The organism is Pantoea sp. E956-1, assembly GCF_982223955.1.
Window position 1 is genome coordinate 56,296 of record NZ_CEUYZP010000012.1, and the last position, 86,278, is coordinate 142,573.

Here is an 86,278-nt window from a genome sequence, read left to right on the forward strand (position 1 = left end):
CAGCATGACTTTCCGCACGCTACAGGTGAACTGACAGCGCTGATTTCCGCTATTAAGCTGGGTGCCAAAATCATCCACCGCGATATCAACAAAGCCGGTTTAGTGGATATTCTGGGTGCCAGCGGCGTCGAGAATATTCAGGGTGAGCAGCAGATGAAGCTTGATCTGTTTGCTAACGAGAAACTGAAGGCAGCACTGAAAGCACGTGGCATCGTCGCCGGTATCGCTTCTGAGGAAGAAGACGAGTTTGTGATCTTTGAAGGCGAAGAAAACGGTAAGTACGTGGTGTTAATGGATCCACTGGATGGTTCTTCTAACATCGACGTTAACGTTTCCGTCGGCACCATTTTCTCTATCTACCGCCGCGTCAGCGAACCGGGCACACCGGTTGTTGAAGCGGACTTCATGCAGCCAGGCAACAAGCAGGTCGCTGCCGGTTACGTGGTTTACGGCTCCTCCACCATGATGGTTTATACCACCGGTGCAGGCGTGCATGCGTTTACTTACGATCCGTCTCTGGGTGTATTCTGCCTCAGCCACGAACGTATGACCTATCCACCAACGGGTTACACCTACTCCATTAACGAAGGTAACTACATTCGTTTCCCGCAGGGTGTGAAGAAATATCTGAAGTTCTGTCAGGAAGAGGATCTGCCAACGCACCGTCCTTATACCTCACGTTACATCGGATCGCTGGTCGCGGATTTCCATCGTAACCTGCTGAAAGGCGGCATCTACCTCTACCCAAGCACCGCCAGCCATCCTCAGGGTAAGCTGCGTCTGCTGTATGAGTGCAATCCGATGGCGTTCCTGGCAGAGCAGGCGGGCGGTAAAGCCAGCGACGGTCAGAAGCGTATTCTGGATATCCCACCGGTCACGCTGCATCAGCGCTGCCCGTTCTACTGCGGTAACGAGGCGATGGTGAACGACGTTGAGCGTTTCCTGGCCGAGTTCCCGGATTGCCGTCAGGGTTAATCCGACAGTGATATAAGTAGTGATAGTAAAAAGCCAGGGCGCGTATATCGCGCCCTGGCTGTTTTTACGCCGTCTGCAACCTGAACTGCGCCATGGTTGCCTGAAGCTGATCGGACTGCGCTTCCAGCGACTGAGTCGCGGCGGTGGCCTGCTCCACCAGTGCCGCGTTCTGCTGCGCTGCCGCATCCATCTGCGTGACCGCCAGATTGACCTGCTCAATGCCACGGCTCTGTTCGTCGGAGGCCATCGAGATCTCTTTCATCAGCGCCGTTACGCGCATGACCTCACCAGAAATCTCATCCATGGTTTCCCCGGCCCGCGTCGCCATCTCGCTGCCCTCTTTGACCCGCGATTGTGAATCACTAATCAGCGTACGGATCTCTTTGGCCGCGTTAGCGCTGCGCTGCGCCAGCGTGCGCACTTCATTTGCCACTACCGCAAAGCCACGGCCCTGTTCGCCTGCGCGCGCCGCTTCAACGGCGGCGTTGAGCGCCAGGATATTGGTCTGGAAGGCGATACCATCAATCACGCCAAGAATATCGCCGATACGATTGGCACTGTCGGTAATTTCATGCATTTTTTCCATCACGTAGCAGACCACCTCCGCGCCGCGATCGGCCGTATCAGAGACCGCGTTAGCCAGCTGGTGTGCCTGCTGGGCGTTGCTGGCGTTAAGCCGCACGGTTGCCGTGAGCTGCTCCATGCTGGCCGCAGTCTGTTCCAGCGAGGCGGCGGACTCTTCGGTACGCTGCGACAGATTGACGTTACCCGCGGCCAGTTCACGGCTGCCGATGTCGATTTGCATACTCGCTTCGCGCACCTGACTCACCGAGGTACGCAACGATTGCTGCATCCCGGCGAGCGCATGATTAAGCCGCCCCAGCTCATTGTTGCCCGACGGCGGCAGCGCCTGCGAGAGGTCGCCCGCCGCAACCTGCTCAAGATGGAGAATGGCCAGATTCAGCGGCTGCAGCAGCATCCGACGCAGCAGTTGCCAGGCGAGCACCAGCAGCAGCAGTGTTAATACCACCGCCACGGCGATCAGGATTTTCATTTTGGTTTCGTTGTAGGCCGCCTGCGCCAGCTGGGCCTGGGTGATCTGATCGGCCAGCTGGCTGAAGTCCGTGACGGCCTTGTTGTAGCTGGCCGCCAGCGTCGCAAGGTTGCCTTCCAGCAGCTGGTAATACTCGTCGGTATATTGCTTATCCAGGGCGTTCATCATCGGTTTGATGCCCTGGTCGAGATAGGCTTTGTAACTGGCCGAAACCGCATCGGCCAGCTTTTTGCCGTGCGCCGTCACCGTTCCGGCGTCCACAAAGCGCTTCAGGCTTTGCTGTGATGAGACCACATCCGCCTGCGACAGCTTTGTTACTGCCGCCCCCTCTTCCAGCAAACCAATTTCAATTTTACGCACTGCCAGCGCTGCGTTAGAGCGGGCTCGCATCAGATCGGCATTGCTCTGGTAAAGACTGTTCAGCTCGATCCCCTGAATGCGGTTGATCACATCCAGCGAGCGATTCCCTTTGTTAATTGCCACGATACCCATAAAACTCACCGCCAACAGCAGCAGTGTCATAAATGCCAGCAAGGCCAGCAACCCCGTGCGAAGTGATAACTGTTTCATCCAGATAGTTTCCGTGTATGTGAAAAGGCAAATTTTCCAGCGGCCCTAAAACGGATGAAGTATCGGCAGTAACGGCGCGAAACTTTAACCCTGATTAGTGTTAACAACTTGATCATCACGGAAACATCCATCAAGCTAATCGCCGCTTATCCGTTATCCGGAGAAAAGAATGAAACCAGGATTATTTCTGATGCTGCTATGCCTCAGTACGGCGGCGCTGGCAGAGGATATGCCCCCGGACGCCTCGCCCGATCGCTGCCTCAATGACGCCTCTACGACCCTTGCCATGAACCAGTGCTATGCTGCGGCTAATCGGGCCTGGGGACCTGGAGATGAATAAGCAGTACAACAAACTGATGAAAACCCTCTCCGGCGAACCTGAAAACAAACTGCGAGCCGCACAGCGCGCCTGGCTGAGCTACCGCGACAGCTGGCTTGAGGCAAGCCGCAGCCAGCTCAGTACAGAAGGCACGCTGGGCAGCGTGGCGCTGAGCGCTCAGAGCCTGAGTCTGGTGCGCAATCAGGCACTGATGTTGCAGTCACTCGGTAAAGGCAGCTGTGCTAACCCCAATGACTGCTGATCGATAACCGGTTTTTGCGCTGACTGAAGTCAGCGCGCTCATTAACCTTCAGGGAGAAACCATGGCTGCTTACGCCTCGACCATCATTCTGATTTGCCTCGCCGTACTGAGTTATTTCGTTCACAACAACGCGGTCACGATTTCAATTCTGGTGCTGCTGGCGATTAAAATTACCCCGCTGGCTCAGTTCTTCCCCTACGTAGAAAAACAGGGCATTACCTTAGGCATCATTATTCTTACGGTGGCGGTGATGGCCCCGCTGGCAAGCGGCTCACTGCCCGCCTCCGCGCTGATCAAGTCGTTTGCTAACTGGAAGTCGATTGTTGCGATTCTGGTGGGCATTGTTGTCGCCTGGCTGGGCGGGCGTGGCGTGAATTTTATGAGCGTCCAGCCTTCGGTGATTGGTGGTCTGCTGATTGGTACAGTGATTGGCGTGGCGTTCTTCCGTGGGGTGCCGGTAGGACCACTGATTGCCGCAGGCATTGTTTCGCTGTTTGTGGCGGCTAAGTAGCGTTTGGGCGCATTCCGAAACGCCAAAAAGGGGGCATACTTTCAGAGTCAGTTGGCTATAATAGCCGATACTCAACATACGACTACTGAAGGAATGCCAGATGAGTTTGAACCAGGTGCCAGCAGGTAAAGACCTGCCAGAAGATATCTACGTTGTCATTGAGATCCCAGCAAATGCTGATCCGATCAAATATGAAGTTGATAAAGAGTCTGGTGCCCTGTTTGTAGACCGTTTCATGTCTACCGCCATGTTCTATCCGTGCAACTACGGCTACATCAACCATACCCTTTCTCTGGATGGTGATCCGGTTGACGTACTGGTTCCGACCCCGTATCCACTGGTTCCAGGCTCAGTGATCCGCTGCCGTCCGGTTGGCGTGCTGAAAATGACCGACGAGTCTGGCGAAGATGCCAAGCTGGTTGCCGTTCCGCACACCAAACTCTCTAAAGAGTACGATCACATCAAAGATGTGAACGACCTGCCAGAACTGCTGCGTGCACAGATCACCCACTTCTTTGAGCACTACAAAGATCTGGAAAAAGGCAAATGGGTGAAAGTGGATGGCTGGGATAATGCCGAAGCCGCTAAAGCTGAAATCATCTCCTCTTACGAGCGCGCACAGAAGAAGTAATTCTGCTGCCGGTTTGTGAGTCGAAAAAAAAACACCGTCCGGATGGACGGTGTTTTTGTTCAGGCCTCTGGCTCCTCATCGCGCTTCAGCCAGTCACCACTCATGATGCGCTGGCGTCCTGCCACTGAGCGTTGATAGACATAAAGCCATGCACTGCCAAACGGCGTCTGAGTCAGATAACGTTTGTACTCTCCCCCTTTGGTGCGAAGCGCATCCAGCTCCGCAAGGGTTGAGGCATCAATGCGGTACACCTCACAATGTACCGCTCCATTGCCCTCAATCACGCCGGGATAATGGCCCAGACTGTAAAGCTCAAAGCCTTCAATCTGGTGATCACCCAGCCACTGCGCATTCGTCATCCAGTGACTGTTTCCCTGTTTGCGCCGTAAACTGCCGTAGACAATTATTCGCATTGCTAAAACTCAAACTGATAGAGCAAATCGAGAGCCTGATCCACACCGGACACGGCTTCCAGATAGAGTTTAGGCATCAGGCGGTAACGCAAGGTTAACGTCGCCAGTGAATCAAATATGCCAACACCGTATTTTACCTGCAGACCCGGTAGCACATAGCCGCTGACCTGCACCTGCTGGCTGTCGCCAACACCGGCAGTATCAACAGCGAGATTGCTGACACCGAATGTCTCCCCGATTTTACCCACAACCTGCCCACTTTGTGCAACCCCTAAGCCAACAAGTGCTGAAGTGAGGGCGTTACTGTCGCCGTCGCTGCCCAATCCCTGACCACGCAGCAGATAGGAAAGCGCTTCCTGTTGCGACATCGCCGGATCGGAGAAGACTTCCGCTTTTGGCTCATCCGCCAGGCCGGTGACGCGCAGGCCCGCGGTGACGCCATCTTCGGTGGCATCCGGGTTACGGATGGCTTCCAGGTTGACGTAAGGCTGATCCGGCGGACCGGCAAACTGCAGCTCGCCTTTACGCACAATCAGATCCTGACCATAAGCGTGGAAGCGACCGGACGGAATGTTGATCTGACCGTTCAGGCCGAGTCCTGACTTATCCTGCACCATTTTCAGATCGCCATTCAGCTTCGCTTTCAGGCCAAACGCAGAGAGCCGCACATCGTTGCCAACGTGGATCACCAGATTGCTGTTAATGGGAATCGCGGCGGTTTGCGGTGCAATCGGCTTCAGCTGTTTATCCAGCATCACCTCATCCGACGAGACGCCGGTGGCGCTTTCCGGTACTTCCTGCACCGTGATGCGCGCCCATGGAATATCGACCCGGCCATCAAGGTTAAAGGCCGCTGGCGTCGCTTCAAACACCAGATCCGGCGAGACATCCATGCGCACCATCGGCGGCACGGTCACGCGAACCCGGCTACCCTGCGCCGCAATGCGGGCGCGCCAGTTGTCGAGCTGACTCCAGTCTGCGTTACCGCTGAGGTTGATGTTGCCCTGCCCGGTCTGCACCAGCCCGTTCAGGGTGGAGCTCATGCCGTTAAACACCAGATTCAGGTTGGCACTGGTCAGATCAACCGGCATAAAGTTGCCATCCACATCCACACCCGTCAGGCCAAGCTGACCAAATACCTGCGGCTGCTGCACGCTGCCGCCCAGGCGCAGGCTGCTGTTCAGGCTGCCTTTGATCTTCTCGCCCTGCATCAGCGCCGGATTGAGCATCGCCAGCGAGACATTGCGAATGTTGACGTTACCGCCCAGCGTGCGGCGGTTTTGCGGATCGTCGATCTGCACGTTGCCATCCAGCTGACCGTTATTGGCGATGCGGATCAGCCAGTCGAGTTGCGCCCGCCCGTTTCGCAGCGCGGCATTGAGGTTCAGCGTGTCAAAGGCGATCGGCAGATCGTTGCCCTGCACATCCTGCACCACTTTCACACCGTTGCCCTTCAGTGCCACGGTACCGGTCGGCAGGCTGCCATCGGCCGTCCAGTTGACGCGCACGTCACCGCTGAACAGGCCGCTAAGCTGAGTCGCCTCCGGCATAAACGGCTTCACCATCGCCAGATCAAAGCGATTCAGCACCACATGCGCCTTGCCTGCCGGGCCCGCTTCAACCGGCTCCGGCACACAAATTTGCGCATTGGGGTTCTGCCAGCAGTGCGGCCCGATGGTTGCCGTCTGGCGGCTGTTCAGATAGTCGATGGCCATGGCGCGGGTCAGACGCCACTCACCGACTGGCGTATCAAAGTGCGTGTCGTTCAGCGACCCTTTCCAGCGCCCGGTCTGACGATCAAAGCTGCCGTTCAGCGCCAGCTGGCCAGAGACCGGTTTGCCCTGCACATTGAGCTTCAGCTGATGCTGATGCTCATTGCCGTCCGCATTCAGCGTCAGCAGGCTGATGTCCAGCGCATCCTGCTTCAGCTGCTCGACGCGCAGTTGCAGTTTACCCGCCACCTGATCGCCGGAACGGACGTCGCCATTCAGGGTGACGCGATTGATCTGCATCTGCTGCCAGCGCAGACCACGGGCATTGAGATCGGCCAGCAGCTGCGGTGCCTTCAGGGTGCCACGCGCTTTTATTGTGCCGTTGATGACGCCGCCCAGACCCGGCAGCGCATTGTCGAGCTGGGGCGCATCGATGCTGGCGTCGAGATCCAGACTGTCGCCCAGCGCGCCTTTAACATCCAGATGGTTGCGTCCCAGCGCCAGCTTGATGCCCGGCACCGTCCACTGGTTGTAGCTGTTACCGGTCAGGGAGCCATCAGCGGTCACGGCGTTCTGTTTCACATTGCCTTTAAGCTGTAGCTGCGGCACGCTCAGTTGCCAGCTGCCGCCATACAGACTGCCGCGGGTGGTGATTTTGCCATCCAGCCGTGCTGGCCAGTCGGGATACTGTTTAGCGGTATTAATCCCCGCCAGCGTCAGTTCACTGCGCCAGCTTATCGCCTTGCTCCAGTCCACCAGTGCGGTGAGATCGATGTTGCCCTGCAGCGCAGCCACGCGCAGGCGGTCGAGGCTGAACTGCTCAACGTTGCCTTTACCCGTCAGCGAGATCGTCGCCGGTGGTACAGATTCACCCTTCACGGCGGTCTGCAGCGACATCACATAGTCGGTGGCTTTGCCTTTGAACTGATAGTCCAGGTTATCCGCCTGATACGCTACCGGACCGGTCAGCGGCCAGCGTAACTGCGGACTGGTCAGCTTCAGTGACAGCGGCAATCCCGCCACCGCCAGCTGGGTCGTAGCGTCCAGCTGCGCATTCACCGGACCGGAGAGGTTCAGCCCCAGCTTCAGCTCGTCGCGCATCGCGCCATTAAGTTTCAGCGCGAGCTTTTCGCCTTTAATCGGATCGGTATTCACTGTGCCGTTAAGGGAGAAATCGACTGGCCAGTTATCCGCCAGCGTCGCCTGACCGCTACCCTTCAGGTTGCCGAGGTTCGAGTCCACCTCCAGCGTGCTGAGCTGCATCTGGCGGTCAGCGGTTCTGGCTTTCAGCAGCAACCGGCTCACAGAAATATCGGTGTCGCCGGTAATGCGCAGCTGTTCACCCAGAATCTGCTGCACCTCAATATCCAGCGGCAGACGGAAATCAGGCATCGCAGGCAGCAGCGGTTGCGCAAACATCGCCTGCAGCGTTTCACCCAGCGGTTTTTCAGCAGGATGTGGCTGCTGGACTTTCGGCTCCACCACCTCGTCATTGACCACTTTTGCCGCTTTCGGCAGCGCAATCAGCAGGCTTTGAATATGGGTCGGGTTCAGCGTCAGCGCACGATCCTGCCACTGCAGGCCGGTAGTGAAGTCGAGCAGCGATATTGCGGTGTCATCAACTTTGACATTGATATTGTGCAGCCCAAAGTGACGTAGCGTGATGGGGTATGGTGTGCTGAGGTTAGTGTTACCACTCTCCTCTTCCGGCGCTGGTGCGGCTGGCGTCATTTTCTTGCTGTCGACCACCACGCTGATATCGCGCAGGGAGACATCGTTAACGCACACGGAGGAGTGCAGCAGGCAGTTGAGATCCACTGCCAGATGAATTTGCCCGGCATCGACGCTGACGCCAGGCATTTCGTAACGCAGACCGTTAAGGGTCAGGTTACGCCAGCCCCCATCGACCTGTTTGATTGAGAGGCCCGGCACCCAGCGCGAGGCACCTTTCAGCACTAAATGCAGCCCAGGCGTGGTACCGATTAAAAATGCCACCCCACCCAACAGCACGACCAGAAAGATCAGAATGCCGATCAGGACCTTTTTCCACAGCTTCATAGTTCTGGCCCCAGCCCTACGTAAAATTGTAATCCATGCTCTTCGTCATCCCCGATGGGTCTGGCGATATCAAATTTGATTGGGCCAACCGGTGAAGACCAGCGTACGCCGACGCCCGCACCGGTTTTGACGTTACTTTGCTTGATGTCGTTAACCGCTTCGCCCGAGTCGACAAACACCGCGCCCCACCATTTCCCGGTGACGTTGTACTGATACTCCAGCGATCCGGTGGCGAGTTTTGATGCACCGGTGAGTTTGCCGTCATCATCGCGCGGTGAAATATTTTTGTATTTGTAGCCACGAATACTGCGGTCACCCCCGGCAAAGAAGCGCAGATCCGGCGGCACTTTGTCGAAGTCGTTGGTTTCGATCCAGCCCAGATTGCCGCGCGCCACAAAGCGATGACTGTCGCCAAGGGTACGGATCCAGACGTTTTGCGCCTGCAGGATCAGGAAGTCGACGTCTGAACCCCAGGTGGTATCAGAGACATCTGCCGAATAGCGTTGTGAATCGCCCCAGGTCGGCATCAGGCCGCCACGGGAACGGGTGCGGTTTACGCTGACGCCAGGATAGAGCAGCATCGTGGTGTTGGTCACGCTGCCCTGCGTAAAGTGGTCCAGGCTCCAGCGCAGGTTGACCGCCTTCTGCCAGCCGCTGCTGCTGTCCCAGTTGCGCGACATCGCAAGCGTCGTGGTATCCGCTTTGGTGTCGTTGAGGTCGGTGCGCTTCAGGCCGCCGGAGAAGGTGTAGTACTGCTCAAGCGGGCTTTTCAGCAGCGGCACCTTATAGCTGAGATCGACCTGCTGTTCCGGCGCGGAAACGTAGGCGCTGGCCGCCAGGCTGTGACCGCTGTCGTTGATCCACGGTTTTTTCCAGGTCCCTTTCAGGCGCGGACCGACGTCTGTGGAATAGCCGACGCCGGTTTCAATGGTGTTTTCGGTGCGGGGTGACATGACTGCGCTCAGCGGCAGCACTTTGGTCTGTCGTCCCTTGCTGAATTCCGGCGCGACCACCACCGAATTAAACCAGCCGGTGGCGGAGAGGCGGCGATTCAGCTCGGCTAAATCGCGGGAGCTGTAGTAGTCCCCCTCTTTAAACGGCACCAGGTTTTGCAGGTACTCTTCGCGAATTTGCGATCCCTGGAAAGTGACGTCGCCGAAGCGATAGCGTTCGCCACTGTCGTAGTCGATATCCCAGAACGCTTCACGCCGCTCCACCGAGACACCAAGCTGGCTTTTTTTAAACGTGCCGTCGAAATAGCCGTTACGCAGTGCGAGATTAGCGAAGCCGCTTTTGAATTTGTCATATTGCCCGTGGTTAAGCTGGCTACCCACTTCAGGGCGCCCCTGCTTTACCCAGGCTTTGTAATCCGCGTCATTGCGCGCTTCGCCTTCGACCACAATCGTGCTGCCGCCGATTTTTACCGGTTCACCAGGCGTTACGTGTGCCACTAATACCGGTCGTCCACCCTGCGCAGGCGCGGGGCGGGATTCGAAATCGATGGTGGGCTCGTAATAACCGAGCGCGCGCAGCCCCTCTTTTATCGCAACTGAAACGCGCGCGCGAAAGCGGCCATCATTAGAGACCTCATCGCTGCCGATGGTGGACAGACGCGCTCTGACATTCTTTTGCAGATCCCCGGATAAGCCGTCTACCTGTAATCGCACTGTCGCCGCCTCAAGGGCGGGCGCGGCAAGCAGCAGGCCAGCCATGCAATAAACATAAAATCGTGGCACCTGTACTCCTGTTAATCATGCCGGCCCCTTTTCCGCGGGGCGCTTATTAATCTTCTTTGCCCGCACTACCGCAACGGCAACATCCTCATCATAGCCGCACTTTATGGCAAACGGCGGAGCAACACTGACATCTAAGTCAAATAACGGGGCTATTGTCGGTAAATGGGGTGAGCGATACAACTCCTGCGGGTCGGAATGATCAGTCCGATATGACTCACTCAGATAAATCCGAGTCTGTAACCGGCCGCTCTGGCTGCTAATGCGCCCTTAAGCAGCGGTTTGCCCTCTGGCGGCGCGATGAGCGCTCCTGCTATAATCGGCCACCACAGGCATGCCGCCTGTTTTCATTTCTGCCCCGACATGTCGTTTGTTGTCGAACTGGCGCAGACATTTTTGGCACGGATAGCTTTGTTTCACGGATAAACCAACTCTGTTTGCGCTTACCCACGCTGCCCAGGCCAAAAATGACAAGTGGATAACCCTTTGGATCTCATATGTTAGATAGCTTACTTGTCATTCTGTTACTGATCGTAATCAGTGCCTTTTTCTCCCTGTCGGAGATCTCGCTGGCGGCCGCCCGTAAGATCAAACTGAAACTGCTGGCCGATGAAGGTAACGTAAATGCGCAGCGCGTGCTGAAAATGCAGGAAACGCCGGGCATGTTCTTCACCGTGGTGCAGATTGGCCTCAACGCCGTCGCCATCCTCGGGGGTATTGTCGGCGATGCAGCGTTTTCACCGGTTTTCAGCGGCCTGTTTAACCGGTTTGTCTCGCCGGAACTGGCGGAGCAGCTCAGCTTTATCTGCTCCTTCACCATCGTCACCAGCCTGTTTATCCTGTTTGCTGACTTAACCCCAAAGCGGGTCGGCATGGTCGCACCGGAAACCATCGCGCTGCGCATCATCAACCCGATGCGTTTCTGCCTGCTGATAATGCGTCCATTGGTGTTTCTGTTTAATGGCCTGGCTAACGTCTTCTTCCGTATTTTCAAGCTGCCGATGGTGCGTAAAGATGACATCACCTCCGACGACATCTACGCGGTGGTGGAAGCCGGTGCGCTGGCTGGCGTGCTGCGTAAGCAGGAGCATGAGCTGATTGAAAACGTGTTTGAGCTGGAGTCACGTACCGTTCCCTCCTCAATGACCTCACGTGAGAATATTGTCTGGTTTGATCTGCACGAAGATGAGACCAGCCTCAAAACCAAAATCGCCCAGCATCCTCACTCGAAGTTTCTGGTCTGCAGCGGCGATATCGACCATATCGTTGGTTATGTCGACTCCAAAGAGCTGCTGCTGCGCGTACTGGGCAATCAGAGCATGGCGCTGAACAGCGGCCTGCAGATTCGCTCGGCGCTGATCGTGCCGGACACGCTGACCCTCTCTGAAGCGCTGGAAAGTTTTAAAACCGCCGGAGAAGATTTCGCGGTGATCATGAACGAATATGCGCTGGTTGTCGGCATTATTACCCTGAATGATGTGATGACCACCCTGATGGGCGATCTGGTGGGTCAGGGCATGGAAGAGCAGATTGTGGCGCGCGATGAGAATTCATGGCTGGTTGAAGGCGGTACGCCGATTGATGACGTGATGCGCGTGCTGGACATTGATGATTTCCCGCAGTCAGGTAACTACGAAACCATCGGCGGCTTTATGATGTATATGTTGCGTAAGATTCCGAAGCGTACCGATTTTGTGAAGTTTGCTGGCTACAAGTTCGAGGTAGTGGATATTGATAGCTATCGCATCGATCAGCTGCTGGTCACCCGCATCGATGAACGACCGCCGGTACTGAGCATGACGAAAAGCGAAGAAGAGTAGAATGGCTAAGAGCCAGGCCCGGCAGGCGTAATTGCGGCAGGCAGTCTGGACATGGACAGCGCGGAACAACCGGAACGTACGCGTAATCTTTGAGGATTGTGAGCACTGCTCAGGTTCAGAGTAACAAATAGAATGGCCTGACTGGCCAGACACTAAGGGCGCCGATGGCGCCCTTATGATTAGTTGAACTCAAGTTTGAGACGAACGACCTGGCGGTTAATTTCTGACATCACGCTCAGGTGCTGTTTGTCTTTGACGCGCGGGATTAATACTTTCCCTTTGTCGAACTCGAACGCGCCGACGTCCTTGATATACAACCTTCCTTTGAACAGCGTTTTTACATATTTCGCTATTTGTAGCGGATTATAGCGCTGGAAGATCTTCATACTGACTAACTCCTGTACATTTTTAAGCACGCTTCGCCGTTTCCAAATTTGGTTCCAGCCCATGAAGCGCGAATTCGCGATAACTATAGAACACTCAAACCGACTAATGTTCCGAAAAGTGATTTTTTTTACTGAATTGACACATCATTACAGAACACTCTGTTATCAGGCTCACACAACACAGTATAAACCTTCGTTGGTTAAGGAATTGTGGCGGCCATAACAAACCTGACACCTTTCCAGGACAGGCGCATCATCCCTGCTTACTATTGCAGTAAAATGACTAACTGGTCTGATCACTTAAGGAAATAGCAATGCGAATAACTCTGACAGCTGTAGCGTTGTCTTTACTGATACCGGCAAGCGTGATGGCTCATGACCTCAGACAGGATATGCGGGTACCGGCCATTGGCGTGAACGACAAAGGCGAGCTGTTATTGCAGCAGGATAAGTTTAGCTACAAAAACTGGAATAGCGCGCAGCTCAGCGGAAAAGTTCGCGTGGTTCAGCACATCGCGGGTCGCTCATCCGCTAAAGAGATGAATGCCGCATTGATCGAGGCGATTAAGGCCGCGAAGTTGCCGCATGATCGCTATCAGACCACCACCATCGTGAATACAGATGATGCCATTCCCGGTACGGGCATGTTTGTGCGCAGCAGCGTCGAGACCAACAAGCAGCAATATCCGTGGTCGCAGTTTGTCGTCGACAGCAAGGGCAATGTGCAGCATGCCTGGCAGTTACAGCCGGGCGGTTCCGCCATTGTGGTGCTGGATAAGCAGGGTAAGGTGAAGTTTGTGAAGGATGGATCGCTGACGCAGGATGAAGTGACGAAAGTGATTACGCTGGTCACATCCCTGCTGAAGGATTAATCGCTGAAGCCCCGGTGGGAAGAGAATCGCCCGCCGGGGTTTCAGCCTTCAGCAGGCTGAGCGCTCAGACAGCGTTAAAACAGTGAAACGCGGAAGCCAGGATTAAGGAAGGATTCGCGCGGCGCGTAGTCCAGAGTTTTACCCTGCCAGTCGTGCACATGCGCGCCCGCCGCCATCGCCACGGCATGGCCCGCGCCCGTATCCCAGATGTTGGTGGGTCCGAAACGGGGATAGAGCTGGGCTTTTCCTTCTGCCACCAGGCAGAACTTCAGTGAGGATCCGGTCGCGACGGTCTGATGTTCACCTAACTGCTTCAGGTACTCTTTCATCTCGTCGTCGTCGCCATGTGAACGACTCACCACCACCAGCGGAGGTCGCGCATCACGGACATGAATCTGTTCACGCTGACCGCCCTCCTCTTTCCACGCTTTGCCGTCTGCAGCGGAGTACATCACGCCCAGCACCGGCGCATAGACCACGCCCATTACCGGCTTGCCCGCTTCGATCAGCGCAATGTTAACGGTAAATTCGCCGTTACGTTTGATGAACTCTTTGGTGCCATCCAGCGGATCGACCAGCCAGTAGCGCTGCCAGTGCTGACGCACCTCCCAGGCTGGCGGATCTTCTTCTGAGAGCACCGGCACATCAGGCGTTAACTGTGTCAGGCCAGAGAGAATCACTTCGTGCGCAGCGATATCCGCGGCGGTCACTGGCGAGTCATCCGATTTGTGAGAAACGTCAAGCGGCGCGGCACCGTTATAGACCTGCATGATCGCGTCGCCTGCTTCGCGTGCCAGTTGGCAGATTTGCTCTAACATTTTTCACCTCATTGTGTCTGTCTGCTGCAGGATCAGCTCACCATCAGATAGTGATATTTTAGCAGTTCCGCCTGAAGTGCCCATCTACAGGCACTCCGGCGATTCAATTTATAGATATATCAATATCATAGTTATTCTTTTATCGCCACGTCTGCACCGCTATGCCTCCGTCGTTTAAGAATTCGCCGCTGACCGATGCACCAAAACGTTATACCCATCACGATTTAAAATGACTATCTGTCATGCTTTTACATTATTTTGAGATCCTTATTTATTTTGCAGCAGGAGCAAGCATGTTTAAGCCCGGAATGATGTTACTGGCCCTGAGCGTTTCCATCGCCACCCAAGCGGCGACGGTGGATTTGCGGATACTGGAAACCACCGATCTGCACAGCAATATGATGGATTTCGACTATTACAAAGACACGCCAACCGAGAAGTTTGGTCTGGTGCGAACTGCCACGCTGATCCACGCCGCACGCCAGGAGGTGAAAAACAGCCTGCTGGTTGATAACGGCGACATCATTCAGGGCAGCCCGCTGGGTGACTACATGGCGGCCAAAGGATTACGTGAGGGCGAGATCCATCCGGTCTACAAGGCGCTAAACACGCTGGATTACAGCGTCGGTAACCTCGGTAATCATGAATTCAATTATGGCCTGCCCTACCTGAAAAAAGCGCTGGCAGGCGCGCGTTTTCCCTATGTGAACGCTAACGTGATTGATGTGAAGAGCGGCAAACCGCTGTTTACCCCATACCTCATCAAATCCACTACGGTGGTTGATCGCGAAGGCAAGACGCAGACCCTGAAGATAGGTTATATCGGCTTTGTGCCGCCGCAGATCATGGTGTGGGATAAAGCCAACCTGCAGGGCAAGGTACGCGTCGATGACATCACCGAAACAGCACGCCGCTACGTGCCTGAGATGCGCGCACAGGGCGCTGATGTGATTATTGCTATCCCCCACTCCGGCCTGAGCAGCGAGCCATATCACACGATGGCGGAGAACTCGGTTTACTATCTCAGCCAGGTGGAAGGCATCAACGCCATCCTGTTTGGTCATGCGCATGCGGTCTTCCCCGGCAAGGATTTCGCTGACATCAAGGGCGCAGATATCGCCAACGGCACCCTGAACGGCATTCCGGCGGTCATGCCGGGTATGTGGGGCGATCACCTTGGCGTGGTTGACCTGGTGCTGAACAATGAGGGCGGACGCTGGCAGGTGAGCAGCGGCAAAGCACAGGCGCGGCCAATCTATGACACCACAGCGAAGAAATCGCTGGTGGCAGAGGATCCGGCGCTGGTGAAAGTGCTGGCTGACGATCACCGCGCCACGCGGGAGTTTGTGGCGAAGCCCATCGGCAAGTCCGCCGATGTGATGTACAGCTATCTGTCGCTGGTACAGGACGATCCGACGGTACAGATCGTCAATAATGCCCAGCGCGCCTACGTGGAACATTTCATTCAGGGCGATCCGGATCTGGGCCGCCTGCCGGTGCTCTCTGCTGCTGCGCCGTTTAAAGCGGGCGGACGTAAAAACGATCCGGCCAGCTATGTCGAAGTGGAGAAAGGCGCGCTGACCTTCCGCAACGCGGCCGATCTCTATCTCTATCCCAATACCCTGGTGGTCATGAAAGTCACCGGTGCGCAGGTAAAAGAGTGGCTGGAGTGCTCAGCGGGCCAGTTTAATCAGATCGATCCCCACAGCACGAAAACGCAGTCGCTGATCAACTGGGATTTCCGCACCTATAACTTTGATGTGATTGACGGGGTTAATTACCAGATTGATGTGACCCAGCCCGCGCGCTACGACGCAGAGTGCCAGCTGATCCATCCTGAGGCCTCACGTATCCGTCAGCTTAGCTGGCAGGGTAAACCCGTCGATCCACAGGCAACCTTCCTGGTGGCGACCAATAACTATCGCGCTTACGGCGGCAAGTTTGCCGGCACCGGGGATAAATACATCGCCTTTGCTTCACCGGATGAGAACCGTTCCGTGGTTGCAGCCTATATCAGCGCGGAAACCAAAGCACACGGAGAAGTTCAGCCGAAGGCGGACAATAACTGGCGGCTGGCACCGATTACCTCATCCACCCCGCTCGACATTCAGTTTGAAACGGCACCGGGTGATAAAGCGACCGGATTTATTAAGCAGCATGCGCAATATCCGCTTCAGCCCAAAGGGACAGATGCGATCGGCTTTGCTCTGTGGCAGGTGAATTTACAGCAGAAATAAGGCGGGAGAAAACGCTGCAACCGGGGGGGTTGCAGCGTCCGGATATTACAGAATTTCCAGCAGTTCGACTTCGAAGATCAGGGTGCTGAATGGTGGGATAGAGGCACCCGCACCGCGCTCGCCATACGCGAGGTTCTGTGGGATCACCAGTTCCCATTTTGAGCCAACCGGCATCAGGGTCAGCGCTTCAATCCAGCCTGGAATTACGCCGCTTACCGGGAATTCCGCCGGTTCGCCACGGGCAACAGAGCTGTCGAATACGCTGCCGTCAATCAGTTTACCGGTGTAGTGAACGCGTACACGATCCTGACGTGATGGGATTGGACCCTCGCCCTGCGTAATCACGCTGAACTGCAGGCCTGATTCGGTGCTGCTCACGCCTTCACGCTGCGCATGTTCCTGCAGGAACGCCTGACCTTCTGCTGCCATGGCTTCGGTGCGCTCACGACGCACGCCTTCAGCGCGTTCATGCACTTCACGCAGTGCGCGATGAACCACATCAACCGGTACGGCCGGCGAGTTCCCTTCCAGCGCGTCGCGCAGACCCGCGAGCAGTGCTTCTGGTTGCAGACCCTGCAGACCAGATTCCAGCAACTGCTGGCCAACCTGTAAACCAATACCGTAACTTGCTTGTGCTTCGACGCTGTCGAAAGAAGGGGTAGTCATCTTCGTTCCTTTCACTCTCGGATAAATTCGAACCGGCAGCATAGCAGCGCAGGCCGCTGGCGTAAAATGCCCTGCATCGCAGATGACTTTTGCCGGGGAAAGAGAAACAATAGAGCCGTCAATTTTATCAATGCTGGCAGGCACTTCGCGCCGGTATTGCCCATACTATAACTATCGATGGGGATCACCCCCTCTGTAGCACACGAATAAGAGAGCAAACATGGGCCAGATTGCCCCACGACGCCGCAGGATGCGTGCAAAACATCTTGTATCCCGGCTGCAGACCTGGCTGGCCGCACGCAGGCTAAAGCAGCCTGCCGGAGAGGAGGAACCCCGAATGGCTTCAGACACGTCATCCCGCCTGCCGACATGGCTTCAGCGTATCTGGCATTTTACCGACCACATTCGCTGGATGGACCCGCTGCCTGCGCCGCACCGTCGTGGGATTGTGGCCGCACTGCTGGTGATGCTGGTGGCGTTTCTCTGGCCCGCCAGTACGCTGCGCTATCCGGTCGAGCAGCCAGTCGCACCTCAGACGGAAAAAGAGGTGCCGATGCAGGCGGATATTTATGAGAACAACAGTAGCCGCCAGCCTTCATCCTCGCCGTCTCAGCAGACGCCAAAAGCCGATTCTCAGGGCGAGTGGCGCAACCTGACCATCGCTTCCGGTCAGACGCTGGCGCAGCTGTTTCGTGATAACAGTCTGCCGGTCAATGATGTGTTTGCGATGGCGCGGGTGGAAGGCAGTGACCAGCCACTCAGCTCACTGAAAAGTGGTCAGCAGGTGAAAATCCGTCAGGATGCGCAGGGAGCGGTAACAGGGTTGACGGTCGATGGCGCAAACGGCCCGGTGCTGTTTACACGTCAGCCAGACGGCAGCTTTATTCGCGCGCAGTAACGCGAACAGCGGCGATTGAAAGGCACAAAAACAAAAACGCCGGCACAGGGCCGGCGTTTGTGTAGTGCTCAGTTAATAATTAACCAGCAACTACTTTCACGATCAGTTTCGCGAATACTTCGCTGTGAACCTGGAAGTCCACTTCATGCTCACCGGTAGTGCGCAGAACGCCGTTCGGCAGACGAACTTCGCTCTTAGCTACTTCAACGCCTGCTGCAGTGACTGCATCAGCGATGTCGCGGGTACCGATTGAACCGAACAGTTTACCTTCATCGCCCGCTTTAGACGTGATGGTTACAGTGCCCAGTGCATTGATTTTCTCAGCGCGTGCAGTGGCTGCAGACTGAACGTCAGCCAGTTTGGCTTCCAGTTCAGCACGGCGTGCTTCGAAGAACTCAACGTTTTTCTTGGTAGCAGGAACAGCTTTGCCCTGTGGTACCAGGAAGTTACGAGCGTAGCCCGCTTTAACGTTAACCTGATCACCCAGGCTGCCCAGGTTTGCTACTTTATCAAGCAGAATAACTTGCATTACCTTATCCTCTTAAAGTCGTTAATGGACAGTTGCCGATTACTGATGACGATCAGTGTACGGCAGCAGAGACAGGTAACGCGCACGCTTGATGCAGCGAGCCAACTGACGCTGGTATTTTGCACGAGTACCGGTGATACGGCTCGGGACAATTTTACCGCTTTCGGTAATGTAGTTTTTCAACGTTGCGATGTCTTTGTAATCGATCTCAACAACGCCTTCCGCGGTGAAACGGCAGAACTTGCGACGACGGAAATAACGTGCCATTAGGCTAGTCTCCAGAATCTATCAATTCAATCTGCTCGGCATGGAACACCACTTTGCTCTGGCCATTTCGTGCCTGATGGCAACTAATGAAACCGTCGAGTGTGAGTTGCGTGCCGACCGTTATATGTTGAGTAATCACCTGATGGGCGCTGCCGCTGATAATAACCGGCATACGACACCAGGCTTGCCGGTGAAACCCGGCCTCCTCTTGCACTGAGCGGTGCTCAAGCACAAACTGACAGTGAGGAATTCCTGACGGGCTAATTTTTCGAACCGGCGTCTTGCACACAGTGCCAGACAAGCGCAGTCGATTAACCGTCACGATGGATTACTCTTCAGAATCCCCAGCATCTGACTCATCAGCGGATTCGTTAGCAAAATCTTCGCGACGATCACGACGCTCATCTTTCGCTTTAACCATCGGTGATGCTTCAGTTACCGCGTTTTTAACGCGCATAACCATGCTACGGATAACGGCGTCGTTGAAGCGGAAGTTCGTTTCCAGCTCATCGATCGCTTCCTGCGGCGCTTCAACGTTCATCAGAACGTAATGCGCTTTGTGCAGTTTATTGATCGGGTAAGCCAGCTGACGGCGGCCCCAGTCTTCCAGACGGTGAATCGTGCCTTCTGCACCAGTGATAGCACCAGTGTAACGCTCGATCATGCCAGGAACCTGTTCGCTCTGGTCAGGATGAACCATAAATACGATTTCGTAATGACGCATCGAAATTGCTCCTTACGGATTATTCAGCCTCCTGTCGGGGTCAACCGCGGCCCATGGAAGCAAGGAACGTTATAGGCTGTGTCCCACAAAGGTTCGTTGTAACGAGCGTTTGTGGGACACAGCCTGAGAATGCGGCTGAAAAATTGACGCGTAATCATACTGGCGGCGACGGCTAAACTCAAGCGCACATTTCAACAAATGCCATCCGGCGTGCCATATACGGTAGCTTTTCGTGCTAATCATGTGAATACAGCGCGTTAAGCAGGAAAGGTTCAAAAAAGCTGATAAAGAGGTTCAGGCAGACGATCTGGCGATAATATGCGCAGTCGCTACACTTAATGCAGACGTTACGGTTTGGCTTATCGGCGTCTAACAGAGTGTGTTCCCTGAAGTGAGGAGTCGGGCATGAAAACGTTCGTCATCGCCACTTTACTGGGTCTCTTCCTGTCTCCACCCGCTCTTGCCAGCCATGCTGACTGTGCGCAGCAGATAAGAAGTCACAGCAGCGAAGCGGCATCGGGTTATATCTACGTTAATCGGCTGGATGCGCCACAAAAGAACCCGGTCAACGCGCCTGCCAGAGCAGCAGAAAAATCGTCTGCGCACTGGTAAGTGCCGGTAAGTTTACGGGCGGCAGATTCACTCTCCGCCCGTTCATTTTTATAGCTGCTGTTTAAAAAAGCTGACCAGCGCCGTCAATGCTGATGGCGTGATCTTATGTCCAATCTGTTTTTCAGATAGCGAAGTCAGATGCTGCGCCAGCCCGTTGTCACGCAGCGCCCTCTCCAGCCGGACGCTCTCCGCCCAGGGCACCACCTCATCCGCCTCACCATGCCACAACAGCAGCGGACGGTTTGCCAGTGCCTCCAGCCGGTTGCAGGGATCGTAGTCCGCCAGCGGTGCCATGCGGGCAGCAAACTGCGCTTTCTGCTCAGGTGTGTCGGCCACCAGCGGTGGAAACAGCGACTGACTGAGCTGCATAAAATACCCCGATCCCATCAGGCAGGCGACGCTCTGAATCTGCGGATAACGGGCCATCGCGCCCAGCGCCGTCATGCCGCCCATCGACGCGCCCGCCACCGCAAAACGCTCGCCGGCGATCAGATCGCCAGCGCGCAGCGCCGACTCCAGCTGCGGCAGCTCATCAATGTTCTGTTTCAGAATCTCCCAGAAGCGACCAAGGCGTGCATCGGCATCACCGTGATAGCGCGCGCCGTGCAGATCCGCATCCGGCATCACCGCCCGGAACCCCGCCTGAGCCAGCGCGACAGCGAAGTAGGCGTAGACCTCTTTTGAAGAGGTAAAGCCGTGATAAAACAGCACGGTGGGCAGTGGCTGATGCCGTTGTCCGGCAGGCGTGGCGTGCAGGCATTCGATACCGGCCAGCGTTTCTGTGGTGAGTTCAATCATGGTCTCTCCTGAGAAGGGGCAAGGCGTGCCGATTGAGTGTACGTCTGCGGGTTAATTTACGAAATCCCCTGCTGCGTTTAGTCGCCAGATTTCGGCCTAAACTTTTCCTGCGCTTTGCCGTTGATGTTGTGTCCCCCTAATTTGATCAAAGGTAATTTATGAAGCGTCTCTCTCTCAGCGGCCTGAGTCTTGGAGTTAAGCTGTCTGTACTGACGTCTTTCAGCGTAGCGCTATTGTTGCTGGTTCTGACGCTGACCCAGAGCCATACCGCCTCGCGGCAGCTGGAAAATCTCGCCATCGATGACATGCAAAACCAGGTGCAGGGCATCAGTGAAATGGCCAGCATGTTCAACGCCACCCTCACCGAAGAGGTGGCTCACTACACCAGTCTGTTTACCAGCTTCCTGCCTAAGCGTTATAGCCTGGATGAAGGCTCCCGGGTGCAGGTCGGTGCCTTTTCCACGCCGGTGCTGCGCGCCGGGTTAAAAACGCTGAACCTCGACCAGACCGCGGTAGACGATTTCACCGAACGCACCGCCGCTGTGGCGACCATTTTTGTACGCGACGGCGATGATTTTATCCGTATTTCCACCTCGCTAAAAAAGCAGGATGGCAGTCGCGCGATCGGTACGCAGCTTGACCGCAACGGCGCCGCCTGGAAAAGCGTCAGTCAGGGCGACGTCTATCAGGGGCTGGCGACGCTGTTCGGCCATCGCTACATCACACAATATCAGCCGGTAAAAGATGAGAGTGGCAAGGTTGTCGCCATCCTGTTTGTCGGCGTTGGCATTGATAAGCAGTATGCGCTGATGCGTGAAAAAATCCTGGCTCGCAAGCTGGGTGATAGTGGCCATTTCTTTGTGCTCAACGGCACGCCCGGCAAGACGCAGGGAGAGTATCTTTTCGATCAGCACAACGAAGGAAAACGACCCGCCTGGGATGACGCGACACTCCAGCCGCTGCTGACTCAGCCGCAGGGCATGCTGCAGGCAGAGATCAACGGCGAGCACCAGATTCTGGCCTGGCAGCAGCTGCCGGGCTGGAACTGGGTGATCGCCGGCGAAGTTAACCGTGAAAGCCTGCTCGCCCCGATTACGCATAGTCGTAACCTGTTCCTGATAACCGGACTGATTCTGGTGGTGGTTTTTGCGCTGGGGTTTGTCTGGTACAGCCGTCGGGCGATTACCCGTCCGTTGCAGCAGGTGATCCATCTGGCGGAGCAGTATGCCGCCGGGAATCTGCAGGTCCATATGGATACCCAGCGTCGCGATGAAGTGGGCCAGTTGATCGTTGCGATCAACGGCATTGGCGATGGTCTGGAGAAAATCGTCAGCCAGGTGCGCGGCGCCGCACAGGAGATCAGCGACGGTACGGACACCATCGCGGCCAGCAGTCATAACATCAGCGAGCAGATCGGGCGTCAGGCCAGCAGCGTGGAGCAGACCTCCGCCAGCATGGAGCAGTTTGGCGCGACGGTTGAACACACCGCAGACAGCCTGCGTCAGGCGATGTCACTGGTGGCCGAAGCCAGCGATATCGTCAGTCACGGCAGCCAGACGGTGGTGCGCTCGGTCAACACCATGTCGGCGATTAAGGTTTCATCACAAAGCATTGCGGATATCACCCACGTGATTGAGTCGATCGCCTTTCAGACCAATATCCTGGCGCTGAATGCCGCCGTTGAAGCGGCACGTGCCGGGGAACAGGGCCGTGGCTTTGCCGTGGTGGCCGCAGAAGTGCGTGCGCTGGCACAGCGTTCTGCGCAGGCCGCCAAAGAGATTGATGGACTGATTGCGACCTCCATCAGCAACGTGGCGGAAGGCCATCAGTTATCTGAGCAGACGCGCGATGCGATGAGCGACATTGTGACCCACATCGAGCAGGTGCAGGCGCTGATGGGCGAGATCAACGTGGCGGCGCAGCAGCAGGCGGCAGGCATCGGCCAGGTTAATCTGGCGATGAACCAGATTAGCCTGGCGACTCACCAGAACAGCGAACTGGTGACACAGGCGGAAAACAGCGCGCAGAACCTGAGTGATAAAGGGCATCACCTGACCCAGCTGGTCAGTGTATTTAGCCTTAAATCCTGACGCCATTCAGGGCGATGGCATACACTTAATGCTTCGTCCTGAAAGAGGGTTTTGCTATGCGTTTCGCTTATTTACTGATGATAAGCCTGCTGCTGGCAGGCTGTTCCGCGCTTGATACCACGCCAAAAGCACCACCCGCGCCGACGCAACAGGCGCAGGAGATTTCACGGGCGCAGAGTGGCGGTTTACCAAAGCTGGGCAATATTACCGTTAACGTGCGCGGCTCACCGGATGATGCCGGGCGGGCCGTGGCCGCCCGGGCTAACCAGGCCGGTGCGGCTTACTATCAGATCGTGGCGCTGAGTGAAACGGTGATGCCCGGTCTCTGGTACGCCAGCGCGATTCTTTATGGCGCATCACCTGCCACAGGCGCGGGCCAGTAAACGGTCTGTGATTGCTGCCTCAAGCGGGCGTGAGCCACGCCGATCGAGCCACTGCTGGCACCATGCATCCGCCAGCGGTGGTTCGCCATATTTCAGTAGCTGAGCGCCTGTCGCAAGCTGCAGCAGCGTGCGGGTCACCTCGCGCGCCTGCTCTTCGGGGACGTTGCTCATACGCAGCCGCAACTGACGCCAGCGTGCATCGAAATGACGATTACTCCCTTTCACCGCTTCAAATTCCTGACTCAGCATCTCCGAAACCTCTGCCTGACGGGTGAGCACGCGCAGTACGTCAAGACACATCACGTTGCCCGACCCTTCCCAGATGCTGTTGACCGGTATGTCACGATAGAGGCGCGGCAGCTCGCTCGCTTCGCAGTAGCCGATGCCCCCCAGCACTTCCATCGACTCCGCGACGAACGGGGCACCCGCTTTGCAGATCTGATATTTTGCAGCCGGAGTTAATAAGCGGGCAAACGTGACCTCATGCGGTTTTGCCGGTTGTGACCAGGCGCGCGCCAGCCGCATCAGCAGCGCGGTTTGCCCCTCCAGCTGCAGCGCCTGCTGTGCCAGAACCTGACGCATCAGCGGCTGATCCACCAGGTTTTTCCCCATCACCTGGCGCTGATGTGCATGCCAGAGTGCCACTGAGAATGCACGCCGCATCTGGCCATGACTGCCGAGTGCGCAGTCGAAGCGCGTCATACCGCCCATTTTAAGGATCAGCCGCACCCCTTCGCCCTCTTCTCCCAGCAGCCAGCCGGTCGCATCGCGAAACTCCACCTCACAACTGGCATTTGAGCGATTACCCAGCTTATCTTTAAGCTGCTCAAGCTGGATGGCGTTGCGTGACCCGTCAGGCAACAGGCGCGGCAGGAAGAAACAGCTTAATCCGGCCGGCGTCTGCGCCAGCACCAGATGCGCATCGCTCTGCGGCACCGAGAAGAACCATTTGTGGCCGGTCAGCCGGTAGGCTTCACCCGGGCCGCGCGCGCCCAGCGGCTCGGCCCGGGTGGTGCTGGTGAGCAGATCGCTGCCGCCCTGTTTTTCCGTCATGCCCATACCGATCAGCAGACCCCGCTTCTGGTCGCCGGGCTGCGCATGGGTGTCGTAACGATCGCTGAGCAGCGGATCGAGCCAGCCTTCGAACGCGGCGGGCAGATAAGTCTGCAGCAGTGGAATGGCCGCATGCGTCATGGTCACCGGGCAAAGCGTGCCCGCTTCAACCTGCGCGTGCAGAATAAAGCGCGCCGCCCGCGCCACGCTGGCCTGTTCACGTACTGTGGGTTGCCAGCTGAGATTGTGCAGGCGGCTGGCGCAGACGCCCTGCATCAGCAGGTGCCAGGCGGGGTGAAATCGGACTTCATCCATCCGTACGCCACGGGCGTCGTAGCGTAGCAGTTCAGGCGGCTCTGCATTGGCGAGCCGGCCCAGTTCCAGCGACTCGGCGCTCCCCAGTTGCCGACCTACCGAAGCCAGCCATTCCCGGTCCCATCCAGCGCCTTCGCGTGACAGTGCCTCGCCGAGCGGCGTATCAGACAGGAACAGGTTGCTGTTGCTCAGAGGATGGGGCTGATTAAAAACGGTGTGTGTTGTCCAGGTCATAACCACTCCTCGCGGATGTCACTCAGTCAGTATACCCGTCGTCTTTCAAGCTGCATTTTGTTGGCTGCGTTCACTCACCCGAATCACTTACTCATGTAAGCTCATCGGGATTCGTTCTCTTGCCGCCTCAATGCAACCCGAAATCCTTTGGGTATATACGAATAACGCGCAGTTATGCCTGGTACAGAAACTAATTTGTGGTGAGGATCACATCGGGGATCAGGCGTTGCGCTGACGCACCGCTTCAAACAGGCAGACACCGGTGGCAACCGAGACATTCAGCGAAGAGACGCTGCCCGCCATCGGAATGCTGATCAGCTCATCACAATGCTCACGGGTCAGACGACGCATGCCTTCCCCTTCCGCACCCATCACCAGCGCCATCGGGCCGGTCATTTTGCTCTGGAAGACGGTATGGTCAGCTTCACCTGCGGTACCGACAACCCAGATGTTGTACTCCTGCAGCAGACGCAGGGTACGTGCCAGGTTGGTGACGCGGATCAACGGCACATTTTCTGCCGCGCCGCTGGCCACTTTTTTGGCCGTTGCATTCAGGGGCGCAGAGCGATCTTTCGGCACGATAATCGCGTGAACACCGGCCGCATCGGCACTGCGCAGGCAGGCACCCAGATTGTGCGGATCGGTGACCCCGTCCAGCACCAGCAGGAAGGGTTTGTCCAGGCTCTGCAGCAGATCCGGCAGATCGCCTTCCTGATACTGACGACCCGGTTTTACCCGCGCCACAATACCCTGATGTACACCGCCTTCAACCTGGCTGTCGAGCCACTTACGCTCGGCCAGCTGAATCACGACCCCCTGAGCTTCCAGCGCGGCGACCACGGGTTGCAGGCGACGATCGTCGCGGCCTTTGAGGATAAAGACTTCCTGGAAACGTTGTGGATCACGTTCCAGCAGCGCCTGCACGGCATGGATACCAAAAATAATTTCGCTCATCGATCTGCTCAGTGTTTGGAAATGAATGAATGACCGCCCTTTCTCAGTGAGAAAGGGCGGGTGCGCGCATCAGTCAGGCTGCGCCTTTTTTCTGGCGCGCTTCGCCCGGGTGGCGGCGGCGATTTTACGGGTTTTTTCCGAGACGTTTTTACTTTTATTCTCGGTATTTGCAGCGGCGGGCTTGCCCTTGTCGCCCCGGAAAGCGGCGTCCGGCTCGAAGTTGGACTTCTTGCTCGCATCACGACGGCGTTTCGCTGGCGCTTTGTCGTCACGCTTCGCCCGGTCACGTGCGGTTTTGCCTTCACCACGTACCTGACGCTGGCTGGAGATCAGGGCAAAGTCGATTTTACGCTCATCCATATGGACGGCTTCAACACGCACTTCAACCGTGTCACCCAGACGATAGGTGCGACCGCCCGATTCACCGATCAGGCGCTGACCTACCGGGTCAAAACGGTAGTAATCGTTGTCGAGCGTCGAAACGTGGACCAGACCATCAATGAACAGATCGCTTAAGCGGACAAAGAAGCCAAATCCGGTCACGCTGGAGATGACGCCGTTGAAGACGTTGCCAACCTGATCCTGCATGAAGTCACACTTGAGCCAGTCCGCGACGTCGCGGGTCGCTTCATCGGCGCGGCGTTCGGTCAGGGAACAGTGCAGGCCCAGTTGCAGCATCTGCGGCATGTCGTAGTGATAGCCACCGGTTGCTGTCGTCATATCTTTGGCGACGCTGCGGTCTCTCGGCATCAGGTATTTAATGGCGCGTTGTACCAGGCCTTTACCTTCATCCTGCTCTTTTGCCAGCAGATATTTGATGGCGCGATGCAGCGTCAGATCCGGGTAACGACGGATTGGCGAGGTAAAGTGCGCATACGACGAGAGTGCCAGACCAAAGTGACCGCGGTTATCCGGATCATAAACGGCCTGCTTCATCGAACGCAGCAGCATGGTTTGCAGCATTTCCGCATCAGGACGATCGGCAACCTGCTTCAGCAGCGCTGCATAGTCGATTGGCTGCGGTTTGTTACCGCCAGGCAGACTCAGTCCCAGCTCGTTGAGCACGGTACGGAAGCTCTTGATGCTTTCGTCGGTCGGGCGATCGTGATCGCGGAACAGCGCCGGTTCCTGATTTTTCTCAACGAAGCGTGCCGAGGCGATGTTCGCCAGGATCATGCACTCTTCGATCAGTTTATGAGCGTCATTACGTGACACGCGTTCAACACGCTCAATACGGCGCTCGGCGTTGAAGATGAACTTCGCCTCTTCCGTTTCAAACGAAATACCGCCGCGCTCTTCACGAGCGGCTTCCAGCGCATGATAGAGGTTGTTCAGCTCTTCAAGGTCTTTCACCAGCGGCGCATACTGCTGACGCAGCTCTTTATCGCCCTGCAGGATGTTCCAGACTTTGTTGTAGGTCAGACGCGCATGGGAGTTCATCACCGCTTCGTAGTGTTTGAAGCCGGTCAGTTTACCTTTGGTCGAGATGGTCATCTCGCACACCATGCAGAGGCGATCGACCTGCGGGTTAAGCGAACATAAGCCATTCGACAGCACTTCCGGCAGCATCGGCACAACCTGCGACGGGAAGTAGACCGAGGTGCCGCGCTGATGCGCTTCGTCATCCAGTGGCGTGCCAGGACGGACATAATAGCTGACATCCGCAATAGCCACCCACAGACGCCATCCGCCACCGCGCTTCTTCTCACAGTAGACAGCATCATCAAAGTCACGGGCATCTTCACCATCAATGGTGACCAGCGGCAGTTTGCGCAGATCGACGCGGCCTTTTTTGGCCTCTTCCGGGACTTCTTCTTTCAGCTTGCTGACCTGAGCTTCCACTTCCGGCGGCCAGGTGTGCGGGATTTCATGCGTACGCAGCGCCATATCAACGGCCAGGCTGGTGCCCATATCATCACCCAGAATCTCGGCGATTTTACCGATCGCTTTGCTGCGACGGTTCGGACGCTGGACCAGCTCAACCACCACCACGGAACCCATGCGGGCATTCATCGTCTCTTCAGGCGGGATGAGGATGTCAAAACTCAGGCGACTGTCGTCCGGCACCACGAAGCCGGCACCGGCATCGGTAAAGTAACGGCCAACGATCTGATTGTTGCGGGGTTCCTGCACCCGGACCACGCGCGCTTCGCGGCGGCCTTTGCGATCGGCACCCAGCGGCTGCGCCAGGATCACGTCACCGTGCATACAGAATTTCATCTGTTCTGCGGAAAGGTAGAGGTCATCTTTCTGACCTTCTGCCCGCAGGAAGCCGTAGCCATCTCGGTGGCCAATGACTTTACCGCGCAGGAGATCAAGACGTTCTGGCAGGGCATAACACTGACGGCGGGTGAACACCAGCTGACCATCACGCTCCATGGCGCGAAGGCGGCGACGCAGCGCCTCAAGGTGTTCTTCTTCCTGCAGATTCATCTCTTCAGCCAGCTCTTCGCGGCTGGCCGGTTTTTCACGTTTTTCTAACAGAGCCAGAATAAATTCACGGCTCGGAATAGGGTTTTCGTATTTTTCAGCTTCTCTATCCTGAAAAGGATCTTTTGACATAGCGGTTCCTCCGATGTCATTTAATATTTATTTCCACCGGCGATCTGGACAAGATGATCTCATAAAGTGGTGTATTTCCTTCGACCAGATCTGCCAACGTATAGCTATCCAGTTCCTGCAAAAATCGCTGCACCGCATCATGTAACGCCTGCTTCAGACGACAGGCTGGCGAGATGGAACAGGACGCGCAATCCACTAATTGTAGTGGTTCCATCTTACGTACCACGTCGCCAATGACAATCTGACGCGCTGGCATACCCAGACGAATGCCCCCGTTTTTACCACGCGTTGCGGCGACATAGCCCGCCCGGCTCAGCTGATTGATGATTTTGACCATATGATTACGGGACAAACCATAAGTGTTCGTCACTTCCGTAATATTGGTCTGCTGACCTTCCGGCAACGATGCCAGATAAATCAGTGCCCGTAAGCCATAATCAGTAAAACTCGTGAGCTGCACAGTAACCTCAGTGAACCTTCAGACGCGGCGTGACCTTATCCGCCCTGTGATTGATGCCAGGATTAAATCGGATCGCCATTCGATTAGCTACGATGATAAACCAGAGTCTGTCTGGCCGTGCGCTTTTTTAAGCCAGCAGAAGGTTTGACAAGCGAAGGGAGGTTAAGTGGCATCAAAGAATGGAAAAACAAGGGCCGGACAACGTCCGGCCTGAATGATTACGCGTCGAACGGGTCGCGCAGAATCATTGTTTCACTGCGGTCAGGGCCGGTAGAGATGATATCAATCGGCACACCTGTTACCTCTTCCACACGCTTGATGTAGTCACGCGCGGCCTGAGGCAAACCTTCCAGCGTCTTGACGCCAAACGTTGTCTCGCTCCAGCCTGGCAGGGTTTCGTAGATCGGCTCAATGCCTTCCCAGTTCTCCGCCGCCAGTGGCGTAGTGGTCACTTCGCGGCCATCAGGCATGCGGTAAGCCACACAGATCTTCACCTCTTTCAGGCCATCCAGCACGTCCAGTTTGGTCATGCAGAAACCTGACAGGGAGTTGATCTGGACCGCGCGGCGAACGGCTACCGCATCCAGCCAGCCGGTACGACGACGACGACCAGTGGTCGCACCAAATTCATTACCCTGCGCACAGAGGAATTCGCCGGTTTCATCGAACAGCTCGGTCGGGAACGGGCCTGCGCCAACGCGGGTGGAGTAAGCTTTCACAATACCCAGTACGTAGTCGACATAACGCGGGCCAATACCTGAACCGGTCGCTACGCCACCTGCGGTGGTGTTGGATGAAGTCACGTACGGATAGGTTCCGTGATCGATATCCAGCAGCGTACCCTGTGCCCCTTCAAACATAATCAGATCGCCACGCTTACGCGCGACGTCCAGCAGTTCAGAGACGTCAACGACCATGCCAGTCAGGATGTCAGCGACTTCCATCACATCACTCAGCACTTTATCGAAGTCGACTGCCGGCTCTTTGTAGTACTCCACCAGCTGGAAGTTGTAGAAATCGACCACTTCTTTCAGCTTGGCAGCAAAGGTTTCTTTGTTGAACAGGTCGCTGACACGCAGTGCACGGCGAGCGACTTTATCTTCGTAAGCCGGTCCGATGCCACGACCAGTAGTACCAATCGCTTTGGCGCCACGAGCACGTTCACGCGCCATATCCATCGCAACATGATATTGCAGGATCAGCGGACAGGCTTCAGAAATCAGCAGACGTTCACGTACCGGAATCCCGCGCGCTTCCAGGCCTTTCATCTCTTTCATTAAGGCTTCAGGAGAGAGCACTACGCCGTTACCAATGATGCTGGTAACGTTATCGCGCAGAATGCCAGAAGGGATCAGGTGGAGGACGGTTTTTTCACCGTTGATGACAAGCGTGTGGCCCGCATTGTGGCCGCCTTGATAACGCACAACGTAATTCGCGCGCTCAGTCAGAAGGTCTACAATCTTACCTTTACCTTCGTCACCCCATTGGGTGCCCAGTACGACGACGTTCTTACCCATTTCTCAAAATCACCGATTGCTTAAAAAAGGATTCTACCATCTGATCCCGTGGTTTTCAGCACTTTTAGCATACGATTGCGCGCTTTTTTGCCTGAGTTTTGATCACTACAACATGTTGGGGATAATAGCGCTGAAAGGCACAATTTAGCCGGTCTGAACGTGAGCCTCAGAGGTTGCCGTGCAGGCTGAGCATGCAGTAAATCACCATGCCAGCAACGACCAGTCCGCCACCAAAGCGGTGCAGCAGACGATCGGGCAACCGCGTCATCGTCAGGATCATGCGTCGCCAGGCGCGCGGCATAAACATCGGTCCCAACCCTTCCAGCACTAACACCAGCGCCAGCGCCATCCAGATGCTTGTTTTCATTCTGATACCCAAAAAAAAGGGCCGACAACATTGTCGGCCCACAGGTTATATCAGTTCTTACCGTGTCGCGTTAGAGGGCGCCTTCATATATCGGAAGAAGTCGCTATCCGGGCTTAACACCATCACATCCTGATCGCTACTGAAGCTGTTTTCATAGGCACGCAGGCTGCGAATAAAGGCATAGAAGTCAGGATCTTTGCTGAACGAATCGGCAAACAACCGCGCCGTTTCCGCATCACCGTCACCGCGTGTAATCAGCGCTTCACGCTGGGCTTCAGCCAGAGTACGGGTAACCTGGTAATCGGCCTGGGCGCGCAGTTTTTCCGCCTCTTCCTGACCCTGTGAACGCTGGCTACGCGCGACCGCTTCACGCTCAGCACGCATACGGTTGAAGATCGCATCAGACACTTCGGTCGGCAGGTTGATCTGCTTGATGCGCACATCCACCACCTGAATACCTAACGCCGCCATACTGTTCGGGTTCGGTGCTGGCTCACTGCTGTTGGTTTCACGCTCGACACGGGCCGCTGCACTGGCAATCGCGTCATCAGCCGCAGGGGTTGCGATTTCATCATCGTTGCCTGCAGAGCCAGTATTCAGCGCGTCACGCACATCGGTGGTCAGACGACCACGGGAGTCCGTTACGATATCTTTCACATCCAGACGGCCCATTTCAGAACGCAAGCGGTCACTGAACTTACGTTTCAGCAGCACTTCTGCCTGAGAGACATCACCGCCACCGGTGGCCAGGTAGTAGCGACTGAAGTCGCTGATACGCCACTTGATGTAGGAATCCACGATCAGATCTTTCTTCTCTTTAGTGACGAAGCGATCGGCCTGGTTATCCATGGTCTGGATACGCGCATCCAGCGTTTTAACCGTTTCCAGGAATGGAATCTTGAAATGCAGACCCGGCTCAAATACCTGCGGTTTGTTTTCGCCGTCACGCAGGACTTTGCCGAAGCGCAACACAATGCCTCGCTGACCTTCCTGCACCACAAACAGGGACGCATAGAGCGCCACCAGCACGACAATGATTAAAAATACTATTGGCTTACGCATCAATTACTCTCTCCCTTCGCGCTGGCTGTCGCTGCGCTGAGCATTCGCCCGACGCTGATCCATGATGTTGTCCGGACTGTATGACGACGTGTCATTGCGGCTGGCACTGCTATCAGAGCGCGCAGGCTGCGAAGAACCATTCGCACCTTTCTGACCATTCTGGCCCGATGAAGTCTGACCACCACGCATCAGTTGATCCAGCGGCAACACCATCAGGTTATTACCCCGATCGTTAACCAGTACTTTACGGGTATGGCTCAGCACACGTTCCATGGTCTCGATATAGAGACGCTCTTTGGTGATTTCGGGCGCAGCTTTGTACTCAGGCAGAATCTTGGCGAAACGCGCCACCTCACCCTGCGCTTCCAGAACAGTACGCTCTTTGTAAGCACGCGCCTCCTCCAGAATACGTTGCGCCTGACCATTAGCACGAGGCTGAACTTCGTTGGCGTAAGCTTCAGCTTCGCGAACATACTGCTCGCGGTTTTCGCGTGCGGCAATCGCGTCATCAAACGCAGACTTCACCTCTTCCGGCGGACGTGCAGCCTGGAAGTTGACGTCCAGCACCGCGATCCCCATGTTATAAGGGCGAATCGTCTCGTCGATTTCACGCTGGGTATCGCTACGCACCACGGTACGACCTTCGGTCAGAATGCGGTCCATAGTAGAACGGCCAATCACGCCGCGCAGCGCGCTGTCGGTAGCCTGACGCAGGCTGTCGTCCGCGCTGGTCACAGCATAAAGATAACGTTCCGGATCGGTCACGCGGTACTGCACGTTCATTTCCACGCGCACCACGTTCTCATCCGAAGTCAGCATGACGCCAGAAGCAGCCAGTTCGCGAACCGATTCAACGTTAACCGCACGCACCTGGTCAACAAAGGTCGGCTTCCAGTTCAGACCAGGTTCGACCAGGTGACTGAACTTACCGAAGCGCGTCACCACGCCACGTTCCGCTTCTTTGATGGTGTAGAAACCGCTTGCAGCCCAGATGACTACAGCAGCGACAGCCACGATGCCAACAATTTTGCCACCGCTGCCGGAGCCGCGTTGACCGTTGTCGTTCTGTTTGCCACCGCCCAGTCCACCGAGCTTCTTGCTCAGCTTACGGAAGATATCATCCAGATCAGGAGGCCCGGATTCCCGTCCTCCCTTATTCCCCCCAGAGTTGCCGCCTTGATTATTGCTGCTTCCCCACGGGTCGCGGTCCTGTCCGTTATTTCCGGGCTGATTCCACGCCATGTCTCTACTCCATTTATTGTAATTACGGTTTTTACCCTTCAGCTTTCGGATTGCAGCGGTGTTGGCTGCCTTCGCTCACCCCGGCCACTTACCTGCGCAAGCTTCCGGGGATTCACTCAGTTGCCGCCTTGCTGAAATCCAAAATACTCGGGTAACTCCAGCGTATTCGGGTCTGCAAAGAAAGTGCGACAATCTTCAATTTTTAAGGTAAATGCGTTTGGGCAATATCAAACAATGTAACTGGTCAGCGACGGTTCCTGCTTACATAAACGCATCCACTCAATAATGGGCATACGTATCTGCAATCCTACACTGCCGTCTTCTTCATTCCACTCTTTCTCAATCGCCTGCAACTGATAGAAGCGGCTGCGAAGACGCCCCGCCTCCGGTGGCAGACGTAATGCGTGCTGGGCTATTTCACCCGCCAGACGCTCAGACAGCGCCTGCCATAGCAACGGAATACCTGCGCCTGTCTGGGCGGAAAGCCAGACGCGGATTGGCAGGTTCTCTTCGTTACGATCGATACGCGGTTCGAACCCGTCGAGCATATCGATTTTATTCATCACCAGTAATGTCGGGATTTCGTCCGCTTCAATCTCTTCCAGAACGGTATCGACGGCGGCGATATTTTCCGTGACGCGAAGGTCAGCCCCATCAATCACGTGCATTAACAGCGTCGCCTGACGGGTCTCCTGCAGCGTGGCTTTAAAAGCGGCAACCAGATCGTGAGGAAGATGGCGAATAAAGCCTACCGTGTCCGCCAGTACCACGTCCCCGACATCAGCAACATTCAGACGGCGCAGTGTGGGGTCGAGCGTCGCAAACAACTGGTCTGCGGCAAAGACGTTGGCGGAGGTCATGGCGTTAAAGAGGGTCGACTTGCCAGCGTTGGTATAACCCACCAGCGAAACCGTTGGCACATCCGCTTTGGCGCGTGACTGACGTCCCTGCTCACGCTGTTTTTCAACCCGCTCAAGACGGGACAAAATCTGGCTGATACGGCCGCGCAACAGTCGGCGGTCCGTTTCTAACTGCGTTTCACCCGGGCCACGCAAGCCAATCCCGCCTTTCTGGCGTTCAAGGTGGGTCCAGCCGCGCACCAGACGTGTCGCAAGATGGCGCAGTTGTGCCAGCTCAACCTGCAATTTACCTTCGTGGGTACGTGCGCGTTGGGCAAAGATATCCAGAATTAAACCGGTGCGATCAATGACCCGGCATTCGCACAGGCGCTCGAGGTTTCTTTCCTGAGCGGGCGTAAGGGCATGATCGAATAATACGACCGATGCTCCTGTTGTTTTTACCGCATCGGCAATTTCAACGGCCTTTCCTTCACCGACAAAATACTTGGGATGTGGCGCTTTGCGGCTGCCAGTAACCACTTGCAGCGCCTCAACGCCAGCAGAAGAGACCAGGGTTTCAAACTCCTGCAAATCTTCTACTTCTTTGTCTTGGGAGAACCAGATGTGTACCAGTACGGCCTGCTCACCGGCTTCATAACGGTCAAACAAGCTATAACCTCGCTAAATAAAAGACCAGGACGGAAAACTTTTGTTCTCCGTTCCTGGCTGTACAGTGACGCGTTATTCTGCGTTATCACCGTCTTGTTGTGGCTGTGGCTGCGCAGTTGTGTTGCTGCCGCCATGATGGTAATTGTTGCTGCCGCCACCGGTATTATTGCTATGGTGAGAAACCGGGCGTGAAGGAACAACGGTAGAAATGGCATGCTTATACACCATCTGACTCACCGTGTTTTTCAACAAAATGACGAACTGATCAAATGACTCAATCTGACCCTGCAACTTAATACCGTTAACCAGATAAATCGAAACCGGAACACGTTCACGACGCAGTGCGTTCAAAAACGGGTCTTGTAATGATTGCCCCTTAGCCATTCTATCTTTTCCTTATATGCTTGTTGTTTGTTGCAAGTAGAACCTATGGTTCTGAAAAAACTGCGTAAAAATTTGCGCACGATAACCCATCAATTGTACACAATCACCCATGCTTCGCACTAAGAACCTGTAACACTGTATCACGCGCCAGCCGGGGCTCGTCACTGTCAAGCCAGTGAACATTTTCCCAACCGCGTAACCAGGTCATCTGTCGCTTAGCAAGCTGCCGGGTTGCGCAAATTCCCCGATAAACCATCTCGCTGTAATCGATTTCGCCCGATAAATAAGACCACATCTGACGATAGCCAACACAACGAATGGAAGGCATGTCCGTATGCAAATCACCTCGTGCAAAAAGGGCCCGAGACTCCGCTTCAAATCCTGACGCCAACATCTGCTCAAAACGCAACGCGATGCGCTGGTGCAGCAATTCACGGCTCGCGGGGGCGATGGCGAACTGTTGCACGTCGTAGGGTAACGCTTCACCGGATGTTTTTGTCAGTTCCGTTAAAGTTTTACCCGAAATAAAAAAAACTTCCAGTGCTCGCGAAAGTCTCTGCGGATCATTCGGATGAATACGACTGCCGGCAACCGGGTCGATTTCACACAGCTGGCGGTGTAAAGCTTCCCAGCCTTTTTCACGCGCCGTTTGCTCTATCCGCTGACGAACGTCGGGATCGGCCGAGGGCAACGGCGACAATCCTTCAAGTAACGCCTTGAAGTAGAGCATGGTTCCACCAACAAGCAACGGTATTCGTCCGGCTTCAACGATCTCCGCCATTTCTGCTAAGGCATCCCGCCGGAACTCCGCTGCCGAATAGGCTTCTGCGGGATCGCGAATGTCGAGCAGACGATGGGGTGCCACTGCTAACTCCTCAGCCGACGGTTTCGCCGTACCAATATCCATCTGACGATAGATTAAGGCAGAGTCTACGCTGATTAGTTCCACTGGTAACCGCTTACGCAATTCAATTGCTAAAGCCGTTTTGCCAGAAGCCGTGGGTCCCATCAAAAAAATAGCCTTTGGCCGGCCAGCCTGGTTTAATTCACTCATGCTTCAACGCGTTAATCGCGCTCTCAATCTCTATGGGCTGTAATAAGCCTGAAGGCGGCGATTTCAGCAGCTGTGGGCAAAGCCGTTCAAGCTCTGCCAGCAGGTTGATCGCCTGTGAGTGATTCCAGTCGGAGGACTCTGTATCCTGACGTCGCGCCAGCCACTGGGCCAGTTGCGTCGCAGAGATCTCCTGCTGCCGGGCGAGATAGCCTAACAGCTCAGGAATCAAGATTTGTAAATTTTGTGTTCGTAACGGTAAAGGCACCGCGCGTAAGGTCACGTGGTCACCTTCGGGCTGAAGATCAATACCCATCTGATTGAGCAGGCTGCTCTTTTCTTTTGCGGCCTGCCGTTCATCCAGAGCGATTTTAAGCCGCACCGGAATCAGCAGGGGTTGCGGTTTAAGCCCCTCTTCACCCGGTTCAAGCTGCGCCTGTTTCAGCCAGCGCGCCGCGACCGGCAGCGCCATCAGCATTAACTTCTGATCCTGCTCCAGCAGCGCATAGTGGTTTTGCAACACAGTCAGTACCCGGCCAAAACTCTGGGCATGCGCGGCCAGCGGCGAGGGTTTTTCGGCCCGAGGCGGTGCCGGTTCCCGGATTTTTGGCGGCGGCGTGGCGCTGACAGGCGTTTTCAGCAACTGCTGGTAAACCGCGCCTTCACGCTGACGATACACGTTCTCTTTGTTTTGCCAGGCCGGCGCTGCTGCGGGCGGTGTTTGCCGCGCGGAGGCTGAAGATTGATTCTCGCTGGCGGGCGCTGCAGGCTGCGCAAAATGGTTACCCCCTGCCGCCTGACGGTTTTCAGGCTGCCAGCGCGGTGCGGCTTCTTCTGCCTGCAGCGCAGGCAAAACGGGTGACGCTATCGCCTGTAACGCGCTGACCACGCCCTGATAAATAAAATCATGCACCAGGCGTGACTGATGAAAGCGAACTTCATGCTTGGCCGGGTGAACGTTGACATCCACCTGATGCGGATCGATCTCCAGATAGAGCACGTAAGCGGGCTGCTGGTCATCCTGAAGCTGGGTCTGGAAAGCCTGGCGGATAGCGTGATTAATCAGCTTGTCGCGCATCATCCGGCCATTGACGTAGCAATATTGTAACTCGGTGACCTGGCGCGAACCGGCGGGATCGGCGACCCAGCCGCGCAGCGAGAGATCATCATGCTGCCAGTCAATTCGCAGCGCATGCTGAATAAACGTGGTGCCGCAGATAGCCGCCAGTCGCCGTTCGCGCTGGCTCTCCTCGCTGACGGCCCGATACTGACGCATCATTTTGCCGTTGTGGCTCAGTGAAAGCGCGACATCAAAACGCGCCAGTGCAATACGACGGATCACTTCGTCGATATGACCGAACTCGGTTTTCTCTGTACGCATAAATTTGCGGCGCGCCGGGGTATTATAAAACAGATCCAGTACTTCCAGCGTGGTCCCGCAGGGATGTGCAGCCGGTTTAACAGTTACCGTCATATCACGCCCTTCCGCATAGGCCTGCCAGGCTTCAGTTTGATCGGCGGTACGTGAGGTTAATGTCAGGCGGGAGACAGAACTGATACTGGCGAGCGCTTCACCGCGAAAACCCAGGCTCATGATCGCTTCCAGGTCATCCAGTGAGGCGATTTTACTGGTGGCGTGTCGGGCCAGCGCCATCGACAGCTCGCTTTTCACGATGCCGCAGCCGTTGTCACGAATGCGGATAAGCTTTGCGCCACCCTTTTCAATATCAACGTCAATGCGCGTTGCACCAGCATCCAGGCTGTTCTCTACCAGCTCTTTTACAACCGATGCAGGACGTTCAACCACTTCACCCGCCGCAATCTGGTTTGCCAGTTGGGGCGGTAAAATTTGTATCGGCATGGTTTTCCTTTTAGCTGGCCGCCCGGCGCAGCGGCCGGGCAAACAATCAGGATGCAGGGATTTTCAGGTTCTGCCCCAACATAACGTTGGTCGATTTCAGATTATTGGTCTGCATTATCGCTTTCGGGCTGACGCCATAATGTGCGGCAATGCCGGTCAGTGAATCACCCACGACCACTTTATGACGCACAACGCCGCGTGGCGTGGCGTGCGTGGTGCGGCTGGCGGCCGCACTGGCCGGCACTTTCAACCGCTGTCCGACCCATACCACATCCCGCTTCAGGGTGTTCATTTCACGCAGGGTCGCCATGCTGACGCCATACTTCGCGGCAATCCCGGAAAGTGTCTCACCGCGCGTTACCGTATGGCGCTGCGTCACGCCGGTATATTGCGTCACCCCGGTCGCCGGGTTGCTGGCGACGTTAACCGCTGGCGACGAGCCCAGCGGCCGGTTTTCCTCCTTTGGGATGGATTGCAGCGGGTGCGCCAGGAAATAAGTGCGCAGACCTTTATAGATCGACTGCGCAATCTTATCCTGGTGTGCGCTACTGCCAAGCAGTCGCTCCTCCGAGGAATTACTGATAAAGCCGGTTTCCACCAGCAAAGAAGGAATATCGGGTGAACGCAGCACGCCAAGACTGGCATGCTCAGGCAGACGTTTATGCAGCGACGTCACGCTGCGCATCTGCTGCAATACTTTCTGCGCGATGTCATATCCGACGCGCTGCGAGTGACCAAACTGCAGGTCAAGAACCGCCTGGCTGAGGTAGGGATCGGCCTGACTGTTGGCCAGCAGGTCGCCTGCGCCGCCCAGCAGCTCAGACTGTTTCTCTTTCTGCTCCAGCCAGTTAGCCATCTCGTTATTGGCCCGGCGGTTTGATAGTACCCAGACCGATGCACCGGTCGCCGCGTGGCTCGGCGCGGCGTCAGCATGAATTGACACCAGCACGTTGGCGTTGGCTTTACGCGCCACGTCGGAGCGACCCATAACCGAGATAAAATAGTCGCCATCACGCGTCAGGACGCCTTTGAACATCGGATCGTTATTCAGCAACACCCGCAGTTTACGTGCAATCGCGATCGTGACGTTCTTCTCTTTCAGTCCGCGCTGCCCGATAGCGCCGGGATCCTGACCGCCATGTCCGGCATCAATCGCCACAATCACGGTATCATTCTGGCTGACGGCACGACCAGGACGTACAGTGCTGGCTGTGCTGGTTACGGACGTCACCGGATTCGAATTAAAGGGGTTAGCCGCTGCGGCACTCTGGGTAGGCACACGCGTCGGGGCCGTTACCGGCGCAGGTACACTGCGCGTAACAGCAGGCGGCTTACCGGTAATGGTGAAGACCACGCTGTAGCTATTGCCATTGCGCTGAGTGACCGCACGGGTTTTACCCGCCTGCGTCAGTTCAAACACCAGCCGCACGCTCTGTTTATCTTTCGGGGTACTGGTACGAATTCGCTTTACGATGTTTTCGCCGCTGAAATTTAACGGCAGTCCCTGAACCACGCCGCTCTGGCGCACATCAAGTACCACACGGTCAGGATTGCGCAGCGGGAAGAAGCCATAGACAGGCTGTCCGGCAAAATTCAGGGTGATGGTTGCCTGGCTGTCGCCATTGGCGACTTTGATGTCTGACAGGGTGGCGGCAAACAGGGGTGTAGAGACCAGCAGCAGCAGTGTCACCAGCGCTATTTTCATCCGTGACATCATGCCTGATCCCTGCCCTGACTAAATTGTTCAAGCCATTGCTGGCCCGACGAGGATTGTGCCGTCAGTTCCGCTTCACGCGCCTCACCCACGTAACGCAGCGTTAGTGTGAGATCGGGCGGCGGCAGAAAACCGGTACCCTGCTGCGGCCATTCGACCAGACAGATAGCATCGCCGCTGAAATAGTCGCGGATGCCCATGAATTCAAGCTCTTCGGGATCGGCAAGTCGATAGAGGTCGAAGTGATAAAGTGTGCGGTTGTCCAGCGTATAAGGCTCAACCAGCGTGTAAGTGGGACTTTTGACGTTGCCCTGATGACCCAGCGCCTGTAGAAAGCCGCGGCTGAAGGTGGTTTTACCCGCCCCCAGATCGCCATAGAGATAAATCACTGCCGCGCTACCACAGGCGCGCGCCAGCTGAGCGCCCAAACTGAGCGTAGCCGCCTCATCGGGCAAAGAGATAACACAGGTCTTCATGCTTCTTTATTCATCTCAGGATTAACAAACTGCCACAGCAGATCCAGTAAATCAGTTGCCAGCATACCGCGTGTACCACGCTCTGCAGCGACCGCATCGGCCGCTGCACCATGAGCAACACAGCCGGCGCAGGCCGCATCAAACAGCGTCAGTTTCTGACCCGCCAGCGAGGCGATGATTCCACTCAGGAGATCGCCCATACCGCCGGAGGCCATTCCGGCATTGCCCACATCAGCAAAGGCCATTTCACCCTGCTCGCTGGCAATCAGCGTACCGGCACCTTTCAGTACCACTACACCCCCATAACGCTGCGCCAATGTCTGAGCTGCATGTAAGCGGTCACTCTCAATTTCACTGGTCTCGGTATTCAGCAAACGCGCCGCTTCGCCAGGATGCGGCGTAATAATGCGATTCTGACGTTTCTCAGCACTGATTGCCAGCAGGTTAAGTGCATCCGCGTCCCAAAGCATCGGCTTTTCACTGCCCGCTACCTGCTTCAGCGCCCGCTTTCCCCATTCGCGCTGACCCAGACCGGGCCCTATCGCAATGACATCGGCCCACTCCAGCGCCTCCGTCAGGCGCTCATCGGTCAGTTCATCGACCATAATTTCGGGCCGGGCGGTCAGGATTGGAATAATATTATCTTTGTGAGTAAGTACTCGCACTAACCCACTACCGCTGCGCAACGCCGCTTCTGCCGTCATCCGCACCGCGCCAGCAGTACCGGCATCGCCCCCCACTACCAGCAGCCGGCCGTGGCTGCCTTTGTGCGAGGTCGGTTTACGCGGCTTGAGCCAGCGGGTTAATGCGCTGGCATCATAACGCGCGATGGGAGCCACTTCGCCTGCCAGAAAAGCGGCCAGGCCGAGATCGGCATAGTAAAGCTCTCCAATGTAATCTCGCGCTTTGCCAGTGATCTGGCCCGGTTTAAGAGCAACCACACTCAGCGTATGGCTGGCATTAATTACTTCACCGGGCGCGGTGCCATTGCGGGCTGATAAGCCGGAAGGCATATCAATGGCAAGTTTCGGTGCCGCATGGGCGTTTGCCCGCTGGATCAATGTGGCATAGTGTTCCCCGGGCGCACGATTACTGCCGGTTCCCAGCAGGGCATCCACAATCACATCGATCTGCTCTGGCCAGGCCGCATCGGCCGCATGAATTTCACCGCCCGCATCCAGCCACGCGTCCCGTGCACGCTGCGCCTCTTCCGGCAACGCTTTTTCACTTTCGCACGCCAGCAGCGTAACGGTTTTGCCCGCCGCCTGTCCCAGTCGCGCCAGCACATAACCATCGCCACCGTTGTTGCCGTGACCACACAGAATCAGCCAGTGGCTGGCCTCTGACCAGTGCGCCGTCAGATGCTCGTAAGCGGCCTGTCCGGCACGCAGCATCAGCTCATACAGCGTAATGCCGAGCGCATCGGCCCCCTGTTGCTCAAGCTGCGCCACAGCCTGCGCAGGCCAGACAGAATATGGTAAACTGCGGCTGTTTTTCTTCGAATCCTGGTTACTCATGTCATACCCTCTCGATCTTCATCAATTCGCACAACAGATTAAACAGTGGGGATTGGATCTCGGCTTTCAGCAGGTCGGCATCACCGATACCGATCTCAGTGTGGAAGAGCCGCGCCTGCAGGCGTGGCTGGATAAGCAGTATCATGGCGAGATGGAGTGGATGGCGCGACACGGCATGATGCGGGCGCGTCCTCATGAACTGCTGCCCGGCACGCTGCGCGTTATCAGCGTTCGCATGAACTACCTTCCGGCCAAAGCCGCCTTTGCCAGCACATTGAAAAATCCCCAGTTGGGCTATGTCAGCCGTTATGCATTAGGTCGTGATTACCACAAAGTATTGCGCAATCGACTGAAAAAGCTCGGAGAAATGATCCAGCAGCATTGTGGCGAGCTTAATTTTCGTCCGTTTGTAGATTCGGCTCCGCTGCTTGAGCGGCCGCTGGCGGCCAAAGCGGGACTCGGCTGGACCGGCAAACATTCGCTGATACTGAATCGGGAAGCAGGCTCGTGGTTTTTCCTCGGCGAACTGCTGATCGATATTCCGCTGCCGGTAGACACACCGCAGCAGGAGCAGTGTGGCCGCTGTGTCGCCTGCATGACCATCTGCCCCACCAGCGCGATCGTTGAGCCCTACGTCGTGGATGCGAGGCGCTGTATTTCCTATCTCACCATTGAGCTGGAAGGCGCGATTCCGGAAGAATTTCGCCCGCTGATGGGCAACCGGATATATGGCTGTGATGACTGCCAGCTGATCTGTCCGTGGAATCGCTATGGACAACTCAGTGACGAAAGCGACTTTTCACCGCGAGCGGCGCTCCATGCCCCTGAGCTGATCGATCTGTTTCAATGGGATGAAGCGAAGTTTTTACGCATCACTGAAGGCTCAGCGATTCGCCGCATTGGTCATTTACGCTGGCTGCGTAATATTGCAGTGGCGCTGGGTAACGCGCCCTGGTCACCCGAAATCGTTAAGGTACTGGAACAACGACTCGGTGAAAGTGAACTACTGGATGAACATATTCTGTGGGCAATCACGCAGCAGCAGCAGAAACGCGAGCAACTCGTGGTTGAAGTGCAACCGGCCCAGCAGAAGCGCCTGGTTCGTGCAGTAGAGAAGGGTTTACCGCGTGATGCGTGATTGAACAGCCTGATCGCGAATTATCGTTTTCCACATGCTGTGAATAAAAATAAAAAGCTGTTGTCATTCAACTGCAACAACGCTGATTTTGCTGTTAAATAACAAATTGAAATATTTTCATAACGATAAATATCAACAACTTATATAAAAGTTGTGTTTATTTAATAATGAGGCTATCGCTTCGGTTAACCTGCAAGACTGTGGATAACTCTGTTCAAAAGCCATTTACAGATCGCCGTAACAGGCGCAGACGATGGGGTGCAGTGCTGTGGATAACCTTCATGAAACAATCAAAATCACGCGACGTAAAACAGCCGCATAACGGACTGAAATGAGGGTGATGTTAAATCTGGAGCGGGAAACGAGACTCGAACTCGCGACCCCGACCTTGGCAAGGTCGTGCTCTACCAACTGAGCTATTCCCGCATAGAAGGGCACTGCTAAACAAAACTGGAGCGGGAAACGAGACTCGAACTCGCGACCCCGACCTTGGCAAGGTCGTGCTCTACCAACTGAGCTATTCCCGCAAAGAGGGTACTGCTTACATTTTAAAACTGGAGCGGGAAACGAGACTCGAACTCGCGACCCCGACCTTGGCAAGGTCGTGCTCTACCAACTGAGCTATTCCCGCGCCGTGTACCGTTAATAAATTCTTCACCGGTACGGGGTGCGCATTATACGAGAAATCGTTGCTGCTGCAAGCGTCTGAAAGCAAAAATTTTCGCTTTCCGCGCGTTTGCTGATTAAATCAGCAACCTGGTGATTTCATGCGCACCCGTCGCCGGTTAAAGCTGCAAAAAGTGTTCGCGGTAGTACGCCAGCTCCGCCACGGACTCGCGGATATCATCCAGAGCCTGGTGCGTCCCCCCTTTTTTGAAGCCAGGAAGGATATCGGGTTTCCAGCGACGAGCCAGCTCTTTCAGGGTACTGACATCCAGATAACGATAATGGAAGTACGCTTCCAGCTCAGGCATGTACTTAAACAGGAAACGACGATCCTGCCCGATGCTGTTGCCGCAGATAGGCGAGGTGTTCGCCGGAACCCACTGCTTCAGGAACTCAATGGTCGCCAGCTCTGCTGCGCGATCGTCAATCTGACTCTCCTTCACCCGCGCAACCAGGCCGCTGTTGGTGTGGGTGCGGACATTCCACTCATCCATCAGCGCCAGCTGCGCATCTGACTGATGAACGGCCATGACCGGCCCTTCCGCCAGAATGTTCAGGTTGGCGTCAGTCACCAGGGTCGCAATTTCAATAATGCGATCATGCGTCGGATCAAGTCCGGTCATCTCAAGATCAATCCAGATCAGATTCTGTTCATTTCCAGTAGGCATGCTGTTTCCTGCGGTTGCTGTAGTCGTCATTTACGATGAATAAGGTGTATCATAGACGTTTTGCCCAGCCGGGCGAAATCTGGCTAACGCTGTGAGGGTGAGTGAGTAAAAATAAACTGTCGAAGGGCCAACAACGCCGCGTAAGCGCTAACCACGATCGCCGTCTCAACCAGCGCAAAGAGCGTCCGGAAGCGGATGACAACCTGTTTGGTGAAGCTGCAGATGGGGTCGTTGTTAGCCGTTTTGGCATGCACGCTGATGTTGAGGATAGCGCAGGCGTCGCCCACCGCTGCAATATCCGCCGAACCATTCGTTCGCTGGTCACCGGCGACCGGGTGCTGTGGCGTCCGGCAACCAGCGGCAACAAAGGTATCGTTGAAGCGGTGCATGAGCGCACCAGCGTATTAACCCGCCCCGATTTTTACGACGGCGTGAAGCCGATGGCGGCGAATATCGACCAGATCATCGTCGTCTCCGCGATCCTGCCTGAACTGTCGTTAAACATCATCGACCGCTATCTGGTTGCCAGCGAAACGCTGGACATTGAACCGTTGCTGGTACTGAACAAAACCGATCTGCTGGATGACAAGGCGCGTGCGTCTGTCGATAAGCAGATGGATATCTATCGCAATATTGGCTATCGCGTGGTGATGGTCTCCAGCCGGGCGAAAAACGGCCTGGACGACCTGAAAGCGGCGCTGACCGACCGCATCAGTATCTTTGCCGGTCAGTCTGGCGTCGGCAAATCGAGTCTGCTGAATGCCCTGCTCGGCTTCGACAAAGAAGAACAGGTCGCTATTCTGACTAACGAGGTTTCGGATGGCTCAGGCTTAGGCCAGCATACCACCACCGCATCGCGCCTTTATCACTTCCCGGACGGCGGCGATGTGATCGATTCACCCGGCGTGCGTGAGTTCGGTTTATGGCATCTTGAGCCGGAACAAATTACCCGCGGATTTGTCGAATTCCGCGCATTCCTTGGCGATTGCAAATTCCGCGATTGTAAACACGGCAGCGATCCCGGCTGTGCCATCCGCGAAGCGGTCGAACAGGGCAAAATCAACAGGTCCCGTTTTGATAACTACCACCGTATCCTGGAGAGCATGGCGCAGGTAAAAACGCGTAAAAATTTCCCTGATGGTGAAAGTTAATCGGTATAACCGCGTCTGAACGGATAAGCCGACGCATTTTGCGAGGTGCATTCCAGTCGCGCGTCCAGACCGTGCAGCGTGCCGGAAATCGGGTATAGTCGCCATCTGAACGGGGCGCTGCTACAATCCGCCCCCTTTTTTACAACGTCATAAAATAGCCAGGAGGCTAAGGTGTTTGATCGTTTAAAACTCGGCTTGAATCATATTCTCCCGAAGAAATGGCTGACTGAACTTGCCGGTTGGGGCGCCAGTCGCCGCGGTGGTTGGTTGACCAAACTGGTCATTGACATCTTTGTCTGGTTTTACAAAGTCGACATGGCAGAAGCGCGCAAGCCCGATACCGCCAGCTATCGTACCTTTAATGACTTTTTCGTGCGTCCGCTGAAAGACGATGCGCGTCCGGTGGATGCCGATGCCAATCTCATCGCCCTGCCCGCGGATGGCGCTATCAGCCAGCTCGGCCACATTGAAGGCGATCAGATTTTCCAGGCTAAAGGTCATCACTACACCATCGACGCCCTGCTGGCGGGTGATGAGCGGATGGCGGCCCAGTTTGTTAATGGCGAGTTCGTCACCACCTATCTGGCACCCCGTGATTATCACCGCGTCCATATGCCGTGCAACGGTATCCTGCGTGAGATGATTTATGTGCCTGGCGACCTCTACTCCGTTAACCCGCTGACCGCGCGTAATATTCCCAACCTGTTTGCCCGTAACGAGCGCGTCATCTGCTACTTCGAAACCGATATCGGGCCGATGGTGCAGATCCTGGTGGGTGCCACCATTGTCGGCAGCATCGAAACCGTCTGGGCTGGCACCATCACGCCACCGCGTGAAGGCGTGATCAAGCGCTGGCACTATCCGGCAGCGGATGATGAAGGCGCCGTGGTGCTGTTGAAAGGCCAGGAAATGGGCCGCTTTAAGCTTGGCTCTACCGTCATCAACCTGTTCGCACCTGGCCGCGTCAAACTGGCTGAAAGCCTGGAAGCCGAAAGTAAAACCCGTCTGGGTCAACCGCTGGCGATTGCGCTGCCGGTCGCGACAGACATGTCCGACGTCATCGTCGATTAAATTGAGTATCCTCTGTGCGTTTGATTCTCCTCCTGCTGCTGAGCCTGTGGCTCAGCAGCCCGGCCTTCGCGGCCAGCCTTCCTGACGCCAGCCAGCTCAAACAGCAGCTGGAAGAGATAAAAGCGGCAAAAAGCTCGCCATCTCAGACTGAACAGATCCAGACGATTGAAGCCGCCTTAAACTTCCTTTCAGAACGCGATGAATCGCTGGAGCGGGCGGCGCAATATCAGCAGGTTATTGACGACTTTCCGCGCCTGGCACGCGAACTGCGTCAGCAGATTGCCGCGCTGAGTGACAGCGGGAAAACCGTGCGCAATAACATGAGCAGCGCCGAGCTGGATCAGGAGATCCTGCAGGTCAGCAGCCAGTTGCTGGAAGAAGGTCGTCAGGCGCGGCAGGAGCAGGATCGGGCGCGGGAAATCAGTGATTCGCTGTCGCAGCTGCCGCAGCAACAGACAGAAGCGCGCCGGGCGATGACGGAGAGCGAACGCCGGCTGCAGGGCGTCAGCAGTAGTTCGCCACAGGGCCAGCTGCAACTGGCGGCTCGCCAGGCGGAAAGCGCGGCGAATAAAGCGCTGGTCGATGAACTTGAGCTGGCCCAGCTCTCTGCCAACAACCGTCAGGAACTGGCGCGGATGCGGGCTGAAGCCCACCAGCGTAAAGCGACTCAGCTCGATAATTACCTGCAGGCGCTGCGCAACCAGCTCAACGATCAGCGACAACGTGAAGCGGAAGTCGCACTGGCTCGCACCGAGCAGCTGGCGGAAAACAGTGGCGATCTGCCGCCAGAGATCAGCGATCAGTTTCGGGTTAACCGCGAACTCTCGGTTGCCCTGAATCAGCAGGCGCAGCGCATGGATCTGGTCGCGTCGCAGCAGCGGCTGGCCACCAACCAGATTATTCAGGTCCGTCAGGCGCTTTCTACCCTGCGTGAACAGTCGCAGTGGCTGGGTGCCTCTAATCTGCTGGGCGAAGCGCTACGGGCGCAGGTCGCGCGTCTGCCGGAGATGCCCAAGTCGCAGCAGATTGATAATGAGATGGCACAGCTTCGCGTGCAGCGGCTCAATTATGAAGATCTGCTGGAGCGCCAGGAGGCGCTGCGTAAGGGACGGCAGGCCGATGGTCAGCCCTTCACCGCAGACCAGAAGCGTATTCTTGATGCGCAGCTACGCACACAGCGGGAACTGCTCAATTCGCTGATCTCCGGCTGTGACACGCTGATTCTGGAGATCACCAAGCTCAAGGTTGGCAATACGCAGTTGCAGGATGCGCTGACGGAAGTCAAAGAGGCGACGCACCGCTATCTGTTCTGGACCGCCGACGTTAACCCGATTGGTTTGAGTTATCCGCTGGATCTGGCCAAAGATCTTTCCCGTCTGCTGTCGCTGGATACGCTGGGTCAGCTCGGCAAAGCGATGGCAATGATGTTTACCAGCCGCAACTCGGTGCTGCCGATTATTGGTGCGTTGCTGCTGGTCGGCTTCAGCATCAGTTCGCGCCGCCATTTCAATGCCTTCCTTGACCGTTCTGCCAGCAAAGTCGGCAAGGTCACTCAGGATCGTTTCCGCCTGACTATCCGTACCCTGTTCTGGTCTATCCTGGTGGCGCTGCCGCTGCCGGTATTATGGGGGGCGTTGGGTTATGGCCTGCAGAACGCCTGGCCCTACCCTATCGCCGTAGCGATTGGTGATGGCATTACCGCCACGCTGCCACTGCTGTGGGCGTTTATGATCAGCGCTGCCTTTGCCCGTCCTAACGGCCTGTTCATTGTGCATTTTCGCTGGCCGCAAAACCGGGTGGCGCGCGCCATGCGCTACTACTCGCTGAGCATCGGATTGATTGTGCCGCTGATTATGTTGCTGATCGCCTTTGGTAATCTGGAAGATCGGCAGTTCTCCTCGTCGCTGGGCCGTCTCTGTTTCATCCTGATCTGCGGGGCAATCAGCATTGTCACCGTGAGCCTGAAGCGTTCCGGGATTCCGCTCTATCTCGATAAAGAGGGAAATGGCGAGAACATGGTGAACCGGATGCTGTGGAACCTGATGATCGCCATGCCACTGATGGCGGCTCTCGCTTCCGCCGTGGGTTATCTGGCTACCGCGCAGGCGCTGCTGGCGCGACTGGAGACCTCTGTCGCCATCTGGTTCCTGCTGCTGGTTATCTATCACATTATCCGGCGCTGGATGCTGATTCAGCGTCGCCGGCTTGGCTTTGATCGCGCCCGTCAGCGCCGTGCCGATATGCTGGCTAACCGTGCGCGCAGTGAAGAAGAGAAGGAGCAAGGCTCTCTGAACACTGATGCGATTGAAATTGAAGAGCCGGTAATTGATCTGGATGCGATCAGTGCGCAGTCGCTGCGGCTGGTACGCTCTATCCTGATGCTTATCGCCCTGGTCTCCGTTATTGTGCTGTGGTCAGAAATCCATTCGGCTTTTGGCTTCCTGGAGAATATTCAGCTGTGGGACGTCAGCACTTCCGTGCAGGGCGTAGAGTCGATTCAGCCCATTACCCTGGGATCGGTGCTGATCGCTATCCTGGTATTTATCATCACCACCCAGCTGGTGCGCAATATGCCTGCGCTGCTTGAGCTGGCGCTGTTACAGCATCTTAATCTGACGCCAGGCACGGGTTACGCCATCACCACACTGACCAAATATCTGCTGCTGTTGATTGGCGGACTGATTGGTTTCTCAATGATTGGTATTGAGTGGTCGAAGCTGCAGTGGCTGGTTGCCGCGCTGGGTGTGGGACTGGGGTTTGGTTTGCAGGAGATTTTTGCCAACTTTATTTCAGGTCTGATTATCCTGTTCGAAAAGCCGATTCGTATTGGCGATACCGTGACGATTCGCGACCTGACCGGCAGTATCACGCGGATTAATACCCGCGCGACCACCATTACCGACTGGGACCGCAAAGAGATCATCGTGCCGAACAAAGCCTTTATCACCGAGCAGTTTATTAACTGGTCGCTGTCCGATTCCGTAACACGCGTGGTGCTCACCATTCCGGCTCCGGCGAAAGTCAGCAGTGAACAGGTGACCACCATTCTTATCCAGGCGGCTGAACGCTGCAGCTATGTCCTGGACACGCCGCAACCGGAAGCCTTCCTGGTCGATCTGCAACAAGGGATTCAGTTATTTGAACTTCGTGTCCATGCCGCTGAGATGGGACACCGTATGCCGCTGCGTCACGAACTGCATCAGTTGATTCTGAGCGGATTCGATCAGCACGGTATTGAGATGCCGTTCCCGCCGTTCCAGATGCGTATGGAAACCCTGGGCAAGAAACTGCCTGCCAGCAACGGCACACCCGCGGCCCGCGCCTATAAGTCCGGCGGACTGTAATGCAAAACGCCCGGCTAAGCCGGTGCTGGTCAGTTAAGCGACAGGTGATAACGCAGTCTGGTGCGTGCTGTTAAAAAGGGCACGAGAGTGGAGGCCTGAGCGCCTCTGCTGCTGCAAGGGCTATCCGCAGCGCGGAGGCGCGACGGTGGGCCAGGGAGGGCCGATCCCCGAACGGTTCGTCGGCACGACGTCAAAGCCGAAGGTACCGCGTGAGCGGCGCAAGGACGGCCCGGCAGCAGCAGAGCTGCGCTGGCCCGCACTGCAGCTCGCTCGCCCAGAAAAAAAGCTGCCACGTTTGACCGTGACAGCCTTTACCAATCTAATCTTTACTAATCAGCATTACGGCCAGGCCTGGTTTTTTCAGTCTGAGCCGTCAGTTACTGCTTAACGAACTCTTCGCCCTGGGCGATATCTTTCTTCAGCGTATCCAGCATGCCTGACAGCGCCTGCTGTTCGTAAGCGCTGAGGGTACCAATTGGCCTGCGTTCAGCAATACCGTTTTTACCCAGCAGCAGCGGTTGTGAGAAGAAGCGCGCATGTTCACCCTCGCCTTCTACGTAAGCACACTCCACCACATTAGCCTCACCATTAAGCGCGCGTACCAGTGACAAACCGAAACGTGCGGCTGCCTGGCCCATCGACAGCGTGGCCGATCCGCCACCCGCTTTGGCTTCCACCACTTCAGTGCCGGCATTCTGGATGCGTTTGGTCAGATCGGCCACTTCCTGATCGCTGAAACTGACGCCTTTGACCTGCGACAGCAACGGCAGAATGGTTACGCCGGAGTGGCCACCAATGACCGGGACTTCCACCTGGTCAGGCTGCTTGCCTTTCAATGCAGCCACAAAAGTATTGGCGCGAATGATATCCAGCGTGGTCACGCCGAACAGACGATTCTTGTCGTACACACCGTGCTTTTTCAGCACTTCTGCCGCAATGGCCACGGTGGTATTGACCGGATTGGTGATAACACCAATCAACGCTTTAGGTGCCGTAGTGGCAACCTGTTCGATCAGGTTACGAACGATGCCTGCGTTAACATTAAACAGGTCCGCGCGATCCATACCGGGCTTACGTGCGACACCAGCGGAAATCAGTACCACATCAGCACCCTGTAAGGCGGGTGTGGCGTCTTCTCCACTGAATCCCTGAATAGTCACTGCAGTAGGAATATGGCTGAGATCAACGGCAACACCGGGCGTAACCGGCGCGATGTCATAAAGTGAGAGTTCTGAACCTGCGGGAAGCTGGGTTTTGAGCAGAAGTGCGAGCGCCTGGCCTATGCCGCCAGCGGCACCGAGAACGGCAACTTTCATTCTTAACTCCTTATTAAGGTGGGGCAGAGATGGGCCGAAATTCTATCTGTGTCAGACCTTAATCAACTGCTCAGGCGAAGATAAATATCCGCTGTTAATTCTACGTGTTTTCACACTTAATCTCCGGATTCAAAAGTTACTTATCATTGCGCCTGAATGACCGACAACTATGCCGTCGTCAGACAGAGAACGGCTACGTGCGTTTTCTGTTACTACACCACCAATAATATAACAACTTTGCAACCTTCGCTTTCCGGAGCTGTGACGCGTGTTTTGGTCTGAGCGGATTTATTTGCTATTATCGCCGCCCGCTAGCCGCCCGAACGCTGCTCATCAATCGAACGATTGCATAAAAATGCATTTAAATGCATAATCACCACTCTGCCGCGGGCGGATGCGCGGTTATTCTCATTTTTTATTGGTAACCTATGCGAAACCCATCAAAACAAGACGATCTGGTTAAGGCTTTCAAAGCCTTATTAAAAGAAGAAAAATTCAGTTCCCAGGGCGAAATTGTTCAGGCGCTTCAGGATGAGGGCTTTGAAAATATCAATCAGTCCAAAGTCTCGCGGATGCTGACCAAATTTGGCGCAGTGCGCACCCGGAATGCCAGGATGGAGATGGTCTATTGCCTGCCCGCTGAACTGGGTGTGCCGACCACTACCAGTCCGTTAAAAAACCTGGTACTGGATATCGACTACAACGATGCACTGGTGGTGATTCATACCAGTCCGGGCGCAGCACAGCTGATTGCACGTATGCTGGATTCACTGGGTAAGTCGCACGGGATTCTTGGCACCATTGCCGGCGATGACACGATCTTTATTACCCGTGCGCGCGATTTCACCGTTAAGCAGTTGCACGGCGCAATCCTTACCCTGTTTGAACAGGAACTCTGATCGCGGACTGACGACCGGCCATCATGCGCCAGATCGTCAGTTCATCTCTCTGCTTACACCGTTCCACAACCCTCAACCGCTATCAAAGGTGTAATAAGCCTGGTTTAGCGCCCCTCGCTATTGGTCAGATCTATTACTCTGCTTCACGTTTTGCGCTATTTTACGCTGCTTTACATCACTGAATAGGCACCATTACCCGGATCCAGATCAAACTCCAGTCCGATACACCCCCGTCTTTCGCACTAATCGTTAAAGTGATCTATCTCACTGTTTTTGTAACTAAAAGCAGCGAAAAGGCTATTTTTTACCCTGTTTTTATAACGATAGGTTATTAAAAGTAGCCATAAGGATAAAGAATCACAAAAAAACATTATTAGCGGGGTATTAATTCCTTCCGTTATTAGTTCTATACTTCTTTTCGTGATGCAAATCACACTAAATAAAAAGATAAAAATAGACGACGAGGAAAAATCCATGAACGTAAAAACTACTATTGCTACCCTGAGCATTCTTTCAGCCCTCTCATTTGGTGCTGTGGCAGCAGAATCTATTGATGCGTCACAGGCACAGAATCTGCAGGCTGTCGGCACCATCAGTGTCAGCGGCGTGGCGGGTTCACCGATGGATATCAAACAGAAACTCAGCGACAAAGCCGATCAGCAGGGCGCAAAAGCCTATCGCGTGATTGAGGCATACAACAACGGCAACTATCACGCTACCGCCGCACTGTATAACTAAGGCGTAACCGATAATGCCATCAGCTCTCTGTCTGACGCGCCCTTTTGCGCTCCGGAGAGCTGAAGCAGAAATTTCAGGAGAGTTGACCATGAAAATGAAATTAGCTATCGCTGCACTGAGTCTGGCATCCCTGTTCTCCGTGGGTGCTAACGCCGCCAGCCTGGTGTCCAGCGAACAGGCACAGGGTCTGCAGCCAATGAATCAGACCATCAGCATTGGTGGACGAAATGGCGACCAGACGCATATCCGTCAGGTGCTGTCAGAGAAAGCGGATGCCCAGGGCGCGAGCCACTATCGCATCATCGAAAACAACCAGGATAACACCTGGCACGTTACCGCTGAGCTTTATAAATAATTAACCGTGATGATGCCTGAATGGCGTCAGAAGATATCGACGACCCGCCTTTACGAGTAACCGCAGGTTGTTGAATGTATTGAGGAGACGAACATGAATATCAAAACAACCATCGCTACAGTCAGCTTGCTTTCCGTCATCGCGTTCGGCGCATCAGCCGCACAGCTGGTCACCGGAGCGCAGACGCAGAACCTGCAGCCTGCGGGCACCGTGACCATCAGTGGAACCGCGGGATCGCCAATGGATTACCGCGCTGAGCTTTCTCAGAAAGCGGATGAACAGGGTGCCAGCGCCTATAAAGTTATTGAGGCGCGCACCGGTGATAACTATCACATCACTGCACAGCTTTATAAGTAATTCCTCGTCAGATTTATGACGAACCCTTTGGCCCCGCTCGCCGGGGCCTTTTTTCATCTGACGTTTTATCTGACGTTAAAGTGAAGCTGGCCTTCCAGCTCTTCTTCCGCTTCATCAAATAACAGTATCAGCGCGCCATAACGCCGTCGCTGTCCCCTGCCCAGATTAACAAATTCAATCTCCAGCGGCAGCGGTAACCGATCGCCCGTCACCACATCCCATAATCCATCCAGATCGCAGATGCGGCGCTCTTCCAGCGCAAATCGCTCGCTGAACTGGCGGAAGAAATGGGCCTGATCGACAATTTCATTAAAATCAAAACGCTCGATTTTCATGCTGACGGCTCCCATGCTCCGTCTGCGGGCGACCTTTGCCGCCCGTTACTGTCCGCTAGCTCAAACCGCCAGGTGCAGCGCTTTGACCTCCAGGTACTCTTCCATGCCCAGTACCGAACCTTCGCGGCCCAGCCCCGACTCTTTTACACCACCAAACGGCGCCAGCTCGGTTGATACGGCACATTCATTGATGCCGATCATGCCGCTTTCCAGCGCGGCTGAAACACGGAACACCCGCTGCAGATTCTGGGTGTAAAAGTAAGCGGCAAGGCCGAACGGCGTATCGTTAGCGCGGCGGATGACGTCATCTTCATCATCAAAGCGGAAGCAGGCAGCCACCGGACCAAAAGTCTCCTCCTGCGCCAGCTGCATCCCTTCGTGCGCCTCAGTAATCACAGTAGGCTGCCAGAAGTTGCCACCCAGCGCATGTCGCTCGCCACCCGCCAGTAATTTGCCGCCTTTTGCTACCGCATCATTGACGTGCTGTTCAACCTTTTCCACTGCCGATGCCTCAATCAATGGCCCGACAATGACGCCCTCTTCCATGCCGTTGCCCACCTTCAGCTTGTTCACTTCGGCAGCCAGCTGCTGAGTAAAACGATCATAAATAGCATTGTGAATGTAGAAGCGGTTTACGCTGACGCACACCTGGCCCGCATTACGGAATTTATTGGCAATGGCGCCCTGTACGGCGGCATCAATGTCGGCATCGTCAAACACGATATAGGGGGCATTACCACCGAGCTCCATCGACACTTTTTTCATGGTTTCGGCAGCATTGCGCATCAATAGCTTGCCCACCTGGGTGGAGCCGGTAAATGAGATTTTACGCACCACTTTGCTGGCCATGATCGCATCGCTGATGGCATGGGTATCACCGGCTACCGCATTCAGTACGCCATCAGGCACGCCGGCCTCCTTCGCCAGCGCCAGCAGGGCAAAGGCGGAAAGTGGCGTGTTATTGGCAGGTTTGATAATACCGGTGCAGCCTGCAGCAAGGGCTGGCCCCAGTTTGCGGGTGAGCATCGCCATCGGGAAATTCCACGGCGTAATGGCAGCCACAACGCCAATCGGTTCGCGAGTTGCCAGAATACGGGAGCCGGGTTTAGCTGGCGGGATGATCTCACCATTGGTCCGTTTCGCCTGCTCGGCGAACCACTGAATAAAACTGGCGGCGTACTCAACTTCCCCTTCCGCCTCTTTCAGGGGCTTGCCCTGTTCGGTCGTCATCAGCTGTCCCAGCCAGCGCTTGTTCTCAATGATCAGCTGATACCAGCGAGTGAGAATTTCAGCGCGTGCTTTTGCAGTCTGCGCCCGCCAGACGGGAAATGCGCGCTCCGCTGCGGCGATAGCCTGTTCCGTTTCCGCTTTACCCGCTTTTGCCACCTGAGCAATCACCTCACCGGTCGCCGGATTGGTCACGTCAAAGGTGGAGGCAGCGTGATGCCACTGACCGTCCGCTAAATAGCCGGTCCGGAACAGTTCGCTCTCTTGCAGTGATTTCATTGATTCGCTCCTGTCAGTTTTGCTCTTCCGTCTGGAGAGTATAGTTGGCAAAAGCGACAGATTTTGTGATGGGCGGGGATTGCGCAGGCCGCTGCAGGTCACAGCGGCCAGATTCAGATTTGGATGAGCGTGTTCTGGTACTTATCCAGCATCATAGCCAGTCGTTTTACCGGTTCCGTTACGCTGGCGGGTGCCTCGTAATGGGCCAGTTTTTCCTGATAGACATCCAGCTCTTTCAGCAGACGTTCAAAATAGTAACGCCGCTTGTCATCGCTGCTGGCGGAGATCACCCGATCAGCGGTGTAACGCAACTGCCGGTGAAAAGCAGAGAGATCGGCATTCACCGGCACTTCTGCGTCGCGTAACCGCTGATGACCGATGATCAGTGTCAGGGCGATGCGATATTTGTTGATATCGCCCGGAAACAGGTTGAGCAGCAGAAACAGTTGCTGATAAAGGGCTGGCAGATGGTTTTCACGCCGGCGCGCCTGATTGGTCGTCATGGCTGAGACGGCCGCATACATAAAGCGGTTGAGCAGTTTGCGGCCGGTGCGCGCTTTTGATTTATCACGAATCAGCAGGATCACCATCATCGCCACAAAGCAGCCGATGACCTGGCCCAGAACGTTATCGAGAAAGACGTTAATGTGGAATTCCATCGGATTATCCAGCACCAGCACGTTGAGGGTGCCAATCAATGCCCCCAGCGTGCCGAGCTGACGCCGCTGAATGAAGATGCCACCGATAAAACCCAGCACGCCGATTGCGATGCAAAGCAACAGTGCGCTCTGCTGCGTAGCGGGGAGAACATACATAAAGCAGAGTGCGCCCAACGGAACTGCGACGGTCATGCCGTAGAGAAAGTCCTTTGCCATCATCAGCGGGTTGGGCATACGCATTGCCAGCGCCGTGATAACGGCCAGCATCACCATACAGCCACTGCCAGAGGTCCAGCCGGTATAGAGCCAGAACAGCGAACCCAGCGCGGTCGCCACAAAGGTACGGATACCGTTGATCATCGCATGATGCGTTTCAGCGGAACGCGCCTGAATAACCACTTCGCGCTGCAGAATCTCCTCTTCCACCGAGGTAATCCTGCTGTTGCTTTTGATTCCTTTCAGCAGCAGCAGATATTCGGTGGCGGTGCCCACCCAGCTGGCCAGCGTGACCGGCGTTGTTTTGCCACTGGCACGCATCACCCGCCGCATCACTTTCATCCGCTTATGCACCTCTTCAACGGTCGAGGCTGGTTTTTCAACCATCAGACGATATTGTGGCGGAATGTAATCAGGACGGGAATTCTGGATCAGAAAGGTTTCGGCTGCCTGCGTAATCAGCGTCAGCGACAGAGTATTAAGCATCTGCAAACGGCGGTTGCTGTTCTTCCAGCGTGAGGATTCCATCATCAGCTGGCTGCGCATACTGTTTAGTGCCGTGGTACGCCGTACCAGCGCGCTCCAGGCTTTGTCGACCTCTTCTTTATCACCGTGTGCGACGCAGAGTTGTAGTAGCTGATAGTGTGCCACCAGCAGCGAATCGACCTCAGCGTCGATCACCTTTTTAATCGAACGGGGTGAGAAAATCATATCAGCCAGAATGGCGCACAGAATGCCGAGTACGATTTCACTGCAGCGCTCTACCGCATATTGTGGCACCAGTGTCAGACCGCCGCTGGCGTTAGCCGTCACCACAATAATCAGCGCGGTGTAGCCCGCCAGTCCGAGCGCGTAAGAGTTTTCTACCTTGATCAGCGAAGAAAGCCAGACGCAGAGTCCTGCCCAGATGCAGCACAGCAGCAACATCACGACCGGGGCACGCACGGTGGCGATCATGATGGTCAGCGCGGCGATACAGCCAATAAATGTCCCGATAATACGCAAAACGCCGCGATAGCGTAGCGCCCCTGAATAGGGATCACCCCCGGCCGCAAACGCGGTACCGCCCGCCACGATACCGGCAGTCATCACCGCCCAGCGCGGCGTTTCAAGGTTAAAGTGAAAACCCACCATCAGCGCTAACACCAGCGCAAAGGTGAGCTTTACCGGGAACCGCAGGAACTCGATCATATCGCCCTCTTAACCAAACTCACGCAGGCGATTAAACAGTCTTATCATCGGTGAAACCTGTTCAGGCTGGCGATCGGCCTGGCCGGTGATCACCACTGTCGCTGTCGTTCCCGCCGGGAAGCGATTGCCGGGCTGCTGATCAAGCCGGATACGCACCGGCACACGCTGCGCCAGACGGACCCACTCCAGATTGGAATCTACCGTGGCCATGCCTTTGCTGTCGACCGAGCTGCTGCTGTTGGTGACGCCAGCCGCCACACTGTCGACGGTGCCACGCAATACGATGTTACTGCCAAGCGGGGTGACTTCCGCGCGAAAGCCCTTCTCTACGCCGTGCAGTTTGGTCTCTTCGAGGTAAGCCAGCACATAGAAGGAGTGCTGCTGCACCAATGCCACCGCCACAGAACCGCGGGTAATAAACTCACCCTGGTAGACATTGAGGTTAGTGACCCAGCCATCGGATGGCGCTTTCACGGTGGTGCGCTCAAGGTCAATTTTCGCCAGATCGCGGGTCGCCACCGATTTCGCCAGCTGATGTTCGCTGGTTTGCAGGTCGTTGTTGGATTGCTCGATAGCCTCGCGCGACATTGCGGAAGTACCCAGCTGGTTGCGACGCCCGGCTTCGCGACGTTTCTCACTCACCAGTGCCTGGTAATATTCAACATCGGCCTGTGCCTGATCGAGCGCTTTTTGATAGCGCGGCCGGTCAACCACAAACAGCGTATCACCCTTCTTCACCAGCTGGTTATCGTGTACCGGAACCTCGGTAATCAGGCCGGTGACGTCAGGAGAAATCGCCACCACGTCAGCGGCGAAACGCGCATCACGGGTCCAGGGCGATTCGGTATAGAACACCCAGGCGCGGAAAATAATGACCACTGCGATGATGACCAGCAGGATAGTAATCGCGTAGCGCGCGATTTTTCTTATGAGTGCTTTCACTTAAACCTCAGACTAATAAACGGGAGACAAGGTAAAACACACAGCAATAAAGCGCTGTATTAAAAAGTGCCGGATGCCAGACAAGATCGTAGATACCGCTCGGCGTAAGCACGCGTTTCACTAACCAGAACAGCATCAGTGAAATAATAAGTTCAATGAAAACGGGCGGAAAAGAGAGCCCAAACATGACAAATACCGGAAGCACACTCATCACAAATCCTTAGTTCGACCTTGCCGGGATACTCATGCCTCTTCAGATGTCGCGGGAAAAGCCTCTGGGAGCGTGATCCTAACCGCAGCTGGCTTAATAATAGCGTATCATCGAAGGGTAACAGGCAATGAAGAATCACCGGGAAATACCCCGGCGCGCTTATAATAACGCGCCTGACTATAAGTTTTCTACAGAATGTGATCTAAATCACTTTTAAGCCAGAGTAAACAATGGAACGACTGAAAGGCATGTCTGTCTTCGCCAAAGTGGTCGAACTGGGTTCGTTTACCGCTGCGGCGCGTCAGCTTCATCTGAGCGTCTCATCAATCAGCCAGATCGTCGCGAAACTGGAAGATGCATTACAGGTTAAGCTGCTGAATCGCAGTACCCGCAGTATCGGGCTGACCGAAGCGGGCAAAATCTATTATCAGGGCTGCCGCCGTATGCTGGCCGAAGCGACGCAGGTGCATGAGCAGCTTTACGCTTTTAACAATACGCCGATTGGCGTATTGAGAATTGGCAGCTCCTCGACCATGGCGCAGAACGTGTTAGCCGGCATGACCAGCGATATGCTGCGGGAATATCCAGGACTGAGTGTGAATCTGGTCACCGGCGTTCCGGCCCCGGATCTGATCGCGGATGGCCTGGATCTGGTCATTCGGGTGGGGGCATTAAAAGATTCCAGCTTGTTTTCACGTCGCCTTGGCGCGATGCCGATGGTGGTGTGCGCCGCAAAAAGCTATCTGGCCCAGCACGGCACGCCAGAGAAGCCGGGTGACATTGATAATTTTTCCTGGCTGGAATATAGCGTTCGGCCCGACAATAATTTCGAGCTGATTGCGCCGGAAGGTCTGGTGACCCGCCTGGCGCCGCAGGGACGTTTCGTGACCAATGATTCGCTGACGCTGATCCGCTGGCTGAAGTCGGGCAATGGCATCGCCTATGTGCCGATGATGTGGGTGATTGATGAGATCACCGCAGGCGAAATCGATATTCTGTTTCCGCAGTATCAGTCCGATCCGCGCCCGGTCTACGCGCTCTATACCGAGAAGGATAAGTTACCGCTCAAGGTGCAGGTCTGTATCGATTATCTGACCGGCTATTTTGAACAGGTGGCTGAACAGTATCAGCAGCACCGTAAAAGCTAACAATAGATTGTTGACAACATCTGTCCCGACCAGCTGTAAGACCCAGCCAGCGAAGGAAACACGGTCAGATCGGAAAGACGCAAAATCCGTCATCCCTGACACGCTCGTCCCGCGCCATCCGTGGCGCGGGACGCTTTCCTCCTCTGCCCGTGTTCCCTGCGCTTTCAGCTATTGCATTGCTGCCAGGTTCATCCGGCTATGGATTTGTCAGCATTCTGACAACCCGCCAGGCGGCGGGTTGTTGGGGTCACATCAGGCGGTGCCGCCGATGGTCAGTTTATCCAGCTTCAGGGTCGGCTGACCGACACCGACCGGCAGGCTTTGTCCCTCTTTGCCACAGACGCCGACGCCTTTATCCAGCGCCAGGTCATTACCCACCATCGAGATCTGCTGCATCGCTTCAATGCCGGAGCCAATCAGCGTGGCGCCTTTGACCGGTTTGGTAATTTTGCCGTTCTCAATCAGATAAGCTTCTGAAGTTGAGAAGACAAATTTGCCGGAGGTGATATCCACCTGACCGCCACCAAAGTTCGGCGCATAGAGGCCATATTCAACGCTTTCAATAATATCCTGTGGCGATGACTTGCCTGCCAGCATATAGGTGTTAGTCATGCGCGGCATCGGCAAATGCGCGTAGGATTCACGACGTCCGTTACCGGTTGGACTGACACCCATCAATCGCGCATTCAGCTTGTCCTGCATGTAGCCTTTCAGCACACCATTCTCAATCAGCATGTTGTACTGACCGGGTACGCCTTCATCATCTACCGCCAGTGAACCGCGCAGTCCTTCAAGGGTGCCGTCATCCACCACGGTACAGAGTTCAGACGCGACCTGCTGACCGATTTTACCGCTGAACACCGAGGTGCCACGGCGATTGAAGTCGCCTTCCAGACCGTGACCGACCGCTTCATGCAGCAGTACGCCAGGCCAGCCCGCGCCCAGTACCACCGGCAACGCACCAGCAGGTGCGGCTACGGCGGAGAGATTGACCAGCGCCATGCGCACCGCTTCACGCGCCCAGGCATCAGCGCGGACTTCGCCATCTTCATCCGCCAGGAAAAATGCATAGCCGGTACGCGCACCGCCGCCGCTTGCGCCGCGTTCACGTTTACCCTGATCTTCAACCTGGACGCTGATCGAGAGACGAACCAGCGGACGAACATCTGCCGCCAGCGTGCCGTCAGTTGCGGCCACCAGCACCTGCTCGTAAACGCCCGTCAGGCTGGCATTGACTTCCTGAACGCGCGGATCAGCTGCACGAGCCACTTTATCAACGCGATGCAGCAGGGCAATTTTGTCTTCACGCGTCAGGCTGCTCAGCGGATCGACTGCCGAATAGAGCGAACGGTTCATCACGGCAGACAGGGTGTGTGCCTTGCCATTTCCCTGTTCGCGCACGATGCTGCGTGCCGCTTCAGAGGAGAGACGCAGCGCATTGAGCGTAATCTGGTCTGCATAGGCGAAGCCGGTTTTCTCCCCGCTGACCGCACGCACGCCCACACCCTGATCGATATGGTAGGAGCCATCTTTAATGATTTTGTCTTCCAGCACCCAGGATTCGTGAAAACTGGACTGAAAATAGAGATCGGCATAATCCAGACGACGTTCTGAAAGCTGCCCTAACAGGGAAAATAGGTCCTGCTGATTAATGCCGTTAGCAGTCAGTAACTGCTCACTTACCAGGTTCAGAGTCATCGTTTCTCACTCATTATGTGCTCAGATAATCATAGCCTGCGGTAATTCCGGTACGGCGTCAAATTCACTTGTTGTCAGTTTCACGCGGTTTACGCAGCACTTCATTGATTTCCGGTTTATCCAGCGGGCCACTGATGTGATAACGCAGCAGCGATATCCTGTTCCACAACGGCGCCAGAACTTTACTGGCGGCAAACACCGCCGCGCCAATTACCGGATTGATGGCAAACGCTGTCGCCACACCAACCGAGGCGGATATTTCCGGCGCAACCACCGCTTCCATATCGATCTGACGCTTCACCAGGTCGAGATTACCCTGCATCGCGATGTCCGCTTCCAGGCCATCCACCAGCAAATTATCGGTGCGCATCATGCCGTTTTCGATCCAGGCCGTGCCGTTAATCGAGTCGAAGTAGAAAGAATTGGTGAAGGTGTCGCTAAAGTCGAAGCGCAGTTTGCGCAGTAGCGCATCAAAGCTCACCAGCCGCAGGATTTTTCCGGCGGCACCGGTATTCACATCGGCGATCTGGCCTTTGCCAAAGTGGGTCTTCAGGGTACCGCTCAGCGTCTCTGCCGAGGGCTGCCAGGGAGCAGAGCGCCAGTGCAGGTCATACGCAATATCAAATGGCGCATCGCGCAGCGGCGTGTTGACGCCAAACCAGTTGGTCGCGTTATTAATATTCGGGCCTTTCAGCGAGCCCTTCAGCGAAGTGCGCTGGTCGTCCGGGCGGTTAACCCATTCCCCGTTGATTTTCAGCTGTGAACTGCCAGTATCCACTTTTCCGTTAGTAAGCGCTAACGTATCTCCGCGGGGTTGCAGCATCGCGGAGACCTGACCATATTTCTGACCCAGTACCCAGCACTCTTTACAGCGCAACTGTAAAGCGGGCCACTGGCTGAAATTAATGGTCGTGGCTTTTTGAGGTGGCGCTTTGCCGCCTTTGCCTTCACCGTTATCCCACTGCGGGTTGTAGTAAAGGTAATCCAGGTTCACCTGCCACGGTGCTTTCGGTGCCATTGCCAGCGCACCACGCAGCTCTTTAGCCCTGACGCCGACCTGGCCCTTGCCGCCTGCACTCTGAGCCAGTGTCGCTTCAACCTCATGCCATTGCTGCCCGGCCAGGGTGACCGCCGGGCTGCGAAGCGTGATATTGCCGGGCAGCGTGACGCCACCCGTTTTGAGGCCGCTGCCGCCGCCTGACTCGCTGCCCGCGGATGCTCCCCCTGCGGCCATCATCGCCACCCAGGCCTCGCCATCCAGCGCAGGCAGGTTCAGCACCATGCCGGGATGATCGGGCAGAGCAGGTGTTTTCTGCGCATCATTCAGCCAGATGCCACGATCGACGCGCAGCGTCGGCTCCAGCAACCAGCGGCTGTTAAAGCGATGGTTTGCATCAACGCTGCCACTGAGATCGAAATGGTGCAGGTCGCCACTGGCCTTGATTGCAACAGGCATCGCCTCACCAGCTTTTTTATCGAGCGGTGCAGGTAAGTGACTACTTACTTCTTTTGCATTACCGTTCAGCGTTACGTCATAACGCGCGCCGCCATGATGGGGCAGCGTAATATTGACGTCGCCCTGCCACGGCAGATTTCCGCCCAACTGCTTGCTGACGGCTGCAGGAAGCTGGCTGATTTTAGCAGGCTGCCAGTCGCCCTGAAGTTTGACGTTCACGCCAAAATCGTCCGGATTCTCTTTGGTGCTGAAACGCACGCCCATCGGCTGACCAAACCAGTTCGCACGCAGATCCTCACTGGCCAGATTTCCATTGTCGTAACGGAAGCGCCCTGAGAGATTGTTAATGGTGGTTTTTAACGGTTTGATAAACAGCGAATTATTGTTCAGGTCCACATTGCCACGGGCGTGAACCTGCTCACCATCCAGCGGGATATCCAGATTCAGGTGGCCGCCGACGCGGCCTTTGATTTCCAGCTGCTCCAGCGCGGCACCCAGTGAAGGTTTCAGCGGAGTCTGCCCGAAATAGTCCGCGATCTGCTGGCCTTCACCACTGATATCACCATCAATGATCAATTTCTCTTTGAGATAGTCGGGGATCACCGCAGTGACGTTACGCGCGTCCACCTCGCCCAGTTTCGCTGCTGGCGCTTTCATCCACAGACCGTCATTCAGGAAGTTAAGGTCGATATCGAGATTGCTCAACGCTGGCCATTTGGGCTGAAACGCATAGGTTGCCTGGCGAAGCGGTACCCAGACCTGGAACATGCCATCATTATGCTTGAACGGGAACAGCGCCGGATTACCGGCAAACAGCAGTGTGGCGTTGTCCACCTTGCCCCCCTTCACTGCCCCACTCAGATAGTGCGTCAGGCTGTTACCCATCAGCGGCACCGGGAAGTAGCGCCAGGCATCGCCCGCATCGGTAAGCCGGATACCGGCCAGAATATCCAGACGAGGCTCACCGCCGCTATTCTGCTGGTAACTAAAGTCGCCGCGCGCCCAGAGCGAGCGAGCCTGCAGATCAAGATTCTCACCCGCCAGCGTGAGGCCATGATCATCATTCAGCCAGCGCAGCGCACCGGTCACCCGCTTAATCTCTAACGGTGCCTGGAACATGTCGCCGTAGGGAACGGTCGCCGCCCCCATATTTACACTGACCTGACCATTGCTCAGGCTGCCGCGCGCTTCCCCGCTTAAATGGCTGATGCCCGGCAGCAGTTTCCAGTGCTGCCAGCTGAAATCACGCCACTTCACCTGTACGCGGGTTTTTTCAGGCTGCTGTAACGGAATATCCAGCGCCAGGCCATCGATGGTGCCCTGTGGCTGCAGCGTCTGCCAGTTTTCAAACAGCGCCGGAGAGAGCGGCGCAAACAGCGGTATAATTGGCGCAATATGACTCAGTACCAGTTGTGTAGCGCGAACCCGCACTTCCGGCTGACCATCCGGTCCCAGCATCTGCTTGTCTTCAGGACGCCATAAAAGAGAGAAGTGGCCTGCGGGCCAGGCGTGGCCGTCGGTGCTGAGCCGGGTTTGTGGCACATTGACCACCCAGCCATTCTGGAAACGTGAGAGGTGCGCAGTCAGCCCATCGACTTCAATGCGGTGTCGTCCGGTCTCGCCCTGCCAGCTGGCTCCGCCCTTGCGCAGCAGCAGATCGCCGGCGTAGATGTCGCCATCGCGCAGGTTAACCCAGGCCGCCAGGCTAAATCGGGCGCTGTCCAGCCGGGTATTGTCGCGCACCCAGCGGCCCAGCCACGGACGCATGTCCACATCGTCGGCCTGCATCCAGATACGGCCGTCATTGAGCAGACCGTTGCTGTCGTTGAGATCAAGCCGCACCTGAACCACGCCGTGCTGGCCGGTGAAGCTCGACAGACTGACTTCGCCTTCGGCCCGGTGGCGGTTATCTTCATTAACCCAGGTAAGTCGCGGGATCGCCAGCTCAGCATGCTGACCGGAAGGGGTGCGGAAACGGATGGTGCTGTCACGCAGGTCAAAGTGGTCAAATTGCCGCAGGAAGAGTTCGTTGATCTGCGCCGGACGGAAGCTGTTTTTCTCTTTGTCGTTATCCAGCAGCGGACGATTAGTGTCGAGGTGCAACTGCCAGAAGGTCAGATCGCGAAACTGCCAGCGCCAGTGCAGCAGGGACTGCCAGACGTCGAGAGCCAGATTAATGCGTTTGATCGTGAGTTTGCCGTTCTCATGCAGATCGACGTTAAGATCGCGAACCTGCAGAGTGGGGCCAAAATTCTCCCATTTACCCTCTAACTGGCTGGCGTTGACCGGCACACCGCTACGATCAGAGATAAATTGCAGAAGGTTGCTGCGATAGCTGTCGAGATGCGGCATCACCAGACGCAATCCGCTGACCAGCAGCGCGACAATCACGATGATTGCCGCGACCAGCAGTAACAAAATCCTCGGCAACTGCCTCACTCACGCCTCTCCTTGTGTTCCGTAAACGACGGATAGTTGGTTCTCATACCCGACCGTCTCCCGATAAAAGCGTTGAAACGCGCATTTTATCTCAAACAAGGGCGATTTTTCAGCCCGATATCCGAAGAAACCGGTGACCGGGCTGGCGTTACATCATCACCACGTCGAATTGCTCCTGCGTGTAGAGCGCCTCAACATGAACTTTAACCTGCTTGCCGACAAAGATTTCGACTTCAGCCAGTGCATGAGACTCGTCAGTTTTTAACGCCTCACCCACCGTCGGTGAAACATAGACCAGAAAGCGGTCAGAATCATAAGCGTGATGAACCCGGACAATCTCACGCATGATTTCATAGCAAACCGTTTCAACCGTTTTCAGCGTGCCGCGCCCTTTGCAGACCGGGCAGTCCTGGCACAAAACGTGCTCAATGCTTTCGCGGGTACGCTTACGCGTCATCTCCACCAGACCCAGCGCCGAGAAACCATTAATACCGGTTTTAACCCGATCTTTACTGAGCGCGCTTTCCAGGGAATGCAGTACCCGGCGGCGATGGTCTTCGTTGCTCATATCGATGAAGTCGATAATGATGATGCCACCAAGATTACGCAGTCGCAGCTGACGCGCGATCGCCTGAGTGGCTTCAACATTGGTATTAAAGATCGTCTCATCCAGGTTGCGGTGGCCAACAAACGCACCCGTATTGATATCAATGGTGGTCATCGCTTCGGTCTGATCGATGATCAGATATCCGCCTGACTTTAGTTCAACTTTTCGATCCAGCGAGCGCTGAATCTCATTTTCGACGTCAAACAGGTCGAAAATAGGCTGTTTACCGCTGTAGAGCTCCAGCTTACCGGCCATTTCCGGGATATATTCACCGGTAAATTCCATCAGCATGTCGCAGGTCAGGCGAGAGTCGACCCGGATGCGATCCAGGGCTGCGCCCGCAAAATCACGCAGAATACGCTGGGCCAGAGCCAGCTCACCATAGAGCAGGCAGCGGGTCTGATTGCGCTTTTTACGCTCGCTGACTTTGGTCCAGAGTCGTTTGAGAAAAGCCGCGTCCTGCGCCAGTTCTTCTTCCCCGATGCCTTCTGCGGCGGTACGGATAATAAAACCGCCCAGATCGTCGCAGTAGTCAGCCACGACCGCTTTAAGCCGATCGCGCTCTTTCTCACTCTCAATGCGCTGAGAGACACCCACATGCGATGCGCCTGGCATAAAGACCAGGTAACGCGAAGGCAGAGTGATGTCTGTGGTCAGCCGGGCACCTTTGGTGCCCAGCGGATCTTTGACGACCTGAACTACCAGATCCTGTCCCTGGCGCACCAGCTCGGCGATATCCCGTACGATAAAGTTTTTCTTTTCGTCGCCTGCCACACATTCCGTATGCGGCATGATGTCCGAGGCGTGCAGAAAGGCTGCTTTTTCCAGCCCGATATCAACAAAGGCGGCCTGCATGCCGGGCAATACACGGCTTACACGTCCCTTATAAATATTGCCAACGATGCCGCGGCGCGCTTCACGCTCAATGTGAATTTCCTGCAGTATGCCGCCGTCAATATAGGCAACACGTGTTTCAGAAGGCGTGACATTTACCAGTAATTCAGCCGTCATGTTGACCCCTTACGGCACGCAGTGACTCGAAATGGCTGATCAACTCCCCTGTCTCAACCAAGGGTAATCCGACCACTGCATGGTAGCTTCCATTAATTTTGCGGACAAAGTTTCCTCCCCTGCCCTGAATACCGTATGCACCCGCTTTATCCATTGGCTCGCCGGTCGCGATATAGTCGTCGATGTCGATCGCGGTTAAGGTGCGGAATGTCACATCAGTGGTCACGACGCAATCCAGCGCCTGCTGGCTGTCGGCCAGCGCTACCGCCGTCATCACCTGATGCGTATGACCAGAGAGTTTATGCAGCATCGCGCGCGCATCGGCGGCATCGCGCGGCTTTTCCAGCACTTCGCCATTCAGCACCACTATCGTATCCGCGCCCAGCACCGGCAGATCCTGCGCGGCCAGTTTTACGCCCGCCTGCGCTTTATCATTGGCCAGACGGCGGACATAGATCTCTGCCGCTTCGTTCGGCTGACGCTGCTCTTCAACGTCAGTCACGATGCGCTCGAATGTCAGCCCAAGTTGAGTTAACAGCTCACGACGACGCGGTGAACCGGAAGCAAGATAGAGGGTTACCATAAATTTCCTTATTGAACAGCGAACTGACGACGAATTTTTCTCATTAATAAGAATAGCCAGGGCCAGAGAATACCGTCGACGACACTGCTCCAGAAAATTTCAGGTCGGAATGAAACGTTGATTACCAGGAATTCAGCCCAGAAGACAATCACATCCATCGCCAGCGACAGCACCATAACCATTAACGCTTGCTGCCACAACGCTAAGTTGCGGAATAACTGGAACTTAAAAGCAATCAGGTAGGCGATGATACTGAGCGCCAGCGCCCGTACGCCGAGCGTGGAGCCCGCAATCAGATCCATGATGGCACCCAGCACAAATCCGCTGCCGACATTGACCCGATGTGGCAGTGCGAGCACCCAATAGATGAGAATCAACAGCAGCCAGGAGGGCCGGAACATATAAATTTCATCCGGCCACGGCATGATCTGCAGGACAAGCGCAACCAGGAAGGAGAGCCAGATGACCCAACGTCCCTGGCTGCGATATCGACTCAAGGCTGCCCCCCGCGTGAACGCGAGGAGTTGCTTTGTCCACTGCTACTGCTGGTTGACGGTGCTGGCGGTCCCATTTGTACGGCAGGCGCAGGCGGCCCCATTTCACCGGCAGGCGGTAAGACCTGCGGCATCATCTGCATCAGACGTTCGTTCGCAACGCGATGAACTTCATCCTGCGGCAGCGGCATATCACCATTGCGATCGGCACCCCACAGTAGCAGCAGGTAACGCAGGCGCTGCAGACCCGCTGTCGGATGCGCCTGAATCACCGTATAGGCGCGCTGGGTATCCACTTTTACCGAGGAAACCACACCTACCGGATAGCCTTCAGGGAATCGGCCACCAATACCTGAAGTCACCAGCACATCACCGACGCGAATATCCGTATTACCCGGCAGATGCTCAAGCTGGAGATCTTCAGTACAGCCGTTACCTGCGGCAATCACACGAATGTCATTACGCAGCACCTGAATTGGCAGGGCATGTGACGCATCACAGATCAGCAGAACACGGCTGGTGAGTTGTCCGACAGCGATAACCTGACCGACTACCCCTTTATCACTAATGACTGGCTGGCCTTCATAGACACCGTTAACGCTGCCTTTATCGATTACCACCTGGTCGGTGTAAGGATCGGTGCCGGTGGAGATGACCTGTGTCACCATTTTTTGCTCATCCTGACGCAGTGGTGAACCCAGCAGTTCACGCAGGCGTGCGTTTTCCTGCTTATATTGCCCCAGCATTAGCAGGTTACTGTTTTTCAGGAAGAGCTCACGACGTAACGCTTTGTTTTCCTGCTCCAGTTGCTGACGCGACGCCAGCGACTCTGACACACCATCCAGCAGCTGGCGTGGCCCATTGGCCAGGAAGTAAAACGGACTGACCGACGTATCCAGATAGTTGCGTATTTGGGTGAACGAACCCACACGACTGTCGGCAATGATAATGGCAATCGCCACGATAACCGCCAGGAAAAGACGCAACTGCAGGGAAGGTCCCCTGCTAAAAATCGGCTTCATATAATCTGCGTGATCCTCGACAACAGGTAAGGAAGCCACGGCAAAACACCGCGCTTCCCTGGGCTGAACGCACTGCACCGGCAAAGATTGCGCCGGTTCACATGCCACTCCCTCGCATGATCATTGCGTTCTCAGCCGGTTGAGGCAATTATTCTTCGCTGAACAAATCGCCGCCATGCATGTCGATCATTTCCAGTGCTTTGCCGCCACCGCGAGCCACACAGGTCAGTGGATCCTCAGCAACTACAACCGGAATGCCCGTCTCTTCCATCAGCAGACGATCCAGGTTGCGCAGTAACGCACCACCACCGGTCAGCACCATGCCGCGCTCCGAGATATCTGAAGCCAGCTCAGGCGGACACTGCTCAAGGGCAACCATCACCGCGCTAACGATGCCGGTTAAGGGCTCCTGCAGCGCTTCCAGAATTTCATTAGAGTTCAGTGTAAAGCCGCGCGGCACACCTTCTGCCAGGTTACGACCACGCACTTCGATCTCACGGACCTCATCACCCGGATAAGCGGAACCGATCTCATGCTTAATACGTTCTGCGGTCGCTTCGCCGATCAGTGAACCGTAGTTACGACGCACATAATTAATAATAGCTTCATCGAAACGATCGCCCCCAATACGCACTGACGAGGAGTACACCACACCGTTCAGTGAGATCACCGCCACTTCTGTGGTACCGCCACCAATATCCACGACCATTGAGCCGGTCGCTTCCGACACGGGCAGACCCGCACCAATTGCTGCAGCCATCGGCTCTTCAATCAGAAAGACTTCACGCGCGCCTGCGCCCTGAGCGGATTCACGAATCGCACGACGTTCAACCTGCGTTGCCCCGACGGGTACGCAGACCAGCACACGCGGGCTGGGACGCATAAAACTGTTGCTGTGAACCTGCTTGATGAAGTGTTGCAGCATCTTTTCGGTCACGAAGAAGTCAGCGATAACGCCATCTTTCATTGGGCGAATTGCTGCGATATTGCCTGGCGTACGGCCAAGCATCTGTTTGGCGTCATGGCCCACGGCCGCGACACTTTTCGGTGAACCAGCACGATCCTGTCGAATAGCGACCACGGAAGGCTCGTTCAGCACGATGCCCTGTCCTTTCACGTAAATCAGGGTATTCGCAGTACCCAGGTCAATGGACAAGTCGTTGGAAAACATGCCACGAAATTTTTTAAACATACTAAGGGATAATCCTGCAAGCTGGGGGCGGAAAATAAAATCCGCTTACTTTAACAACCACACGAAGCCGCCACAAGGCGCAAAAACGTTCTGCTCCGGTGAAAAAAGAGGCCTGATTGCGTTTAAGTCATCTGAACCGACGATCCGGAGCAGTTGAATGGCGACCAGACGCCATCAGCACTGCATTCCGCACGATTCTCCCTCTCAATGCCCGACATAAAATCTAACATTTCCGACAGGAAGGTTATGGGTTCAGATGCGACCTGACATTAAAAAAATCGCAAATCGCCCTCAACACGACGGCAATGGGTTAAATACGGTAACGTTGTGAATACTTCTTCACGTTACTGTTAACAGGAAGCGAAGGGGCAAAAAAGTCACCTTGCCCACCCGCTACCCCAAGCGCCACTAATGTCTGCCACTCCGCTTTAGTGCGGACACCGGTAGCAAACACCTGAATGTTCGTGCACTTACAGACTTCCAGCAGACTCTGTACGAACAGCTGGTTTTCGGTCCGCCGTTCAATGTTGCGCACCAGTCCGGCATCAAGCTTGATCAGTTCCAGCGGCAGCTGTCGTATGTAAGCGCTGCTGACCACGGTCAGACCCGCCTGATTCACCGCAACCCGACAGCCAAAAGCCTTAAGTGCGCGGAAAACTGGCGTTAAACGGTTGATGTGTTGACAAACATCTGCCTCGGCAAGTTCAAATAAAAATCGTTTTCTTTGTGCTTTTGGGCACTGCAGCAACATGTTCTGCAACCAGAGGACAAAAGAACGTTGCAGAAGTGAGGTAATCGTCACCGGGATTACCAGCGTCTCTTCCGGCCAGAGTTCAGAAAGTGCTGCAATGCGGGTCATCAGTTGGCGATCCCAGGCATCAGCCATGCCGAGCTGTTGCACCAGTGGCATATATTCTGCGGCCAGCACCTCTTTATCGCCGTCGAAGATACGAGTCAGCATTACCCGATGCTGTACCTTACCCTCAATATTGACGGTGGGTTTATGGTATAGCCGCGGACCACCACGGCTAAGCGTGTTTTCCAGCAGGGTTCGCCAGCGCACACTGCCCCGCCCGGCGTCCTGCGGATTTCCGGCACCATTGGTCCAGTTATTGCCGCCCAGCAGTGCCGCACGTCGGGTGGCCATTTCGGCATTTTCCATTACCTGCGGCACGGTCTGTCCGCTGTGCCAGGCGCTGATACCGATGTGGATGAGATCATCACGATTCACCATGCGCATCGGCGGCAGAGAATCGACGGCATTAATCAGCTGATCGGCAATACTGTTTGCCTCTTTGAGGCTGCGATGCGGCAGTAGCACGGCAAAATCACTGCGAAAATAGCGTGCCAGCAGGGCGCTGGGGTAGCGCAGCACAAAGGTGGAGAGCATGTTGACGAAATTAAAGAGATACTCCTCAACCAGCCCCGGCTCCAGCGAATCCTTCAGCGTGTCCAGATCGGGCAGGCGCACCATCATCACCACACCATGGGTACCGACAGCTTCCTGATCCTCCAGCAGGGTGGCGAGCTGGTTATCAAAGAACAGCCGGTTATTGAGGCCGGTGCGGCCATCCTGCGCAGCAAAGGTGCGGATCAGCGTGTCGATACGCAGACGCTGCTCACCCGCTTCCTGCAGATCCGCCAGCAACACATCCAGTGCGCGGCTCGCCCTGGGTGGCCACTCATCCACCCCCCGTTTCGGCATTACGCCGCGCTCCCCGCTGATAATCGCCTCGGCCCGCACTTCAAGATGCTCCATGCCACGCCACTGACGACTGAGCCAGCGATGCATCAGTAGCAGCACCAGACTCATCACCAGCATAACGGTAAACAGGATGCCCAGCGTGTAGGTGCCGGTGATGGAACGTAGCCAGGTTTTGGCAGGATCAAGTGTGATGACCCGCAGCTGCAAGCCGGTCTGATGCATCAACGGCACATCGACCTGAAGAAAACGATTTGGCTCGTCTTCAAGCATCTGGTTTTCGTGTCGGGAGAGGGTAAGAAAAGTTTGTTTGCCATTGTGAAGGGAAATCTGCTCGGCATTCATTATCGGCATCATACGCGTGAGCCAGTCTTGCAACTCTGCTGGCGTCTGGGTGAACATCGCCTGATCCACTTCGGTCGCCAGTATCTGCGCCCGATGTTCAACCCGCTGATGACTGAACCAGAAAACACTGAATGCACAGCCTGCCAGCATCAACGACATTGCCAGCAGGCTTAAAAAGGTAATAAACGCAGATAATTTTGTGGTTAATCGCATCCCTGTGCCTGTATTACTGCGGTGATAACCGAATCACCCAACCTTGTACCGTCAGCCTGACGAAAACGCGAGCAAAATAGCATAATTTGCCGTTGCCGACATCGCCGGGACGTCTGAAGCCGAAGTATATCGTCGGGATATCATCGCTGACGTTGATCCTGGCACTTTTCAGTGCATTCTCATCGTACCGGCCAGCCAGGAAATTTCACATTTTCACGGCGAAACTGGCTGATATCAGTAATAGTCATCATGCTGGTTAATGACATCCTGTCTGGAGAAGGCAACATGAAACGCACACCCTGTCTGACCGAAGCCGACGTAACGCCGGAAAGCATTTTTAATATGAAGCGCCGCCAGGTGCTGAAAACGCTGGGACTGAGCGCAGCGGCGATGGGTATGCCGGGCGTGGCGCAAGCCGATATTCTCAGCTGGTTCAAAGGCAACGATCGCCCACCCGCGCCAGCAGGCCGGCCACTGGACTTTACCAAACCCGCGCAGTATCAGGCTGATCTGACCTTAACGCCTGCGGATAAAGTTTCCGGCTATAACAATTTTTATGAGTTCGGGCTGGATAAGGCCGATCCGGCTGCCAATGCCGGTACGCTGAAAACAGAACCCTGGAAACTGACCATTGATGGCGAAGTGGCTAAGCCTGTGACCCTGGATATGGATGACATTTTTAAACGGTTTGCCATGGAGCAGCGAATCTATCGCATGCGCTGCGTAGAAGCCTGGTCGATGGTGGTGCCCTGGATAGGCTTTGAGTTAAATAAGCTTATCTCTCTGGCGGAACCCACCAGCAAAGCGCGTTTTGTCGCCTTCCAGACACTGTACGATCCCGAGCAGATGCCTGGCCAGAAAGATCGCTTTATTGGCGGCGGCCTCAATTATCCCTATGTTGAAGGTTTACGTCTGGATGAAGCGATGCATCCGCTGACGATACTGACGACCGGCGTCTATGGCAAAGCGCTGCCGCCGCAGAATGGCGCGCCGATTCGTCTGACGGTACCGTGGAAATATGGTTTTAAGGGCATTAAGTCGATTGTCAAAATCACGCTGACCGCTACACAGCCACCAACGACCTGGAACCAGATCGCCACAGATGAATATGGTTTTTATGCCAATGTGAATCCGCACGTCAATCATCCACGCTGGTCGCAGGCCACTGAGCGCTTTATCGGCCCTGGCGGCAGTCTGAAGGTCGAACGTCAGCCAACACTGCTGTTTAACGGCTATGCCGAACAGGTTGCGTCGCTCTATCGTGGTCTGGATTTACGGGAGAATTATTAGGTGGTACGCCTGTCGATAAAACAGATCACCTGGCTTAAGGTGATTCTGCATCTTGCGGCTCTGTTGCCACTGGTTTATCTGGTTCTTGCCGCGATGCAGGGTGGCCTGAGTGCGGATCCGGCAAAAGATATTCAGCATTTTACCGGCCGAATGGCGCTGAAACTGCTGCTGGGTACGCTGCTGGTCTCACCGCTGGCACGTTACGGCAGGCAACCGCTGTTAATCCGTACCCGACGCCTGCTTGGCGTCTGGACGTTTGTCTGGGCCTCTCTCCATCTGCTGAGCTATTACCTGCTGGAGCTGGGCGCTGACAATCTGCGTCTGCTGGGCAGCGAACTGATTTCCCGTCCCTATCTGACACTGGGTATTATCAGCTGGCTGATATTACTGGCCCTGACACTGACATCGTTTCAGCGCGCTCAGCGTAAGCTCGGTAAGCGCTGGCAAACCCTGCACAACGCAGTCTATCTTGTCGCGATCCTGGTGCCGATTCACTATATCTGGTCAGTGAAAACCGTGTCACCCCAGCCACTTATCTACGCACTACTCGCTGCGATTCTGTTAGCCTGGCGTTACAAAAAATTTCTCAAATGGTGGCCTCGCTAGCGCTTCACCCGTTGTTTTCCTCTGCTGTTTTCTGATAAAAGATGTGGCCCGCAGGCCACATCCGATCATCTTCGCAGATAAGACCAGTATTTTGCTGCGAAATGACACGAAACGGATATAATGCCCGGCTTTATTGCTCGTCGGGTCTTCTTTTTCATTGTCAAAGGTGACAAATGAAGATTCGCAAGGTATTTTACGCGATGCCTCAATGATTGCGGGAGATGGCAGCACGATGGCGCATAAATTACATATTCTGCTTTTAAACGGACCCAACCTGAACCTGTTGGGAACCCGTGAACCTGAGAAGTATGGTCATACCACGCTGCGTCAGATCGTTGACGATTTGACACGTCAGGCAGACCAGTTGAATGTGGAATTGAGCCACCTGCAAACCAATGCTGAGTTTCAGCTCATTGATCGCATTCATGAGGCCAAAGGCAATGTGGATTACATCATTATTAATCCTGCCGCGTTTACCCATACCAGTGTCGCACTACGTGATGCCCTGCTGGCGGTCGAAATACCGTTTATCGAGGTTCATCTCTCCAACGTGCATGCCCGCGAGCCCTTCCGCCATCACTCCTATCTTTCTGATGTCTCTGCTGGCGTGATCTGTGGGCTTGGCGCTGACGGCTACACATGGGCTTTACAAACGGCAGTAAAACGCCTGTCTCAAACTAATTAATCAAACTGAGTACGGAACCCCACTCATGGATATTCGTAAAATTAAAAAACTGATCGAACTGGTTGAAGAGTCTGGCATTTCTGAGCTGGAAATTTCTGAAGGTGAAGAGTCCGTTCGCATCAGCCGTGCACCTGCAAACGTGGGTTACCCGATGATGCAGCAGGCTTACGCTCCGCCAGTTCAACAGCCTGCTCTGGCAACCGCCGTTGCCCCTGTTGCAGCGATTGCCGAAGCGGCACCGGCTGAAATCAGCGGTCACATCGTGCGTTCACCGATGGTAGGCACCTTCTACCGCACGCCGAGCCCGGATGCGAAAGCCTTTGTGGAAGTCGGTCAGAAAGTGAATGCCGGCGATACCTTGTGCATCGTCGAAGCCATGAAAATGATGAACCAGATCGAAGCTGACAAATCAGGCGTGGTGAAAGCTATCCTGGTTGAAAGCGGTCAGCCGGTCGAATTTGACGAGCCACTGGTTATCATCGAGTAACGGGGCAGATCATGCTGGATAAAATTGTTATTGCTAACCGTGGCGAGATCGCACTGCGCATTCTGCGTGCCTGTAAAGAACTGGGCATCAAAACTGTTGCGGTACACTCAAGCGCGGATCGTGACCTGAAGCACGTGCTGCTGGCAGACGAAACCGTCTGCATCGGCCCGGCGCAGTCAGTTAAAAGTTACCTCAACATCCCGGCGCTGATCTCTGCTGCAGAGATCACCGGCGCGGTGGCGATTCACCCAGGCTACGGCTTCCTCTCTGAGAATGCCGATTTTGCCGAGCAGGTTGAGCGCTCCGGCTTTATCTTTATCGGCCCGAAAGCAGACACCATTCGCCTGATGGGTGATAAAGTCTCTGCGATCAATGCGATGAAGAAAGCAGGCGTCCCAACCGTACCGGGCTCTGACGGTTCGCTGACCGATGATATGGAAAAAAACCGTGCCTTTGCGAAGCGCATCGGTTATCCGGTCATCATCAAAGCCTCTGGCGGCGGCGGCGGTCGTGGTATGCGCGTCGTGCGCAGCGACAAAGATCTGGAACAATCCATCAACATGACGAAAGCGGAAGCCAAAGCGGCTTTCAGCAACGACATGGTTTACATGGAGAAGTATCTGGAGAATCCGCGTCACATCGAAATTCAGGTCCTGGCTGACGGCCAGGGCAACGCGATCTATCTGGGCGAACGTGACTGCTCCATGCAGCGTCGTCACCAGAAAGTGGTCGAAGAAGCCCCAGGTCCAGGTATTACGGAAGAACAGCGTCGCTTTATCGGCAATCGCTGTGCTAAAGCCTGTATTGAGATTGGCTATCGCGGTGCTGGTACCTTTGAGTTCCTGTATGAAAACGGTGAGTTCTACTTCATTGAGATGAACACCCGTATTCAGGTGGAACATCCGGTGACCGAGATGATCACCGGTGTGGATCTGATCAAAGAGCAGCTGCGCATCGCTGCCGGTCAGCCACTGTCGATCAAACAGGACGAAGTGGTGATTCGCGGGCATGCGGTCGAGTGCCGTATTAACGCTGAAGATCCGGTTACCTTCCTGCCAAGCCCGGGTAAAATCACCCGCTTCCACGCGCCAGGCGGTTTTGGCGTGCGCTGGGAGTCGCATATCTACTCAGGCTACACCGTACCGCCGTATTACGACTCCATGATCGGTAAGCTGATCACCTATGGCGAAACGCGCGACGTGGCTATTGCCCGCATGAAGAATGCGCTGGCGGAACTGATCATCGACGGTATCAAAACCAACGTTGAACTGCAGATGAAAATCATGTCCGACGAAAACTTCCAGCACGGTGGAACCAATATCCACTATCTGGAGAAAAAACTCGGCTTGCACGAGAAGTAAACGCAACGCTGAGTCAGTCAGAGGCCGGTTAATCCGGCCTTTTTCTTTTGCCGCTGGCGTTAAGGTTGAATCATGGATGCTCGTTTTAAACAGGCACATAAAGAGGCGCGCTGGTCGCTCTATCTCACCCTGCTCTGGCTTGCTGCCTGGGGGCTTTCAGCCTGGCTGGGCGGACGTGAAATTGGTATGACCGGTCTGCCGCGCTGGTTCGAACTCTCCTGCCTGTTTGCTCCCCTGTTGTTCATATTCCTGTGCTGGATGATGGTGCGGGTCATTTTCCGCGACATGCCGCTGGAGGATAAAAATGAACAGTGAAATTGTTCTGCCGTTACTGATTTATCTGGTGCTGGTTGCTGCGCTGTCAGTCTTTGCCGTCCGTAAAAGGCGTGAAGGCAGCTTCCTCACTGAATATTTTCTTGGCAGCCGCTCCATGGGTGGATTTGTGCTGGCGATGACGCTCACCACCACCTATATCAGCGCCAGCTCGTTTATTGGTGGCCCCGGTGCCGCTTACAAATATGGGCTGGGATGGGTATTGCTGGCGATGGTGCAGGTGCCTGCCGTCTGGCTGTCGCTGGGTGTGCTGGGAAAAAAGTTTGCCATTCTGGCACGTAAATATAATGCGGTGACGCTGAATGACATGCTCTACGCCCGCTATCAGAGCCCGCTGCTGATCTGGCTGGCGAGTCTGAGTCTGCTGGTTGCCTTTATCGGTGCCATGACGGTGCAGTTTATTGGCGGTGCGCGGCTGCTCGAAACCGCCGCAGGCATTCCGTATGATACCGGTCTGCTGATTTTTGGCGGCACTATTGCGCTCTACACCGCTTTCGGCGGATTCCGTGCCAGCGTACTCAATGACGCCATGCAGGGCGTCGTGATGCTGATTGGCACCTTTCTGCTGCTGTTCGCGGTGATTCATCAGGCTGGCGGCCTGAGCACGGCCGTCCAGAAACTGCATGACATCGATCCTGCTTTACTGTCGCCGCAGGGGCCGGGTGAGATTATAACGCCGACGTTCCTCAGCTCGTTTGTCGTGCTGGTCTGCTTTGGGGTGATTGGCTTGCCGCATACTGCGGTGCGGTGCATCTCTTATAAAGACAGTAAGGCAGTCCATCGGGCCATTATTCTGGGCACTATTGTGGTGGCGATTCTGATGCTGGGAATGCATCTGGCCGGTGCGCTGGGCCGGGCGGTTCTGCCGAATCTGACCGTGCCGGATAGTGTTATCCCTACACTAATGATCACCGTGCTGCCGCCGTTAGCCGCCGGACTGTTTCTGGCAGCACCTATGGCCGCCATTATGTCGACCATTAATGCCCAGCTGTTACAGGCTTCGGCCACGCTGATCAAAGATCTCTATCTGCGCGTCGCGCCACAGCAACTGGAAAATGAGACGCGGCTGCGACGGTTATCTGGCACCATTACGTTCGCACTGGGTATCCTGCTGCTGATTGCGGCCTGGAACCCACCCGATATGATTATCTGGCTTAACCTGCTGGCCTTTGGCGGCCTTGAGGCGGTTTTCCTCTGGCCACTGGTACTGGGCCTCTACTGGGAACGCGCTAATGCCGCGGGCGCCATCACCGGCATGGTGGTGGGTGGAGGCTGCTACGCTTTTCTGGCGAGCCTGAACCTGCAGATTCTGGGTTTTCATCCTATTGTGCCCTCACTGCTTTTGAGCCTGCTGGCATTTTTAGTGGGCAACCTGTTTGGACGCGCGCCGCAAACGGTCGACGCGCCGCAACATTGACGGAAAGAGAGACGTTATGCCGTGGATTCAAATCAAAATTAACAGCTCAGGTGAACACGCGGAAACGCTGAGCGATGCGCTGATGGACATCGGTGCGGTTTCAGTGACCTTTCAGGATACCAACGACACGCCGGTGTATGAGCCGCTGCCAGGTGAAACGCGCCTGTGGGGCGATACCGATGTTATCGGCCTGTTCGATGCAGAAACTGATATGGCCGCGATTACCGCCGAACTGGCGCAGCATCCGTTGCTGGGCGCCGGTTTTCGTCACCGGATCGAGCAGATCGAAGATAAAGACTGGGAGCGCGAATGGATGGAAAACTTCCATCCGATGCGCTTCGGTGAGCGGCTCTGGATCTGTCCGAGCTGGCGTGATGTGCCGGATCCCGATGCCGTCAACGTGATGCTCGATCCCGGCCTGGCATTTGGGACCGGCACGCATCCGACCACCTCACTCTGCCTTACCTGGCTTGATGGGCTGGATCTGGTGGGCAAAACGGTGATCGATTTCGGCTGTGGCTCGGGGATCCTGGCGATCGCCGCACTGAAGCTGGGCGCGGCTCAGGCGATCGGGATTGATATTGATCCGCAGGCTATTCAGGCCAGCCGGGATAATGCTGAACGCAACGGCGTCTCCGATCGCCTGTCGCTCTACCTGCCCCACCAGCAACCGGACAATCTGCAGGCTGATGTAGTGGTGGCCAATATCCTGGCTGGCCCGCTACGTGAACTGGCACCGCTGATCAGCGTACTGCCGAAGTCTGGCGGTCATCTGGGCCTCTCGGGCGTGTTAGAGAGCCAGGCAGAGAGCGTCTGCGAAGCGTATGTCAGCGAGTTCACGCTCGATCCGGTCGCAGTTAAAGAGGAGTGGTGCCGGATTACCGGGATTAAATCCTGAATTTAGCGCCGGTCTGACCCTTCTGATATCGCTCTGCCCGACACAACGTGCCTTAACGGAATATTCAGCCAGCCCGTAGCGTAAGCTGCGGGCTTTCACGTTTTGAAATGGATGCTTGTATCGTTAATCACGGCATGTGACGTTTTTTATCTGGCGAATTGGCGTACTTTTCTGGAAAAACTTTTGTTCACAATTTCAGCATAAATTATTAACCTATTGATATTTAAGAATAATAATAAAGACCCCTAAGCACTGCCCGGATTTCATTGATCTTTCTTGCTGATTGTTCAAAGTTTGGCCTTTCATCTTCCTGCAAAAATGCGTAATATACGCCGCCTTGCAGACACAGTATGGCCATTCTGACTTCATGCGTATTGGAAACCTCCAGCTGAGAAATCGACTGATTGCAGCACCGATGGCCGGTATTACCGACAGGCCGTTCAGGGCGCTGTGTCACGAAATGGGTGCAGGCATGGCAGTTTCTGAGATGTTGTCTTCTAACCCGGAAGTCTGGGCAAGCGACAAATCTCGATTACGTATGGTTCACAGCGATGAGCCAGGCATTCGCGCCGTGCAAATTGCCGGTTGCGATCCCAGTGAAATGGCGCAAGCTGCACGCATTAATGTTGAGGCTGGTGCACAGGTTATCGACATTAATATGGGATGCCCTGCCAAGAAGGTGAACCGCAAAATGGCGGGTTCAGCCTTGCTGCAATACCCCACCGTGGTGGAGTCTATTCTCTCCGCAGTGGTTAATGCAGTGAATGTGCCGGTTACGCTGAAAATTCGTACTGGCTGGGATCCTGAAAACAGGAACTGTGTCGCGATTGCCCAATTGGCTGAACGCTGCGGTATACAGGCTCTGACGATACATGGCCGCACTCGTGCCTGCCTGTTCAACGGAGAAGCTGAATATGACAGCATTCGGACAGTTAAGCAGAGTGTCTCCATTCCGATTATCGCGAATGGAGACATAACTGACCCGCATAAAGCCAGAGCGGTGCTCGACTATACAGGGGCCGATGCTCTGATGATAGGACGTGCCGCTCAGGGAAGACCGTGGATCTTCCGGGAAATCCAGCATTATCTGGACACTGGGGAGTTGCTTGCCCCGCTGCCGATGGCAGAGGTCAAGCGCTTGCTTGTTTCGCATATACGTGAGCTGCACGACTTTTACGGTTCAGGCAAGGGATACCGTATAGCGCGAAAGCACGTCTCCTGGTACCTGCAGGAGCACGCCCCGAATGACCAGTTTCGGCGCACATTCAACGCCATTGAGGATGCCAGCGAACAGCTGGAGGCGTTGGAGGCATACTTCGAAAATCTTGCGTAACGAAATAAAGAGCTGAAAGAACTATGTTCGAACAACGCGTAAATTCTGACGTACTGACCGTTTCTACCGTTAACTCACAGGATCAGGTAACTCAAAAACCTTTGCGTGATTCGGTTAAACAGGCACTGAAGAACTATTTTGCTCAACTGAATGGTCAGGATGTGAGCGACCTGTATGAGCTGGTTTTGGCTGAAGTCGAGCAGCCTCTGTTGGACATGGTGATGCAGTATACCCGTGGCAATCAGACCCGTGCTGCCCTGATGATGGGTATTAACCGCGGTACGCTGCGTAAGAAATTGAAAAAATACGGCATGAACTGATTTTTGGTTCTGTCTGTAAATCACGCCAGCCTTCGGGCTGGCGTTTTTATTTGTGCGTCGACGCACAAAGCCACGGCAATGATAGTGAAACAGTTGTCCCTGATATGGTAACTGTAGTTGCAATTGCTGGCGTGATATTTCACCCTCTCGCTTTCGCCCGCTTTTATTTGACTTAGTACCTGCCTGACTCTCACCTCGCTGCGCATCCCCGCCACCACTGGGTATGTGACTTTCTGCGCATTAAAAAGCAACGCAATTTCTTCATACATTTCTGCCTGAGTGAATGCTCACACTGCTCCCACATAGTGAAACTATTTGCACTAAATGTGATCGGGTCGACTCGCATTGCTTCCTTTTGGTGCGCCATATTAGCGGAACTTTCTAAGTGCTTCCGATTATTAACCGTTCTTTCATACGAATTCAGGATCCTGCAAACCTGGCATCAGCTTTGCAGAGTCGTGGATGGCTGACCGCCACAGACAGGAAAAACGCACACTAAAGTGCGCAAACATAACAACATGATCCCGCCACACAGGATGCTTTATGAAAAAGATGATGCTCTCTACGCTGATCGCTGCTGCCTCGCTGGTTGCCATTGCTCAGCAAGCACACGCAGGCACCACACTGGATGCGATAAAGAAAAAAGGTTTTGTTCAATGTGGTATCAGTGACGGCTTGCCGGGCTTCTCCTATGCAGATGCTGGCGGCAAGTTTACCGGTATCGATGTGGATGTGTGTCGTGCGACGGCTGCCGCTGTGTTTGGTGATGCGACCAAAGTGAAATATACCCCGCTGACCGCGAAAGAGCGCTTTACCGCCCTGCAGTCAGGGGAGGTGGATGTGCTTTCACGTAATACCACCTGGACCTCATCGCGCGATGGCGGCATGGGCTTCCTGTTTGCGGGCGTGAACTATTACGACGGTATCGGCTTCCTGACTCACCAGAAAGCCGGTCTGAAAAGCGCGAAAGAGCTGGATGGCGCCACTGTCTGTATCCAGGCGGGAACCGACACCGAGCTGAACGTGGCGGATTTCTTCAAAGCCAACAAAATGCAATATACGCCGGTGACCTTCGACCGCTCTGATGAGTCGGCTAAGGCGCTGGATAGCGGACGCTGCGATACGCTGGCATCTGACCAGTCTCAGCTTTACGCATTACGCATTAAGCTGGGCAAACCAGACGAATTTATTGTCCTGCCCGAAGTGATCTCCAAAGAGCCGCTGGGGCCGTTGGTGCGTCGTGGTGATGATGACTGGTTCACCATCGTGAAGTGGTCGCTCTACGCCATGCTGAATGCGGAGGAGATGGGTATTTCCTCGAAAAACGTTGATCAGATGACGGCTAAGCCGACCACACCAGACATGGCACACTTCCTGGGCGCAGAAGGTGATTTTGGTAAGGATCTGAAGCTGGATAACAAGTGGGCCTACAACATCGTCAAACAGGTGGGTAACTATCAGGAAAGCTTTGACCGTAACGTCGGTAAAGATAGCGCACTGAAGATCGCACGTGGTCAGAATGCGTTGTGGAACCAGGGCGGTATTCAGTACGCACCTCCGGTACGTTAACAGACCTCACTAATCGGGCACCCTATTCTGCGGTGCCCTACCCCAGCTTTCGTTACTGAGGTTTCAACATGTCACAACGCCCAACCGTGAAAAGGGATTTTTCATTTGGTAATCCCACGGTTCGCGCCTGGATTTATCAGCTCATCGCCGTCGTCGCGGTGCTTGGTGTGGTGGGTTATCTGGTGCATAACACCATTATTAACCTTGCCAATCGCGGCATAACATCGGGGTTTGGATTTCTTGAGCGCACTGCCGGTTTCGGCATCGTTCAGCATCTGATTGAGTACACTGAGGGAGATACCTACGCGCGCGTGTTTCTGGTCGGATTAACCAACACGTTGCTGGTTTCTGCACTATGTATTGTTTTCGCTTCGATTCTCGGATTCGCGGTCGGTCTTGCCCGCCTTTCTGACAACTGGCTGCTACGGAAACTCTCGAATATCTATATCGAAACCTTCCGTAATATCCCACCCCTGCTGCAAATCTTCTTCTGGTACTTTGCAGTCTTGCGCAATCTGCCGGGGCCACGTCAGGCGCTGAATGCTTTTGATCTGGCCTATGTCAGTAATCGCGGACTCTACGTTCCGTGGCCGACCTATGCACCAGGCAGCTGGCCGTTTCTTATCGCACTGCTTCTGGCCGCGGCTGTGAGCTATGGTTTGTACCGCTTTAACCGTAAACATCAGCTGAAAACCGGTCAGTTACGTCGGACATGGCCTGCTGCCGTTGCGATGCTGATTCTCTTTCCTTTACTTGCGTACCTGGGGTTTGGCCCAGCCACGCACTGGGATGTGCCGCAACTGCGCGGTTTCAATTTCCGTGGCGGCTCGGTGATGATACCGGAACTGGCAGCACTCACACTGGCACTGTCGATTTATACGTCGTCGTTTATTGCTGAGGTGATCCGCTCCGGGATTCAGTCGGTCCCCTATGGTCAGCATGAAGCGGCGCGGTCGCTTGGACTGCCTAATCCGGTTACGCTGCGCCAGGTGATTATTCCTCAGGCCATGCGCGTCATTATTCCGCCACTGACCAGCCAGTATCTGAACATCGTGAAGAACTCCTCACTCGCCGCCGCTATCGGTTATCCCGATATGGTGTCGCTGTTCGCCGGATCGGTACTGAATCAGACCGGTCAGGCCATCGAGACGATTGCTATCACGATGGGCGTTTACCTGATTATCAGTCTGCTGATATCGCTGCTTATGAACTTCTACAACCGCAAAATTGCGCTGGTTGAGCGTTAAGAGAACGGGATAACTATGTCTGTGACTACGCATGAAACGCCCCCCGTCCCGATGAATCTGGTCAGTCGCACCTGGCTGTGGGCTCGTAAGAACCTGTTTTCCAGCTGGTTTAATACGCTACTGACGCTGTTTTGCATCTGGGTCATCTGGCACGTCATTCCGCCCGCGCTGAACTGGCTGGTCTTTCAGGCAAACTGGATCGGCACCACGCGCGCTGATTGCACCAAAGAAGGTGCCTGTTGGGTCTTTATCCATGCTCGTTTCGGCCAGTTCATGTATGGGCTTTACCCGCATGAGTTGCGCTGGCGTATTAACCTGGCGCTGGTGATCGGCCTGTTGTCGATTGTGCCGATGTTCCTGAGGAGCCTGCCGTATCGTGGACGCTACATTGCTGCCTGGGCTGTCATCTATCCGGTGGTTGTCTGGTTTCTGCTGTATGGCGGCTATCTGGGGCTGGAACGTGTCGAAACGCGTCAGTGGGGCGGATTAACGCTGACGCTGATTATCGCGTCGGTGGGTATTGCCGGTGCGCTGCCGCTGGGTATTTTGCTGGCGCTGGGCCGTCGCTCACGTATGCCGGTCGTTCGCACGCTGTCGATAATCTTTATCGAATTCTGGCGCGGCGTGCCGCTGATTACCGTTCTGTTTATGTCATCCGTGATGCTACCGCTGTTTATGTCTGAAGGCACTAACATCGACAAGCTGGTGCGCGCGCTGGTCGGCGTCATTCTGTTCCAGTCCGCCTATGTGGCAGAGGTAGTTCGCGGTGGCCTGCAGGCACTACCGAAGGGTCAGTATGAAGCAGCCGAATCTCTGGCGCTGGGCTACTGGAAGACGCAGATGCTGGTTATTCTGCCGCAGGCGCTGAAGCTCACGATTCCCGGTCTGGTTAATACCATTATCGCACTGTTTAAAGATACCAGCCTGGTCATCATCATTGGTCTTTTCGATCTGTTCAGTAGCGTTCAGCAGGCAACGGTCGATCCGACCTGGCTGGGCATGTCGACTGAAGGTTATGTCTTTGCAGCACTGGTCTATTGGATTTTCTGTTTTAGCATGTCGCGCTACAGCCAGTATCTGGAAAAGCGCTTTCACACCGGGCGTACATCGCACTGAGGTTTTACATGACTGACTCTATGACACACTCTTCCGACGCGTTGATGATCTCGCTTGAGAACGTGAATAAATGGTACGGGCAGTTCCACGTACTGAAAGACATTAACCTGCAGGTTAAACCCCGTGAACGCATCGTACTGTGCGGACCTTCCGGCTCCGGCAAATCGACGACGATCCGCTGTATCAACCATCTGGAAGAGCATCAGCAAGGCCGCATTGTTGTTGACGGTATCCATCTTAATGATGACGTTCGTAACATTGAGCGCGTGCGCACCGAAGTCGGGATGGTCTTCCAGCACTTCAATCTCTTTCCACACCTGACGGTATTGCAGAACTGCACGCTGGCACCTTCCTGGGTGAGGAAGATTCCAAAGAAGGAAGCGGATGAGCTGGCCATGCACTATCTGGAACGCGTACGTATTGCCGAGCATGCACATAAATTTCCAGGTCAGCTCTCTGGCGGACAGCAGCAACGTGTCGCCATCGCCCGTTCACTCTGTATGAAGCCCAAAATTATGCTGTTTGATGAACCCACGTCAGCGCTTGATCCTGAGATGGTTAAGGAGGTTCTGGATACGATGATTGGTCTGGCTGAGGATGGAATGACCATGCTGTGCGTCACTCATGAGATGGGCTTTGCCCGGACGGTGGCTGATCGGGTGATCTTTATGGATCGGGGAGAGATCGTCGAAGTCGCGCCGCCACAGGAGTTCTTTGCGAATCCAAAATCGGAGCGTACCCGGGCGTTTTTATCGCAGGTTATTCACTGATCAGACGTTCAGTTATCTTACTACCCGGCCTGGTGCCGGGTTTTTTATGGCCTGAACAGCCGCTTTAATACGCTTACTGACCTGTTACTGTTATGGATAAACAGACAGATACGCCGTGCAGAGGGAGTTTTATCGCGGTTTTCCACAACGAAAAAAGCCCTTCGCATACGCAAAGGGCTCTCTCTTATTTGATGCCTGGCAGTTCCCTACTCTCGCATGGGGAGACCCCACACTACCATCGGCGCTACGGCGTTTCACTTCTGAGTTCGGCATGGGGTCAGGTGGGACCACCGCGCTACAGCCGCCAGGCAAATTCTTTTATTTACCGAACTCGTGTCTTAACTGGTGCTGATACCCAGAGTCGAACTGGGGACCTCACCCTTACCAAGGGTGCGCTCTACCAACTGAGCCATATCAGCACACTAAATTTGATGCCTGGCAGTTCCCTACTCTCGCATGGGGAGACCCCACACTACCATCGGCGCTACGGCGTTTCACTTCTGAGTTCGGCATGGGGTCAGGTGGGACCACCGCGCTAAAGCCGCCAGGCAAATTCTT

At 55.3% G+C, this 86,278-nt stretch carries 75 protein-coding genes, 4 tRNA genes, 2 rRNA genes and 1 pseudogene (1 of these 82 cut by a window edge); 34 read left to right on the forward strand and 48 right to left on the reverse strand.

Annotated elements, in window-relative coordinates; genetic code table 11:
- Positions 1-975 carry the 3' portion of a class 1 fructose-bisphosphatase gene (gene fbp, locus AC0T7J_RS21610; RefSeq protein ID WP_010256459.1) on the forward strand. 33 nt of this gene lie to the left of the window's left edge, so the window shows 975 of its 1,008 coding nt (coding positions 34-1,008); its start codon lies beyond the left edge, outside the window; it ends in the stop codon at positions 973-975.
- A gap of 64 nt (positions 976-1,039) precedes the next feature.
- Here the strand turns inward: fbp and AC0T7J_RS21615 are convergent, their stop codons facing one another.
- Positions 1,040-2,599, reverse strand: a complete 1,560-nt coding sequence (locus AC0T7J_RS21615) for a methyl-accepting chemotaxis protein (protein ID WP_473796918.1) — start codon at positions 2,597-2,599, stop codon at positions 1,040-1,042.
- A gap of 169 nt (positions 2,600-2,768) precedes the next feature.
- On the opposite strand from AC0T7J_RS21615, the pseudogene AC0T7J_RS21620 reads away from it, so the two are divergent.
- The 3 genes and pseudogenes from AC0T7J_RS21620 to ppa all read left to right on the forward strand — a co-directional run bounded on the left by AC0T7J_RS21620 (position 2,769) and on the right by ppa (position 4,322).
- Positions 2,769-3,180, forward strand: a pseudogene (locus AC0T7J_RS21620) (lysozyme inhibitor LprI family protein).
- A gap of 61 nt (positions 3,181-3,241) precedes the next feature.
- Positions 3,242-3,691: a DUF441 domain-containing protein gene (locus AC0T7J_RS21625; protein ID WP_473796921.1), complete on the forward strand. Its 450-nt coding sequence runs from the start codon at positions 3,242-3,244 to the stop codon at positions 3,689-3,691.
- Positions 3,692-3,791: 100 nt separating this feature from the next.
- Positions 3,792-4,322 (forward strand): inorganic diphosphatase, encoded by a 531-nt coding sequence (gene ppa, locus AC0T7J_RS21630; RefSeq protein ID WP_003855519.1) that lies wholly within the window; start codon positions 3,792-3,794, stop codon positions 4,320-4,322.
- Between the two features lie 59 nt (positions 4,323-4,381).
- On the opposite strand, the gene AC0T7J_RS21635 is transcribed toward ppa, so the two are convergent.
- Genes AC0T7J_RS21635 through tamA form a run of 3 tightly spaced genes read right to left on the reverse strand, consistent with a single transcriptional unit; the run spans position 4,382 to position 10,217 of the window.
- A complete protein-coding gene (locus AC0T7J_RS21635) occupies positions 4,382-4,735 on the reverse strand; it encodes a gamma-glutamylcyclotransferase family protein (RefSeq protein ID WP_010256451.1) in 354 nt (117 codons plus the stop codon).
- 2 nt (positions 4,736-4,737) lie between these two features.
- Positions 4,738-8,505: an autotransporter assembly complex protein TamB gene (tamB, locus tag AC0T7J_RS21640; protein WP_473796925.1), complete on the reverse strand. Its 3,768-nt coding sequence runs from the start codon at positions 8,503-8,505 to the stop codon at positions 4,738-4,740.
- Complete coding sequence (gene tamA / locus AC0T7J_RS21645) at positions 8,502-10,217, reverse strand: autotransporter assembly complex protein TamA (RefSeq protein ID WP_473797056.1); 1,716 nt, start codon at positions 10,215-10,217, stop codon at positions 8,502-8,504. Before tamA ends, tamB begins: the two co-directional genes overlap by 4 nt.
- Before the next feature lie 518 nt (positions 10,218-10,735).
- On the opposite strand from tamA, the gene paeA reads away from it, so the two are divergent.
- The gene (gene paeA / locus AC0T7J_RS21650) at positions 10,736-12,058 is read left to right on the forward strand and encodes a polyamine export protein PaeA (RefSeq protein ID WP_010256442.1); all 1,323 of its coding nucleotides are present in this window, start codon (positions 10,736-10,738) and stop codon (positions 12,056-12,058) included.
- A 179-nt stretch (positions 12,059-12,237) separates the two neighbouring features.
- Here the strand turns inward: paeA and AC0T7J_RS21655 are convergent, their stop codons facing one another.
- A complete protein-coding gene (locus AC0T7J_RS21655; protein ID WP_003855513.1) occupies positions 12,238-12,444 on the reverse strand; it encodes a DUF1107 domain-containing protein in 207 nt (68 codons plus the stop codon).
- A 314-nt stretch (positions 12,445-12,758) separates the two neighbouring features.
- Between AC0T7J_RS21655 and AC0T7J_RS21660 the strand changes: the two genes are divergently transcribed.
- Positions 12,759-13,316 (forward strand): YtfJ family protein, encoded by a 558-nt coding sequence (locus AC0T7J_RS21660; RefSeq protein ID WP_473796928.1) that lies wholly within the window; start codon positions 12,759-12,761, stop codon positions 13,314-13,316.
- A 74-nt stretch (positions 13,317-13,390) separates the two neighbouring features.
- On the opposite strand, the gene cysQ is transcribed toward AC0T7J_RS21660, so the two are convergent.
- Positions 13,391-14,134 (reverse strand): 3'(2'),5'-bisphosphate nucleotidase CysQ, encoded by a 744-nt coding sequence (cysQ, locus tag AC0T7J_RS21665; protein WP_473796931.1) that lies wholly within the window; start codon positions 14,132-14,134, stop codon positions 13,391-13,393.
- 293 nt (positions 14,135-14,427) lie between these two features.
- Here cysQ and AC0T7J_RS21670 point away from each other — a divergent pair, with 293 nt between their 5' ends.
- Positions 14,428-16,371, forward strand: coding sequence for a bifunctional 2',3'-cyclic-nucleotide 2'-phosphodiesterase/3'-nucleotidase (locus tag AC0T7J_RS21670; protein WP_473796934.1), 1,944 nt, complete (start codon positions 14,428-14,430; stop codon positions 16,369-16,371).
- A gap of 45 nt (positions 16,372-16,416) precedes the next feature.
- Here AC0T7J_RS21670 and fklB read toward each other — a convergent pair whose 3' ends face one another.
- On the reverse strand, positions 16,417-17,037 hold the full coding sequence (gene fklB / locus AC0T7J_RS21675; protein ID WP_010256433.1) for an FKBP-type peptidyl-prolyl cis-trans isomerase: 621 nt from the start codon (positions 17,035-17,037) through the stop codon (positions 16,417-16,419).
- 220 nt (positions 17,038-17,257) lie between these two features.
- On the opposite strand from fklB, the gene AC0T7J_RS21680 reads away from it, so the two are divergent.
- Positions 17,258-17,935 (forward strand): LysM-like peptidoglycan-binding domain-containing protein, encoded by a 678-nt coding sequence (locus tag AC0T7J_RS21680; protein ID WP_152551375.1) that lies wholly within the window; start codon positions 17,258-17,260, stop codon positions 17,933-17,935.
- A 79-nt stretch (positions 17,936-18,014) separates the two neighbouring features.
- Here AC0T7J_RS21680 and rplI read toward each other — a convergent pair whose 3' ends face one another.
- From rplI to rpsF, 4 genes are read right to left on the reverse strand one after another with little or no spacing between them, the layout of a single operon-like run.
- On the reverse strand, positions 18,015-18,464 hold the full coding sequence (rplI, locus tag AC0T7J_RS21685; RefSeq protein ID WP_031592745.1) for a 50S ribosomal protein L9: 450 nt from the start codon (positions 18,462-18,464) through the stop codon (positions 18,015-18,017).
- Between the two features lie 39 nt (positions 18,465-18,503).
- On the reverse strand, positions 18,504-18,731 hold the full coding sequence (rpsR, locus tag AC0T7J_RS21690) for a 30S ribosomal protein S18 (RefSeq protein ID WP_002210155.1): 228 nt from the start codon (positions 18,729-18,731) through the stop codon (positions 18,504-18,506).
- Positions 18,732-18,735: 4 nt separating this feature from the next.
- Positions 18,736-19,053, reverse strand: coding sequence for a primosomal replication protein N (gene priB, locus AC0T7J_RS21695; protein ID WP_031592744.1), 318 nt, complete (start codon positions 19,051-19,053; stop codon positions 18,736-18,738).
- Positions 19,054-19,059: 6 nt separating this feature from the next.
- On the reverse strand, positions 19,060-19,455 hold the full coding sequence (rpsF, locus tag AC0T7J_RS21700; protein WP_003855334.1) for a 30S ribosomal protein S6: 396 nt from the start codon (positions 19,453-19,455) through the stop codon (positions 19,060-19,062).
- A 405-nt stretch (positions 19,456-19,860) separates the two neighbouring features.
- Here rpsF and AC0T7J_RS21705 point away from each other — a divergent pair, with 405 nt between their 5' ends.
- The gene (locus tag AC0T7J_RS21705) at positions 19,861-20,067 is read left to right on the forward strand and encodes a hypothetical protein (RefSeq protein WP_473796939.1); all 207 of its coding nucleotides are present in this window, start codon (positions 19,861-19,863) and stop codon (positions 20,065-20,067) included.
- A 48-nt stretch (positions 20,068-20,115) separates the two neighbouring features.
- Here AC0T7J_RS21705 and yjfP read toward each other — a convergent pair whose 3' ends face one another.
- Positions 20,116-20,865 (reverse strand): esterase, encoded by a 750-nt coding sequence (gene yjfP / locus AC0T7J_RS21710; protein ID WP_473796942.1) that lies wholly within the window; start codon positions 20,863-20,865, stop codon positions 20,116-20,118.
- A 158-nt stretch (positions 20,866-21,023) separates the two neighbouring features.
- Here yjfP and AC0T7J_RS21715 point away from each other — a divergent pair, with 158 nt between their 5' ends.
- Both AC0T7J_RS21715 and bsmA read left to right on the forward strand, forming a co-directional pair.
- The gene (locus AC0T7J_RS21715; protein WP_473796945.1) at positions 21,024-22,955 is read left to right on the forward strand and encodes a methyl-accepting chemotaxis protein; all 1,932 of its coding nucleotides are present in this window, start codon (positions 21,024-21,026) and stop codon (positions 22,953-22,955) included.
- Between the two features lie 56 nt (positions 22,956-23,011).
- Positions 23,012-23,338 (forward strand): biofilm peroxide resistance protein BsmA, encoded by a 327-nt coding sequence (gene bsmA, locus AC0T7J_RS21720; protein ID WP_115387135.1) that lies wholly within the window; start codon positions 23,012-23,014, stop codon positions 23,336-23,338.
- Here bsmA and AC0T7J_RS21725 read toward each other — a convergent pair.
- From AC0T7J_RS21725 to nnr, 15 genes are all read right to left on the reverse strand, one after another.
- Positions 23,312-24,940: an isovaleryl-CoA dehydrogenase gene (locus AC0T7J_RS21725; protein ID WP_473796949.1), complete on the reverse strand. Its 1,629-nt coding sequence runs from the start codon at positions 24,938-24,940 to the stop codon at positions 23,312-23,314. The genes bsmA and AC0T7J_RS21725 overlap by 27 nt on opposite strands.
- Before the next feature lie 219 nt (positions 24,941-25,159).
- Positions 25,160-25,894: a 23S rRNA (guanosine(2251)-2'-O)-methyltransferase RlmB gene (rlmB, locus tag AC0T7J_RS21730; protein ID WP_010699804.1), complete on the reverse strand. Its 735-nt coding sequence runs from the start codon at positions 25,892-25,894 to the stop codon at positions 25,160-25,162.
- Positions 25,895-25,963: 69 nt separating this feature from the next.
- Positions 25,964-28,456, reverse strand: coding sequence for a ribonuclease R (gene rnr, locus AC0T7J_RS21735; protein ID WP_473796952.1), 2,493 nt, complete (start codon positions 28,454-28,456; stop codon positions 25,964-25,966).
- 16 nt (positions 28,457-28,472) lie between these two features.
- Complete coding sequence (gene nsrR, locus AC0T7J_RS21740; RefSeq protein ID WP_031592739.1) at positions 28,473-28,916, reverse strand: nitric oxide-sensing transcriptional repressor NsrR; 444 nt, start codon at positions 28,914-28,916, stop codon at positions 28,473-28,475.
- Between the two features lie 218 nt (positions 28,917-29,134).
- The gene (locus tag AC0T7J_RS21745; protein ID WP_031592738.1) at positions 29,135-30,433 is read right to left on the reverse strand and encodes an adenylosuccinate synthase; all 1,299 of its coding nucleotides are present in this window, start codon (positions 30,431-30,433) and stop codon (positions 29,135-29,137) included.
- 166 nt (positions 30,434-30,599) lie between these two features.
- Positions 30,600-30,800, reverse strand: a complete 201-nt coding sequence (locus AC0T7J_RS21750) for a DUF2065 domain-containing protein (protein ID WP_010256126.1) — start codon at positions 30,798-30,800, stop codon at positions 30,600-30,602.
- 57 nt (positions 30,801-30,857) lie between these two features.
- The gene (hflC, locus tag AC0T7J_RS21755) at positions 30,858-31,862 is read right to left on the reverse strand and encodes a protease modulator HflC (RefSeq protein ID WP_473796956.1); all 1,005 of its coding nucleotides are present in this window, start codon (positions 31,860-31,862) and stop codon (positions 30,858-30,860) included.
- Between the two features lie 3 nt (positions 31,863-31,865).
- Positions 31,866-33,104, reverse strand: coding sequence for an FtsH protease activity modulator HflK (gene hflK / locus AC0T7J_RS21760; protein WP_010256122.1), 1,239 nt, complete (start codon positions 33,102-33,104; stop codon positions 31,866-31,868).
- Positions 33,105-33,331: 227 nt separating this feature from the next.
- Positions 33,332-34,612, reverse strand: a complete 1,281-nt coding sequence (hflX, locus tag AC0T7J_RS21765; RefSeq protein WP_473796960.1) for a ribosome rescue GTPase HflX — start codon at positions 34,610-34,612, stop codon at positions 33,332-33,334.
- Positions 34,613-34,684: 72 nt separating this feature from the next.
- A complete protein-coding gene (gene hfq / locus AC0T7J_RS21770; RefSeq protein ID WP_010256116.1) occupies positions 34,685-34,996 on the reverse strand; it encodes an RNA chaperone Hfq in 312 nt (103 codons plus the stop codon).
- A 103-nt stretch (positions 34,997-35,099) separates the two neighbouring features.
- Entirely contained in the window at positions 35,100-36,050 is a 951-nt protein-coding gene (gene miaA / locus AC0T7J_RS21775) for a tRNA (adenosine(37)-N6)-dimethylallyltransferase MiaA (RefSeq protein ID WP_031592737.1), read from the reverse strand.
- Positions 36,043-37,908, reverse strand: a complete 1,866-nt coding sequence (gene mutL / locus AC0T7J_RS21780) for a DNA mismatch repair endonuclease MutL (RefSeq protein WP_473796964.1) — start codon at positions 37,906-37,908, stop codon at positions 36,043-36,045. The genes miaA and mutL overlap by 8 nt, the downstream gene beginning before the upstream one ends.
- A gap of 46 nt (positions 37,909-37,954) precedes the next feature.
- A complete protein-coding gene (gene amiB, locus AC0T7J_RS21785) occupies positions 37,955-39,625 on the reverse strand; it encodes an N-acetylmuramoyl-L-alanine amidase AmiB (protein ID WP_473796967.1) in 1,671 nt (556 codons plus the stop codon).
- A complete protein-coding gene (tsaE, locus tag AC0T7J_RS21790) occupies positions 39,622-40,098 on the reverse strand; it encodes a tRNA (adenosine(37)-N6)-threonylcarbamoyltransferase complex ATPase subunit type 1 TsaE (RefSeq protein ID WP_473796970.1) in 477 nt (158 codons plus the stop codon). The genes amiB and tsaE overlap by 4 nt, the downstream gene beginning before the upstream one ends.
- Complete coding sequence (gene nnr / locus AC0T7J_RS21795; protein WP_473796973.1) at positions 40,095-41,615, reverse strand: bifunctional ADP-dependent NAD(P)H-hydrate dehydratase/NAD(P)H-hydrate epimerase; 1,521 nt, start codon at positions 41,613-41,615, stop codon at positions 40,095-40,097. The genes tsaE and nnr overlap by 4 nt, the downstream gene beginning before the upstream one ends.
- Here nnr and queG point away from each other — a divergent pair.
- The gene (gene queG / locus AC0T7J_RS21800) at positions 41,614-42,753 is read left to right on the forward strand and encodes a tRNA epoxyqueuosine(34) reductase QueG (RefSeq protein WP_473796976.1); all 1,140 of its coding nucleotides are present in this window, start codon (positions 41,614-41,616) and stop codon (positions 42,751-42,753) included. The two genes, nnr and queG, sit on opposite strands and share 2 nt — an antisense overlap.
- A gap of 350 nt (positions 42,754-43,103) precedes the next feature.
- Here queG and AC0T7J_RS21805 read toward each other — a convergent pair.
- The 4 genes from AC0T7J_RS21805 to orn form a co-directional block, all read right to left on the reverse strand.
- Positions 43,104-43,179: transfer RNA gene (locus AC0T7J_RS21805), tRNA-Gly, on the reverse strand.
- A gap of 25 nt (positions 43,180-43,204) precedes the next feature.
- Positions 43,205-43,280 (reverse strand) — tRNA-Gly (locus AC0T7J_RS21810).
- Between the two features lie 28 nt (positions 43,281-43,308).
- Positions 43,309-43,384: transfer RNA gene (locus AC0T7J_RS21815), tRNA-Gly, on the reverse strand.
- A gap of 154 nt (positions 43,385-43,538) precedes the next feature.
- A complete protein-coding gene (gene orn, locus AC0T7J_RS21820; protein ID WP_031592728.1) occupies positions 43,539-44,087 on the reverse strand; it encodes an oligoribonuclease in 549 nt (182 codons plus the stop codon).
- A 101-nt stretch (positions 44,088-44,188) separates the two neighbouring features.
- Here orn and rsgA point away from each other — a divergent pair, with 101 nt between their 5' ends.
- The 3 genes from rsgA to mscM all read left to right on the forward strand — a co-directional run bounded on the left by rsgA (position 44,189) and on the right by mscM (position 49,653).
- Positions 44,189-45,238, forward strand: coding sequence for a small ribosomal subunit biogenesis GTPase RsgA (gene rsgA / locus AC0T7J_RS21825; RefSeq protein WP_031592727.1), 1,050 nt, complete (start codon positions 44,189-44,191; stop codon positions 45,236-45,238).
- Between the two features lie 171 nt (positions 45,239-45,409).
- Positions 45,410-46,309: an archaetidylserine decarboxylase gene (gene asd, locus AC0T7J_RS21830; RefSeq protein WP_473796981.1), complete on the forward strand. Its 900-nt coding sequence runs from the start codon at positions 45,410-45,412 to the stop codon at positions 46,307-46,309.
- Positions 46,310-46,323: 14 nt separating this feature from the next.
- Entirely contained in the window at positions 46,324-49,653 is a 3,330-nt protein-coding gene (mscM, locus tag AC0T7J_RS21835; RefSeq protein WP_473796984.1) for a miniconductance mechanosensitive channel MscM, read from the forward strand.
- A 377-nt stretch (positions 49,654-50,030) separates the two neighbouring features.
- On the opposite strand, the gene mdh is transcribed toward mscM, so the two are convergent.
- Entirely contained in the window at positions 50,031-50,969 is a 939-nt protein-coding gene (mdh, locus tag AC0T7J_RS21840; protein WP_473796987.1) for a malate dehydrogenase, read from the reverse strand.
- A gap of 428 nt (positions 50,970-51,397) precedes the next feature.
- On the opposite strand from mdh, the gene argR reads away from it, so the two are divergent.
- The 4 genes from argR to yhcN (AC0T7J_RS21860) all read left to right on the forward strand — a co-directional run bounded on the left by argR (position 51,398) and on the right by yhcN (AC0T7J_RS21860) (position 53,318).
- Positions 51,398-51,868 carry a transcriptional regulator ArgR gene (argR, locus tag AC0T7J_RS21845; protein ID WP_010256080.1) on the forward strand — a complete coding sequence of 157 codons (471 nt, stop codon included), beginning with the start codon at positions 51,398-51,400 and terminating at the stop codon, positions 51,866-51,868.
- A gap of 474 nt (positions 51,869-52,342) precedes the next feature.
- A complete protein-coding gene (yhcN, locus tag AC0T7J_RS21850; RefSeq protein WP_022623941.1) occupies positions 52,343-52,606 on the forward strand; it encodes a peroxide/acid stress response protein YhcN in 264 nt (87 codons plus the stop codon).
- An 88-nt stretch (positions 52,607-52,694) separates the two neighbouring features.
- Positions 52,695-52,961: a YdgH/BhsA/McbA-like domain containing protein gene (locus AC0T7J_RS21855; RefSeq protein ID WP_031592724.1), complete on the forward strand. Its 267-nt coding sequence runs from the start codon at positions 52,695-52,697 to the stop codon at positions 52,959-52,961.
- 93 nt (positions 52,962-53,054) lie between these two features.
- Positions 53,055-53,318, forward strand: a complete 264-nt coding sequence (gene yhcN, locus AC0T7J_RS21860) for a peroxide/acid stress response protein YhcN (protein ID WP_473796992.1) — start codon at positions 53,055-53,057, stop codon at positions 53,316-53,318.
- 65 nt (positions 53,319-53,383) lie between these two features.
- Here yhcN (AC0T7J_RS21860) and AC0T7J_RS21865 read toward each other — a convergent pair whose 3' ends face one another.
- From AC0T7J_RS21865 to aaeX, 5 genes are all read right to left on the reverse strand, one after another.
- Positions 53,384-53,653, reverse strand: a complete 270-nt coding sequence (locus AC0T7J_RS21865; protein WP_473796995.1) for a barstar family protein — start codon at positions 53,651-53,653, stop codon at positions 53,384-53,386.
- Between the two features lie 60 nt (positions 53,654-53,713).
- Positions 53,714-55,159, reverse strand: a complete 1,446-nt coding sequence (locus AC0T7J_RS21870; protein WP_473796998.1) for an NAD-dependent succinate-semialdehyde dehydrogenase — start codon at positions 55,157-55,159, stop codon at positions 53,714-53,716.
- Between the two features lie 113 nt (positions 55,160-55,272).
- Positions 55,273-57,225 carry a p-hydroxybenzoic acid efflux pump subunit AaeB gene (gene aaeB / locus AC0T7J_RS21875; protein ID WP_473797002.1) on the reverse strand — a complete coding sequence of 651 codons (1,953 nt, stop codon included), beginning with the start codon at positions 57,223-57,225 and terminating at the stop codon, positions 55,273-55,275.
- Positions 57,226-57,234: 9 nt separating this feature from the next.
- Complete coding sequence (gene aaeA, locus AC0T7J_RS21880) at positions 57,235-58,167, reverse strand: p-hydroxybenzoic acid efflux pump subunit AaeA (RefSeq protein WP_013359200.1); 933 nt, start codon at positions 58,165-58,167, stop codon at positions 57,235-57,237.
- A gap of 7 nt (positions 58,168-58,174) precedes the next feature.
- Positions 58,175-58,378 carry a p-hydroxybenzoic acid efflux pump operon protein AaeX gene (gene aaeX / locus AC0T7J_RS21885; protein WP_003855277.1) on the reverse strand — a complete coding sequence of 68 codons (204 nt, stop codon included), beginning with the start codon at positions 58,376-58,378 and terminating at the stop codon, positions 58,175-58,177.
- 230 nt (positions 58,379-58,608) lie between these two features.
- On the opposite strand from aaeX, the gene aaeR reads away from it, so the two are divergent.
- Positions 58,609-59,526 carry an HTH-type transcriptional activator AaeR gene (aaeR, locus tag AC0T7J_RS21890; protein WP_010256055.1) on the forward strand — a complete coding sequence of 306 codons (918 nt, stop codon included), beginning with the start codon at positions 58,609-58,611 and terminating at the stop codon, positions 59,524-59,526.
- Positions 59,527-59,778: 252 nt separating this feature from the next.
- Here the strand turns inward: aaeR and tldD are convergent, their stop codons facing one another.
- The 8 genes from tldD to csrD all read right to left on the reverse strand — a co-directional run bounded on the left by tldD (position 59,779) and on the right by csrD (position 72,288).
- On the reverse strand, positions 59,779-61,224 hold the full coding sequence (gene tldD / locus AC0T7J_RS21895; protein ID WP_473797006.1) for a metalloprotease TldD: 1,446 nt from the start codon (positions 61,222-61,224) through the stop codon (positions 59,779-59,781).
- Between the two features lie 64 nt (positions 61,225-61,288).
- On the reverse strand, positions 61,289-65,119 hold the full coding sequence (yhdP, locus tag AC0T7J_RS21900; protein WP_473797009.1) for an AsmA2 domain-containing protein YhdP: 3,831 nt from the start codon (positions 65,117-65,119) through the stop codon (positions 61,289-61,291).
- A gap of 148 nt (positions 65,120-65,267) precedes the next feature.
- Positions 65,268-66,737, reverse strand: a complete 1,470-nt coding sequence (gene rng, locus AC0T7J_RS21905) for a ribonuclease G (RefSeq protein WP_473797012.1) — start codon at positions 66,735-66,737, stop codon at positions 65,268-65,270.
- The gene (locus AC0T7J_RS21910) at positions 66,727-67,320 is read right to left on the reverse strand and encodes a Maf family protein (RefSeq protein WP_473797015.1); all 594 of its coding nucleotides are present in this window, start codon (positions 67,318-67,320) and stop codon (positions 66,727-66,729) included. Before AC0T7J_RS21910 ends, rng begins: the two co-directional genes overlap by 11 nt.
- Positions 67,321-67,328: 8 nt before the next feature.
- Positions 67,329-67,817, reverse strand: a complete 489-nt coding sequence (mreD, locus tag AC0T7J_RS21915) for a rod shape-determining protein MreD (RefSeq protein WP_010256045.1) — start codon at positions 67,815-67,817, stop codon at positions 67,329-67,331.
- On the reverse strand, positions 67,814-68,836 hold the full coding sequence (gene mreC / locus AC0T7J_RS21920; protein WP_473797018.1) for a rod shape-determining protein MreC: 1,023 nt from the start codon (positions 68,834-68,836) through the stop codon (positions 67,814-67,816). The genes mreD and mreC overlap by 4 nt, the downstream gene beginning before the upstream one ends.
- 148 nt (positions 68,837-68,984) lie before the next feature.
- Complete coding sequence (gene mreB / locus AC0T7J_RS21925) at positions 68,985-70,028, reverse strand: rod shape-determining protein MreB (protein WP_003855260.1); 1,044 nt, start codon at positions 70,026-70,028, stop codon at positions 68,985-68,987.
- Between the two features lie 310 nt (positions 70,029-70,338).
- Positions 70,339-72,288, reverse strand: coding sequence for an RNase E specificity factor CsrD (gene csrD, locus AC0T7J_RS21930; RefSeq protein ID WP_473797023.1), 1,950 nt, complete (start codon positions 72,286-72,288; stop codon positions 70,339-70,341).
- Positions 72,289-72,573: 285 nt separating this feature from the next.
- On the opposite strand from csrD, the gene msrP reads away from it, so the two are divergent.
- The 14 genes from msrP (at position 72,574) to AC0T7J_RS22000 (ending at position 85,720) form a co-directional block, all read left to right on the forward strand.
- Entirely contained in the window at positions 72,574-73,578 is a 1,005-nt protein-coding gene (msrP, locus tag AC0T7J_RS21935) for a protein-methionine-sulfoxide reductase catalytic subunit MsrP (RefSeq protein WP_473797026.1), read from the forward strand.
- Positions 73,579-74,184 (forward strand): protein-methionine-sulfoxide reductase heme-binding subunit MsrQ, encoded by a 606-nt coding sequence (gene msrQ, locus AC0T7J_RS21940; RefSeq protein ID WP_473797029.1) that lies wholly within the window; start codon positions 73,579-73,581, stop codon positions 74,182-74,184.
- A gap of 232 nt (positions 74,185-74,416) precedes the next feature.
- Positions 74,417-74,869 carry a type II 3-dehydroquinate dehydratase gene (gene aroQ, locus AC0T7J_RS21945; protein ID WP_010256011.1) on the forward strand — a complete coding sequence of 151 codons (453 nt, stop codon included), beginning with the start codon at positions 74,417-74,419 and terminating at the stop codon, positions 74,867-74,869.
- A gap of 25 nt (positions 74,870-74,894) precedes the next feature.
- Positions 74,895-75,356 (forward strand): acetyl-CoA carboxylase biotin carboxyl carrier protein, encoded by a 462-nt coding sequence (gene accB, locus AC0T7J_RS21950; RefSeq protein ID WP_473797032.1) that lies wholly within the window; start codon positions 74,895-74,897, stop codon positions 75,354-75,356.
- Between the two features lie 11 nt (positions 75,357-75,367).
- Entirely contained in the window at positions 75,368-76,717 is a 1,350-nt protein-coding gene (accC, locus tag AC0T7J_RS21955; protein WP_473797035.1) for an acetyl-CoA carboxylase biotin carboxylase subunit, read from the forward strand.
- Positions 76,718-76,789: 72 nt separating this feature from the next.
- On the forward strand, positions 76,790-77,032 hold the full coding sequence (locus tag AC0T7J_RS21960) for a YhdT family protein (protein ID WP_473797038.1): 243 nt from the start codon (positions 76,790-76,792) through the stop codon (positions 77,030-77,032).
- Positions 77,022-78,467 carry a sodium/pantothenate symporter gene (gene panF, locus AC0T7J_RS21965; RefSeq protein ID WP_473797041.1) on the forward strand — a complete coding sequence of 482 codons (1,446 nt, stop codon included), beginning with the start codon at positions 77,022-77,024 and terminating at the stop codon, positions 78,465-78,467. The genes AC0T7J_RS21960 and panF overlap by 11 nt, the downstream gene beginning before the upstream one ends.
- A gap of 16 nt (positions 78,468-78,483) precedes the next feature.
- Positions 78,484-79,365, forward strand: coding sequence for a 50S ribosomal protein L11 methyltransferase (gene prmA, locus AC0T7J_RS21970; protein ID WP_064704068.1), 882 nt, complete (start codon positions 78,484-78,486; stop codon positions 79,363-79,365).
- 367 nt (positions 79,366-79,732) lie between these two features.
- Entirely contained in the window at positions 79,733-80,698 is a 966-nt protein-coding gene (dusB, locus tag AC0T7J_RS21975) for a tRNA dihydrouridine synthase DusB (RefSeq protein ID WP_008925814.1), read from the forward strand.
- A gap of 23 nt (positions 80,699-80,721) precedes the next feature.
- Positions 80,722-81,018 carry a DNA-binding transcriptional regulator Fis gene (fis, locus tag AC0T7J_RS21980; RefSeq protein ID WP_003855228.1) on the forward strand — a complete coding sequence of 99 codons (297 nt, stop codon included), beginning with the start codon at positions 80,722-80,724 and terminating at the stop codon, positions 81,016-81,018.
- A 543-nt stretch (positions 81,019-81,561) separates the two neighbouring features.
- Positions 81,562-82,587 carry an amino acid ABC transporter substrate-binding protein gene (locus AC0T7J_RS21985; protein ID WP_031592705.1) on the forward strand — a complete coding sequence of 342 codons (1,026 nt, stop codon included), beginning with the start codon at positions 81,562-81,564 and terminating at the stop codon, positions 82,585-82,587.
- 68 nt (positions 82,588-82,655) lie between these two features.
- Positions 82,656-83,834 carry an amino acid ABC transporter permease gene (locus AC0T7J_RS21990; RefSeq protein WP_473797046.1) on the forward strand — a complete coding sequence of 393 codons (1,179 nt, stop codon included), beginning with the start codon at positions 82,656-82,658 and terminating at the stop codon, positions 83,832-83,834.
- Between the two features lie 15 nt (positions 83,835-83,849).
- Positions 83,850-84,950 (forward strand): amino acid ABC transporter permease, encoded by a 1,101-nt coding sequence (locus AC0T7J_RS21995; RefSeq protein ID WP_473797049.1) that lies wholly within the window; start codon positions 83,850-83,852, stop codon positions 84,948-84,950.
- A gap of 8 nt (positions 84,951-84,958) precedes the next feature.
- Positions 84,959-85,720, forward strand: coding sequence for an amino acid ABC transporter ATP-binding protein (locus tag AC0T7J_RS22000; RefSeq protein WP_090966293.1), 762 nt, complete (start codon positions 84,959-84,961; stop codon positions 85,718-85,720).
- Between the two features lie 193 nt (positions 85,721-85,913).
- Here AC0T7J_RS22000 and rrf (AC0T7J_RS22005) read toward each other — a convergent pair.
- The 3 genes from rrf (AC0T7J_RS22005) to rrf (AC0T7J_RS22015) all read right to left on the reverse strand — a co-directional run bounded on the left by rrf (AC0T7J_RS22005) (position 85,914) and on the right by rrf (AC0T7J_RS22015) (position 86,269).
- Positions 85,914-86,029: ribosomal RNA gene (gene rrf, locus AC0T7J_RS22005) — 5S ribosomal RNA — on the reverse strand.
- Between the two features lie 34 nt (positions 86,030-86,063).
- Positions 86,064-86,139, reverse strand: a tRNA-Thr gene (locus tag AC0T7J_RS22010).
- 14 nt (positions 86,140-86,153) lie between these two features.
- Positions 86,154-86,269: ribosomal RNA gene (rrf, locus tag AC0T7J_RS22015) — 5S ribosomal RNA — on the reverse strand.
- Positions 86,270-86,278 lie beyond the last annotated feature (9 nt).

What these genes read in the sequence shown, in the direction of transcription:
- AC0T7J_RS21985 (WP_031592705.1), top strand. Translation starts at nt 81,562, where the DNA reads ATGAAAAAGATGATGCTCTCTACGCTGATCGCTGCTGCCTCGCTGGTT.
- queG (WP_473796976.1), top strand. Translation starts at nt 41,614, where the DNA reads ATGTCATACCCTCTCGATCTTCATCAATTCGCACAACAGATTAAACAG.
- AC0T7J_RS21655 (WP_003855513.1), bottom strand. Translation starts at nt 12,444, where the DNA reads ATGAAGATCTTCCAGCGCTATAATCCGCTACAAATAGCGAAATATGTA.
- AC0T7J_RS21745 (WP_031592738.1), bottom strand. Translation starts at nt 30,433, where the DNA reads ATGGGTAAGAACGTCGTCGTACTGGGCACCCAATGGGGTGACGAAGGT.
- hflK (WP_010256122.1), bottom strand. Translation starts at nt 33,104, where the DNA reads ATGGCGTGGAATCAGCCCGGAAATAACGGACAGGACCGCGACCCGTGG.
- AC0T7J_RS21625 (WP_473796921.1), top strand. Translation starts at nt 3,242, where the DNA reads ATGGCTGCTTACGCCTCGACCATCATTCTGATTTGCCTCGCCGTACTG.
- accC (WP_473797035.1), top strand. Translation starts at nt 75,368, where the DNA reads ATGCTGGATAAAATTGTTATTGCTAACCGTGGCGAGATCGCACTGCGC.
- tamB (WP_473796925.1), bottom strand. Translation starts at nt 8,505, where the DNA reads ATGAAGCTGTGGAAAAAGGTCCTGATCGGCATTCTGATCTTTCTGGTC.
- tamA (WP_473797056.1), bottom strand. Translation starts at nt 10,217, where the DNA reads ATGGCTGGCCTGCTGCTTGCCGCGCCCGCCCTTGAGGCGGCGACAGTG.
- hflC (WP_473796956.1), bottom strand. Translation starts at nt 31,862, where the DNA reads ATGCGTAAGCCAATAGTATTTTTAATCATTGTCGTGCTGGTGGCGCTC.
- hfq (WP_010256116.1), bottom strand. Translation starts at nt 34,996, where the DNA reads ATGGCTAAGGGGCAATCATTACAAGACCCGTTTTTGAACGCACTGCGT.
- mutL (WP_473796964.1), bottom strand. Translation starts at nt 37,908, where the DNA reads ATGCCGATACAAATTTTACCGCCCCAACTGGCAAACCAGATTGCGGCG.
- cysQ (WP_473796931.1), bottom strand. Translation starts at nt 14,134, where the DNA reads ATGTTAGAGCAAATCTGCCAACTGGCACGCGAAGCAGGCGACGCGATC.
- rpsF (WP_003855334.1), bottom strand. Translation starts at nt 19,455, where the DNA reads ATGCGTCATTACGAAATCGTATTTATGGTTCATCCTGACCAGAGCGAA.
- AC0T7J_RS21910 (WP_473797015.1), bottom strand. Translation starts at nt 67,320, where the DNA reads ATGGTAACCCTCTATCTTGCTTCCGGTTCACCGCGTCGTCGTGAGCTG.
- fklB (WP_010256433.1), bottom strand. Translation starts at nt 17,037, where the DNA reads ATGACTACCCCTTCTTTCGACAGCGTCGAAGCACAAGCAAGTTACGGT.
- rnr (WP_473796952.1), bottom strand. Translation starts at nt 28,456, where the DNA reads ATGTCAAAAGATCCTTTTCAGGATAGAGAAGCTGAAAAATACGAAAAC.
- mreB (WP_003855260.1), bottom strand. Translation starts at nt 70,028, where the DNA reads ATGTTTAAAAAATTTCGTGGCATGTTTTCCAACGACTTGTCCATTGAC.
- AC0T7J_RS21715 (WP_473796945.1), top strand. Translation starts at nt 21,024, where the DNA reads ATGAAGCGTCTCTCTCTCAGCGGCCTGAGTCTTGGAGTTAAGCTGTCT.
- tldD (WP_473797006.1), bottom strand. Translation starts at nt 61,224, where the DNA reads ATGACTCTGAACCTGGTAAGTGAGCAGTTACTGACTGCTAACGGCATT.
- aaeB (WP_473797002.1), bottom strand. Translation starts at nt 57,225, where the DNA reads ATGATCGAGTTCCTGCGGTTCCCGGTAAAGCTCACCTTTGCGCTGGTG.
- tsaE (WP_473796970.1), bottom strand. Translation starts at nt 40,098, where the DNA reads ATGAAGACCTGTGTTATCTCTTTGCCCGATGAGGCGGCTACGCTCAGT.
- csrD (WP_473797023.1), bottom strand. Translation starts at nt 72,288, where the DNA reads ATGCGATTAACCACAAAATTATCTGCGTTTATTACCTTTTTAAGCCTG.
- fis (WP_003855228.1), top strand. Translation starts at nt 80,722, where the DNA reads ATGTTCGAACAACGCGTAAATTCTGACGTACTGACCGTTTCTACCGTT.
- yhcN (WP_473796992.1), top strand. Translation starts at nt 53,055, where the DNA reads ATGAATATCAAAACAACCATCGCTACAGTCAGCTTGCTTTCCGTCATC.
- paeA (WP_010256442.1), top strand. Translation starts at nt 10,736, where the DNA reads ATGTTAGATAGCTTACTTGTCATTCTGTTACTGATCGTAATCAGTGCC.
- nnr (WP_473796973.1), bottom strand. Translation starts at nt 41,615, where the DNA reads ATGAGTAACCAGGATTCGAAGAAAAACAGCCGCAGTTTACCATATTCT.
- AC0T7J_RS21680 (WP_152551375.1), top strand. Translation starts at nt 17,258, where the DNA reads ATGGGCCAGATTGCCCCACGACGCCGCAGGATGCGTGCAAAACATCTT.
- amiB (WP_473796967.1), bottom strand. Translation starts at nt 39,625, where the DNA reads ATGATGTCACGGATGAAAATAGCGCTGGTGACACTGCTGCTGCTGGTC.
- AC0T7J_RS21855 (WP_031592724.1), top strand. Translation starts at nt 52,695, where the DNA reads ATGAAAATGAAATTAGCTATCGCTGCACTGAGTCTGGCATCCCTGTTC.
- AC0T7J_RS21660 (WP_473796928.1), top strand. Translation starts at nt 12,759, where the DNA reads ATGCGAATAACTCTGACAGCTGTAGCGTTGTCTTTACTGATACCGGCA.
- AC0T7J_RS21615 (WP_473796918.1), bottom strand. Translation starts at nt 2,599, where the DNA reads ATGAAACAGTTATCACTTCGCACGGGGTTGCTGGCCTTGCTGGCATTT.
- rplI (WP_031592745.1), bottom strand. Translation starts at nt 18,464, where the DNA reads ATGCAAGTTATTCTGCTTGATAAAGTAGCAAACCTGGGCAGCCTGGGT.
- AC0T7J_RS21995 (WP_473797049.1), top strand. Translation starts at nt 83,850, where the DNA reads ATGTCTGTGACTACGCATGAAACGCCCCCCGTCCCGATGAATCTGGTC.
- ppa (WP_003855519.1), top strand. Translation starts at nt 3,792, where the DNA reads ATGAGTTTGAACCAGGTGCCAGCAGGTAAAGACCTGCCAGAAGATATC.
- rlmB (WP_010699804.1), bottom strand. Translation starts at nt 25,894, where the DNA reads ATGAGCGAAATTATTTTTGGTATCCATGCCGTGCAGGCGCTGCTGGAA.
- AC0T7J_RS21725 (WP_473796949.1), bottom strand. Translation starts at nt 24,940, where the DNA reads ATGACCTGGACAACACACACCGTTTTTAATCAGCCCCATCCTCTGAGC.
- AC0T7J_RS21865 (WP_473796995.1), bottom strand. Translation starts at nt 53,653, where the DNA reads ATGAAAATCGAGCGTTTTGATTTTAATGAAATTGTCGATCAGGCCCAT.
- mreC (WP_473797018.1), bottom strand. Translation starts at nt 68,836, where the DNA reads ATGAAGCCGATTTTTAGCAGGGGACCTTCCCTGCAGTTGCGTCTTTTC.
- msrP (WP_473797026.1), top strand. Translation starts at nt 72,574, where the DNA reads ATGAAACGCACACCCTGTCTGACCGAAGCCGACGTAACGCCGGAAAGC.
- mdh (WP_473796987.1), bottom strand. Translation starts at nt 50,969, where the DNA reads ATGAAAGTTGCCGTTCTCGGTGCCGCTGGCGGCATAGGCCAGGCGCTC.
- AC0T7J_RS21705 (WP_473796939.1), top strand. Translation starts at nt 19,861, where the DNA reads ATGAAAACGTTCGTCATCGCCACTTTACTGGGTCTCTTCCTGTCTCCA.
- aaeX (WP_003855277.1), bottom strand. Translation starts at nt 58,378, where the DNA reads ATGAGTGTGCTTCCGGTATTTGTCATGTTTGGGCTCTCTTTTCCGCCC.
- argR (WP_010256080.1), top strand. Translation starts at nt 51,398, where the DNA reads ATGCGAAACCCATCAAAACAAGACGATCTGGTTAAGGCTTTCAAAGCC.
- rpsR (WP_002210155.1), bottom strand. Translation starts at nt 18,731, where the DNA reads ATGGCACGTTATTTCCGTCGTCGCAAGTTCTGCCGTTTCACCGCGGAA.
- AC0T7J_RS21870 (WP_473796998.1), bottom strand. Translation starts at nt 55,159, where the DNA reads ATGAAATCACTGCAAGAGAGCGAACTGTTCCGGACCGGCTATTTAGCG.
- aroQ (WP_010256011.1), top strand. Translation starts at nt 74,417, where the DNA reads ATGGCGCATAAATTACATATTCTGCTTTTAAACGGACCCAACCTGAAC.
- AC0T7J_RS21670 (WP_473796934.1), top strand. Translation starts at nt 14,428, where the DNA reads ATGTTTAAGCCCGGAATGATGTTACTGGCCCTGAGCGTTTCCATCGCC.
- AC0T7J_RS21635 (WP_010256451.1), bottom strand. Translation starts at nt 4,735, where the DNA reads ATGCGAATAATTGTCTACGGCAGTTTACGGCGCAAACAGGGAAACAGT.
- yhcN (WP_022623941.1), top strand. Translation starts at nt 52,343, where the DNA reads ATGAACGTAAAAACTACTATTGCTACCCTGAGCATTCTTTCAGCCCTC.
- aaeR (WP_010256055.1), top strand. Translation starts at nt 58,609, where the DNA reads ATGGAACGACTGAAAGGCATGTCTGTCTTCGCCAAAGTGGTCGAACTG.
- accB (WP_473797032.1), top strand. Translation starts at nt 74,895, where the DNA reads ATGGATATTCGTAAAATTAAAAAACTGATCGAACTGGTTGAAGAGTCT.
- bsmA (WP_115387135.1), top strand. Translation starts at nt 23,012, where the DNA reads ATGCGTTTCGCTTATTTACTGATGATAAGCCTGCTGCTGGCAGGCTGT.
- dusB (WP_008925814.1), top strand. Translation starts at nt 79,733, where the DNA reads ATGCGTATTGGAAACCTCCAGCTGAGAAATCGACTGATTGCAGCACCG.
- prmA (WP_064704068.1), top strand. Translation starts at nt 78,484, where the DNA reads ATGCCGTGGATTCAAATCAAAATTAACAGCTCAGGTGAACACGCGGAA.
- orn (WP_031592728.1), bottom strand. Translation starts at nt 44,087, where the DNA reads ATGCCTACTGGAAATGAACAGAATCTGATCTGGATTGATCTTGAGATG.
- AC0T7J_RS21990 (WP_473797046.1), top strand. Translation starts at nt 82,656, where the DNA reads ATGTCACAACGCCCAACCGTGAAAAGGGATTTTTCATTTGGTAATCCC.
- rng (WP_473797012.1), bottom strand. Translation starts at nt 66,737, where the DNA reads ATGACGGCTGAATTACTGGTAAATGTCACGCCTTCTGAAACACGTGTT.
- panF (WP_473797041.1), top strand. Translation starts at nt 77,022, where the DNA reads ATGAACAGTGAAATTGTTCTGCCGTTACTGATTTATCTGGTGCTGGTT.
- miaA (WP_031592737.1), bottom strand. Translation starts at nt 36,050, where the DNA reads ATGAGTGAATTAAACCAGGCTGGCCGGCCAAAGGCTATTTTTTTGATG.
- yjfP (WP_473796942.1), bottom strand. Translation starts at nt 20,865, where the DNA reads ATGATTGAACTCACCACAGAAACGCTGGCCGGTATCGAATGCCTGCAC.
- AC0T7J_RS21960 (WP_473797038.1), top strand. Translation starts at nt 76,790, where the DNA reads ATGGATGCTCGTTTTAAACAGGCACATAAAGAGGCGCGCTGGTCGCTC.
- AC0T7J_RS22000 (WP_090966293.1), top strand. Translation starts at nt 84,959, where the DNA reads ATGACTGACTCTATGACACACTCTTCCGACGCGTTGATGATCTCGCTT.
- AC0T7J_RS21750 (WP_010256126.1), bottom strand. Translation starts at nt 30,800, where the DNA reads ATGAAAACAAGCATCTGGATGGCGCTGGCGCTGGTGTTAGTGCTGGAA.